The 84,722-nt window shown below is 41.4% G+C and carries 85 protein-coding genes and 2 pseudogenes; 62 read left to right on the top strand and 25 right to left on the bottom strand.

The window, feature by feature from the left end; all coding sequences use genetic code 11:
* Positions 1-126 precede the first annotated feature (126 nt).
* The 7 genes from K5Q34_RS07065 to K5Q34_RS07035 form a co-directional block, all read right to left on the bottom strand.
* Positions 127-342: a PspC domain-containing protein gene (locus K5Q34_RS07065; protein WP_024381939.1), complete on the bottom strand. Its 216-nt coding sequence runs from the start codon at positions 340-342 to the stop codon at positions 127-129.
* 11 nt (positions 343-353) lie between these two features.
* Positions 354-1,628 carry a serine--tRNA ligase gene (gene serS / locus K5Q34_RS07060; RefSeq protein ID WP_044676233.1) on the bottom strand — a complete coding sequence of 425 codons (1,275 nt, stop codon included), beginning with the start codon at positions 1,626-1,628 and terminating at the stop codon, positions 354-356.
* Between the two features lie 217 nt (positions 1,629-1,845).
* A complete protein-coding gene (locus tag K5Q34_RS07055; protein ID WP_044679250.1) occupies positions 1,846-2,217 on the bottom strand; it encodes a DUF956 family protein in 372 nt (123 codons plus the stop codon).
* Between the two features lie 60 nt (positions 2,218-2,277).
* The gene (locus K5Q34_RS07050) at positions 2,278-3,189 is read right to left on the bottom strand and encodes a PTS system mannose/fructose/sorbose family transporter subunit IID (protein WP_014736293.1); all 912 of its coding nucleotides are present in this window, start codon (positions 3,187-3,189) and stop codon (positions 2,278-2,280) included.
* Between the two features lie 17 nt (positions 3,190-3,206).
* A complete protein-coding gene (locus tag K5Q34_RS07045; RefSeq protein ID WP_024384519.1) occupies positions 3,207-4,016 on the bottom strand; it encodes a PTS mannose/fructose/sorbose transporter subunit IIC in 810 nt (269 codons plus the stop codon).
* 31 nt (positions 4,017-4,047) lie between these two features.
* Positions 4,048-5,040 (bottom strand): PTS sugar transporter subunit IIB, encoded by a 993-nt coding sequence (locus tag K5Q34_RS07040; protein WP_012775315.1) that lies wholly within the window; start codon positions 5,038-5,040, stop codon positions 4,048-4,050.
* Between the two features lie 221 nt (positions 5,041-5,261).
* Entirely contained in the window at positions 5,262-6,074 is an 813-nt protein-coding gene (locus tag K5Q34_RS07035) for a Cof-type HAD-IIB family hydrolase (RefSeq protein ID WP_024395413.1), read from the bottom strand.
* 343 nt (positions 6,075-6,417) lie between these two features.
* On the opposite strand from K5Q34_RS07035, the gene K5Q34_RS07030 reads away from it, so the two are divergent.
* Positions 6,418-7,878: an NCS2 family permease gene (locus tag K5Q34_RS07030; RefSeq protein ID WP_024414516.1), complete on the top strand. Its 1,461-nt coding sequence runs from the start codon at positions 6,418-6,420 to the stop codon at positions 7,876-7,878.
* 348 nt (positions 7,879-8,226) lie between these two features.
* Here K5Q34_RS07030 and metF read toward each other — a convergent pair whose 3' ends face one another.
* Together metF and metE are read right to left on the bottom strand one after the other, a co-directional pair.
* On the bottom strand, positions 8,227-9,087 hold the full coding sequence (gene metF, locus K5Q34_RS07025) for a methylenetetrahydrofolate reductase [NAD(P)H] (protein WP_029751739.1): 861 nt from the start codon (positions 9,085-9,087) through the stop codon (positions 8,227-8,229).
* Between the two features lie 3 nt (positions 9,088-9,090).
* Positions 9,091-11,340, bottom strand: a complete 2,250-nt coding sequence (metE, locus tag K5Q34_RS07020) for a 5-methyltetrahydropteroyltriglutamate--homocysteine S-methyltransferase (RefSeq protein WP_221864759.1) — start codon at positions 11,338-11,340, stop codon at positions 9,091-9,093.
* Between the two features lie 382 nt (positions 11,341-11,722).
* On the opposite strand from metE, the gene K5Q34_RS07015 reads away from it, so the two are divergent.
* From K5Q34_RS07015 to K5Q34_RS06960, 12 genes and pseudogenes are all read left to right on the top strand, one after another.
* Positions 11,723-12,412 carry a gamma-glutamyl-gamma-aminobutyrate hydrolase family protein gene (locus tag K5Q34_RS07015; protein ID WP_024406611.1) on the top strand — a complete coding sequence of 230 codons (690 nt, stop codon included), beginning with the start codon at positions 11,723-11,725 and terminating at the stop codon, positions 12,410-12,412.
* A gap of 151 nt (positions 12,413-12,563) precedes the next feature.
* Positions 12,564-13,415 carry a MetQ/NlpA family ABC transporter substrate-binding protein gene (locus tag K5Q34_RS07010; RefSeq protein ID WP_024406612.1) on the top strand — a complete coding sequence of 284 codons (852 nt, stop codon included), beginning with the start codon at positions 12,564-12,566 and terminating at the stop codon, positions 13,413-13,415.
* Positions 13,416-13,571: 156 nt separating this feature from the next.
* Positions 13,572-14,939, top strand: coding sequence for a M20/M25/M40 family metallo-hydrolase (locus K5Q34_RS07005; RefSeq protein WP_221864758.1), 1,368 nt, complete (start codon positions 13,572-13,574; stop codon positions 14,937-14,939).
* Positions 14,932-15,996, top strand: coding sequence for a methionine ABC transporter ATP-binding protein (locus K5Q34_RS07000; RefSeq protein WP_221864757.1), 1,065 nt, complete (start codon positions 14,932-14,934; stop codon positions 15,994-15,996). The genes K5Q34_RS07005 and K5Q34_RS07000 overlap by 8 nt, the downstream gene beginning before the upstream one ends.
* On the top strand, positions 15,997-16,689 hold the full coding sequence (locus K5Q34_RS06995) for a methionine ABC transporter permease (RefSeq protein WP_105157537.1): 693 nt from the start codon (positions 15,997-15,999) through the stop codon (positions 16,687-16,689).
* Between the two features lie 181 nt (positions 16,690-16,870).
* Positions 16,871-17,575, top strand: coding sequence for a B3/4 domain-containing protein (locus K5Q34_RS06990; RefSeq protein ID WP_221864756.1), 705 nt, complete (start codon positions 16,871-16,873; stop codon positions 17,573-17,575).
* A gap of 308 nt (positions 17,576-17,883) precedes the next feature.
* A pseudogene (locus K5Q34_RS06985) lies at positions 17,884-18,656 on the top strand (elongation factor Tu).
* 19 nt (positions 18,657-18,675) lie between these two features.
* Positions 18,676-19,593, top strand: a complete 918-nt coding sequence (gene glyQ / locus K5Q34_RS06980) for a glycine--tRNA ligase subunit alpha (protein ID WP_024403586.1) — start codon at positions 18,676-18,678, stop codon at positions 19,591-19,593.
* On the top strand, positions 19,593-21,629 hold the full coding sequence (glyS, locus tag K5Q34_RS06975) for a glycine--tRNA ligase subunit beta (protein ID WP_221864755.1): 2,037 nt from the start codon (positions 19,593-19,595) through the stop codon (positions 21,627-21,629). The genes glyQ and glyS overlap by 1 nt, the downstream gene beginning before the upstream one ends.
* Before the next feature lie 5 nt (positions 21,630-21,634).
* Entirely contained in the window at positions 21,635-22,072 is a 438-nt protein-coding gene (locus K5Q34_RS06970; protein WP_172115819.1) for a hypothetical protein, read from the top strand.
* Positions 22,073-22,090: 18 nt separating this feature from the next.
* Positions 22,091-22,348, top strand: coding sequence for a DUF896 family protein (locus tag K5Q34_RS06965; RefSeq protein WP_029172107.1), 258 nt, complete (start codon positions 22,091-22,093; stop codon positions 22,346-22,348).
* 47 nt (positions 22,349-22,395) lie between these two features.
* Positions 22,396-22,767 carry a hypothetical protein gene (locus tag K5Q34_RS06960; protein WP_172115820.1) on the top strand — a complete coding sequence of 124 codons (372 nt, stop codon included), beginning with the start codon at positions 22,396-22,398 and terminating at the stop codon, positions 22,765-22,767.
* A gap of 18 nt (positions 22,768-22,785) precedes the next feature.
* Here the strand turns inward: K5Q34_RS06960 and K5Q34_RS06955 are convergent, their stop codons facing one another.
* The 4 genes from K5Q34_RS06955 to K5Q34_RS06940 all read right to left on the bottom strand — a co-directional run bounded on the left by K5Q34_RS06955 (position 22,786) and on the right by K5Q34_RS06940 (position 27,271).
* Positions 22,786-24,123, bottom strand: a complete 1,338-nt coding sequence (locus tag K5Q34_RS06955) for an MATE family efflux transporter (RefSeq protein ID WP_074389515.1) — start codon at positions 24,121-24,123, stop codon at positions 22,786-22,788.
* 320 nt (positions 24,124-24,443) lie between these two features.
* A complete protein-coding gene (locus K5Q34_RS06950) occupies positions 24,444-25,109 on the bottom strand; it encodes a TrkA family potassium uptake protein (RefSeq protein ID WP_014638537.1) in 666 nt (221 codons plus the stop codon).
* A gap of 11 nt (positions 25,110-25,120) precedes the next feature.
* The gene (locus tag K5Q34_RS06945) at positions 25,121-26,470 is read right to left on the bottom strand and encodes a TrkH family potassium uptake protein (RefSeq protein WP_221864754.1); all 1,350 of its coding nucleotides are present in this window, start codon (positions 26,468-26,470) and stop codon (positions 25,121-25,123) included.
* A gap of 261 nt (positions 26,471-26,731) precedes the next feature.
* Positions 26,732-27,271 (bottom strand): Gx transporter family protein, encoded by a 540-nt coding sequence (locus K5Q34_RS06940; protein ID WP_012027668.1) that lies wholly within the window; start codon positions 27,269-27,271, stop codon positions 26,732-26,734.
* A 183-nt stretch (positions 27,272-27,454) separates the two neighbouring features.
* Between K5Q34_RS06940 and K5Q34_RS06935 the strand changes: the two genes are divergently transcribed.
* The 5 genes from K5Q34_RS06935 to menA all read left to right on the top strand — a co-directional run bounded on the left by K5Q34_RS06935 (position 27,455) and on the right by menA (position 32,989).
* A complete protein-coding gene (locus tag K5Q34_RS06935; RefSeq protein ID WP_221864753.1) occupies positions 27,455-29,347 on the top strand; it encodes an NAD(P)/FAD-dependent oxidoreductase in 1,893 nt (630 codons plus the stop codon).
* An 18-nt stretch (positions 29,348-29,365) separates the two neighbouring features.
* Positions 29,366-30,355, top strand: a complete 990-nt coding sequence (locus K5Q34_RS06930) for a polyprenyl synthetase family protein (protein ID WP_024406624.1) — start codon at positions 29,366-29,368, stop codon at positions 30,353-30,355.
* Positions 30,356-30,433: 78 nt separating this feature from the next.
* Positions 30,434-30,913, top strand: coding sequence for an FMN-binding protein (locus K5Q34_RS06925; RefSeq protein WP_221864752.1), 480 nt, complete (start codon positions 30,434-30,436; stop codon positions 30,911-30,913).
* Positions 30,914-30,990: 77 nt separating this feature from the next.
* On the top strand, positions 30,991-32,040 hold the full coding sequence (locus tag K5Q34_RS06920; RefSeq protein ID WP_221864751.1) for an FAD:protein FMN transferase: 1,050 nt from the start codon (positions 30,991-30,993) through the stop codon (positions 32,038-32,040).
* Positions 32,033-32,989, top strand: coding sequence for a 1,4-dihydroxy-2-naphthoate polyprenyltransferase (menA, locus tag K5Q34_RS06915; protein ID WP_221864750.1), 957 nt, complete (start codon positions 32,033-32,035; stop codon positions 32,987-32,989). Before K5Q34_RS06920 ends, menA begins: the two co-directional genes overlap by 8 nt.
* Positions 32,990-33,030: 41 nt before the next feature.
* Here the strand turns inward: menA and K5Q34_RS06910 are convergent, their stop codons facing one another.
* The 4 genes from K5Q34_RS06910 to K5Q34_RS06895 form a co-directional block, all read right to left on the bottom strand.
* Positions 33,031-33,459 (bottom strand): NusG domain II-containing protein, encoded by a 429-nt coding sequence (locus tag K5Q34_RS06910; protein ID WP_024402625.1) that lies wholly within the window; start codon positions 33,457-33,459, stop codon positions 33,031-33,033.
* A gap of 52 nt (positions 33,460-33,511) precedes the next feature.
* On the bottom strand, positions 33,512-33,859 hold the full coding sequence (locus tag K5Q34_RS06905) for a hypothetical protein (RefSeq protein WP_172115863.1): 348 nt from the start codon (positions 33,857-33,859) through the stop codon (positions 33,512-33,514).
* A gap of 115 nt (positions 33,860-33,974) precedes the next feature.
* Complete coding sequence (locus tag K5Q34_RS06900; RefSeq protein WP_221864749.1) at positions 33,975-36,713, bottom strand: DEAD/DEAH box helicase family protein; 2,739 nt, start codon at positions 36,711-36,713, stop codon at positions 33,975-33,977.
* The gene (locus tag K5Q34_RS06895; protein WP_398578129.1) at positions 36,713-38,704 is read right to left on the bottom strand and encodes a DNA methyltransferase; all 1,992 of its coding nucleotides are present in this window, start codon (positions 38,702-38,704) and stop codon (positions 36,713-36,715) included. Before K5Q34_RS06895 ends, K5Q34_RS06900 begins: the two co-directional genes overlap by 1 nt.
* Before the next feature lie 430 nt (positions 38,705-39,134).
* Between K5Q34_RS06895 and K5Q34_RS06890 the strand changes: the two are divergent.
* The 4 genes and pseudogenes from K5Q34_RS06890 (at position 39,135) to K5Q34_RS06875 (ending at position 41,323) form a co-directional block, all read left to right on the top strand.
* Positions 39,135-40,049: pseudogene (locus K5Q34_RS06890) on the top strand (IS1595 family transposase).
* Positions 40,042-40,476, top strand: coding sequence for a hypothetical protein (locus tag K5Q34_RS06885; protein ID WP_205028727.1), 435 nt, complete (start codon positions 40,042-40,044; stop codon positions 40,474-40,476). The pseudogene K5Q34_RS06890 and the gene K5Q34_RS06885 overlap by 8 nt, the downstream one beginning before the upstream one ends.
* A gap of 12 nt (positions 40,477-40,488) precedes the next feature.
* Positions 40,489-40,773, top strand: a complete 285-nt coding sequence (locus tag K5Q34_RS06880; RefSeq protein WP_024384920.1) for a hypothetical protein — start codon at positions 40,489-40,491, stop codon at positions 40,771-40,773.
* Positions 40,766-41,323: a DUF6036 family nucleotidyltransferase gene (locus tag K5Q34_RS06875; protein WP_024384919.1), complete on the top strand. Its 558-nt coding sequence runs from the start codon at positions 40,766-40,768 to the stop codon at positions 41,321-41,323. The genes K5Q34_RS06880 and K5Q34_RS06875 overlap by 8 nt, the downstream gene beginning before the upstream one ends.
* On the opposite strand, the gene K5Q34_RS06870 is transcribed toward K5Q34_RS06875, so the two are convergent.
* From K5Q34_RS06870 to K5Q34_RS06855, 4 genes are all read right to left on the bottom strand, one after another.
* Complete coding sequence (locus K5Q34_RS06870) at positions 41,317-41,748, bottom strand: MFS transporter (RefSeq protein ID WP_238140157.1); 432 nt, start codon at positions 41,746-41,748, stop codon at positions 41,317-41,319. The two genes, K5Q34_RS06875 and K5Q34_RS06870, sit on opposite strands and share 7 nt — an antisense overlap.
* Before the next feature lie 116 nt (positions 41,749-41,864).
* Positions 41,865-42,947 carry a DUF3278 domain-containing protein gene (locus K5Q34_RS06865; RefSeq protein WP_205028726.1) on the bottom strand — a complete coding sequence of 361 codons (1,083 nt, stop codon included), beginning with the start codon at positions 42,945-42,947 and terminating at the stop codon, positions 41,865-41,867.
* Between the two features lie 13 nt (positions 42,948-42,960).
* Positions 42,961-43,161, bottom strand: coding sequence for a hypothetical protein (locus K5Q34_RS06860; protein WP_221864748.1), 201 nt, complete (start codon positions 43,159-43,161; stop codon positions 42,961-42,963).
* A gap of 15 nt (positions 43,162-43,176) precedes the next feature.
* Positions 43,177-43,365, bottom strand: a complete 189-nt coding sequence (locus K5Q34_RS06855; protein ID WP_172003178.1) for a helix-turn-helix transcriptional regulator — start codon at positions 43,363-43,365, stop codon at positions 43,177-43,179.
* Between the two features lie 266 nt (positions 43,366-43,631).
* Between K5Q34_RS06855 and rsmH the strand changes: the two genes are divergently transcribed.
* The 25 genes from rsmH (at position 43,632) to greA (ending at position 69,517) form a co-directional block, all read left to right on the top strand.
* Positions 43,632-44,582 carry a 16S rRNA (cytosine(1402)-N(4))-methyltransferase RsmH gene (gene rsmH, locus K5Q34_RS06850; protein WP_002937995.1) on the top strand — a complete coding sequence of 317 codons (951 nt, stop codon included), beginning with the start codon at positions 43,632-43,634 and terminating at the stop codon, positions 44,580-44,582.
* A gap of 10 nt (positions 44,583-44,592) precedes the next feature.
* On the top strand, positions 44,593-44,916 hold the full coding sequence (gene ftsL, locus K5Q34_RS06845) for a cell division protein FtsL (protein WP_002937992.1): 324 nt from the start codon (positions 44,593-44,595) through the stop codon (positions 44,914-44,916).
* Positions 44,916-47,165, top strand: coding sequence for a penicillin-binding protein PBP2X (gene pbp2X, locus K5Q34_RS06840; protein ID WP_208546731.1), 2,250 nt, complete (start codon positions 44,916-44,918; stop codon positions 47,163-47,165). The genes ftsL and pbp2X overlap by 1 nt, the downstream gene beginning before the upstream one ends.
* A 1-nt stretch (position 47,166) precedes the next feature.
* A complete protein-coding gene (gene mraY / locus K5Q34_RS06835; protein ID WP_024376390.1) occupies positions 47,167-48,165 on the top strand; it encodes a phospho-N-acetylmuramoyl-pentapeptide-transferase in 999 nt (332 codons plus the stop codon).
* A 91-nt stretch (positions 48,166-48,256) separates the two neighbouring features.
* Positions 48,257-49,090 carry a hypothetical protein gene (locus K5Q34_RS06830; RefSeq protein ID WP_105136355.1) on the top strand — a complete coding sequence of 278 codons (834 nt, stop codon included), beginning with the start codon at positions 48,257-48,259 and terminating at the stop codon, positions 49,088-49,090.
* Positions 49,091-49,169: 79 nt separating this feature from the next.
* A complete protein-coding gene (locus K5Q34_RS06825; protein ID WP_024406634.1) occupies positions 49,170-50,513 on the top strand; it encodes a DEAD/DEAH box helicase in 1,344 nt (447 codons plus the stop codon).
* Positions 50,514-50,530: 17 nt separating this feature from the next.
* Entirely contained in the window at positions 50,531-50,755 is a 225-nt protein-coding gene (locus K5Q34_RS06820; RefSeq protein WP_205026997.1) for a DUF4059 family protein, read from the top strand.
* A gap of 13 nt (positions 50,756-50,768) precedes the next feature.
* Positions 50,769-51,686 (top strand): thioredoxin-disulfide reductase, encoded by a 918-nt coding sequence (trxB, locus tag K5Q34_RS06815; RefSeq protein ID WP_208546738.1) that lies wholly within the window; start codon positions 50,769-50,771, stop codon positions 51,684-51,686.
* A gap of 9 nt (positions 51,687-51,695) precedes the next feature.
* Entirely contained in the window at positions 51,696-52,235 is a 540-nt protein-coding gene (locus K5Q34_RS06810; RefSeq protein ID WP_221864747.1) for a DUF177 domain-containing protein, read from the top strand.
* Positions 52,236-52,331: 96 nt separating this feature from the next.
* A complete protein-coding gene (gndA, locus tag K5Q34_RS06805) occupies positions 52,332-53,759 on the top strand; it encodes an NADP-dependent phosphogluconate dehydrogenase (protein ID WP_002942698.1) in 1,428 nt (475 codons plus the stop codon).
* Between the two features lie 81 nt (positions 53,760-53,840).
* Positions 53,841-54,530 (top strand): DNA-binding response regulator, encoded by a 690-nt coding sequence (locus tag K5Q34_RS06800; RefSeq protein WP_012027645.1) that lies wholly within the window; start codon positions 53,841-53,843, stop codon positions 54,528-54,530.
* A gap of 90 nt (positions 54,531-54,620) precedes the next feature.
* Positions 54,621-55,751: an AI-2E family transporter gene (locus K5Q34_RS06795; protein ID WP_012027644.1), complete on the top strand. Its 1,131-nt coding sequence runs from the start codon at positions 54,621-54,623 to the stop codon at positions 55,749-55,751.
* 71 nt (positions 55,752-55,822) lie between these two features.
* Positions 55,823-56,314 carry a transcriptional regulator NrdR gene (nrdR, locus tag K5Q34_RS06790; RefSeq protein WP_002938341.1) on the top strand — a complete coding sequence of 164 codons (492 nt, stop codon included), beginning with the start codon at positions 55,823-55,825 and terminating at the stop codon, positions 56,312-56,314.
* Entirely contained in the window at positions 56,301-57,452 is a 1,152-nt protein-coding gene (locus K5Q34_RS06785) for a replication initiation/membrane attachment protein (RefSeq protein WP_221864746.1), read from the top strand. The genes nrdR and K5Q34_RS06785 overlap by 14 nt, the downstream gene beginning before the upstream one ends.
* Positions 57,452-58,351 carry a primosomal protein DnaI gene (dnaI, locus tag K5Q34_RS06780; protein WP_014636109.1) on the top strand — a complete coding sequence of 300 codons (900 nt, stop codon included), beginning with the start codon at positions 57,452-57,454 and terminating at the stop codon, positions 58,349-58,351. The genes K5Q34_RS06785 and dnaI overlap by 1 nt, the downstream gene beginning before the upstream one ends.
* A complete protein-coding gene (locus K5Q34_RS06775; protein WP_221864745.1) occupies positions 58,348-59,061 on the top strand; it encodes an NADPH-dependent oxidoreductase in 714 nt (237 codons plus the stop codon). The genes dnaI and K5Q34_RS06775 overlap by 4 nt, the downstream gene beginning before the upstream one ends.
* An 18-nt stretch (positions 59,062-59,079) precedes the next feature.
* Positions 59,080-60,390 carry a ribosome biogenesis GTPase Der gene (gene der / locus K5Q34_RS06770; RefSeq protein WP_012027640.1) on the top strand — a complete coding sequence of 437 codons (1,311 nt, stop codon included), beginning with the start codon at positions 59,080-59,082 and terminating at the stop codon, positions 60,388-60,390.
* A gap of 78 nt (positions 60,391-60,468) precedes the next feature.
* Positions 60,469-60,798: a hypothetical protein gene (locus K5Q34_RS06765; protein ID WP_044761218.1), complete on the top strand. Its 330-nt coding sequence runs from the start codon at positions 60,469-60,471 to the stop codon at positions 60,796-60,798.
* Positions 60,799-60,811: 13 nt separating this feature from the next.
* A complete protein-coding gene (locus K5Q34_RS06760; RefSeq protein WP_221864744.1) occupies positions 60,812-61,120 on the top strand; it encodes a hypothetical protein in 309 nt (102 codons plus the stop codon).
* Between the two features lie 244 nt (positions 61,121-61,364).
* Positions 61,365-64,457, top strand: a complete 3,093-nt coding sequence (locus K5Q34_RS06755) for a DEAD/DEAH box helicase (protein ID WP_221864760.1) — start codon at positions 61,365-61,367, stop codon at positions 64,455-64,457.
* A 78-nt stretch (positions 64,458-64,535) separates the two neighbouring features.
* On the top strand, positions 64,536-65,198 hold the full coding sequence (locus tag K5Q34_RS06750; protein ID WP_172115852.1) for a hypothetical protein: 663 nt from the start codon (positions 64,536-64,538) through the stop codon (positions 65,196-65,198).
* A gap of 1 nt (position 65,199) precedes the next feature.
* Entirely contained in the window at positions 65,200-66,531 is a 1,332-nt protein-coding gene (gene murC, locus K5Q34_RS06745; RefSeq protein ID WP_172115851.1) for a UDP-N-acetylmuramate--L-alanine ligase, read from the top strand.
* A gap of 55 nt (positions 66,532-66,586) precedes the next feature.
* On the top strand, positions 66,587-67,072 hold the full coding sequence (locus tag K5Q34_RS06740) for a GNAT family N-acetyltransferase (RefSeq protein ID WP_024406643.1): 486 nt from the start codon (positions 66,587-66,589) through the stop codon (positions 67,070-67,072).
* A gap of 71 nt (positions 67,073-67,143) precedes the next feature.
* Entirely contained in the window at positions 67,144-68,961 is a 1,818-nt protein-coding gene (gene mltG, locus K5Q34_RS06735; protein ID WP_221864743.1) for an endolytic transglycosylase MltG, read from the top strand.
* Between the two features lie 73 nt (positions 68,962-69,034).
* Positions 69,035-69,517: a transcription elongation factor GreA gene (gene greA, locus K5Q34_RS06730; protein WP_002938298.1), complete on the top strand. Its 483-nt coding sequence runs from the start codon at positions 69,035-69,037 to the stop codon at positions 69,515-69,517.
* A 255-nt stretch (positions 69,518-69,772) separates the two neighbouring features.
* Here the strand turns inward: greA and yidC are convergent, their stop codons facing one another.
* The gene (gene yidC / locus K5Q34_RS06725) at positions 69,773-70,687 is read right to left on the bottom strand and encodes a membrane protein insertase YidC (RefSeq protein WP_024406645.1); all 915 of its coding nucleotides are present in this window, start codon (positions 70,685-70,687) and stop codon (positions 69,773-69,775) included.
* A 66-nt stretch (positions 70,688-70,753) separates the two neighbouring features.
* Positions 70,754-71,035, bottom strand: a complete 282-nt coding sequence (locus tag K5Q34_RS06720; RefSeq protein ID WP_002942735.1) for an acylphosphatase — start codon at positions 71,033-71,035, stop codon at positions 70,754-70,756.
* 130 nt (positions 71,036-71,165) lie between these two features.
* On the opposite strand from K5Q34_RS06720, the gene K5Q34_RS06715 reads away from it, so the two are divergent.
* The 3 genes from K5Q34_RS06715 to K5Q34_RS06705 are packed head-to-tail and all read left to right on the top strand — an operon-like array spanning position 71,166 to position 73,158.
* Positions 71,166-71,906, top strand: coding sequence for an RNA methyltransferase (locus K5Q34_RS06715; protein ID WP_074391730.1), 741 nt, complete (start codon positions 71,166-71,168; stop codon positions 71,904-71,906).
* A 46-nt stretch (positions 71,907-71,952) separates the two neighbouring features.
* Complete coding sequence (locus K5Q34_RS06710) at positions 71,953-72,435, top strand: HD domain-containing protein (RefSeq protein ID WP_002942738.1); 483 nt, start codon at positions 71,953-71,955, stop codon at positions 72,433-72,435.
* A gap of 21 nt (positions 72,436-72,456) precedes the next feature.
* Positions 72,457-73,158: a Bax inhibitor-1/YccA family protein gene (locus K5Q34_RS06705; protein WP_009910586.1), complete on the top strand. Its 702-nt coding sequence runs from the start codon at positions 72,457-72,459 to the stop codon at positions 73,156-73,158.
* A 51-nt stretch (positions 73,159-73,209) separates the two neighbouring features.
* Here the strand turns inward: K5Q34_RS06705 and pepC are convergent, their stop codons facing one another.
* A complete protein-coding gene (gene pepC / locus K5Q34_RS06700; RefSeq protein WP_024391151.1) occupies positions 73,210-74,541 on the bottom strand; it encodes an aminopeptidase C in 1,332 nt (443 codons plus the stop codon).
* Between the two features lie 133 nt (positions 74,542-74,674).
* On the opposite strand from pepC, the gene K5Q34_RS06695 reads away from it, so the two are divergent.
* The 12 genes from K5Q34_RS06695 (at position 74,675) to K5Q34_RS06640 (ending at position 84,491) form a co-directional block, all read left to right on the top strand.
* Positions 74,675-75,922, top strand: a complete 1,248-nt coding sequence (locus K5Q34_RS06695) for a diaminopimelate decarboxylase (RefSeq protein ID WP_221864742.1) — start codon at positions 74,675-74,677, stop codon at positions 75,920-75,922.
* A gap of 102 nt (positions 75,923-76,024) precedes the next feature.
* Complete coding sequence (locus tag K5Q34_RS06690; RefSeq protein WP_012027622.1) at positions 76,025-76,261, top strand: YneF family protein; 237 nt, start codon at positions 76,025-76,027, stop codon at positions 76,259-76,261.
* 89 nt (positions 76,262-76,350) lie between these two features.
* Entirely contained in the window at positions 76,351-77,145 is a 795-nt protein-coding gene (gene racE, locus K5Q34_RS06685; protein ID WP_024384572.1) for a glutamate racemase, read from the top strand.
* On the top strand, positions 77,142-78,152 hold the full coding sequence (locus tag K5Q34_RS06680; RefSeq protein ID WP_024406650.1) for a nucleoside-triphosphate diphosphatase: 1,011 nt from the start codon (positions 77,142-77,144) through the stop codon (positions 78,150-78,152). Before racE ends, K5Q34_RS06680 begins: the two co-directional genes overlap by 4 nt.
* Positions 78,125-78,652, top strand: coding sequence for a metallophosphoesterase (locus tag K5Q34_RS06675; protein ID WP_221864741.1), 528 nt, complete (start codon positions 78,125-78,127; stop codon positions 78,650-78,652). Before K5Q34_RS06680 ends, K5Q34_RS06675 begins: the two co-directional genes overlap by 28 nt.
* On the top strand, positions 78,649-79,107 hold the full coding sequence (cbpB, locus tag K5Q34_RS06670; RefSeq protein ID WP_024380305.1) for a cyclic-di-AMP-binding protein CbpB: 459 nt from the start codon (positions 78,649-78,651) through the stop codon (positions 79,105-79,107). Before K5Q34_RS06675 ends, cbpB begins: the two co-directional genes overlap by 4 nt.
* A complete protein-coding gene (xerD, locus tag K5Q34_RS06665) occupies positions 79,104-79,835 on the top strand; it encodes a site-specific tyrosine recombinase XerD (RefSeq protein ID WP_221864740.1) in 732 nt (243 codons plus the stop codon). The genes cbpB and xerD overlap by 4 nt, the downstream gene beginning before the upstream one ends.
* Positions 79,835-80,554 (top strand): segregation/condensation protein A, encoded by a 720-nt coding sequence (locus K5Q34_RS06660; RefSeq protein WP_208498103.1) that lies wholly within the window; start codon positions 79,835-79,837, stop codon positions 80,552-80,554. The genes xerD and K5Q34_RS06660 overlap by 1 nt, the downstream gene beginning before the upstream one ends.
* A complete protein-coding gene (gene scpB, locus K5Q34_RS06655; RefSeq protein ID WP_208498102.1) occupies positions 80,538-81,107 on the top strand; it encodes an SMC-Scp complex subunit ScpB in 570 nt (189 codons plus the stop codon). Before K5Q34_RS06660 ends, scpB begins: the two co-directional genes overlap by 17 nt.
* Positions 81,097-81,828, top strand: a complete 732-nt coding sequence (locus K5Q34_RS06650) for a pseudouridine synthase (RefSeq protein ID WP_012027615.1) — start codon at positions 81,097-81,099, stop codon at positions 81,826-81,828. The genes scpB and K5Q34_RS06650 overlap by 11 nt, the downstream gene beginning before the upstream one ends.
* Positions 81,828-82,067 (top strand): membrane protein insertion efficiency factor YidD, encoded by a 240-nt coding sequence (gene yidD / locus K5Q34_RS06645; RefSeq protein WP_024406654.1) that lies wholly within the window; start codon positions 81,828-81,830, stop codon positions 82,065-82,067. The genes K5Q34_RS06650 and yidD overlap by 1 nt, the downstream gene beginning before the upstream one ends.
* 648 nt (positions 82,068-82,715) lie before the next feature.
* Positions 82,716-84,491 (top strand): oligopeptide ABC transporter substrate-binding protein, encoded by a 1,776-nt coding sequence (locus K5Q34_RS06640; RefSeq protein ID WP_221864739.1) that lies wholly within the window; start codon positions 82,716-82,718, stop codon positions 84,489-84,491.
* Positions 84,492-84,551: 60 nt separating this feature from the next.
* On the opposite strand, the gene K5Q34_RS06635 is transcribed toward K5Q34_RS06640, so the two are convergent.
* Positions 84,552-84,722, bottom strand: a 171-nt coding sequence (locus tag K5Q34_RS06635) for a transposase (protein WP_367303171.1), incomplete at its 5' end; no start/stop codon positions are given.

The raw sequence follows: 84,722 nt of genomic DNA, 5'->3' as shown, positions 1-84,722 counted from the left end.
AGAGGCTAGTGACGAGTCAAAAGCAGTGAGGCTTGAACAAAGTGAAAGCCAGCGTCTTTAGGCGCTGGCTGGTGATGTGGGCTTACAGCCCTTGTTCAAACCACCCGTTTGACGGGTGGTCATGATTTAATTGAGTTCAGACTTGTCTGGTAAAAGTATAGCCAGAATGATGTAGGCAGTTAGAAAGGGTAGGTTGGTCACAATAGCTAATATAATGACCACTAAACGAACATTTTCTAATTTCCAACCGTAGTTTTCATATAGGTCAAAGTAGTCATAAAGACCTGCGATAACGCCAGCCAGTTCACCACGACTTTTGTCCTTATACCATTTCTTTTTCATATTCCTTACCTCTAAGGCTTAATCACGTCAACCCCACCCATGTATGGACGGAGTACTTCTGGAATGGTGACAGAACCATCTTCGTTTTGGTAGTTTTCAAGGATTGCTGCAACGGTACGACCAACTGCTAGACCAGATCCGTTGAGGGTGTGGAGCAATTTTACCTTGCCATCAGCAGCATCGCGGTAGCGGATTTGGGCGCGACGAGCTTGGAAATCCTCGGTATTTGAACAGCTTGAGATTTCACGGTAGGCATTTTGGGCAGGAATCCAGACTTCCAAGTCATAGGTCTTAGCAGCTGAGAAGCCCATATCGCCTGTACAGAGGGCCAAAACGCGGTATGGCAAGCCTAGTTTTTGGAGAATATTCTCTGCGTTTGCCGTCATTTTTTCCAATTCATCATAAGACTGTTCTGGTGTGGCAAATTTGACCATTTCAACCTTGTGGAATTGGTGAAGGCGAATCAGACCACGGGTGTCACGACCAGCAGAACCAGCTTCAGAACGGAAAGATGGACTCATGGCTGTGAAGTAGATTGGCAGGTCTTTTTCTTCCAAAATCTCGTTGCGGTAGTAGTTGGTCAATGGCACTTCCGCAGTTGGGATGAGGACGAAGTTAGTGTCTGCCAACTCAAAAGTATCTTCCTTGAACTTTGGATACTGACCAGTACCAAACATAGAGTCGTGGTTGACCATGTAAGGTGTGATGATTTCCTGATAGCCTTCTGCGATATGCTCGTCCAACATGAAGTTGTAGAGGGCACGTTCTAAGCGAGCACCTAAGTTCTTGTAGAAGAGGAAGCGGGCACCAGTGACTTTTGCCCCACGTTCCCAGTCCAGAATATCTAGATCTTCACCCAAATCCCAGTGAGCTTTTGGCTCGAAAGTGAATTCACGGGGAGTTCCCCAACGGCGAACTTCCACGTTTTCTTCTTCATCTGCACCAACAGGGACAGAATCGTGCGGCGTATTTGGAAGAACTGCAAGGATGGTATTTAGTTTTTCATCAATTTCCAAGAGTTCAGCATCCAAGTTTTTTACATCGGCAGATAATTTTTGCATGGCAGCAATTTTGTCATCCGCATTTTCCTTGTTGCGTTTTGCTTGGGCAATCTCCGCAGAAACGGTGTTGCGCTCTGCTTTTAATTCTTCTACAGTAACCAAAATTTCACGGCGTTTTGCATCCAATTCCTTGATGTCTGCCAAGGTTTCGGCAGCCACACCACGAGTAGCTAATTTGGCAGCAACTCCGTCAAAATCTGTACGAATACGTTTGATATCTAGCATAGATGTCTCCTTTAGAATAAAAAAACACAGAATGAGAGATGCTGGAGCGATATTTACCGCGGTTCCATCCAGCTTCACATTCTGTGCACTTGATTGTATTTTGATAATTTCATAACGGTAGAATTTCACAACTTTTTCCTATCTGCTCACAGCGACCGCAGACTTTCTGAAAGGAGCTAGAAGCTACTTATCCGTTTCTACTATTATACTTGATTTTTTATTTTTTGGCAAATAGATTCGAAATTTTTCTGCCGATTGTTTGCAGAAGAGTCGGTAATTTCACAACTTTTTCATTGCCGATATGCTCACGGGCAATTTTAAGAATCTTACCAGAATCCTTAGAGGCAAACAAGAATCGACTTTTTTCTGTATAAATTTCAAAATGACGGCTGATTACTTTTCCAGAAACGTTTGCGCCAATGCTAGTCATTTCTGACCAGGGAATTTGGATAAAGCGCTCAACGTTGCTATCTGGGTAGAACTCAAGTGCCTTGTCACCAATTAGAAATTTTCCAACCTTGCCACCAAAGCCCATGTAGGAAACCCCTGTGGTTTGGAGTTCAACGCTTGTATTTTGTGATTGTGCCATAGTGCTTCCCTTCCTAGATATTCATTATATCATAAAACCCCGCAAGAGCGGGGTCCTTGATTACATAATGTTGAAGAAACGAGCAAGAATACCTACGATGAAGAGACCGATAATCATTGTGATTGGTGTTACTTTCTTCTTAAGCAAGTGCATGCAGAGGAAAGTAAGGAGAAGTCCCATCAAACCTGGAATCAAGCTGTCCAACTGACCTTGTAATGTTTGAGCTTGAGTTGGTTCAAGGCTAAGTCCGCTAAGAGCTTGACCAAGAATACCTTTCAACTCAGCACCAGTAACAGTACCTTCTGGGAAGACGATGTAAGCTCCTTCTGACAATTGTTTAGCAGGAAGATTTACAGCGAAAGTAATAGATACCCAACGTTGAACAAGAACGGCAAGGATGAACATACCAAGGATTGAAGCACCTTTAGTGATGTCTTGAAGGATACCACCAGACATGTCTTTAGTGATTTCGCTACCAGCCTTGTAACCAAATTCTTGTGTATACCATAGGAAGGCCATACGAATGATGTTCCAGCCAAGGAAGAAGATGATTGGTCCCATGATATTTCCAGATAGTGCAAGTGAAGCACCAAGAGCACCAAGGATTGGACGAACAGTAAACCAGAAGACTGGGTCACCGATACCAGCAAGAGGTCCCATCATACCGATTTTCACACCTTGGATAGCTGTGTCATCGATTTCAGCACCATTAGCACGCTCTTCTTCAAGGGCAAGAGTTACACCAAGGATTGGTGAAGCAACGTATGGGTGTGTGTTGAAGAATTCCAAGTGGCGCTCAAGAGCAGCAGCTTGATCTTCTTTTTTAGTGTAAAGTTTTTTGATAGCTGGGATCATTGCATAAGCCCAACCTAAGTTTTGCATACGCTCATAGTTCCATGAACCTTGAAGGAAGGTTGAACGCCACCAAACTTTTTTACGATCGCTTACGGAAAGTTGAATTTTTTCTGACATGATGAATCTCCCTTCTCTTAGTAGTCTTCAAGGATGTCGCCGATTGGGTCGTTAGATGAAGCACCACCGTTACCTGATCCGCCTTGTTTTGACAAGTTGAGGTAGATAAGCGCGATTGCAACACCGATAACACCAAGTGCGATAAGTGTCAATTGGCTGATAGCAGCAAAAGCAAAACCGAGGGCGAAGAATGGCCATACTTCACGAGTTGCCATCATGTTGATAACCATAGCGTAACCTACGGCAACAACCATACCACCACCAACGGCCATACCACCTGACAACCAAGCTGGCATTGCTTCAAGTACTGATTGAACAGCTTCTGCAGGAATTGCAAGAAGAAGAGCTGCAGGAACTGCGATACGCAAACCTTGAAGGAGAAGTGCAAACAAGTGGTAACGTTCTACAGCAGCGAAGTTTGCATCTTTAGCAGCATTGTCAGCACCGTGTACAAGACCGACTGAGATAGTACGAACGATCATTGTAAGGAAAAGACCAGCTACGGCAAGAGGGATAGCAGTTGTTGTTGCAACGGCAATACCTTCAGTTGAGAAGTCGCCACCTTTGATCATGATGATTGCAGCAGCTACAGAAGCAAGAGCAGCGTCAGGAGCAACGGCTGCACCAATGTTTGCCCAACCAAGTGCAATCATTTGTAGAGAACCACCAAGCATAACACCTGCAGCCAAGTTACCAGTCACAAGACCGATAAGGGTACAAGCTACCAATGGTTGATGGAATTGGAATTCGTCAAGGATACCTTCAAGACCAGCGAAGAAGGCAACGATGACAACGAGAATTGCAGAAATAAGTGTAATATCTGACATGTTGTAATCCTTTCTATACTAACAGATCGATTTATTGAACGTTTGCCTTGTTGATAAGTTCAAACAAGTCTTTCTTCGAATCGTTTGGTACTTTACGCACATCAAATTCAACGCCAAGGTCACGCAATTTTTCAAAGGTTGCAACGTCATCTTTGTCCATTGACAATACGTTGTTAACCATTGTTTTACCAGTTGAGTGAGCCATAGAACCAACGTTCAATTCTTTGATTTCAACACCACCTTCAATTGCTTCAAGAGCTTCTTGAGGAGTTTCGAAAAGAATCAAGGCGTGAGTGTTACCGAATCGAGGGTCTTTAGAAACCTCAATCAATTTCTTGATTGGGACAACGTTCGCTTTTACGTTACCAGGTGCAGCTTGTTTGATGAGTTGTTTACGCAATTCATCTTTGGCAACTGTATCTGATGCAACGATGATACGATCTGCTTTGGAAGCAGGAGTCCAACCAGTCGCCACTTGACCGTGCAAGAGACGAGTGTCGATACGGGCTAAGTTGATTTTCAACTTGCCATCACCGATAACAGTACCTGGAGGGATAGCACCTTGTAGTGCAACAGGAGCAGCATCGGCAACAGGAGCAGCTTCAGCTGGTTGAAGTTCTTCTGGAAGAACTTTGATACCATCTTTGGCTTCCTTGATAATGTTTGCCGCAACTTCCTCCACGCCAGCAGCAGCGTTAATCATACGCTCTGTGTAAGCTTGGATAAGCATTGGCAAGTTTAGACCGGTGATGATAGCAAACTTACGATCTGGATTTTCACCAGCTACACGGCTTGCTTGGTTGAATGGTGAACCACTCCAAAGGTCAGCCAAAACCAAAACTTCATCATCGGCATCGAATGCGTCCACGGCAGCATTTAGCTTAGCGTATAAATCATCTGGACCTTCACTTGGCATAAAAGTAACAACTTGTACTTTTTCTTGTTCGCCAAAGATCATTGAACCTGACTGATGAATACCAGCAGCAAATTCGCCATGACTTGCAATAATGATTCCAATACTCATTATTGATCCTCCTAAATTTTTCTTGTTCATGTAAAAACCATTGAATGGGCTTTCATGTTCGAACTGTAACATTATAAAACGTTTTCAGTGCATTTGTCAAGAGGAATTATGTTAAAAGTGCAAAATATTTCCGAAATTTTTCATAAGTTGGTTTCAGAAAAGTGATAAAAATATGCAACGAATATGACAAAAACCTGACAGTTTATCAGGTTTTTTGATGTCTATAAAAATAGGTTTTCTAGTTCACGTGCGACACCATCTTCAAAATTAGCAAATGCTGTCAATCTGTCGGCATGTGGACGAAGTGTATCGCTACAATTTTTCATGGCATAGGCTGTTCCTGCTAGGTCTAGCATCTCAACATCGTTGTGCTCATCGCCGAAGGCAATTAAGTCGCTAGGAGAGGCTTGGTAGAGGTTAAGAACATAGCTCAGAGCGGTTGCCTTATTGACACCTTTTGCACAAGTTTCGAGGATATTTAATGGTCCACCCCACGTATTGATTTCTAATTCATCTTTGAAATAGGCATTCATTTCTTTTGCAAGTTCATACTTATCAGTTGCACGAGTTTGCATAAGGATGGAATGAGGATCGCTAGTGATTAACTCAGGTCTGATGAGTGTATCTGGAGTAATCTGTTCAACCCCCATCAGAGCCGGATCAATCTTGTCTAAGTTCTTTTGAGTGATGTAGAATTTATTCTTGTATTCACCGGCAATAAAATCTGCCTCAAACGTTTCTTCTTCTTTTAGAAATTCGAGTAGGTATTTTTTGTCGATTAAAATATTTTGTTCCCATTGCCATTTCTTTCCAGGGATGTGAACTAAAGAACCGTTGAAATTAATCATGGGAGTATCCAGTTCTAGTTGGTGGTAATATTTTTCAGCCATTCGATAGGGGCGACCTGTGGCGATAAGAACGGTGTGTCCTGCTTGGCGGACCTTCTTTATAGTTGAGATGGTATAATCAGATAATTGACTATCATTATTGAGCAATGTACCGTCCAAATCGATAGCAATGATTTTTTTCTTCATATTTAATAGCATTCCTTTCTAGATTTGTCATACTAGTTTTTAATAGCAAAAAGTGTTTAGGTAGTAGTTAGCCTGCTGAGAAATTGTTTTATGCGTCAAAGAATAGTACTTGTAGGTAACCATATCTTGAACTAATAATTTCCAGTATAACAAAAGGAGATAATAAAAGCAAAGAAGCAATAAATTTTTTATAGATCGTCCGCAACTTTTTAATGTTCGTTATTTACGAATGTTAAAGGCTAAAAATAAACAAAATAACGTTTTCAAGATTAAAAAACTTGAAATTATAATGTTTTTTGATTATAATGTTTTTATCGTTCGTAAATTAAAGGAGAAATGAAAAATGGATCAATTTTTTAAATTGAAAGAACACGGAACGACGGTTTCAACAGAAATTATGGCAGGTCTTACGACTTTCTTTGCCATGTCCTATATTTTGTTCGTTAACCCGAGCGTATTGAGTGTGGCAGGTATGCCGACTCAGGCAGTCTTTTTAGCGACAATTATTGCGAGTGCTGTATCAACGCTTGTTATGGGATTATTTGCTAACGTACCTTACGCCTTGGCACCAGGCATGGGGTTGAATGCCTTCTTTACCTATACAGTGGTTATCGGTCTTGGTTTTACTTGGCAAGAAGCTTTGGCAATGGTTTTCCTCTGCGGTTTGTTTAACGTTTTTATTACCGTTACAAAGGTTCGTAAGAGCATTATTAAGGCGATTCCGATTAGCTTGCAACATGCCATCGGTGGAGGTATCGGGGTTTTCGTTGCCTATCTTGGTTTTAAAAACTCCAATTTAATCACCTTCTTGACATCTGGTTCAGATATTATTACTGTAAATGGTGTTGCTCCGGCAGATGCAACAGCTGAAACATTCTCAAACGGTGTTTTCTCTGTTTTTGCAGGTGGAGGTGTTGTCCCGTCTATTTCAACTTTTACTGAACCAAGTGTTCTCTTGACAGTGTTTGGTCTCCTCTTGACAGCTGTTTTGGTTATTAAGAACGTGCGTGGTGCAATTTTGATTGGTATTATTGCAACGACTGTAGCTGGAATTCCAGCAGGTGTTGTGGATCTGTCTACAATTGATTTTGCAAACAACAATATCGGTACAGCCTTTGCGGAGCTTGGTACGACTTTCTTAGCAGCTTTTGGTGGTCTATCTTCGCTCTTTGCTGATTCAAGCCGTCTACCACTTGTTTTGATGACTATCTTTGCATTCAGCTTGTCAGATACCTTTGACACACTTGGTACCTTTATCGGTACAGGTCGTAAGACTGGTATTTTCTCAGAAGAAGATGAGAAAGCTCTCGAAAATGGTACAGGCTTTAACTCTAAGATGGACAAGGCCCTCTTTGCAGATGCGATTGGCACCTCTATCGGTGCACTATTTGGTACTTCAAATACAACGACATATGTTGAATCGGCTGCAGGTATCTCTGCAGGTGGTCGTACTGGTCTGACAGCTGTTACAACAGCGGTTCTCTTCCTTCTTTCAATTCTTATCTTGCCATTTATCGGTATTGTACCAGCAGCGGCAACTGCTCCAGCTTTGATTATTGTCGGTGTCATGATGGTTTCATCATTCCTAGATGTGGATTGGAGCCAATTCGAAGACGCTCTTCCAGCCTTCTTTGCAGCCTTCTTCATGGCGCTTTGCTTCTCAATCTCATACGGTATTGCAGCAGCGTTTATCTTCTATTGCTTGGTAAAAGTTTCGACAGGTAAGGCTAAAGAAATTCATCCAATCCTTTGGGGTGCTACAGCTCTATTTATTCTGAATTTCATCATTCTAGCCATCTTGTAATCTGTTTATTATCCTTGAACTGATCTTCATTTGAAGGTCAGTTTTTGTATTTACGATTAAAATATATGGGAATCAATGTGCTTCAGTTAATAAAATACTGTCTTGAATGTTGTAAATTGCAAACGGATGGAGTTTATTTTTCCATTTCGTCGTTTCTCTGTCTTCTCTTAGTGCCATTTTTACTCCTTGTGACTGTATTTTAAATGGCTGTTCGTTATTGTAATCAAGATGTCACATACCTGGACATCTGCTGGTTTAATGTCATGATGGGGGGAAAAATTTATCATGTAGTCTTTGGGAGTCACAGGGCATAGAATAACCCCTGAGCTTGGGCTCAGGGGGAGTTTTCTAACTATAATGTTTGAATAGCGAATGAGTTGCCTGATGGATGGTGCGTGCTGTTTCAGCGTTGTTCATAGTGTAGAGATGGATACCAGCCACATCATTGGTCACTAAGTCAACAATTTGATCTACAGCATAGGCCAGACCTGCTGCCCGAAGAGATTCAGGATTGTGCTCATATTTTTCTAAAATGGCTTTAAACTTACGAGGGAGGTGGATATTCTCACAGGTTTTCAAGAGTCGAAGTGCCTGATTCCTGTTGATGATAGGCATAATACCTGCGATAATAGGCACTTCGATGTCTGCTAGAGAACATTTCTCCTGAAAGTTATAAAATGCTTCGTTATCGAAGAAGAGTTGAGTTACCAAGGTTGAGCAACCAGCATCAACTTTCTTTTTCAAATTTTTGATGTCTGAGACAGAATTTGGTGATTCTGGATGTACTTCTGGATAACAGGCTCCAATAATGTCAAAATGTGGAGCTTCTTCCTTGATAAAGGAAATCAAGTCAGTTGCATACTGGAAGTCCTCTTTAGGGGGAAGACCTTCAATAATATCGCCACGAAGTGCTAAAATCTGATGCACACCAATTTCATCGAGAGAATGAAGAACGGATCGGACCTTTTCTTTTGTCAAGTAAGCAGCTGGCAAATGTGCGATAGTTGGAATATGCAATTCATTGCGAACATGGTTAGCCAACTTGACAGTCGTCTCTTCTACGTTCAAATTGTTATTGCTGCATGTAACACTGATAAAATGAGGGGCCAAACCTTGCATCTCATCGAGAGTTTGGATAATCTTTTCATTGCCTACTTCTGGTTTTGGAGGAAAAATTTCAAATGAGAGACTTGGGGTTTGACCGATCATAAATTAGAGTTCCTTTCTGGCTGCCTTAGCTGCTTGAGTCAAGTGGATAAGACTAGCTTTTGTTTCTGATTCGCCACGAGTCTTGAGTCCGCAGTCTGGGTTAATCCAGACTTTTTCTTTCGGTACTTTAGCAAGGATGGCTTGAATAGTGTGGGCAATTTCATCAACGGCAGGGACACGTGGAGAGTGGATGTCATAGACACCAGGACCTACCTGAGTTTGGAAGTTTTTAGCCTTGAGTTCATCTAGGATAACAAGATTTGAACGGCTGGCTTCAAAGGAGATAACATCCGCATCCATATTGTCGATGGCTGGAATGATGTCTGTAAATTCGCTATAGCACATGTGAGTGTGAATTTGTGTATCTGGTGCAACAGTTGAGTGTACCAAACGGAAGGCAGGGATTGCCCAGTCAAGGTACTCGCTGTACCAGTCGCTACGACGGAGTGGTAGTTTTTCACGAAGGGCTGCTTCGTCAATTTGAATAATCTTGATACCCGCTGCCTCAAGGTCAAGAACTTCTTCCTTGATAGCGAGAGCAATTTGAAGAGTTGATTCTTTGATAGAGATGTCTTCGCGAGGGAAAGACCAGTTGAGGATGGTTACAGGTCCAGTCAACATACCTTTAACTGGTTTGTTTGTACGGCTTTGAGCATAGCTAGACCATTTGACAGTAATTGGGTTCAAGCGTGTTACATCACCCCAGATGATTGGTGGTTTTACCCCACGCATACCGTATGATTGTACCCAACCGTTCTTACTGAAGAGGTAACCAGACAGGTTTTCGCCGAAGTATTCTACCATGTCGTTTCGTTCAAACTCACCGTGAACTAAGACATCGAAGTCAACTTCTTCTTGCCATGCAATCCACTCATCTGTTTGAGTTTTAACAAATGCATCGTATTCTTCTTCTGAGATATTTCCTTTACGGAAAGCCAAGCGTGTGCTGCGGATTTCTTTGGTTTGAGGGAAAGAGCCAATCGTTGTTGTTGGAAGAAGTGGTAAGTTTAGCTTCTCGCGTTGAATGGCTTCACGCTCTGCAAAGACTGGTAGGCGTGTATAGTCTGAGTCTGTCAAACTTGCAAGACGGTCAGCAAGTGCTGTGTCACGCCCCACACGTTCAAGAGCAAAGAGCTCTTTGTTAGCTGTGAGAGCAACTTCGCCTTGACCGTTACGGATGGCATCCAAATCACGTAATTCGCTCAATTTTTCAACTGCAAAGGCAAAGTGGTTGAGGATAGCAGGCTCAAATTCTTCATTAGCAGTTGTAAATGGTACATGAAGAAGGGAGCAAGAAGTTGTTATGACGACATTTTCAGCTGGAATAGCATCCAAAACAGCTAGGCTCTTTTCGTAGTTGTTGCGCCAGATATTTTTACCGTTGACGATACCAGCGTAGAGGGTCTTGTCAGCTGGGAAACCTGTCGCAACAAGTGTAGCCGTTTCCTTACCTTCTACAAAGTCAAGACCGATGGCATCAACAGGTAGGTTTGTCAATTCAGTGTAAATATCACGCACATCACCGAAATAGGTTTGGATGAGGACTTGCAAGCCTTTCTTATCAGCCAAGAGAGTTTGGTAGATGTTTAGGAACAGGGCTTTTTCTTCAGCAGTCAAATCCTTGACCAAGCTAGGTTCGTCCAGCTGGATTTTTTCAGCACCAAGCTCTGCCAATTTTTCAAAGACTTGTCCGTAGGCTGCAACTAAGCTATCAGCGAAATCAGTAGCAGTTAAACCTTCTTCAAAATCAGTTAATTGTAAGAGTGTGAATGGACCAATCAAAACTGGACGAGTTGTGATACCCAAGTCCTTTGCTTCTTGGAATTCATCGAAAATCTTATAACCTGCTAGTTTGATTTCTGTGTCTTTTTCAATAGCTGGAACGATATAGTGGTAGTTGGTATTGAACCATTTTTTCATCGGTCTAGCACGAACGTCCCCTTTTTCTCCTTGATAACCACGTGCCAAAGCGAAGTATTTTTCAAGGTCAGTCAAATCAAGGTTCTGTACTGCTTTAGGTACGATGTTGAATAGTACTGCTGCATCCAAAACATTGTCATAGTGAGAGAAGTCGTTGCTTGGGATTTCAGTAATGCCTGCTTCTTTAACAATATTCCAATGTTTAGCGCGCAATTCTTTGGCAGCAAGCAAAAGTTCTTCCTGTGGAATTTCATTTCTAAAGTATTTTTCAGTGATAAATTTTAGTTCACGGTGTTCTCCGATACGTGGGAAGCCGATAATAGTAGTAGTCATGGTTTTTCCTCCAAAATATTTCTATGCCCCTATCCTAACAGAAAAAACGACTCTTGTATAATTGTAAAATTTTAGAGAGAGTTATAACTTTTGGCTATAACGGATTGAAAGGGAGCTGCTTTTTATGATATTTCTCCTATATAAAAGCTTGAAAAAACGCCTGTTTATCAAGCTTGCCTTTTTTTATGCTGGCTCCAGCATAGTTTTTTCTTAAGCTTGGTATAGATTTTATCTATGAAACTGCCAAAGGCAAACTCTTGTTTGCGAGCAATTGTTTATAGGTAGTTCTGATAGTTATTTTTTATCAAGCCATAAAACTTCTATATTAGACAGGGCTAGGTAGCCATGCTACAATGGAAAAAATGAAAGAAAGGGGCTTTTTATGGGAAAAGTTATCATTGGAATTTCAGGAAACGAGCAAGAATTTCCAACTAAATCTGGTAGAACTTATGTAACCGTTGCGAGTGAATTGGCAGATGGTGTTCGTCAGGCTGGTGGTATACCGATGGTTATTCCTATGGGAACCCCTGACTTAGCCAAGGACTATATCAACATGATTGATAAGTTGATTTTATCAGGCGGTCAGCATGTAGACCCAAGTCTATACGGTCAAGAGCGCTTGATTGATAGTAATGATTACCTCTTGGAACGGGATGAATTTGAACTGGCTTTGATTGAGGAAGCCCTTCGTCAGGGAAAACCAATTTTTGCAGTCTGCCGAGGGATGCAGTTGTTGAATGTTGCTCTAGGCGGAAGCTTGGAACAAGAGGTGGCTCATCATTGGCAAGATGGTATTGCGGGGACATCTCATCGTTTACAAGTGAAACCTAAAAGCCGAATCGGTCAACTGTTTGCCCAAGGGAGCCCTATTAATTCCTTCCATCAGCAACGAATCAAAGAATTGGCTCCAGGACTGGTGGCGACAGGTTTGGATCCTAGGGATGGTACGATAGAAGCTTATGAAAGTAGGGGGAACCAAGCTTTGTTTGGTATCCAATGGCATCCAGAATTTTTGTACAATGATTGTAAGCAACATCGAGACCTGTTTCAGTATTTAGTAGATATATTTTAAGAGGGGTATCCCTCTTTTTATTATCGATGCTTATAATTGCAAGGGTATTTGTTATAACGAAAAGTTATAACTTTCTATAAAAAAAGTCAATTAGTCAGAAAGAAAATTCTGTGTTAAGATAGATACAGTTCTAATTTAAGGAGATCATTTTATGAAATTAAAAAAATTGTTTAGTTTGGCAACAGCTGCTTTATCAGTAGGTGTACTTGCTGCATGTGGTAACTCTTCTTCAAGTTCAGATTCATCTGCAACAACTGTTCGAGTAGGTGTGATGAGCTTGAGTGAGTCGGAAGAAGCTCGTTGGAATAAAGTTCAAGAAATTCTCGGGGACGAAGTGAAGTTGGAATTCACTCAATTTACAGACTATTCACAACCAAACAAGGCAGTAGCTGAAAATGAGGTAGACATCAACGCATTCCAGCACTATAACTTCTTGAATAACTGGAATGAAGAAAATGGTGAAGACTTGGTTGCTATTGCGGATACTTATATCGCACCAATCCGTCTTTACTCAGGTACAGCTGATGGAAAAAACAAGTACACTAAAGTGGAAGAAATTCCAGATGGTGCAGAAATTGCGGTTCCAAACGACCCAACAAACGAAAGTCGTGCTCTTTACCTTCTTCAAGCAGCTGGTTTGATCAAGGTTGGTGTATCTGGTACAGAATTGGCAACTATTGCTGACATTACTGAAAACAAGAAAAACTTGAAAATTACTGAGTTGGATGCAAGCCAAACAGCAAGCTCACTTAGCTCAGTTGATGCAGCCGTTGTAAACAACACATTTGTGTTGGAAGCTGGTTTGGATTACAAAAATGCCCTTTACAAAGAGCAAAAAGATGAAAATTCAAAACAGTGGTACAACTTGATTGCAGCTCGTAGCGATTGGGAAAAATCAGAGCAAGCAGCAGCGATTAAGAAAATTATCGAAGCCTACCACACGGATGAAGTGAAAAAAGTTATTGAAGATACTTCAGACGGTATGGATGAGCCAGTTTGGTAAAATGTAAATAGGTTGAGGACTGGGCAGTATTGTTCAGCCCTCTATCTGTTTTTATAGAGATAAGAAAAAATCTCTTAACCAAAGTCAGATATGTGGGAGAATATTTGATTTTGGTTAGTAGATTTGATTGATTTTCATTGAGTATGAGGAGAAAGTATGGCAGATAGTAAAGTTCAAGCATTTGAAAATGATGCGATTATTCAAACCTATTTTGAAAAGTTGAAGGTCATGATTTCAAAGAAATCTATTTTTGCTCAGCAGATTGGTTTGCTGGATGTGGCGACTTACTTGAAAGAAATGTTTGAAGAAGCTGGTGCAGAGGTTGTTTTGGATGATAGTTATGCAGCACCCTTTGTCATGGCTACGTTTAAGGCTTCGGTGCCAGATGCGAAAACATTGATTTTCTACAATCATTATGATACAGTACCCGCAGATGCCGATCAGGTCTGGGAGAAGGGCAACCCCTTTGAATTGACCATTTCCGATGGCTATATCTATGGTCGAGGGGTAGATGATGATAAGGGCCATATCACAGCTCGTCTGTCGGCCTTGAAAAAATATCAAGCTAGACAGAATGGTCATTTACCAGTCAATGTGATCTTTATTATGGAAGGGGCTGAGGAGTCAGCTTCTGTCGACTTGGACAAATACCTTTCAAAATATAAAGAACATTTGATTGGTGCTGATTTGCTTGTCTGGGAGCAGGGGCATCGCAATAGTCTGCATCAGCTAGAAATTGCTGGGGGAAATAAGGGAATTGTGACCTTTGATCTTCAGGTCAAATCAGCTGACTTGGATATTCATTCTTCCTATGGTGGTGTCATTGATTCGGCAAGCTGGTATTTATTATCAGCACTTCAATCCATGCGGGCTGCTGATGGACGAATTCTGGTAGATGGCATTTACGAGCAAGTGCAAGAGCCAAATGAGCGTGAATTGGCCTTGGTAGAGGAATTTGCACTGGCGACCAGTCAGTCTATGAAAGACATTTATGGCTTGACTCTTCCAACCTTGGTAGAAGATCGTCGTGAGTTTCTGAAGCGTTTGTATTTTGAGCCATCTATTACCATTGAAGGCTTGTCAACTGGCTATCTTGGTCAAGGTGTCAAGACCATCATACCAGCTCAGGCTTCTGCTAAGATGGAAGTTCGTCTGGTGCCTGGGTTGGAGCCGCATGATGTATTAGATAAGATTCGTAAGCATTTGGACAAGCATGGTTTTGACAAAATTGAGGTTATCTTCACTTTGGGGGAAATGAGCTACCGAAGTGACATGTCCCACCCTGCCATTGTCAATGTGATTGAGTTGGCTAAAAAGTTGACACCAGAAGGAGTTGCTGTCTTGCCGACGTCTCCGGGGACAGGCCCCATGCACACAGTCTTTCATGCTCTAGGTGCGCCGATTGCAGGATTTGGTCTAGGAAATGCCAACAGTCGTGACCATGCCGGTGATGAAAATGTCAGCATCGCTGACTACTATAGCCATGTTGAATTAGTAGAGGAGTTAATTGCAAGTTATGAGTAAGGAAATGATTAAGCTAGATAATATTGATGTAACCTTCCAGCAGAAAAAACGCACCATCGAAGCGGTAAAGGATGTGACCATCCATATCAATCAAGGGGATATTTACGGTATCGTAGGTTATTCTGGAGCAGGGAAATCTACCCTTGTTCGCGTCATCAATTTGTTGCAGGTTCCTACAGCGGGTAAGATTACTATCGATGAGGATGTAATTTACGAGGGAGAAAAGGTCACACTTACCCCAGCTCAATTGCGGAGCAAACGCCGTGAAATCGGCATGATTTTCCAGCATTTCAATCTGATGGCTCAAATGACGGCAGAAGAAAACGTAGCCTTTGCCCTTAAGCATTCTGGCTTGAGCAAGGAAGCGAAGAAAGAAAAAGTTGCTAAGTTGTTGGACTTGGTTGGGCTTTCTGACCGTGCTGAAAACTATCCAGCTCAGTTGTCTGGTGGTCAAAAACAACGTGTCGCCATTGCTCGTGCCTTGGCCAATGATCCAAAAATCTTGATTTCTGATGAGTCAACTTCTGCCTTGGATCCGAAAACAACTAAGCAGATTTTGGCACTCTTGCAGGAATTGAATGAAAAATTGGGCTTGACCATTGTTATGATTACCCACGAGATGCAGATTGTAAAAGATATTTGTAACCGTGTGGCTGTTATGCAGGATGGTCACTTGATCGAAGAAGGTTCTGTTTTAGAAATCTTCTCTCATCCAAAAGAAGAATTGACACAGGACTTCATCAAAACAGCAACAGGAATTGATGAGGCCTTGGTGAAAATTTACCAGCAGGATATTGTTAAGAATTTGCCTGAGAATAGCATTTTAGTGCAACTCAAGTATGCTGGTTCCAACACGGATACGGCAATTGTCAATGATTTGTACAAATTCTATCAAGTATCTGCCAATATTTTGTATGGCAATATTGAGATTTTGGACCATACGCCAGTTGGTGAGATGGTAGTGATCTTATCAGGTGAACCTGGTCAGTTGCACCGTGCGATTGAGGCAGTGACGGAGGCGCGCGTGGAAGTGACGATTTTGAAAGGAGCGAACTAGATGTTAGAATGGATTCAAACGAATTTTCCAGATATTTATAAATTGGGCTGGGATGGTCAGACAGGTTGGTTAACACATTTTAATTTGACCCTCTATATGACCTTTGTTTCCTTTGCTTTTGGTGGCTTTATGGGCTTGGTTTCAGGTTTGTTCTTGGTCTTGACTGGTCCTCGGGGTGTCATTGAAAATAAGACGGTTTACTGGATTTTGGATAAGGTAGCTTCTATCTTCCGTGCCATTCCTTTCATTATTTTGTTGGCGGCCATTGCTCCTTTGACAAAAATTATTGTTGGGAAAACGATTGGTACGGAGGCAGCTTTGGTGCCGCTCGCTCTTTCAGTCTTTCCGTTCTTTGCCCGTCAGGTTGAAGTGGTCTTGTCAGAATTGGACCGTGGTGTCATTGAGGCCGCTCAGGCTTCAGGAGCGACGTTCTGGGATATTGTCCTTGTCTATCTGCGTGAGGGTCTGCCTGACTTGATTCGTGTGACGACCTTTGCCCTGGTTTCTTTGGTCGGCTATACTGCCATGGCAGGAGCTATCGGAGCAGGTGGTTTGGGACAGGTTGCGCTATCATACGGCTACCTACGGTATAATAATGATGTGACCTTTTTAGCAACTCTTTTGATTTTGGTTATCATCTTCGTAATCCAGTTTATTGGAGATTTCTTGACGAGAAAGATTAGTCACAGATAGTAAGGAAATCAGACATTTCGCATTTTGATTTATTAATTGCTTTTTTAATAGTTATATTATACAATGAGAGCAACCAAATATTTACTGCCACCGGGTAGTCATGCAACAGCATTTTATGAACGTCGTTAGGTCTTAGAAGATGTTCATAGGGTGCTGATTTTTGTATAAAAGGAGTGAGAATATGTCACAATTTGTTGTTGATTCATCTTTTTGGAGTCTATTTCCAGATGCAAAAATTGGAGTTCTATTATTGAAAGATTATAAAACGCCATCAGAATCACCAGAAGATTTAGTGAAACTACTGGAAGAAAGTAATGAAATTGCCCAGAAATTTCTTACAGAAGATACTTTTAGTGAAAATGAAGTCATCCAAACGTATCGCCAAGCTTATCAAAAATTCAAAACTAAAAAAGGTGCACGTTCTAGTATTGAAGCACTTTTGAAGCGTTCCGCTAGTGACCGTCCAGTTTCGACAATCTCGCCCTTAGTGGATATTTATAATGCAGCAAGTTTGCGTTTTGGTCTTCCATGTGGTGCGGAAGATATAGATACTTTTGTAGGCGATTTACATTTAACAGTTACCGAGGGTGGAGATGAATTCTATCTCATTGGTGATGAAAATAATAATCCAACTCTACCAGGTGAAGTTTGCTATAAGGATGATAAAGGAGCCGTTTGTCGCTGTTTCAATTGGCGTGATGGTGAGCGAACCATGATTACGGATAAGACAAAGAATGCTTTCTTGGTCATGGAGTTGGTCAATTCTGATAGAGTAGAAGATTTGGAAAATGCCCTTGATTTTATCAGTCAACAAGCAGAAAAATTCTTGGGAGTAGTACCAGAAAAATATCTACTAGATTGCGATACGCCTGCAATAGCCTTGTAGGATTTGTCAGCGGGATTGTGTTCGGATAAATAGTGGTCTTTCTAGACAAATGCTGATTTTTCTGCTACAATACTAAGCATGAAAGAAGGTTGTTTCAAAAGCCTGTCTAGCGAGCTTGGGAGAGTGAAAGCCAAGCCAGTCTTGAGATAATTGGCGCTTTCCCAGTCGTGACTATGTCCGACTCAATCAGAATCATACAAATGAAGTAATAAATTAGGGTGGAACCGCGTTCTCAACGCCCCTATGTCTGTTGACAGGGGAAGAGAATGTGGTTCTTTTTCTGTTTTACCACAGAGGAAAGAGAGGATATGAAGAATTTTTATCTAGTGGATAGCCAAGAACAGCTGTTTAACTATCAGCAATTTGTCTCAAAATACGAGGCAAAATGGCATGACTATATCCATTTTCTAAGGAAGGAATATCAAGTTCGTGATTTGCCCCAAGCCCTTATCTGGGCAAATGAAGAAGCCGCAAGAAAATTACTTGGCCAAAGTCCCGTACCAGCCTACACTAATGATATCCGCATGGTCATGACACCAGACTTAGCAGTTTGGAAAAAGATTTACCAGCATCAACTAGATAGCTACGAGAACAGCCCAGACTTGCAGACATTGAGTGCTCACTACAAAGGTTTGTCGGAGAATCATCTGTTGCAAATTATCGGTCATGAGCTGGCGCATTGGTCAGACCTTTTTCTGGATGACTTTGCGGACTATGATGCAAACATCTGGTTTGAAGAGGGCATGGTCGAGTACATCAGCAGACAGTATTTTTTGACAGAAGAAGAGCAGAAGAAGAGTTTGCTCAAGAGCGGTTCTGTAATCAGCTCTTGGTTGACCTCTTTCAAGAAAAACACGGCTGGCATTCCTTGGATGATTTTGGAAAATCCACTTACGAAGGAGATTACGCGAGTATTTTTTACGAGTACTGGCGAAGTTTTCTCACCATTGACCAGTTAGTAGAGAAAGTAGGTTCGGTCCAAGCACTTTTTGAAACCTATCATAAATGGGCGCAGTCAGACCAAAGCATTTCGCTACTCAACTGGTTTGTGCAGGAAGAATTATTAGAAAAAGAAATTTAAAAAGAAACAGGAGTAACTTATGGCAAAGAAACTTACATTTCAAGAAATTATTTTAACCTTACAACAATTTTGGAACGAGCAGGGGTGCTTGCTCATGCAGGCTTATGATACGGAAAAGGGTGCGGGTACTATGAGTCCCTACACTTTCTTGCGTGCTATCGGTCCGGAGCCTTGGAATGCGGCTTATGTGGAGCCTTCTCGTCGTCCTGCGGATGGTCGTTACGGGGAAAACCCAAACCGTCTCTATCAGCACCACCAATTCCAAGTGGTTATGAAACCGTCGCCTTCTAACATCCAAGAACTCTACTTGGAGTCTTTGGAGCGTTTGGGCATCAATCCTTTGGAGCACGACATTCGTTTCGTTGAGGATAACTGGGAAAACCCGTCAACAGGTTCAGCAGGTCTGGGCTGGGAAGTTTGGTTGGACGGTATGGAAATCACGCAGTTTACCTACTTCCAACAAGTTGGTGGTTTGGCAACAGGTCCAGTCACAGCCGAAGTAACTTATGGTTTGGAGCGTTTGGCATCCTATATCCAAGAAGTTGACTCCGTTTACGACATCGAGTGGGCAGACGGCGTTAAATACGGTGAAATCTTCATCCAGCCGGAGTACGAGCACTCAAAATACTCCTTTGAAGTATCAGACCAGGATATGCTCCTTGAAAACTTTACTAAGTTTGAAAAAGAAGCAGAGCGGGCTTTGGAAGAAGGCTTGGTTCACCCAGCCTTTGACTATGTGCTCAAATGCTCTCACACCTTTAACTTGCTGGATGCACGTGGAGCTGTGTCTGTAACTGAGCGTGCAGGCTACATTGCCCGTATCCGTAACCTTGCCCGTGTCGTTGCCAAAACCTTTGTGGCAGAGCGGAAGAAACTCGGCTTCCCACTCTTAGACGAAGCAACGCGAGCAGAATTGTTGAAGGAGGACGCAGAATAATGACAAAGAATTTACTTGTTGAACTTGGCTTGGAAGAAATTCCTGCTTACATCGTAACCCCAGCCATGCACCAGTTGCGTGACCGCATGGCGACTTTTTTGACAGACAATCGCTTGGCTTTTGATAGCATCGATGTCTTTTCAACGCCACGCCGTTTGGCTGTTCGAGTGCGTGGTTTAGCGGACCAGCAGACAGACCTGACCGAAGATTTCAAGGGTCCTGCTAAGAAGATTGCCTTGGACGCAGACGGAAACTTCACCAAGGCGGCAGAAGGCTTTGTCCGTGGCAAAGGCTTGACGACAGCTGACATCGAATTCCGCGAGATCAAGGGTGAAGAGTATGTCTATGTGACCAAACATGAAGCTGGTCAGCCAGCTAAGGCAGTTTTGGCGGGTATTCCAGAGGTCCTGAAAGCTATGACCTTCCCAGTCAGCATGAACTGGGCGTCCAACAAATTCGCCTACATCCGCCCTGTCCACACCTTGACCGTTCTCTTGGGCGACGAGGCATTGGATATGGACTTCTTGGACATTTCATCAGCTCGCATCAGCCGTGGTCATCGTTTTCTTGGAAATGAAACCGAGATTGCAAGTGCAGATTCTTACGAGGCAGACTTGCGTGCACAGTTTGTCATTACAGACCCCGCAGAGCGTCAAAATATGATTGTCGAGCAAATCAAGGCTATCGAGGACAAACACAATGTGACCGTTGAGATTGACCAAGACCTGCTCAATGAAGTTCTCAACTTGGTCGAGTACCCAACCGCCTTTATGGGCTCTTTTGATATCAAGTATTTGGAAGTACCAGAAGAAGTATTGGTGACTTCCATGAAAAATCACCAACGTTACTTCGTGGTGCGTGATAAGGCTGGCAAACTCTTGCCAAACTTCATCTCTGTCCGTAACGGTAACGACCAGTACCTTGACAATGTCATCAAAGGAAATGAAAAAGTCTTGGTGGCACGTTTGGAAGACGGTGAGTTCTTCTGGCGTGAAGACCAAAAACTCAAGATTGCTGACTTGGTAGAGCGCCTCAAAGTCGTGACCTTCCATGAGAAAATCGGCTCACTTTACGAGCACATGGAACGCACCAAAGTTATCGCAGAAAAACTGGCTGACTTGGCAGGCTTGTCTGCGGATGAAAAAGCGGATGTGGCACGTGCGGCGGACATTTACAAGTTTGATCTCTTGACAGGTATGGTTGGCGAGTTTGATGAATTGCAAGGGATTATGGGTGAGAAGTATGCCCTTCTTGCAGGAGAAAAACCTGCGGTAGCAGCGGCAATCCGTGAGCATTACCTGCCAAACTCAGCAGAAGGCGAATTGCCTGAAAGCAAGGTGGGTGCGGTCTTGGCACTGGCTGACAAGTTTGATACCCTTCTCTCCTTCTTCACAGTTGGCTTGATTCCGTCTGGCTCAAACGACCCTTACGCTCTTCGTCGTGCGACACAGGGTATCGTGCGGATTTTGGAAGCATTTGGTTGGGAAATTCCATTGGATCAGTTGATTGCGGAGCTCTACAGCTTGAACTTTGCCAGCTTGACCTATGACAACCAGCCAGCTGTGATGGACTTTATCCGTGCTCGTGTAGAGAAGATGATGGATAAGGCGATTCCGAAAGACATCCGTGAGGCTGTACTTGCCAGCTCAACCTTTGTGGTCAGACTACAACTGGCAGCCAGCTCTGCTATTTTCCAAAAATCAAAAGAGGCTGACTATAAGGAAGCCGTGGAAAACTTGTCACGTGTCTTCAACTTAGCTGAAAAGGCGGAGGCGACGGTCATTGACGAGGCCCTCTTTGAAAATGACCAGGAAAAAGCCCTTGCAGCTGCAGTGGCGAACTTGGAGTTGACAGAAGATATGGCGGGCAACTTGGACAAGCTCTTTGCTCTCAGCCCAGTCATCGCGGCCTTCTTCGACAATACCATGGTCATGGCAGACGACGCAGCGGTCAAAGCCAACCGCTTGGCCCTCTTGAAAGCCTTGGCGGATAAGGCTTCCGCAGTGGCCGTCTTCAATCTCTTGAATAGTAAGTAGGTAGTATGTCTCTTTTCAGAATTATAGAGTTGTATGTTATCATTCCTTTGCAAGCTTTGGCGATGATTGTTTTTATAGTATTCCTTTTTCGTTGGATGTGGCGAACATCTAAGATAGAAAAGGGCAATGCTAAACCTGCTATTCGCAAAAAATGCAAACAGAAACTTTGTACTGCTGAAACGCAAGGGCGTTTTATGAGGCAACTACGTTTTAAGAGGAATTATGTCTATGTTTATGCTTATGATGTGGATGGAAAAACCTATGAAATTTATGATGTTATTATTTATAGGATAGGTGAAGTTATTAAGTTAGGTCCAATTCCGGTTAGTTATACAGGAAAAAGACAATTAGAGAATGTTGATGTGGTGAGAATTGCCTATAATCCTCTGATACCACAGGAAGCGTATTTACCGGACAATCAAGGGAAGTGGACCGTGTTTTAAGAGATAAAAGGAGTTACTATGGAACAAGCAAAAATCGATCGGATCAATGAATTGGCTAAAAAGAAAAAAGCTGGTACCTTGACAGCAGAGGAAAAAGTTGAACAGGCTCAGCTAAGGGAAGAATATATTGAGGGGTATCGTCGAGCAATACGTCATCATATTGAGGGGATTAAACTGGTCGATGAAGACGGTAACGATGTGACGCCAGAGAAACTCCGTCAAGTCCAACGTGAAAAAGGCTTGCATGGCCGTAGTTTGGATGATCCAAATTCCTAAGAATAAATGATAAAATAGAGATATAATAGGTTCAGGGAGGATTTGTCATGAAAAAACTGATGTATGCCTTATTGGTGCTTGCCTATGTTACGGTCGCTTATTTGTCGGTCTACGTCCTTCCTCACTATTATTGTGGTGCAATTATAGGGGCGGTAGGAGCCAGTCTTGGAGCTAGTTTCAAACAGTTCAAGGAAGTGCGAGCTTGTCCTGACCAACCCTTGTTAGACTATTTTAAGTGGGATAAGAAAAAGACAAGTAGTTTATTATTGGTCCTTCTTGGAATCATCCTTTTTGTCAGCCTTGTGCTGGAATTTAATTGGCAATATGGCATAGCTTTTGTAGTGGCTATCAGCTACGCTATGCTTTGGAATCTCCTTCATATTCAATTCTTACGAAAATATTATTTTAAAAACGCATGATGAGCTCATGCGTTTTCTTTATATACTTTGTCCAGCTTTTAATTTTTTCATAAAGATGATGGAACTTGGAATCAGGACGATGATGCTTCCAATCCAGGCGGCGGGGTTAGCGGCGGCAGTCCCATAAAAACCGAAATACTGCATGCCGATGATGGCGACTGCTGCTCGGAAAATTAATTCCCCAAAGCCTGCTAGTGTTGGAATAAAGCCCTTGCCAAGTCCCTGAATAAAGCTACGGAGAATAAAGAGGGAAGCAACAATCCAGTAACAAGAGCCGTTAATGATGTAGTAAACAAGAGCCAAGTCCAGAACTGTTTGACTGGCATTTGGCAGAAATAGACCAGAAAAGAAACGATTGCCCAAGATGAGAATGACCGCAAATACAATGGCCCAAGCAATGCTGAGGAGTAATGAGTGGCGCACCCCTTCTCGAATACGGTCATAGAGCTTGGCACCGTAGTTCTGAGCAGTAAAGGTTGCGATAGCCAAGCCCAGATTAACCATGGGTAGCATAGCCAACTGGTCAGTACGAAGGGCAATGGCCTGGGCGGCGATGGCGTCTGTTCCTAGTTGGTTGACCATAAACTGCAAGGTCATGGCTCCGATGGCGATAATACTGGCTTGAAATCCCATTGGAAAAGCAAGCTGGGCATGTTTCTTGAGATTATCCCTATCCAATTTTAAATCAGCTAGTCCAATATGATAGTGAGGTACCTTGTGGATAATGTAAAAAATAAGAAAGAGGACCGAACAGGCTTGGGCAAGGATAGTTGCAAAGCCAGCTCCGAAAACGCCCCAGTTCATAACTAAGATAAAGAAAAAATCCAGACCAATATTGATAAAACAAGCGATAATTAGAGCAAGTAGAGGTGTTTTAGAGTTTCCGAGACTGCGTAGGGCTGAAGATAGGAAATTATAAAAAATAGTAAAAGTCAATCCTCCAAACATGGCCGTTAGAAAGGCATGGGAGTGGTCAATGATACTCACAGGCGTTTGCATTAAGACCAAGATAGGTTTCAAAAATGCTAAGGCTGAGACTGTTAGTAAAAGGCTGATGAGGGAAGCGTAGAAGAGTCCGTGGACAAAAGATTTTTTAAGCCCCTCTAAGTCGCCAGCTCCAAAGCGTTGGGCAGAAATAATGGTTAATCCATTGGTAACACCTTGGGCAAAACCGATGATTAAAAAAATCAGGCTGGCTGTCGAACCGACACTTGCAAAGGCGTCCTTTCCCAAAGTATGCCCCACAATCATGGAATCAGCAAAATTATAGGCCAGTTGAAAAAAAGATCCAATCAACAAGGGAATAGCGAATTGTAAGATGACCGCAATCGGCTTTCCTTTGGTTAAATCATTCATAACGTCTCCTTTTGACAGATGATAAGCCCACTAGATAAATGATAGTCTAGTAGGCTTTCTAGGGATAAAATATTTCTCCTGAAAACGGAGTATAGGGCGTAAATTTGTTATTTATACTCTTCAAAAATCAAAATCAGACGTTGTTGACTTGATTTGATGAGTGAAAGGCTCCAGTGGAGCCTTTCAGCCTGTTACCTTGAAACAAAATAGTAACAGGGTTCTATCTGCGTAAGTAGTAACGAACTACGTTCGCCCTATCTCCAACCTCCAAAGGTTCCCCAAACCTTTGGAGCTAGTCTGTTTTTGATTTTCATTGAGTATTAATTTGTCAGCTCTTCAAAATGATCGACAGTATTATGGTCTGTTACTGCTAAGATGAGTTCGTCAGATTTGAAGACATAGTCAGGAGTCAGTTGGATGTTTAATTCCTGATTTTCGCCACTTCGGTAACCGATAATATTGAGTTTATAGTGTTGGCGGAGTTTTAATTCGCCGAGTGTTTTGCCAATCCATTTTACTGGCGGGTGAAACTCAACAATGGAAACATTGCCTTCGAGCTCAAAGAGGCTGGTTGTATCGCGGTGGAGTAATTGTTTGGCTAGGGAAATACCTGTTTCGCGTTCGGGAGAAATAACCTTGTCAGCACCAACACGGAGAAGGACTTCTTTCGCAGTTGTTCCTTTGACTTTGGCAATGACCATAGGAACGCCTAGGACCTTGCTATGCATAACAGCAAGAACACTGGATTCCAAGTTTTCGCCAGTAGCTACAACAACAGCATCGCAGTTACCGATTCCTGCTGCACGTAGGAGCGAGCGATCGGTGATGTCTCCGACAATACCGCGCGTAAGAATAGGTTCTAGATGATTGATACGTTGCTCATGATTATCAATAGCAATGATATTGCAATCGTAATTGTGTAATGTTTTTGCAATGGTAGTACCAAAAACTCCCAGGCCGAGAATTCCGATAGTATAGTTTGGCATGATTTCTCCTTTTAAACAAGCATAGATGATTTTGCGTATTGAAGACTTTCGGTTTTAGATAATTTTCGAACAGAAAGGCTTGCGAGAATAGAAAGTGGACCGATACGGCCGAAGAACATGAGTGCCATAATGACTGCTTGACCGGCCATGGTTAGGCTTGGAGTCAGATTTGCCGTAACACCCACAGTGGCTAATGCTGACATGACCTCGAACGTCAAAAATAGAAGTGGTTGTCGGTCATCTGTTAGGGCAAGTGCGAAGAGCCCGATGATGAACATGAGAAGGAAGACTGAGAATGTCGCAAAAGCTTTGCGGATACTGAGGTTATCGATGGTTCGACCCATAAAGTTGGTATGAGGGAGACCGAGAATCTCGCTACGAGCATAGAGCACTAAGGTTAGGAAGGCGGTTATTTTAATACCGCCGGCTGTTCCACCTGGGGCTCCGCCAAGCATCATCTGAAAGATATAGAGCAAGAGGGTGATCGGTTCAGCCTTCGTGTAGTCGATACTGGCAAAACCAGCGGTTCGCATGGTGACCGTCTGGAAAAAGCTGGCTAATAATTTATGGCCAAATGATAGTTGCCCGATAGTAGAAGGGTTGTTCCATTCGGTGAGTAAGGTTGTCAGAGTTCCGAGGGTCAGTATAATGGCTGTTAGACCTAGAACAATCTTTGTATGGAACCCTAGTTTTCGTAGGCTACGTTTTTGCCCGATTTGTGTTTGAAGGTCAAACCAAACCGAGAATCCAAGACCTCCCATAATAATGAGACTGGCTAATGTTAGGTTGATCAGAGGATTATCCACATAGCGCATGATGCTAGTTGCACCAAAATTATCAAAACCAGCATTACAAAAGGCTGATATAGCTACGAAAATCGAGGTGAATAAACCTCTCACCCATCCAAATTCAGGTACAAAATGGAAGGAAAGTAAGAGGGCTCCAAAGGCTTCGACCGCCAAGGTAAAACCAAAAGCTGATTTGAGGAAGCTACGAAAATATTTTGTGTCAGATCGGTTTAGAGCCTCTTGTAAGGTCGCCATATTGATGAAATTCATTTTACGACCACCGCGTAAAGCGAAGAGACCGATGAATCCTATCAAGCTCAAACCACCAATTTGGATTAGCATCATACAGATAATCTGTCCAAAAGTAGAATAGGTTTCAGCAACGGCTTTGGTAAATAGCCCTGTCACACAAACCATGGAGACAGATGTGAAGAGATGATCCCAATAACTTGCTGTAGAGGTGCTAATTTGTGAGATGGGAAGACTTAGTAAAATTGATCCAGTCAGAATCACGAATAAGAAACTGATAATGATTCGCTGACTGGGGGAAAGTTTGATCCTAAATGGTGACATAATTCTACCTTTGCTCAAAAAATAAAAGATGAAGATATTGTAGCACAAAAGAAAGAAAATGTACGACTAAAACACGCAAAGAACCTGATTTTTTCTCTTCTTGAAAGTTTCATTATTTTTTATTACCATGGATTTTATAAGTGGTGTTTATATGGGGTGGCTCATTTTACTTGTGACAACGGGATTATGGGGAAATTATTATGGGCAATGAAAAAGTGGTGCGGACCATAAAAAGAATCTCCTTAGTTGACCTAGGGAGATTTATTTCCATTCTGCTAAGACTTGTTGATGATAGTGACGTAAAGGTCCGACCTTTTGGAGGAGGTAGGTAGCAGCCAGTCCGACCAATAAGCCTGATAAAATTCCTGTAAAAGCGAGGATTGGCAGGTAGTTTAGTACATAGAAAGAACGGGCAATGGTAGCAAAAACAAGAAGCTGACCAAGATTGTGCAACATCCCGCCCAGAATAGAAATTCCAATAGGACTGACACGGTTTGGACCGAGCTGCTTGGCAGAGAGCATTCCTACATAACTCAAAGTAGTTCCAGCAAAGCCATAGAGGAAGGTTGAAAAGGTGCCTCCCAGAAAGGTTGAGATGAGCAAGCGTAGTGCGACAACCTTTAGGCTATCCTTTGTAGGGAGGGTAAAAATAGCAATTAAGCTAATCAAATTTCCCAGTCCTAGCTTGGCACCTGGAGCAAAAGCAAATGGGGGGGTGATGAGTCGTTCAATCAAAGAAATGACAACTGCCTGAGCTGCCAGCATCGTAATAAAGTTAAGTGTTTGACGTTTAGAATTCATGGGTGTAGAGAAAAAACTCTTTCTAGTCGATTATCTATTTTACTATCATACTTGTTTTTGCTCACTATGGCAAGTTTTGTCTGTTGTATATTACTAATTATTGAAATTCGCTTGTCAACTATCTTGGAATGCGGTATAATGAAAACATGTAATTTGTTTTGATTTTCACAAGGAGGAAACATTGTGACGAAAAATATTGTGATTGTCGGTGCTGGTTATGCGGGGATTGCAGCAGCTCGATTGCTAGGAAAAACCTTTAAAAAGGATCAAGATGTAACAGTTACCTTGATTGATAAGAACTCTTTCCATACCTATATGACAGAGTTGCATGAAGTTGCGGCTGGGCGTGTAGAAGCCAATGCAATCAAGTATGACCTTCAACGTATCTTCAAAAAATATCCAAAGGTTCAATTGGTAACAGACAAGGTTGTTGAGATTGACTACGATAAGAAACAAGTAGTTGCGGAACACCAAACTCTGGATTTTGATTACCTGCTCCTTGCAATGGGTGGTGAGGCTAATGACTTTGGTGTGAAAGGTGTTAAAGAACACGGTTTTACACTTTGGTCTATCGAAGCAGCAGAACGTTTGCATGAACACATGATTGATGCTTGTTATCGTGCCATGCGTGAGCATGATGAAGCCAAACGTCGCGCTCTTTTAACCTTTACCGTTATCGGTGCTGGCTTCACAGGTATTGAGATGATCGGTGAGTTGATTGACTGGGTACCGATTTTGGCGCGTGAGTTCAAGTTGGATCCAAAAGAATTCTCACTTAAGGTTGTTGAGGCAACGCCAAATATCTTGGCTATGGTTACTGAAAAAGAGCAAGACAAGGCTCGCAAATACCTTGAGAAAAAAGGTGTTGAATTGGTTCTTGGCGATGGTGTAGCAAGTGTACAAGAAGATAGCTTGACACTTTCATCAGGTCGTCAAATTCCTACCTATACCTCTATTTGGACAGCTGGTGTTCAAGCCAATACAGACGCAAGTGAATTTGGTATTGAAAAAGCACGTGCAGGTCGTTTGGTAGCCAATGAGTTCATGGAAGCGAAAGGCAAGGAAAATGTCTATGTAGCTGGTGACTTGGTTTACTTTGAAGAATCAGAAGGAAAACCAACTCCACAGATTGTACAAGCGGCTGAACAGACAGGCCATACTGCGGCAAGTAATATTATTGCAGCAATCAAGGGTGGCGAAAAACATAGCTACAAAGGTAAATATGATGGGTTTATGGTATCTATTGGAGCACGCTATGGTGTAGCCTTCTTGATGGACAAATACCACATGTCAGGCTTTATGGCAATGGCTGTTAAACACATGGTAAACCTACTCTACTTCTTTACCATCCGTAGTTTCTTCTACATGGGTTCTTATGTTCGTCATGAATTCTTTGACATTCAGAATAAGCGAAACATTTTCGGGGGTCATATTTCAGGCAAAGGAAATCTTCTCTGGTCTGTGCCAATGCGTATCCTTTATGGTTCAGTATGGCTCTACGAAGGTATCAAGAAAGCCTTTGGTCTATTTGGAACAACATCATGGTTTGGGGATCAAGTTGTCTTCCCATTCCCTTGGTTAGCTGATCCAGTATCTGGTGCATCTGCTGCTGAGGCGGTTTCAAGTGCCTCACAAGCGGCAACTGCTGCGGCAGAAGCTGCTGAACCAATTTTTGGTTTGAGCTATGCCTATGGTGAAGCACCGATGGCTGTTTTGGACAAAATGCCTGATTGGTTTGCTACTATCATGGAATTTATGATGCCAAACCAAGAAGTAGCACTCTTTATGCAAAAATTTATGACAGTAGCAGAAATCGGTATTGGTCTGGCTTTGATTGCTGGTGCCTTTGTATGGATTGTATCTGCTGCAACCGTTGCTTTGGTAGTTATGTTCAGCCTGTCAGGCATGTTCTACTGGGTAAATATTTGGTTCATCCCAGCAGCTATTTCTCTTATGAACGGTGCGGGTAGAGCCTTCGGTCTAGACTACTGGATCATGCCATGGTTGGGTCGTTTCCTAGACAAGAAGATTTATGGAAAGCCGAAGCATATTTACCGTATCAAGGATAAAAAATAAAGGAAATATAGAAAGTTAGTGGTACATCAAATTTGGAATACCTATCCTGAGATTGAGAGGGGACTTGAAGAGGTAAAATCCATCATCTTATCTGAGATGATGGTCCTGCATCCAGCAGTTACAGCGAAGATTGTTGAATATGTAGAGGCACCAGGGAAATACCTGCGTGCCGGCCTCTGTCTGCTCTTTGCACAAATGACGGAAGGAAAGATTAGCCGTTCAAAGCTATATTTTGCTGCCCATTTAGAAGTCCTGCATCTGGCGACTCTGATTCATGACGATGTGATTGATGGCGCGGATAAACGGCGGGGAGTCACAGCGGCTCATCAACAATTTTCTAATCGAATCGCTATCTACACGGGTGATTATCTTCTTGCCTATTCAAGTCGACTATTTGGAAAAGGGCTTCGTTTGCTAGAAGTATCACGTGATGATTTGGATTTGGGCAATGATAAGCTGATGGAAACAATTCTTCGAGGGGAATTATCTCAGCTACTCAATCAATTTGATGCCAATATGACTATGAAAGCCTATCTCAAGCAAATTCAAGGAAAAACAGCTTTTCTATTTGGACTTGCCTGTCAGTTGGGGAGCTTTGTACCAGGCCAATCTAGGAAAGACAGTAGCATGGCTTTTCGGTCTGGGCAAGCACTTGGCATGGCCTTTCAGCTACGAGATGACTTAATTGACTATCAGCTGGATGTAGCAGCATCAGGAAAACCTAGATTGCAAGATATTCAAAATGGTATCTATACTGCACCGCTACTATTTGCTATGCGAGAAGACAAGTCTATCCAGCAGCAATTGCGGGCCTATATTCAATCCCCTACGGCAGAAGGGTTGGAAAGTCTTACAGATAGGATTTTTGCAACACATGCTATTGCCAAAACAGAGAAACTGATTGTTAGCTATTTGGAAAAAATGATGAATTTTGTAGATAGAATACCACAGTTATCGACTGCATCTATGCAAAATTTGGTGGCAATAGTTTTTAGTCATTATTTTTAAAAAAATACTAGACAATTTAGTTTATTCGGTATATCATTATAAATATAAAACTATTTACTTTACAAAAGGAGTATTGTTATGAAAACAACTAAAGTTGTGTTGAAAAGTTTGGTAGTTCTTGGTGCGGTATTTGCACTTGCTGCTTGCGGTTCTAAACAAGAATCTACTTCAACTTCATCTTCAACTACAGAAACAGTAGTATTGAAAGATGGTACTTACAAAGCTGAGTCAGGCAAAGACGATTATGGCTACAAAATTGTTCACACATTGACTGTTAAAGATGGAAAAATCAGTGAGTCAAAATTTGACTACGAAGCTGAAGATGGAAGTCTTAAATCAGCAAATGAAGAGTACAACAAAAACATGAAAGATAAAGCTGGGGTTTCTGCTGGTGAAGCAATCGAACAACTCAATGTAGCTTTGGTTGAGAAACAAGACCTCTCAGCTGTTGAAGTTGTATCAGGTGCAACTCATACTTCTGAAGACTTCAAGAAGAGTACAGAAGCCCTTCTTGCAGCAGCTGCTGAAGGAAAAACAGAAACTGTAAAACTTGACTAATTAAGTCTATACAGAAAAGACACAGTCGCACTTGTTTGGCTACTGTGTCTTCTTATTTTTTGGGGAAGGTAAAATCAGTGAAAAAAATTGCAAGTCTATTGTTCGTGGGCCTACTGATGGTTTTGCTTGTTGCCTGTGGTGGTAAACAAAACGAAAGTTTATCTGTTGTGAAAACTCCGTTGACTCGTAGTGAAAGCTTACTTCACACAGTAGTGCAATTGAGCATTTATCATGAAAATCAGGAAGAAGCGATGGATGAAGCTGTCTCCTATATCAAGGAGATGGAAAGTCTGTTGTCCACAAACTTGGAAGGGGCAGATGTCTACCGTATCAATCAGGCAGCAGGAAAAGAGGCTGTCAAGGTGGATGAACGTACCTTTGAAGTAATTGAAACAGCTATTGACATGAGTAAAGAAAGTCAGGGCCTATTTGACATTTCCATTGGAGCTGTGAGCAATCTGTGGAAAATTGGAGATGAGGATGCACGTAAGCCGAGTGATGAAGAAATCAAAACTGCTCTGCCATTTATCAATTATAAAGACATTACTTTAGATAAGGAGAAGAAGACCGTCTTTATCAAGGAAGGAATGACGCTAGAATTAGGAGCCATTTCCAAAGGTTACATTGCAGATAAGGTTAGAGAATTGTTTGCCAGCAAAGGGATTACGACAGCTATCATCAATCTAGGCGGGAATGTGGTGGTTATGGGGGATTCGCCAACGACACAAAATGGTTGGAATGTTGGAGTTCAAGACCCAGACCAAGTGCGTGGATCAACGGTCGGTTCTGTGCCAGGGACACATGATTCGGTTGTTACCTCAGGTATTTATGAGCGCTACTTAGAGGTGGACGGTGTCAAGTATCACCATATTCTGGATCCAAAAACTGGTTATCCTGTGGAAAACGATATTTCAGGTGTGACAGTCTTTTCCAAAACATCTATCCAAGGAGATGCCTTATCCACAACTCTCTTCCTACTAGGTGTGGAAAAAGGTCTTGACTTTATCAATCAGATTGACGGTGTAGAAGCTGTTTTCATCGATAAGGAGCAGGGCGTTCATCTGAGTGATGGCTTGAAAGAAAGTTTTGAATTAACGAATGAGGAGTATCATCTTGTCAATGAATAAATCAACTAAAGGGCTCAGTTTGCCTGTATTTCTAGAATTTGTTGAAATGAAGACCAAGGTAGCTAGTGTTTTTCCAATGACCCTGGGGATTTTATGGAGCCTGTATCGCTATCAAGCTTTCAATTGGATCAATACGCTTTTGTTCATTATTGCCGTTCTTAGCTTTGACATGTGTACAACTGCCATCAACAATAGCATGGACTACCACAAGGCCAAGGATGAAACCTATCGTCAGGAAAGCAATGTGATTGGAAAATTCTCCCTAGATTTCCGTCAGATGATTGGAATCGTCCTTGCCCTACTTATTTTTTCTCTACTGGTTTCATTGCTCCTCGTATGGCGGACCAGTTGGTTCCTCCTACCGATGGGAGCTCTCTGTTTCCTCATTGGTATCTTTTATACTTTTGGACCTATTCCACTTTCAAGAATGCCACTGGGTGAAGTTTTCTCTGGAGTAACCATGGGGTTTGGCATCTTCTTTCTTGCTGTATTTATTCAGCAACCAGATTTGCTACTGACGAGCCAAGTGAGCGGCCAGTGGATGACCTTGCAATTCTCTTGGATAAAAATAATAGAAATTATTTTCATGTCCCTTCCTTTGGTAACCTTGATTGCCAATATCATGTTGGCCAACAATACCTGTGATTTAGAAGAAGATATTCGCAACCATCGTTATACTCTGGTTTACTATATTGGCAAGAAAAATGCTCTTAAATTGTATTTTGTCTTGGCAAGTTTACCATGGTTGCTGTGGATAATCTACTGTCTGACTGGATTCTTACCAATCTGGGCACTGATCGGTTTAATCGGTGTTTGGCCTGCTTATAAGAGTCTAGAAACATTTTTGAAAAAGCAAGTCAAACGGGAAACCTTTATCGAGGCAGTAAAGAGTTTTGTACTCTTTGCGCTGTTATATGTGGTGATACTTGCTTTAGCCCTTATTTTCTAAAAAGGAAAGACACAGTCGTTCATCAGGCTGTGTCTTCTTTGTTATAGTGGTAAAATGAGTTCTTCTTCGTCAGTGCTTTCTCCGCCAACGGATTTGATTTCAATCAACAGGTTATGTGGCAGGCAGACGGAGAGTTCTCCTGGCTGGCTAATCCAGCTGGTCATAACGGCAATTTGGTCTGGGCTATTGTCTTCCTTGACCCGAATGCGTTCGCCATCAACTTCAATGATGTTGTATTGCCCTTCATTGGGATAGTAGGTCTTTTCTTGATGTGGTGTGTCCTTTGATAATTCAAATTGGTCGACCACCTCACCATTGATGCGGACATAGGCAATCGTTTTTGCCTCATTTGTATCTGTTGTCAGATGTGCATAGGTAAAAATTGCTGGAAGAAAGGATAAGATGAGGGTAAATCCGATTAAGATATAATCAAATAGTTTGAGTTGTTTGAGAATGGATTTGAATGTCATATACAATCTATTCTATAGAAAAAATCCTACTTTGTAAAATGTTGGATACAGATTACTTTTTCAATTGTCTAAAGAAGAGTAGGATGGCTAACATTCCCCAAAATCCAGCTAGGAGCGGTTTGATTTGTCCAGTGAAAAATCCAATGGAGAAAGTTAGGGCAAAACCTGCAAAGAGAAACCAGAGCAGTGGTTTACGATAAAGATAGATAGCTTTTTGGACAGCATTTGCTTCTGGGTTGCTAGTCTGCCGGTCGCTATTTAAGAATGGAAGTATAGTGAACAGTAAGCTAAGGATTGGTGGATTGTCCCCAGTCAGGTAGCTATGTATATATAGGCTGCAAATTGCTGTATAGGAGAGGACAATCAAAGTGAGTATGAGTTTCGGTTTGTCAACCTTCATCTGTTTTCTCCTTTTTGAAATAGGAAACTATATACCAGTTTACACCAACTACAACATATAGTATTCGAGACTATCAAAAAAGGCGACTTCCAAATGGAAATCGTCTTTTCGATTTTTAGAATAAGTTCATCCTAATATTTCCCCCAAATTGTGGCTTTTCAAGAGCTATCTGTGCTAACTGATTGAGTGTCTGTTCACTATTTTCTTTATTGTAGAATTTAAGACCTTTGATGATAACTCCATCAACATCATCCTCAAAAAGCAATTCTTCCTGATGGTCATTGATATATGAAAGAAGTTCTTCTTTCCATCTATCTTTTTCTACCAATTGTTCACCTTTAGGTTCAATGAAAATTTGAAGATAATAATCTTTATTTTGAAGAAGTAAAATGAAATCCGGTTGGAATCCAGAAAATGTGATTTCTCTCGGCTTTTCTTCAAATTGGTGCAATTTTAGTTGTTCAATTTTATCAGTGCCTTTTAACATATTTTCATCCATGCGAATAAGAAATACATCACCGTATTTTTCTTTCAATTCATCAACATAGTTTGCAATAACATTGACTAAATTTTCTTCATTCCTATTGATTATGGCTGACTGATAGGCAAAGAAGTCAAATTTTTCAAAGCCGATATTAGATACATTTTGCTCGATAAATGTGTTACTCTGTTTGGCTGTATCATAATTAGGTACTCTTTTGCGATAATCAGCCAGATATTCTGAGATAGGATAACCAATAAAGCGATTTGTCCCCCTTTCTTTACGATAACCAGCCTTTATTTTAGAACTAAGTAAGTTAAAGAAGTTATCAACAATTTTCAGTTTTTCAATAGCTGAAAAATCTTCAACGATAGTTTCTTTTTCCGTTATAACAGATAGTGTAAGATTCTGTAAATCTAACCAATCCTCGCCCCAAAAATCTTCTATAGACTTAAGGTTTGGAAGATATTTTTTCAGATTGCTATATCGGAAAAAGTTAGAGCGACTAATTGATTTTTTAAAGTAACGAATATCAATTTCTCTTAATTGGGATGTTTTTAACTCTATTGATTCGGCTGTAAGGTAACCTGTTTCATAGGTGGATTTGAAATAAGGAATAGTAGCAATTTTAGAAATTTCAATTCCATAGTCACGTAACTGTTTATAATAACTGTCAGGAATTTCCTCAGTCTCATTATAGTAAACCTTACCTGTTTTATAGATTCGAGTTTTCTTAAATGATGGTTTCAATTTGATTTCAATTGGAGGATTTTTTCCATCAGTCCCCGTAGCAAGATTCATCTTATCAAGTGATGCCATCAAATTCTTTATATACTGTGGCTCATTAAGTGTGTGATAATGTAAAGTCTCCAACAAAAGACTCGCTGTTTCGTCATCTTCGTCAAATCTTCTTTGATAAGAAATTTTTTTATTCAAGGGAAATGGATTATATCTCGCTCCACGTCCAATCAGTTGGGCTTCAGAATTGGTTGACTTAGTGTCCTTTTTATCAGTCATCTTTCCCAAGCTACTGATACGTACAATATCGTAAAGGTTTAGGACATCCCAACCTTCTGTTAATTTTGCCACGGCAAAGATAACGCGATACAGATTACTTGGTGACTCAAGGGAATTAAGTGCCTGATACTGTCCTGTTTCTAGCAAGCCTTTTGAACTATTATCTGTATCATTTGCGTTCAAAATTCTCGTTGGTGAAAATCCACGCCTTATCTCTTTCACAATAGTTGAAAGGTCGTCCTGTTCAAGATAATACTGATAAGCCAACTGTAAAGTATGACTTTGCTCGTCAGGGACACTTTTCGATTGCGAGGTGAGGAACTCCCTCAAAGTCTCTACCGTGAGATTGTCAATCATCTCATTGAATAAACTATTTGCTTCATGAGATGCATCAATTTTTTGTGATTTGAAAAGGATAATTGGCTTGATATCAATACCAAATGATTCAAGAGCAAATTTCCGTCTATACTCACTGAGAAGAACCACACTGAGCATATTTTCTTCATTAGAATTTCCAGTTTGAATCCGTCTTACATTTTTTGAGAATCCATCTTTGATGTATGAATCTAAGGCGTAACGGTAAATAACTTTGTCTCTATATTTTTCATAAATAGTCTCATCGTCAAAATCAAGCGTTGCCGTAAATTCTAGTAAGAGATTTTCAGGATGTGTGTGAAGAAGTGACAGCAAACTCTTTTCCCATGACGCTTTTTCCAATTCCTCCTTACTTTTCTTTTTCGTAGAAGCAGAATAATGATGTGCTTCATCTGCCAGAATGACCGTCTTCTCTCTTTGATAATCTTTTAATGACACCACATTTTCAGCCTGGGTAAAGAGTTCATTTGTCAATGTCTGGATAGACAAAAATTTGATGTTGATGTCGTTTTTATTGGGAAAATCTGGAAATTTCCCAGAAATTTGATTGATTGAGATACGCTCCCCATCAATTTCGATGTGCGAATTGAAAAGAAACTTAGCCGACTGAACATTTGTCAGGTTGTCAATTGTCTTACTCAAAACTCCGTTGGTATTAACCGTAAAGAGAAAGTTCTGATAGCCTTTCTCTTTGAAAAGATAGAGGATCAAACCAGCCATCAAATCTGTTTTCCCAGCCCCTGTAGCCATGTTAAACATAAGTTGATTCAGATTGCGATGCTTGAAGATTTCTGACGTCTGCGTATAGTGGAAATAGCGGATAGCTTCACTCTGATATGACCGAGGGATATGTTTGAGGTTATCTATGATATATCGTGGCAACTCCCATCCAGCCTCTTCGTGCAAAATATCCATATCCAAATGTTTTAGTTCATCAAATAGTTCAAAGGTCAATTCTTTTGGCTTTGCTTTTCTAACCATCATTTTTCTCCATAAAAACTCTTATTGAAATCATAATCTGATTGAGATAGTTGTGATTTAATGGATTCATCATCAATTTCAGAATAGTTATGATAAAGCTGATTTTTATCAATAATCTGCACAAGGATTTTTTTCTGTGTCTTGAAATCTTGCTCCCAAAGAGTTTTTGAGACTTCCTGCAAATCTACTCTGAAATCAAAATCAAGAGTGGTTTTCATGTCATCAAAGATAACTTTTAATTCATCTGAGTTGTTAGAATTGAGGACAGCATCAATAAAAGTTGAATTTTTGTCCATCAATTCTGCATAGATAAAGTTACCTCCACCAGACCAGTTGATAGCTTTAGAGACGCCAGTTTTATCTCCATTGATAACTCTACTTAATCGTGCAACACTATCGTTTTCACCATAGTCTAATTGCTCAAGTCCAATATATCGCCGTTCCAATTTGTGGGCGACAGCAGCTGTTGTTCCTGACCCCAGATGATAATCCAAAACTAAATCCCCTTTATTGGTAGCTAGTTCAATAATTCTTCTAAGGAGTTTTTCTGGTTTTTTCCCACCTTTTAAGGTCACCCCTCCTTCTTTAGCGATTCCCTCATAAGGAGTGTCCATCCAAATATTTGATAACTGAATACTTGGGACACGTTCTCCATCTATTTTTCTAATTTTCTTGGAGTAGAATGCAATTTCTTGACCGTTTTTGACATAAACATCGTAGTTTTCATCCCGAGCTTGAAAAAACACCATCTCAGGTTCTTTTTTAGATTTATCTCTAAGTTTAACCAAAAGATTACTTGCATTATTGTTTATAGCTGTATAACGAAATACTGAGTCTGCATGTTCTAGGGCAAAGTCTGCAACTAAATTATCAAAAAATGAACGTCCTAATTCTTTGATAGCTACTCTCTTATTTTCATAACCTTGCTGTCTAGCTAGGTACTCACCAATATTTTCAATTTCCCATTTTGAAAAATGTTCATGTTTATTTGATATATAGAGATTATAATTAGTATCATAATCGGAACGAACATATTGAGGATTGTATTTCCATTTTGATTTGTCTTTAGCGAATGATAAGATATATTCTGCTGTCTCAAACACTCCTGGATTTACACTTGCAAAACCAGAAGGAGACTTTGTTTTCAAAGTAATCTTATTGATGAAATTTTCTTTACCAAAAATTTCTTTCAGCAAGACATGTAGCTCACCAACACCGTCATCACTAATCTGTACGAATATAGCTCCATCTTTGTCTAATAGTTCTTTAGCAATTTCAAGTCTGTTTTTCATGAAAGTCAACCAAGTTGACAACTTAAAATTGGAATTATAAGCAAAGGTATCTTCTTTTTTTTCTTTGATGAAATAGTAAGGAGGGTCAATATAAATCAGTTTTACACTCCCTTTGTAGCGATTTTTTAAACTATGAAGTGCAAGTAAATTATTTCCCCTGATAATCAGATTATCGGTATCCTTGATTTCAGAAACATCAGAACTACCATTTTCGCCATACTTTTTAGCATTTTTGAAAATTTTATTGTCAAGGAGAACATCAATCTCTTCTCTAGCAACGATTGCATTTAAAAAGGGCTCTTGAGCATCTTCTTTAGAAACATCTTCCTTACTCATTCCTGCCTTTAATACGGTATCTTTGTAAGGAAAATCTAGGACGACATCTGTTACTTCGTCTAAATAGCGATTATTTATTGTTAGACCGATTTTATTAATGTAACGAGTATATGAATTTGACCAATATTCATCTGTTTCAAGTACTTGAATAATATCATTGATTTTTAAAATAGTCGTATTAGCAATATTTTCAGTGAAGGCATCTTTTAGAATTTGATTTTCCAGAAGTTGCTTCACTAAATTGACTTCATAGTTATCCAAATCTGTGATAATAGCATCTTTCTTCAAAAGTCCGTTAACTACATAGCGTTCACCAAAACTTTCTGTCACCTCTCGAAGTGCTTGCTGAATCGTTGTTTCCAATGCCTGACTCATACAAGCACCTCACTTTCCAAGACAACATAAAAAACTTTCTCACAAAAATGTGAAAAAGTCTGTTTTAGTGCTTGACAAAAAACACGTCCGATTACATAATCAGCGTGAGCTGTGAGCTGTGAGCTGTGAGCTGTGAGCTGTGAGCTGTGAGCTGTGAGCTGTGAGCTGTGAGCTGTGAGCTGTGAGCTGTGAGCTGTGAGCTGTGAGCTGTGAGCTGTGAGCTGTGAGCTGTGAGCTGTGAGCTGTGAGCTGTGAGCTGTGATTGCGTTCATACAAATCAATTCCTTTGCTATTTTTATAACACTATTATATCACAAAATACTAGTCTTGAAAATAATCATATCCATTATTACACCATAATATTTATTTTTGTATTATTTGTGATATAATAGTTTTAGAATAAAGAAGGAGTAAAAAGATGCTAGGTGAATTTAAATCATTGTATGATTTGATGAATGCTTTTCCAAACGATTATTACTGTGAGCAACATTTAGAAAAAATTCGCTGGAACGGCTATGTAGTCAGCCCTTTTGATGAGACCTCTAAGGTTTATAAGTGTAAAAATGGTAAATACAGATGTAAAAATACTGGCAAATATTTTAGCGTTAAAACGGGTACAATGTTTGATAATACTAAAGTTTCTCTTCAAAAATGGTTTATTGCCATTTGGATGGTGACATCCCACAAAAAAGGCATTTCTTCTGTTCAACTTTCAAAAGACATCCATGTTACTCAAAAAACAGCTTGGTTTATGTTAGAGCGTATTCGTAGATGTTTTGGTTCAGAAAATAGTAATGAATTGGATGGGATTGTAGAAGTAGATGAAACCTATATCGGTGGTAAAAATAAGAATCACCATAACTCAAAAAAAGTTAAAAACGCCTAAGGTCTCTCCCTAAAAGATAAAATCCAAGTTGTTGGTATGGTTGCACGAGAAGGAAAATTGAATACTTATAAAGTAACCGATACAGGCACAAAAACTTTAACAGAACAAATCGTAAAATTTGTGAAAGACGCTGCCCAGCTTTACACTGATGAATGGTTAGGTTATAATAAAGTTGCGAAAATGTACGACCATGCTTTTGTAAATCATGGTGCTCGTGAATATGTAATTGATGATGTTTATACACATACGATTGAAGGTTTTGGGGCAGGTCTCAAACGTGGTGTACTGGGAATCTACCATTCTTGGTCTAAGAAATATCTACAAGATTATGTAGATGAGTTTGACTTTCGTTATAATACCCGAGGCATGGCTGACAACGACTGTTTCAATCTTCTATTGTCATCTTCAGAAGTTCGTACTACATACAAGGAGTTAGTCCATGGATAAACTACATGCAGAAATGGAGCGAACAGTTTCTAAAACAATTGATAATAAGCTAGTAGATTATCAAATTTCTCTCTCTGATAATTTTTACACCAAATATCTTAGTTACTATGACTGCCCTTACACTCAGGAAGTAGTTAAATCACACCGAAAATTTTTCCAAGACCTATCCTATTGTGCGATTTATCAAAAACTTGGAGAAGTTACAAAAATTAGCATACAAGCTCGACTTTCTGAGTTAGATACTTTAGTAGATATTTCAGATAATAAAGATGAATTTGATACTTTCTTTTACAAAAAGTTTCAGTTTAAACTACCTGAGATTCCATTTGAGGAAGAAAAGCTAGAACTTTCCAGTTTTGATTTAAAATTGCAACAGGCTCTAAATTATTATCCTAAAGAAGATGAGGGGATGAGAAAAAGAAGATAAGGAAGGTGCAAGATGGATTGGTACGACTACATGATAAAGGCATCAGAGCAATCACGGTTTAATGCTAGTCACTGGTTTCGCTATCTGCGAAAAGTTATTTTTGAAGACTATTCTTATTTGACAGAAGAAGATGTCGAAAAGTTATTAGCTTCTAAAGAACTAACAGATTTTCAAAAGGTTAGTTTGAAATATGCTATTCAAGAGCATACACCAACTCATGAATATGTGGTTTCGTTAAATAAGCCTGCCAAATTAACCAATGTACAAAAAATGATGGAGAAATACAGACATGGATAAAATGAAACCTGTTTTTGAAGCCTTGAACCAAGAGTTATCTCAAGCCAATCTTCATTTAACCATTATTTGTGTTGGTGGTTATGTTTTAGAGTATCATGGTTTGCGAGCTACACAAGATGTAGATGCTTTTTATGAAGAAAGTCAGAAAATCAACGAAATTATTGCTCGTGTAGGGCAACGCTTTAATTTGAATACTGACGAAGAACTATGGCTCAATAATAATGTGGCAAACATGAACAGACAGCCACCATTACATTTGTGTGAGACCCTATATTCATTCGAAAACTTAACTGTTTTAGTTGCTCCAATTGAATACGTATTGGGTATGAAGATGGTTAGCACAAGAGAGCAGGATTTGAAAGATATTGGAGCAATTATCAAATACAAACACTTCCGTTCTCCGTTTAATACCTTTGATGGTTTGAAGAAAATGGGGTTTGATAGCATTGATTTCTCCGTTCTCCTAGAAGGCTTCAGTCATGCCTATGGGATGGACTGGCTAGAAGAATTTTTTAAAGAAAATCAGGATAAACTGAGAAGATATTATTGATAGTCAAGATAGAAGAAAAGACGATTTCCTAGCTTGGAAGTCGTCTTTTTTGATGTTGTCGAAATACTACATATTGTGTCTGGTGTAAACAGATATATAGTTCCCTTAAAATAAATCCAATAAAGAATAGCCAGAGCAAATCCAGCAGGAAGGATGAGAGCAAGTGGTTTGACATGCCCTAGCCAAATGCCCATGGAATAGGTCACGGTCATGGCAAACAGGGCAAAGATGGCTTGGATGATAAAGTAGCGTTTTTCTTTGGCTGTTTTATAGGCTTTGATGATCTGAATGGTCGGTAGCATGAGCAAGAATGAACCGCTAATTGGCTCATTGACCATGTAAGAGTAGATGAAGAGGGCAGAAAGTAAACTATAAAAGAGAACGAAAAATCGACAGGTTTGTTTTGGTGTAAAAGGTTTATTCATGGTGTTATAGTCGCTCAGTTTATCTTTTATTACGTCGTTAACTCGTTTTGCCGTACTCCAGTACTGTCTTCAACTCGTTGCCTAGTACTAAAAGCAAACTGAAAGACTATAATTCCTTATTTTTTCTTGGCAGTATCTGCTTCCAGTTTTTGCAGATAGGCAATGGCAGACAGGGCTAGACTGGCAAAGAGGCCTATCATGCCACCGAAGAGGAGGGATTTTACGTGGAAGATAGAATCCAGTAAGGGAAGCTGGAGGCTAAAGAGGTCTGCCAGCCCAGCAAAGAGGCTAGATAGCAGGGCAACTCCCAGTCCCCAAAGAAATGGGTTAAGAGGCCGGCCTTGTCTTTCCTCAGGGCTAAGCTCATCCAAGTCATATTGGGGCAAGTCAGCATGGAGGGTACGCATATTAACGATACCAATTAGGATAATACTGAAGAAGGCAATGATCATTGGATAGTAGGTAGCCACCTCCAGAGAATAGCGGATAGCTAGGAAGTAGGCGACAGCATTTCCAAGAGCTAGGAAGTAGAAGTAGTAGATAAAGGCCTGTCCGCCGATAGCATCTGCCTGGCTGCGCCGGTATTCGTCTAAAGGACCGCGGACACCATAAAAACGTTTAATCATATTTTTGATCCATTTGGGTTCTTCTTTGGAAATAGCAGAGCTGACAGTTAGTTTTTCTGCCTTTTTCATGCGTTTGCGTAACATGATTTCAAGAGCAATGCCTGTGAAAATACCACCTAGACAGGCTGACAGGAATTTTCGGAGGTCAAATAAATGGTCGAGAGGGTTGAGCCCCTCCATCCAGGCACCGAAAACAACCACCCAAATGTACATAACGGTAGTGAAATAGAGGGCGAATTTGAAACTTGCTCCCTTGAGTTGCTTCTGTTCCTTGCTAGTCAGTTCTTCTACATCTAGACTGTCCACTTGGCTGTGGCGCATCTTGGATGTCATATACATACTGGAGGAAAGAGTGGATAGGAGTAGAGCAGTTGGGTAGCCGTAGGCAACGACTTCTGGGTAGCGTTTGGATAGGGCAAGTGCCAGTAGGGTAAGAGCCATGGTGCCCCAAAAGAGCAGGATAAAACAGGTATTGCCTAGTCGGAAGGCTTCTTGCTTGCGGTATTCATCTAGGGGACCAGCGATACCGTAAAATCGTTTGATTAATTTATCTTGAAAGGTTTCCTTTTTCATACGATACTCCTATTTACTTACGACGAAAAATGAGTGGCAGGTAAGATAATCCGAGGAAGTAGACAGTTCCAGCAATCAGCACTTTCACCCAGAATGTTGCTTGGCTGATGGTGTGCAAGATGTCTGCTCTGCTATTGCCCCAAAGCTGAAAGAGGACAAAGAGCGGGATAAAAATAAGGGTAGAGATAAGAGCTTGACGTACATTCTTTTTCATGGGGTTTCTTCCTTTCTAATCGTTCCAAAAGAGGCTGTTGAGATCGGTCTGTAAAGCTTTGGCTAGGTTGATACAGAGGTCTAGCGAGGGGTTGTATTTGTTGTTTTCAATCATGTTGATGGTTTGCCTGGATACGCCGATGGCTTTGGCAAGATCCAGCTGGGAAATCCCTAGCAGTAGGCGATAATCTTTGACACGGTTCATGGGTTCTCCTTTCGTGTAAAATATATGCGACATTCTATGGTAAAGAGAGAGGATAGACTAGCTATCCTTAGATGCGATGTCAATTATATGCGACAGTTGGTTGTAAAAAAATGAGGGGACCTCCCTGTTGGTGTCAACTATATGTGACATGTTTCTTTACTGTTAGTATATACCTGTTCATATAAGTTGTCAACTATATTTGACAGTTTTTTTGTAAAAAGTTTGCAACAACTTTTTATTTTAATTTGTGGTACAATAGAAAAGATATGACCAAGGAATTTAATCACACAACTGTTCTCTTGCATGAGACAGTCGATATGTTAGACATCAAACCAAATGGAATTTATGTGGATGCAACGCTGGGTGGAGCAGGGCATAGTGAGTATCTGCTCAGTCAGTTGACGGATGGGGGGCATCTTTATGCCTTTGATCAGGATCAGACTGCTATTGATCATGCCCATATTCGCTTGGCATCCTACATTGAAAAGGGACAAGTGACCTTTATCAGGGATAATTTCCGCAATCTCAAGACTCGCTTGGCAGAGCTAGGTGTAACAGAGATTGATGGGATTTGTTATGATTTAGGAGTGTCTAGTCCACAGTTGGATGAGCGGGAGCGTGGCTTTTCTTACAAACAAGATGCTCCGCTTGATATGCGGATGAATCGTGAGGGACATTTGACGGCTTATGATGTGGTCAATAACTATGACTATCACGACTTGGTACGAATTTTCTTTAAATATGGTGAGGATAAATTTTCCAAGCAGATTGCTCGTAAGATTGAACAGGCGCGTGCGGTCAAGCCGATTGAAACAACGACTGAGTTGGCAGAGCTGATCAAATCTGCCAAGCCAGCCAAGGAACTTAAGAAGAAGGGGCATCCTGCTAAGCAGATTTTCCAAGCTATTCGGATTGAGGTCAACGATGAGTTGGGAGCAGCAGATGAATCTATCCAGCAGGCCATTGACTTATTGGCTCTGGATGGACGGATTTCTGTTATTACATTCCATTCTTTAGAAGATCGTTTGACCAAACAACTCTTCAAAGAAGCAAGTACGATTGATGTTCCAAAAGGGTTGCCATTTATTCCAGATGATTTGAAGGCGCCGCTTGAATTGGTCAATCGTAAGCCTATCTTACCTAGTCAAGAAGAATTAGAGGCAAATAATCGCGCGCATTCAGCCAAACTGCGTGTAGCTAAGAAAGTACATAAATAGGAGAGAGTCTATGTTGCAAGAAAAACGTAGAGAAGCCACTATGCGAGTTATCGGTGATAAAATTAGAACCTTCACACGTGTAGAAAAAGCCTTCTATTCAAGCATCGTATTATCTGGATTAGCCCTTGCCATAGGAATTATCTTTATGCAAACGCGGCTTTTGCAGCTTCAATCTGGGATGGCCAAAGTCAATCAAGATATTAGCCAAAAACAGATTGAAATCAACGATGCAAAGCAAGCTGTCAATGAATTGACACGTTCAGCTCGATTGATGGAAATTGCTGAAAAAGCTGGATTAACTTTTAATAATGACAATATTGGAGTAGCCGAATAATGCCCAGAAGAAATAATAAACTCTTGCGGTATGTCTTGAAAAAACGATATGTTCCGTCAAAAAATCGTCGAAGAGTAGGACAGAGCCTACTTCTTTTGACGGTTTTCGTCTTTTTTCTCTTTTTAATCAACTTTGCCTATATTATCGGCACCGATAGTAAATTTGGGGTGGATTTGTCAGAAAGAGCTGATGCGGTACACCAGCGTGAAGTTACCGTTCAAGCTAAACGGGGGACGATATACGACCGTACAGGAATTCCTATTGCGGAAGATTCAACGACCTATACAGTCTATGCCATCATTGACACAGAATATGTGTCAGAACTGAAAAAAGTTTTGTATGTGCAGTCTTCTCAGTTCAGCAAAGTAGCAGAAATCTTTAAAAAGCATCTCGGAATGGAGACGGCTTATGTTATGGAGCAGCTGAATCAACCTGAACTGAAGCAGGTATACTTTGGGACCTTAGGTAAGAATATCTCCTATAGTACGATGTCTTCAATCCAAGAAGAGATGAAGGCGGCAGGTATTGAAGGGATTGCCTTTAATGCTAGTCCAGGACGGATGTATCCGAATGGAAATTTTTCTTCAATTTTTGTCGGGTTAGCTAATCCGGTTGAAAACAAGGATGGTAGTCATAGTTTACAGGGTGTGAGTGGTTTGGAATATTATCTGAATGATATTCTGGCTGGTCAAGATGGAAAGGTTATTTACGAGAAAGATAGCCAAGGCCGTGTCCTACCTGGGACAGAAAAGGTTGAAACAGAGACAGTAAATGGGCAGGATGTCTATACGACCATTTCAGCCGATCTACAACGTTCTCTTGAAACCAATATGAATACCTTCTTTGATAACGCCAGAGGGCGATATGCGAATGCAACTTTGGTTTCAGCCAAGACGGGTGAAATACTGGCGACGACCCAAAGGCCAAGCTATGATTCAGATACCAAAGAAGGTCTGGGACAAGAAGGACTGCTAGAGCGGTCACTCTTATACCAAGAGGCCTTTGAGCCTGGTTCAACAATGAAGGTGCTAACAGTAGCGTCAGCTATCGATAATGGAACCTTTGATCCAAATGCCTATTATACCAATAATGAGTACGTTATCGCAGATGCGAAAATCAATGACTGGACCCTCAATGCAGGTTATTCAGCTGTGACTCTCAATTATGCGCAAGGCTTCTCCCTATCCAGTAACGTTGGGATGACCTTATTGCAGCAACAGATGGGAGATGAAAAATGGCTAAATTACCTCGCTAAATTCCGCTTTGGCTACCCAACGCGTTTTGGTATGGGGGACGAGGCACCAGGAATGGTACCAGAGGATAACATTGTTTCTATCGCCATGTCATCGTTTGGTCAGGGTATTTCTGCAAACCAGGCACAGATGCTTCGTAGTTTTACCGCCATTGCGAATAACGGTATTATGCTAGAGCCTAAATTCATCTCAGCTCTTTATAACCCTAATACAGATACAGCTAGAGTTTCTTCGAAAGAAGAAGTGGGAAATCCAGTTTCTGAACAAGCTGCCGATGACACACTTCGCTATATGATAAATGTCGGTACTGACCCTGTTTATGGTACGCTCTACTCACATGACTTACAGGGACCTGCAATTCAAGTTGATGGCTATGATATTGCAGTTAAATCAGGTACGGCGGAAATTGCCAGCGAAGATGGTCAAGGGTACATTAAAGGTGCCTACATCAACTCTGTAGTAGCCATGATCCCTGCTGAGGATCCTGAATTTATCATGTATGTGACCATTCGCCAACCGGAAGTTTTGAATGTCCTGTCTTGGCGTGATATTGTCAGTCCTACATTGAAAGAAGCGATGCTGTTGAAAGACAATTTGAATCTGGATTCACCTGCACCAGCATTGGCACAGGTCGCTAATGAGACAGAGTATCAATTGCCAGACCTCATTGGTAAGGCACCAGGCGAGTCGGCTGAGGAACTTCGCCGTCAATTAGTTCAACCAGTTATCCTTGGAAACGGTGCTGAAATTAAAAAAGTTTCAGTCGAAAAGGGAAGTAACGTAATCGCCAACCAACAGGTTCTACTCTTGACAAATAAATTCGAAGAAATGCCAGACCTGTACGCAATCACCAAAGAGAATATGGATATATTTGCTGAATGGACTGGTATCGAAGTGACCTATAAAGGAACGGGTTCAAAAGTGGTCGACCAAAGTGTAGAGGTCGGTACCGCTTTGAATAAAACAAAGAAAATAACAATAACCTTAGGAGACTAACATGCAATTCGCACTTATGTCGGGATTGGTAGCTTTTCTAGCAACCGTTCTCTTAATCCCACGATTTATTACATTTTATCAAGCCAAACGCATCGAGGGGCAACAGATGCACGAAGATGTGAAACAACATCAGTTTAAGGCAGGCACACCAACAATGGGGGGAACCGTTTTTCTCGTTGTTGCGATTCTTGTCAGCTTGTTGTTCGCAACGGCCTTTCAACTGTTGACGGGTGGTGTCCTTGCCATCCTCTTCATCCTTGCCCTTTATGGTGTAGTAGGATTTTTGGATGACTTTTTAAAAATTTTCCGTAAGATAAATGAAGGTCTTAATCCTAAACAAAAGCTTGCTCTACAAATTTTAGGAGGGATTGTCTTCTACTTTGTCCACGTAAGAGGAGCAGGTGGCGGAGAATTGAATGTATTTGGTCACATGATACATTTGGGAGTTCTCTATTTCCCATTTGTTCTGTTCTGGCTGGTCGGTTTTTCAAATGCAGTTAATTTGACAGATGGTATTGATGGATTGGCTTCTATCTCAGTTGTTATCAGCCTTCTAGCTTACTCTGTCATCGCCTTCAATGAGCAAAAATTTGATATTCTTCTAGTTTGTGTGACCATGATTGGTGGCTTGCTCGGTTTCTTTGTTTATAACCGTAAACCAGCGAAGATTTTCATGGGGGATGTGGGAAGCTTGGCTCTCGGTGGTATGTTGGCAACTATTTCAATTGCCCTCCGTCAGGAATGGACCCTCCTCCTTATCGGCCTGGTCTATGTCATTGAAACGTCCTCTGTTATGTTGCAGGTTTCATATTTTAAATACACTAAAAAACGCTTTGGAGAAGGTCGTCGTATCTTCCGTATGACTCCTTTCCATCACCATTTGGAGCTCGGAGGTTTGACTGGAAAAGCTGAAAAATGGAGCGAGTGGAAAGTTGACTTTTTCCTCTGGTCAGTCGGTCTCATCATGAGCTTGATTACCCTAGCTATTCTTTATCTATAAAATGTCAGAAACAGCAGAAATGCTGTTTTTTTACCTTGACAAATATGGTCGGGGGGGGGTAAAATAGAGAGAGAATTGGTGGAGGATAAAAATGGAACAATTCAATCAAGAACAGTTATATGGAGTGGTTATTCAAACCATGACAGCTGCTAGTCAACTTCCTATGGTTAAAGTCAATCGGGAAGAATTTTTGAAGACTCGTTTTAAAGATAGTCCCTATCTAGATAAAATTATTACGGATGGACCAACGGCGGTCTTCACTACAAAAGCTTTGCGTAAGGAAGCTGAAAAAATCATTAATGATATGACTACGAAAACATCTTTGATTTCTTTCGCAGCTGGTTTACCGGGGAATCCATTTACAGCGGTGGCGGCAGGTACTGCTGATATAGCTCAGTATTTTGGTTTTGCCTTGAATTTGTCGCAACAAATCGCTTATCTTTTTGGTGAAGATGAATTATTTGTTGGTGAAGGGAAGGAAATTTCAGAAGAGGTTCAAATCCGCATTATTGCCTACATTGGTGTTATGTTTGGAGCAGGTGGTTCAGCAGTTCTTCTCAATAAAGTATCCAAGACAGTCGGAGCTAATATCGGTAAAAAAGTAGCTATGCAGGCTTTGACCAAGACAACTTGGTATCCCTTGGTGAAAAAGGTAGCCGCAGTGATTGGTGTGAAAATTACCAAAAAGACTGTTGAAAAGACCATTGCCAATGCAGTCCCTATTTTGGGTGGTCTGATTTCAGGAGGTTTGACCTATTTTACCTTCCAGCCCATGGGAGGGATGTTGGCAGACACATTTGTGAAAAAAATAAATGGTGATTTTGATGGCGAATTAGAACTCACTGAGGCCTTTAAAGCAAGTTTGGAAGAAGAGAAGGAACTTGGAATTATTGAGGCAGAATTTACTGAAGCAAGCGAGAGTTGATTAGGGCGGGCATCCGTCCTTTTTGCTTGTCACTCCAAATCGTGCTATAATAGAAGGTAGCACAATTAAAGAGGAAACTATGAAATTTACAGATATGAAACTCAAGCCTTATATTCAGGAGGCTTTGAAAGAAATTAACTTTGTCCAGCCGACAGAGGTTCAGGAGAAATTGATTCCTGTTGTTTTGTCAGGGCGAGACTTGATAGGGGAATCAAAAACAGGTTCGGGTAAGACTCATACCTTCTTGATTCCGATTTTCCAAAAATTAAATGAGGAATTGGACCAAGTTCAGGCTGTTATTACAGCCCCATCTCGTGAACTGGCTACTCAGATTTATCAAGCGGCACGCCAGTTGGCTAGTCATTCGGACATCGAAGTTCGTGTGACCAATTATGTTGGCGGTACGGATAAGAACCGTCAAATTGACAAGCTTCAAGCTGGGCAGCCTCACATTGTTGTTGGGACACCGGGGCGTATCTATGACTTGGTCAAATCAGGTGACCTTGCTATCCATAAGGCTAAAACCTTTGTGGTTGATGAGGCAGATATGACCTTGGACATGGGCTTTTTAGAAACAGTTGATAAGATTGCTGGCAGCCTGCCAAAAGACTTGCAATTTATGGTCTTTTCAGCGACCATTCCGCAGAAACTCCAACCGTTTTTGAAAAAATACTTATCCAATCCAGTCATGGAACAAATCAAGACCCATACGGTTATTTCAGATACCATTGAAAACTGGCTGATTTCAACCAAGGGGCGTGACCGTAATGCTCAAATCTTGGAAGTAACCAAGCTCATGCAACCTTACTTGGCCATGATTTTTGTCAATACAAAGACACGTGCAGATGAATTGCATAGCTATTTGACTGCGAATGGTCTACGCGTTGCAAAGATTCATGGGGACATTCCTCCACGTGAACGCAAGCGGATTATGAACCAGGTGAAGAACTTGGATTATCAATACATTGTAGCGACAGACTTGGCAGCACGTGGTATTGACATTGAAGGTGTCAGCCATGTCATCAATGATGCTATTCCGCAAGACCTTTCCTTCTTTGTTCACCGTGTGGGGCGCACAGGTCGTAATGGTCTATCAGGTATTGCCATTACCCTTTATCAGCCAAGCGATGATGCAGATATTCGAGAGCTAGAAAAACTCAATATCAAATTCTTGCCAAAAGAAATGAAAAATGGCGAATTTGTCGATACCTACGACCGTGACCGCCGTGCTAACCGTGAAAAATCTCGTGAAAAACTAGATTTGGAAATGATTGGCTTGGTCAAGAAGAAAAAGAAAAAAGTCAAACCAGGCTACAAGAAGAAAATTCAATGGGCTGTTGATGAAAAACGTCGCAAGACCAAGCGAGTTGAAGCGCGTGCAAAAGGTCGTGCAGAACGTAAAGCCAAGCGTCAAACCTTTTAAAGTAATCGAGGAAAAAGATGTTACAAAACATTCTAAGTTTTTATTTACAAGGATTGCTAATATCTTCCTTGTTGATTATCACTTCTAGTCTGGTCTGGTTTATCTGGCGTGCGACAAAGGGTGTGGATAAAACCTTGCAAGAACGACAAGATTTCTTGTTTGATTTGTTGATGATTAATGTGATGACAATCCCCATTGCGGCCTTTGGAGTAGTGGGAATCTTATTAATGTTTAAAGCGTAGAAGGAAAAAGTATATGTACGATACAGTTGTAATTGGTGCGGGTCCTGCGGGGATGACTGCAGCTCTTTATGCAGGGCGTAGCAATTTAAAGGTAGCTCTTTTGGAACGTGGTATTTATGGTGGTCAGATGAACAATACCGCGGAAATTGAAAACTATCCAGGCTATGACCATATTTCAGGTCCAGTCTTGGCTGAAAAAATGTTTGAACCCTTGGAAAAATTCGGTGTGGACCATATTTTTGGCACCCTAGTCCGTATCGAAGAAGAAGGACAAATTAAGAAAGTGATTACTGAGGATGGTGTTTTGGAGACAAAGACAGTCGTTCTAGCCATGGGGGCAAAACACCGTTTGTTAGGTATTCCAGGTGAGGATACATACAATAGCCGTGGTGTCTCATATTGTGCAGTCTGTGACGGCGCTTTCTTCCGTGGACAAAAACTCTTGGTTGTCGGTGGTGGAGATTCTGCCGTTGAAGAAGCGCTCTTCTTGACACAATTTGCGGAATCTGTGACGATTGTTCATCGACGTGACCAACTTCGTGCTCAAAAGGTCATCCAAGACCGCGCCTTTGCCAATGAAAAAATTAACTTTATCTGGGATAGCGTAGTCGAAGAAATCAAGGGTGATGACTTACGTGTACAAAGCGTGGTTATCAAAAATGTGAAAACTGAAGAAGTCAGTGAACTTGATTTCGGTGGTGTCTTTATCTATGTCGGTCTGGATCCGATGACTGATACAGTTGCGGACCTAGGAATTACAGACGAAGCTGGTTGGGTTATCACTAATGAAAAGATGGAGACGACTCAATCAGGCATTTATGCCATCGGTGATATTCGTCAAAATCAACTTCGTCAGATTGCAACGGCAGTAGGAAATGGTGCAGTTGCTGGACAAGAAGTCTACAACTACATCACAGAACTAGCTGAATAGGGGAATACAATGTTTCATATTTACGATATTCAGAAAAATCCAGATGGAATCTCCTTTGATAAAACCTTGGATTTACAGGAAGAATTGCAAGCTCGAAATGGTGAAGTTCTAGGCTTGTCGCCAGTCCAAGTCACTGGAAATATCCGCTTTGAATCAGGTTTCTTTTTCTTGGACTATCAGATGACTTACGATATTACCTTGGCATCCAGTCGCTCTCTGCAACCAGTTGTTTTGCATAAGGTCCAAAACGTCAATGAACTCTTTGTTGCCAATGAAGCAGTTCTTAAAGAACAAGATTTGATTGATGAGGATATGGTGCTGGTAGTAGAAAATGACCACATTGTCCTTGATGAGAGTGTAGCAGATAATATTTTACTGGCTATACCAATCAAAGTCTTGACACCTGAAGAAGAAGCTGGACAGGAACTACCATCTGGTCAAGCTTGGGCTTTAATGACTGAGGAAGATTTTCAACAAAAAGCTCAAGAGAAAAAAGAAGCCAATAGTCCTTTTGCCCAATTACAAGGGTTGTTTGGCGATGAGGACTAACTCAGATTGGCAAGATAGTTAAATTATCTGAAAATTCTTGTCAATTTTAAGCTTTCGGTGTATAATAAAAGAGATACAAATTAGAGGAGTAAACAAATGACTAAAGCAAATTTTGGTGTTGTAGGGATGGCCGTTATGGGCCGCAACCTTGCGCTTAACGTTGAATCACGTGGCTATTCAGTAGCCATTTACAACCGCTCTGCTGATAAAACAGAAGATGTTGTTGCAAGCAACCCAGGTAAAAACTTGGTACCAAGTTACGATGTGGAAAGCTTTGTGGCATCTATCGAAAAACCACGTCGCATCATGCTTATGGTTCAAGCTGGTCCTGGTACAGATGCAACCATTCAAGCACTTTTGCCACACTTGGATGAAGGTGACATCTTGATCGATGGTGGTAATACTTTCTACGAAGACACTATCCGTCGTTCAAAAGAATTGGCAAACTCAGGTATTAACTTCATCGGTACAGGTGTATCTGGTGGTGAAAAAGGAGCCCTTGAAGGTCCATCTATCATGCCTGGTGGTCAAAAAGAAGCTTACGAATTGGTGGCAGATGTCTTGGAAGAAATTTCAGCAAAAGCACCAGAAGATGGAGCACCATGTGTGACTTATATCGGTCCAGATGGAGCTGGTCACTACGTAAAAATGGTACACAACGGTATCGAGTACGGCGACATGCAATTGATTGCGGAGTCTTATGACCTCATGCAACACTTACTCGGTTTGTCAGTGGATGAAATGGCTGACATCTTTACTGAGTGGAACAAAGGCGAATTGGATAGCTACTTGATTGAAATCACAGCAGATATTTTGAAACGTAAAGACGACCAAGGTCAAGATGGACCAATCGTTGACTACATTTTGGATGCGGCTGGTAACAAGGGAACTGGTAAATGGACAAGCCAATCATCACTTGACTTGGGTGTGCCATTGTCATTGATTACAGAATCCGTATTTGCTCGCTATATCTCAACCTACAAAGATGAGCGTGTGGCAGCAAGCAAGGTTCTTCCAAAACCAGCTCCGTTTGCATACGAAGGCGACAAGGCTGAATTGGTAGAAAAAATTCGTCAAGCATTGTACTTCTCAAAAATCATGTCTTATGCACAAGGTTTTGCACAATTGCGCGTAGCATCTAAAGAAAACAACTGGAACTTGCCATTTGGTGAAATCGCAAAAATCTGGCGTGCAGGTTGTATCATCCGCGCTCGCTTCTTGCAAAAAATCACAGATGCCTACGGACGTGATGAAGACTTGGCAAACTTGCTCTTGGATGAGTACTTCCTTGATGTAACAGCTAAGTATCAACAGGCAGTTCGTGATGTCGTTGCCTTGGCAGTTCAAGCAGGAGTTCCTGTACCAACATTCTCAGCAGCTATTACCTACTTTGATAGCTATCGTGCTGAAAACTTACCAGCGAACTTGATTCAAGCACAACGTGACTACTTTGGTGCTCATACTTATAACCGTAAAGATAAAGAAGGAATCTTCCATTACGACTGGTATAGCGAATCAAAATAGAAAAGATGGGCGTGGAAGCGCCCTTCTTTCTAGTCATAATACGATTCCTACACCATTTGAAAGAATAGAAAAGGATGGACAATGGCTAAGAAAATTTTGATTGCTGGTAAAGAACGCAATCTCTCGCATTTTGTTTCCATGGAATTGCAGAAAAAAGACTATCTTGTTGATTATGCATCGACAGGGAAAGAGGCTATGTCCTTGGCACATGAAACGGATTTTGACTTGATTCTGATGAGTTTTCAGCTTTCAGACATGTCCAGCAAGGAATTGGCTACAGAACTGTTAGCGATAAAACCAGCCACGGTCATGATTGTGGTAGTTGAGCCGACAGAAGTTAGTCAATATGGGGAAGAAGTCCTCTCTTATGCTGTTTCCTACGTAGTGAAGCCCTTTGTCATCAGTGATTTAGTGGAGCAAATCTCTGCGATTTTTCGTGGTCGTGATTTTATTGACAATAACTGTAAGCAGGTTCACATGCATGCGGCCTATCGTGATTTGAAGGTTGATTTTCAAAATCGAACAGTGACTCGAGGTGATGAATTGATTAATTTGACCCGTCGAGAGTATGATCTGTTGGCGACCTTAATGAATAGCCCAGAGCCTGTTAGTCGAGAACAACTTCTTGAGCGTGTTTGGAAATATGAAGCGGCTTCTGAGACCAATGTCGTCGATGTATATATTCGCTATCTGCGTGGTAAACTGGATTTGCCACATCAAGATTCATATATAAAAACGGTTCGTGGTGTCGGATATGCCATGCGCGATTGATTTAGAGTAGAAGAAGAGGGAAGCTTTCCCTCTTTCTTTTTCTATAAGCGTGTGATAAAATAATAGCCAATAAGTAAGAATGGAAAAGTTATGAATACATCATTTAAAGAAAAAGTCATATTGATACTCTTATCTGGAGCGACATTGTTAGCTGTTCTCAACTGGTCTAGTATTTATGGGGCTATTCAACAATTATTAGGCAGTATGAACTCGCTTTTTATTGGAGCTATTTTTGCCTTTATTCTCAATGTTCCCATGAAAAAATTAGAAGATCAGTTTGAAAAAATTTCTTTTTTAAAGAAATCCAAGCGGTCTTTGGCAATTGTTGGAGTATTAATTGGATTTGCTTTAATTGTGACAGGACTGGTGGTGATTGTTCTTCCTACATTGGTGACGACTGTTTCAGAACTGGTTTCGGTTAGTAGCACAGCCATTCCAAAATCGGTAAATGCCCTAACTAATTTTCTTGAATCAAATGGTCTTTTGTCGGGACAAATCGGAGACCAGATTGCCAGCTTTTTGGATCAGTTGAAGAATTTAACGCTTATTTCAAGTTTGGTCACACCGATTTTATCTGGCTTGGTGTCCAATGTGACAGGGATTTTTTCGAACACTATGACGTTGATAATGGCTTTCTTCTTTACTCTAGCGATTCTAGGGAGCAAGGAACACTTGCAGGCGATGACGAGAAAGTTCTTGCAGGCTACCTTGCCGGAGAAGGCTGTCAGAGTAGTGAACTATATTGGAGAAGTTATTGTTGATACCTATGACCGATTCTTGATGAGTCAGATTGTTGAAGCGTGTATCATTGGGACGCTTGTCTTTGTTAGTTATTCGCTCTCAGGAATTCCTTATGCCAGCATGGCTGGTATTTTGGCTGGGGTCCTATCATTTGTACCTTATATCGGTCCATTTTCAGCGTGTCTGATTAGTGCTCTCTTTGTGGCGGTACAAAATCCGCTCTTGGCACTCTGGTCTATCGCCCTTTTCCAGATTATTCAGCTGATAGAAGGAAATGTTATCTATCCGCGCGTGGTTGGTCAATCAGTTGGTCTTCCGACCCTATTTACCCTGGCTGCAGCCTTGATTGGTGGTAATTTGTTTGGCCTACTTGGTATGGTCTTCTTTACCCCAATTTTTGCGGTTGTCTACCGCCTGGTTCGTGAATGGGTTGCCAGTCGATTGAAGAAGCAAGATGAATTATTGGTAGAAAGTGAGTAATTCTCGCTTTCTTTTATTTTTGTCATTTTTATGCTATACTGAAGTGATAAAGTTTATGTAGGAGAAAGAGTATGCGTTGTCCAAAATGTCAGAGTTTGAAATCAAGTGTCATTGATAGTCGTCAGGCTGAAGATGGCAATACCATCCGTCGTCGTCGTTCCTGCGACCAATGTGGTCAACGTTTTACCACCTATGAACGGATTGAAGAGAAAACTCTAGTCGTTGTGAAAAAAGACGGAACTAGAGAGCAGTTTTCACGTGAAAAGATTTTCAATGGGATTATTCGTTCTGCTCAAAAGCGCCCTGTGTCAACCGATGATATTGATGAAGTGGTGAATCGGATTGAGCAGAAGGTTCGAGCACAAGGTGATAGTGAAATAGAATCCGATGTCATTGGGAATTTGGTAATGGAAGAATTGGTCGAATTGGATGAAATCACCTATGTGCGTTTTGCATCGGTTTATCGTTCTTTCAAAGATGTTGGAGAGCTAGAAAATTTGCTTAAGCAGATGATTTCCAAAGGAAGTAAGGTAAAACCGGGAAAAAAAGATGAAACCAAATGATTTATTTGCCTATATAAAAATCAGCCCGTTTACACCTGATATTGTCAGTCTTAGCCAATGCTACCAGCCGATTATCGGTTTTGATGCATTAGCGCTTTATTATTACTTTTATAGTTTTGCCGATCAAGGGCAAGGACGTTACAAATGGACTGTCATTCTCAATCACATGGATTTTGGGATGAATCGTTTGGAGAAGGCTCTGGATATTCTGACTGCCATGGGGCTCCTAGAACTCTATCGTGCAGATGAATTAACAGGTTTGGCGCTACAAGCCCCTCTGACCGTAAAAAGTTTTCTAGCGAAACCCTTGTATAAGAACTTGTTGGCAAGAAAGATTGGGGAGTCGAGCATGGAGAATCTGCTTGTTCACCTACCCAATCAGGAACAGAATATCTCAAAAACATTTTCTCAGGTCTTTACCATGGATGGGCAGGCTCCAGTTGTTTTTGAACCGAAACATGATTTCGACTGGTCTGCCTTCAAGGCCTTGATGGCCAAGGATAAGCTTCTTTTTCAGGATGAAGCTGAGGATATTATTGCGCTTAGTTACATAGCAGAGCAGGCAGGCTGGACTTGGTTGGAAACCTATCGTCAGGCTAAAGCAACAGCTATTGGACAGACAATCTCGACCAAACGCTTGCAGCAGTCACGTCAGTCATTGCCAACAGAAAGTGCCAACCTCACTGCCCAAGAACAAGCCATTGTTCGTGAAGCGAAATCAAAATCCAGCCTAACCTTCTTGTCCTTTATCAAGGAGCAACGCAAGGCAGCTGTGACAGGAACAGAACGAAAATGCTTGACGGATTTGGCAAATTTGGGTCTGCTTGATGAAGTTATCAATGTCTTGGTCCTCTATACCTTTAACAAGGTGGACTCAGCCAATCTGAATGAAAAATACGCTATGAAGCTGGGTAATGATTTTTCCTACAAGGGAATTGGCAGTGCAGAGGCAGCTGCTCTTTACCTAAGAGAGTTGAAGACAGGTCAAGCTGTCACCAAGCCGAGCCAGCCACAGAAAAGCAATGTGCCTGAGTGGAGTAAGGAAGAGGTTCAACAAGGACAAACGGCGGAAGGTCAAGCTAGATTAGCTGCTCTTTATCGCGAATTAGAAGAAATGGAAAACAAAGGAGGTAGCTGATGAAATCAGTTCAAGACAGGTTGTCGCAAACAACCAATCCAAGTCCAAAATCTTATCAGCAACTCTATCAGGAGATAGTGAGTGATCCTGAAGTCGCTGCTTTTATCAAAAAAGAAGGTTTGACCCAGCAGGAAATCACTCTCTCCATTTCTAAGTTTTTGGAATATATCAGTCAGCGGGACCTCTTTGTCAAACAGGATGAATCCTATATTGCTAAGGGGTATCAACCAGTTTTGGTTATGAATGAGGGCTACGCGGATGTTTCCTATCTTGAGACAGAAGAATTGGTCGAATACCGTCGTTTGGAAGCTATCAAGAACCGTATCCAGCTCATTAATATGCCGGCAAGTTTGAAAAATGTAACCGTGGCGGATATTGATAAGAGCGATGAAAATCGTGTGGAAGTCATGTTAGCCATTGCGGATTTTGTTAAACGCTTTGAAGAAAAACCAAAAGGTCTTTACATATATGGTAACTTCGGTATTGGAAAAAGTTATTTGATGGCTTATTTAGCCAATTTGTTGTCCAAGACCCATCTTCAATCAACCACCATGCTCCACTATCCGACTTTTGTTGTAGATATAAAAAATGCTATCAAGGATGGTTCTGTCAAGGAGAGAATTGATGAAATCAAGATGGCTCAGGTCTTGGTGCTAGATGACATTGGGGCGGAGCAACATAGTCCGTGGGTGCGTGACGATGTCCTGCAGGTCATTCTGCAATACCGTATGCAGGAAAATCTGCCGACCTTCTTTACGTCCAATTTCTCCTTTGATGATTTGGAACGGCATTTTGCATCTGGCAAGTCTGGTGATGAGACCTGGCAGGCCAAACGGGTTATGGAGCGGATTCGCTATCTGGCTCGCGATTTGCATTTGAAAGGAAATAACCGCCGATGAATGAAACCATTGATTTAATGCTGAACCATACTTCCGTCCGTCGTTTTACGGAAGAGCCCATTGAGGCGGAACATCTGCAAGCTATTATTTCAGCTGGGCGAGCTGCGTCTAGCTGGAAGAATTTCCAGTCTTATTCCATCATTGTGGTACAGTCGGAGGAGAAAAAACAGGCTCTCTATGATTTGGTGCCCCAGCCAGCTGTTTTACAGGCTCAGGCCATTCTGTTTTTTGTGGGCGACCATAATCGTGCCAGCAAGGCGGCTCAACTCCATGGTTCAGACTTTGAGGTCAAAGGAACAGAGAATCTCCTGATTTCTTCTGTTGACGCGAGCCTGGCAGGGCAAAATGCCCTTTTAGCAGCTGAAAGCCTGGGTTATGGTGGTGTCTTCATCGGTATGATTCGCCATAAGGCCTTGGCAATAGCAGAGCTGTTCAACTTGCCAGATTATACCTATCCGATTTTCTGTATTGCACTGGGGCGACCAGCCCAAAACCACCCTGTCAAACCACGTTTGGCAAGTGAAACCATTGTCTTTCAGGAAGAATATGTGGAGCAAGGCGTGGAAGTCATCCAAGCCTACGACCAAGTTCAGACAGACTATGCAGGTGCCCGTCAGACAGAAACTTGGTCGGAGCGTATGGTTGCCCAGTTCGGACAGGCAGAACAGCCAGAAACAAGGGCTCTATTAGAAAAAAATAAATTATTGTAAACTAGAAGAGGAGGAGCTATGGCTCTACCAACTATCGCCATCGTTGGACGTCCCAATGTTGGTAAATCAACCTTATTTAACCGTATTGCGGGGGAACGTATTTCTATCGTAGAAGACGTTGAAGGTGTGACCCGCGACCGTATTTATGCTACTGGTGAGTGGCTGAATCGTAAGTTTTCCCTGATTGATACAGGCGGTATTGATGATGTGGATGCACCTTTCATGGAGCAAATCAAGCATCAGGCTGAGATTGCCATGGATGAAGCGGACGTTATCGTCTTTGTCGTATCAGGCAAAGAAGGTGTGACCGATGCTGACGAGTATGTATCGCGTATCCTTTATAAGACAAACAAACCAGTTATTTTGGTTGTCAATAAAGTTGATAACCCTGAAATGCGTAATGACATCTACGATTTCTATTCACTCGGTCTTGGCGATCCTTATCCAGTATCTTCTGTACATGGTATCGGAACAGGGGATGTCTTGGATGCCATCATTGAAAACCTACCAGCTCAGGAAGCAGAAGAAAATCCAGATATTATCAAGTTCAGCTTGATTGGTCGTCCAAACGTTGGTAAATCAAGTTTGATTAACGCTATTTTGGGTGAAGAGCGCGTGATTGCCTCACCTGTTGCTGGAACGACTCGTGATGCTATTGATACGCACTTTACAGACCCAGAAGGCCAAGAGTTTACCATGATTGACACCGCAGGTATGCGCAAATCTGGTAAGGTCTATGAAAATACAGAGAAATACTCTGTTATGCGTGCCATGCGTGCCATTGAACGTTCCGATGTCATATTGATGGTCATCAATGCTGAAGAGGGTATTCGTGAGTATGACAAACGCATCGCTGGTTTTGCCCATGAGGCTGGTAAGGGAATGATTATCGTAGTCAACAAGTGGGACACGCTTGAAAAAGACAACCACACCATGAAGCAGTGGGAAGACGATATTCGTGATCAATTCCAGTATTTGTCATATGCACCGATTATCTTTGTGTCAGCCTTGACCAAGCAACGCTTGCACAAGTTGCCTGAGATGATCAAGGCTATCAGTGAAAGCCAGAATACCCGTATTCCATCGGCTGTGCTTAACGATGTCATCATGGATGCCATTGCTATCAATCCAACACCGACTGATAAAGGTAAACGTCTCAAGATTTTCTACGCGACTCAAGTTGCGACCAAGCCACCGACCTTTGTGGTTTTTGTCAACGAAGAAGAGCTCATGCACTTCTCCTATATGCGTTTCTTGGAAAATCAAATCCGCAAGGCCTTTGTCTTTGAAGGAACACCAATTCATTTGATTGCACGGAAACGGAAGTAAGAAATGAAAAGAGGGAAACCTCTTTTTTCTTTGCATGCCATGTAAAAAATGCTACAATGAAAAAAAGGAGGTGATTCCATGATAGCGGGCAATGTCATTCTAATGTTGTTTGCATTTCTAACAGTTCCTGTTCTTCTACTAGTAGACTATGAAGATAAGCAGTACAAGCCCTTTGGTCTTCGTTACTGGTTTGGAGTCTTTGCGTGTATATTGGTGTTTTTAGTGACTCTTTTGGTTTATTTTGTAACCTACGCAGTTGGATCCATCATGGTTTTCAACCATTTTGACAGGTTCTTGGTTGGTATCTTTCTTTTCTTGGTATTTGGAGCAAGTGTGTTGACGATTCTACTGGCTAGGGCTATCAAAACCTTAATTCGACGGACTAAGTATTATCAGCAGATGAAATAAGGGGACCGACCATATGGAAATAATCGGTGAAATCTTGGTTGAGTTTTTGGCTGGTCTAGCAGACTTCGATGAAAGAAAGTATTCTCCTTTTGGCCTTCGCTATTGGCTAGGTTGGTTGGGAGTTCTGATTCATGTCTTACTCCTTGCCTTGCTTACTTGTGTGACCGTCTTCTTTTTCAAGTTTTTCTTGGATGGAAAAGGCTTGATTAACGTAGTAGTGGCAGTTGTTTTCCTGCTATTTGCTCTATTTTGGTTTTGGAAAAGCAGAAAAACAATCTTGAAAATGTGGCAGGCAACGATTTATTATTTAGCTATTCATTAGAGACACCAGTTTACCAACTGGTGTTTTTTTGATACCTATTTAAACAATTCAAATTGAAAATATGCTATAATGAAAAGATAATATTTTATACTCAATGAAAATCAAAAGTAGCCTAGGAAACGAAGTCGAAGATAGAACTGGAGTTCATCAAGGCAAGTTGACAACGGATAATTTTGATTTTCGAAGAGTATTAGATATATTTTACAGAAGAGCTGATGATTGGTTGAAGGATAAAGGAGTTAGAATGGGTCGCATGATGCCAGGGCGGATTCGCCAAGAAGGAATTGATTTGTACGAGGCTGGAAAACTGACTGTTCTTCATAGTGAGAATGGAAAGATGGTGCTGGATATTGCTGGTGAGCGCTTCACTTACGGCGATGTAGATAGCGATTTACAGTGTAGTTGCCAGTTATTTCAAAGTAAGGGCTACTGTCAACACCTAGCTGCCACGGAGTATTTTTTAAAAAATGATGCCTCAGGCAAGGATATGAAGCAGTCTTTGAAAGAAGATGGTGAACAACATAAGGAAACCGTCCGTCGGACTTATTTTGGCGGTCTCTTTTTAGATGAAATTTTGCAACCAGAACCAGAACTGGGGCTTAAGTATCAGTTATCAGTTGAAGGGAGCTTATTGCCCTATGATCGTCAGATAGATTGGACCTTGAAAATTACCCGCTTGCCAGATACACGTTCGTACATTGTGCGGGACATCGGAGCTTTTTTGCGCATTGTGAAAGCCAACGGTCACTATCAGATAGGTAAAAATTATTATGAGCAAGTTACTTATGAAAATTTTGATGAACCAAGTCAGGCTCTCCTGGATTTTCTCTGGGCCTTGGTACCAGAGAAAGTTGGTATAGATTCAGACATTCTTACTCATTTTGGACGACATTTTCGTCTGCCACAAGCCTATTTTGAGGAGGGGTTGGAGCTGTTAAATCAGCTAGAACATTTTAACTTTTCCTATCAACAGCAGTCCTATTCCTCCTTGATGGTTCTTCCGTTGACAGGGGAGGAAGGGCTCTATCATTTTGAGGTGACCGTTCACACGCAGATGATTGAAATGGTTATTCACGAAAAACCAGTCCGACCACTTTTTCATGGGCGCTATCTCTTAGTAAATGGCACGGTTTATAGTGTCAATCGCCATCAAGAACATCTGATTTACCAAATTTCCGAACTTGTTCCAACCGAATCAGGTTTGAGAAAGGTACAGGTGGATTTCCCTGACCAAAATCGTCTGGCTTTAAGCTTGCTGGATTTGCAGACAATTGGGACTGTTAAGGCACCTAAACGCTTCATCATTCATGATTTCAAGCCAGAATTTCATATTCAGATGGAGGCAAATGAAAGTTTATCACTCCAATTGGTTTTGGATTTTGATGGACGTAAGGTAAGGAGTGAAGAGGATTTGGCTCTCCTGCCTTTTGCCAGCCATTTCCAACATTTGGAGAGGGTCTATCAGGCTATTCGTTTAGCTGGCTTTAGGGGGACATATCATGCCCAGAGAGCAGCTCTTAGTCAGCAGGAGCTCTATCCATTTTTCCAACAACAATTGCCTATATTACAAAAAATGGGGCAGGTTCATCTAGCAGAAAGGCTCCAGGCTTTATATATTGAAGCCAAACCTCAATTAGAAATTGTGCGTAACGGCTCACTTTTGGATATTTCGTTTGACTTATCAGGTATTGAACAATCTGAAATCGATCAGGCGATTACAGCCTTGCTGAATCAAGAGGACCACTATACTAGCCCGAGTGGTAAGGTATTTGTTTTTGATGAGGAAACCAAGAAAATCAGTCAAACCCTAATCTATCTGCGGGCCCGTCATGGTAAGGAGGGGCAGGTACAAGTCCATGCTCTTGCCGGTTACCAATTGGCTCAATCCTTGTCACAATTCAACCAAGTCAGTTTCTCCAAGGAATTTGAGGAAATGGCAAGCTATCTAGCTCAGCCAGATTTGTTCCCGCTTCCTGATGTGGAAGTAACAACGACGCTTAGGGATTATCAGCAGACAGGGCTTAAGTGGTTGACTATGCTGGATACGTATGGTTTTGGTGGAATTTTAGCTGACGACATGGGGCTTGGAAAGACCTTGCAAACTATCGCCTTTCTGTCCAGTCGGATGACAAAAGATTCCAAAGTTTTAATATTGGCACCGTCCAGCTTGATTTATAACTGGTTAGATGAGTGCAAGCGGTTTGCTCCAAGTTTAGATGTGGCAGTTGTCCATGGAAACAAGGAACAGCGTGAAGAGATCATTGCCAATGGTCACCAAGTCTTAGTTACCTCCTATCCATCCTTCAGACAGGATGTTGCACTCTATAGACAGGAACGCTTTGACTACCTCATTTTAGATGAGGCGCAGGTCATGAAAAATGCCCAATCTAAGATTGCACAACTACTGCGTGAGTTTGAGGTTGGGAATTGCTTTGCCCTCTCAGGTACGCCGATTGAAAACCATTTGACGGAACTCTGGTCCATTTTCCAAATTGTCTTACCAGGTTTATTGCCAGGTAAACAAGACTTCGGTAAGTTAGCAGCCAAGGACATTGCGCGGACCATTCAACCCTTCGTTCTCAGACGTCATAAGGAAGACGTTCTTCAGGAATTGCCTGATTTGATAGAAGTCAATGTACTTAATGAACTGACAGATGAACAAAAAGCCATCTACCTAGCCCAGCTTCAACAAATGCGGACTCAAATAGCTGGCGCAGATGATGCTCAAATCAATCGTAGCAAGATAGAAATCCTATCAGGAATTACTCGCTTACGTCAAATCTGCGATACACCCAGCCTTTTCATGGAAGAGTTTAGTGGTGAGAGTGGCAAACTTAATAGTTTGAAAGAATTACTCTTGCAGCTAAAAGAAGGTGAACACAGGGTCTTGATATTCTCCCAATTCAGAAATATGCTGGAAAAAATAGAAGAACAGCTAAAAGAAATTGGGATGACATCCTATACTCTGACTGGTTCAACCCCTGCTAACCAACGCCAAGAAATGACACAGGCCTTCAATGCAGGAAGTCGAGATGCCTTTCTCATTTCCTTGAAAGCAGGTGGTGTTGGCTTGAATTTGACAGGTGCAGACACAGTCATCCTAGTCGACCTTTGGTGGAATCCTGCCGTGGAAGCTCAGGCTATCAGTCGGGCTCATCGCATGGGGCAGACTGAAAAGGTTGAATGCTATCGCCTGATTACTAGAGGGACAATCGAAGAGAAGATTCAAGAATTGCAAGAAAATAAAAAGAACCTTGTCAAAACAGTCCTTGATGGCAATGAAAGCCGAGCGAATTTGACGGTTGAGGACATTCGCGAGATTTTAGGGATTGAGTGATACGGAATCAGTTGACTCAGCGTAGAATTAGGAAATAAGGCCTAAGTATGGTATAATAAGGGTTCGAAAGGATGACTTATGATTAGACATGAAAAAAGATTTCCACTAGTCGCAGATGATGAGGTACTAGTTGGAGAAAATCCAATTATGAGTTTATATGATGAGAGCGACCTGATTAGCAATATCAGGGGACCTTATCAAGAAAAGGAATTTAGCTGGTCTACCGATTCACAGCGAGTTGCGTCGACAAAACCAGTAGCACAAACGGAAGATGAGCTCCTGCCTCCTCTGTTTGAAGCTAAGCCAAGCCATTATTCTCGCAAGGAACGCCTTCAGCAACTGACTAAAACGAAGCCTTCTCCAGTGAAAACACAGGGGCAGTTGGCTCGTGAACAGGCTAGAGAAGACTTGAAGAAAAAACGAGCAGCAACCTACTTAAGAGATGAAAAACCAGCACCAGCTAAAGTTGTGGTGAAACCTCCTGTCGTTTCAACAACTGAATCTAAGGCAGGTCGGTTGACACGTTTGGCGGACAACCTACGTCAGACAGACTATATTCTCGCTGATATGCCAGCTGTCTATTCTTTGAAGAAAGAAGATAGAGAACAGGAGCAGGTTATAAAGAAAAATTCGTATGACTTTTTAAGAAAGAGTCAGGTTTACAACTATCCTGAGCGCAGACAACAACGAGATCGCCAAGTGGCACAAGAATTGAATTTGACACATATAGAAGAGGAATAACATGACAAAAACCTATCATTTTATCGGAATTAAGGGATCAGGTATGAGCGCACTTGCTCTTATGTTGCATCAAATGGGGCATAAGGTTCAAGGTAGTGATGTAGAGAAATACTACTTTACACAACGCGGGCTTGAACAAGCTGGGATTCAGATTTTACCATTTGATGAGGAAAATATTACAGCAGATGTCGAATTGATTGCTGGTAATGCTTTTCGTCCAGATAACAATGTGGAAATCGCTTATGCTGATGCCCAGGGCTATACCTACAAACGCTACCATGAATTTCTAGGTGAATTTATGAAAGGTTTTACGAGCCTCGGTGTTGCTGGTGCCCATGGTAAGACCTCTACAACGGGATTATTGGCACATGTTATGCGCAATATCACAGATACTTCCTTCCTGATTGGTGATGGTACTGGTCGCGGTTCGGCAAATGCTCAGTATTTTGTGTTCGAATCCGATGAATACGAACGTCACTTTGCCCCATACCATCCTGAATACAGCATCATTACCAATATTGATTTTGACCATCCAGATTATTTCACTAGTCTAGAGGATGTTTTCAATGCTTTCAATGATTATGCGAAGCAAGTAAAAAAAGCTCTCTTCGTTTTTGGTGAAGATGAGCAACTTCGTCGTATCACGGCAAATGCTCCAATCTACTATTATGGCTTGGAAGACAATAATGATTTTGTTGCCTATGACTTGAAGCCTTCTACTAATGGTTCACAATTCAAAGTTCGCCATGGTGAAGAAGAGTTGGGAGAATTCCAAATTCCAACCTTTGGTAAGCATAATGTGATGAATGCAACAGCTGTTATTGCCAATCTCTATATTGCTGGATTTGATTTGCAACTGGTTGCAGAACACTTGAAGACATTTGGAGGTGTCAAACGTCGCTTTACGGAGAAAATTGTCAATGATACTGTTATCATTGATGACTTTGCTCACCATCCAACGGAAATCATTGCAACCATTGATGCGGCACGTCAGAAGTATCCTAGCAAGGAGTTGGTAGCCATCTTCCAACCACATACATTCACCCGTACCATTGCGCTTCTTGATGAGTTCGCAGATGCGTTGAATGGAGCAGATGCAGTTTACCTTGCTCAAATTTATGGATCAGCGCGTGAAACAGACAACGGTCAGGTTAAGGTAGAAGATTTGGCAGCTAAAATCAACAAAAAAGGTGGACTTGTTACAGTTGAAAATACTTCACCACTTTTAGACCATGACAATGCAGTATATGTATTTATGGGAGCTGGTGATATTCAGTCCTATGAATATTCCTTCGAAAGACTCTTGTCAAATCTTACAAATAACGTCCAATAAAAAGAAAGACGGAGGCCTATGGCCCCTGTTTTTCCTCTATATAAGGGAGAAAATTATGGAAATTCGTTTTGCTACTCCTTCGGATTTAGAACAAGTTGTTTTGATTGAAAATGCCAATTTTTCCAAAGAAGAACAAATAGCTGAGTCTGTTCTTGCTATTTATCTGAATGCTTTGAGTAAAACCTGCTTAATAATGGAACACGATGGGGAAATAGCAGGATATTTATTATCCTGTCCTTCTGTTTCGCAGACTGTTACGGACGATATTTTTTACTTGACAGAGAGTGACATGCCGACAGGCAGTCACCTAGCTATTGCCAGTCTATCCGTAGCGGATACCTATAAGGGCCAGGGAGTGGGGACACTTTTGTTGGCAGCCATAAAAGAAGTGGCTTTAGCGGGAGGATTTGAAGGAGTTTCCCTGACCTGTAAAGAGTATTTGATTGGCTACTATGAAATGAATCAGTTTGAAGACTTTGGTCCCTCCTTGTCACAATTTGGAGGACAAATGTGGAGTGATATGTACTGGAAAGCCTTGTAGAAAGGGAAGTTCTTGCAATTCATAAGCCTTTAAGATATAATGTATAGTAACTGTGTGAAAGGAGTAACAGCGTGACAAAGGATACGAATGAAAAAAACACGCAGTCTTCAAGCTTCCGCGATCAAATTTTACGAGATTTGGAAGAATTGAAGGTGAAACGTTTGGCGGAACAATCAGCGGATGTTCTTGTTGATAAGCGTAACGAAATTATCAACGAGCTTCAGCCTAGTCTTGCCGAAGAAAAAGCCCCCCATAGAGAGACTGAAATTGTAAAAGTAGAAGGTATTGCCTTCCCTGATTCATACTTGCCAGAAGAACAGCAAGAATCAGAAGTGATGACGGAAAGTATTGAAGAGTCAACATCAGAAACTTTGGCTACTCTAGAGACTTTTGTGATTGAAAAAGAAGTCATTTCAAGTCCGGTTCCTCAAGATACGGTGGAGCGGAACTTGGAAGAGCTACGAAACCTTGTAGCGGCTAATACTGTAGAATTTGATGAGGCTCCATCAAGCTCATTGGTTTCCGAACCAGTTGAGCCTGTCCTTTCAGAGAAGTCTTCTTTGGAAGATACATTTTTGGAATTTCCAACGGAAGATGTATCAGCTGTAACGGGTGATACAGAGGTTATCTCACTGGAAGAAACAATTGTTGCAACGAAGGCAGTAGCTCCAGTTGCAGCGACAGAAGAGCAGATGCAACCAACACAGTCTAGACGATCATCGTCGCACAGAGCAAACAAGCAACGTCGTAAAAAACAGGATAAAGCCGCTAAACGCATTGTCTCTGTTATCATGTCGATTATTGTAGTGGCGGTTCTAGTGACAGGTCTTACTGGCTATATGTGGGTAAAATCTAGTCTGGAACCAGTCAATACCAAAGCTACAGAAGCTATTCAGGTAGAGATTCCAGAAGGCTCTTCAACTTTAGAAATTGGTAAAATTTTAGTTGATAACAAGTTGATTAAGAATGCTACTATTTTTAATTACTACTCTAAAATTAAGAGCTATAATAATTTCCAAAGTGGTTTTTATAATTTAAAACAAAATATGTCTGTGGATGACATCGCCAAAGCACTTCAAGAAAGTGGCACTCCGACAGCTCAAAAAGAAGCCGCAGGTAAGATTTTGATTGTTGAAGGGTATACACTGACACAAATTGCTCAGGCTATTACAGATAATACCAAGACAGAAGATAAAAATGATAAAACACCATTTACCACAGAACAATTTATGGCTACTGTGACCAACCAAGATTTTATTAATCGAATGGTTGCTACTTATCCAAAATTGTTTGCCAGCTTACCAGCTGCTGATAGTGGAGTTATTTATCAGTTGGAAGGTTACCTCTTCCCAGCGGTTTATGAATACAGCGATGAAACAACTATCGAAGAGCTCGTTGAGCAAATGATTGCCGCGATGGATAATCGTTTACAACCATATTATGAAACGATTACTGCTAAGAATTTGACTGTAAATGAAGTTCTTACCTTGGCATCTTTGGTTGAAAAAGAAGGTTCTACTGATGAAGATCGTCGAAACATTGCAAGTGTCTTCTTTAACCGCTTGAATGCAGCAATGCCTCTACAATCCAATATTGCCATCTTGTATGCTCAGGGTAAACTTGGTCAAGAAACAACTCTAGCAGAAGATGCAGCGATTGATACATCAATTGAGTCACCATACAATATTTATTGGACACCAGGATTGATGCCTGGACCAGTGGATAGTCCAAGCCTTTCGGCTATCGAGGCAGTGATTAATGCCAACACGACAGACTATCTTTACTTTGTAGCAGATGTTACAACTGGAAATGTTTACTTTACAAATAATATTGATGAACATAACCAAAACGTTGCTAAGTATGTAAATGCACATCTTAATAATGAGTAAATTCTTACAACAAAATTATGTGGTTTTCCACATAATTTTGTTTTCATGAAAAATAAAAGAAAAGGAAAGACAAATGGCAGAAAAAACATATCCAATGACCTTGGAAGAAAAGGAAAAATTAGAAAAAGAACTAGAGGAACTAAAGCTAGTTCGTCGACCAGAAATTGTTGAACGTATTAAAATTGCTCGTTCTTACGGAGACCTTTCAGAAAACTCTGAGTACGAAGCAGCTAAAGATGAACAGGCTTTTGTTGAAGGTCAAATCTCAACAATCGAAACAAAAATTCGCTATGCTGAAATCGTAAACAGTGATGCAGTTGCTGCGGATGAAGTGGCAATTGGTAAGACTGTGACTGTTCAAGAAGTTGGTGAGACCGAGGAAGAAGTCTATCATATCGTTGGTGCTGCAGGTGCAGATGCCTTTGCAAACAAGATTTCAAATGAAAGCCCAATTGGCCATGCTTTGATTGGTAAAAAAACAGGAGATGTTGCAACGATTGAAACACCTGCTGGTAGCTATGATGTAAAAATCTTGAAGGTTGAAAAAACGAAATAAGGTGTGGAGAGAGTCGTAAGATTCTCTCTTTTTGTATAGTCGTTTAGTAGGCTCTTTGATTTCTTCGACGAGCACTGAGGCGAACTCTGTTCGTATCAGTCGTAGAGGTCATATTTGGAGTGTGAAACACGAATTGCTGAGATTGGCTTCGCAAATCTTATCTCCAACCTCCAACTATTTCCCAGATAGTTGGAGCAAGTAAACTAAACATACTATATAAGAAAACAACCATCTGAAACAGATGGTTGCGATTGTTTATCTAGAACGTTGTTTACCGGCGTTACGGTTTGATTTCTTAGACGTTTTTTCTTCGATGATAGCGGATGCTTTAGGAGTTACATCCTTGATAGTTGATTTATATGGTTTTGGAGGATTATTTTTAAATTCTTCTTCAACCTTAGCACGGATACGTGGTTTCAAGATGAAGTTTGTAAGAGCTTGTTGAACAAGACCGATAAATCCACCGACTACCCAGTAGAGGGTAACGCCAGCAGGTGAAGACCAAGAGAACATAACAATCATCAATGGGTTCATGATTGCCACAGCTCTCATTTGTTTCTTCTGTTCTTCGTCCATACCGACTTGCATCAGAAGTGATTGAGCGTAGTAGAGGATACCAGCAATAGCTGTTAGAATGAGACTTGCAGAACCGAGATCAATGCCAAGGAAGGTTGCTTCTGAGATTCCTTCCGTGTAACGAGCTGCATAGAAGAGTGCCGTAAAGAATGGCATTTGAATCAAGACAGGAAGGCAACCCATTCCACCAAATACGCTGACACCATATTGTTTTTGAGCAGCAAAGTATTCCTGTTGGGCAGCCAATTGCTCTTCTTGGGAACTTGCATTTTTCATGCGTTCTTGGATTGGACCTAAAATTGGTTTGAGGTAATTCATTTTCTCAGACTGATAGGTTGATTTCCAAGATTGGTAAATACCTAGTGGCATGATGAAGAGACGAACAATCAATGTCACGATAATGATAGCAACACCGAAACCGAGTCCTTGGTTTTCCGCGAAGAATTTAATCAGGTTTCCCATTGGTGCAACAAGGAAGTTGTAGACCCAACCTTCACCAGTAGGAACACCGTTCTTTGTCTGCACACATCCTGATAGAAATACTAGCGTAGACAGGGCTAGACCTGTTAATAAAATTCGTTTATTCTTTTTCAAAATGATACATTCCTTTTTTTACAAGATACATTCTATTTTACTTTTTTTGTTCAAAATATACAAGTTTTATCTATAAGCCACCTGAAAATCCTTATAGTCTTCGAAGTTGGCTAGGGTGACATCGAGATAGGTGACTTTGGCCATACGAGAAGGCCCTTTCCGAATTTCATGGATAAAATGGCTGAGCTTCTCAGCATTATCTGACTGAGCTAAAATGGTGACAGTTCCATCATCATTATTCCAAACTCTGCCGTAGATGTCGCCTATTTCCACAGCTAAAAATTGAACAGACCAACGAAAGCCGACTCCTTGCACACGACCAGATGCAATCATTTTTACCTTTCGCATAAGTTTCTCCTTTTGACAAGACATTTACTTTATTATATCATGGTTGGGTAAGACTGTTCAAAAATCAAGATAATTGATTTAGCCGTTGGAAAATTGAAATTGCTGAGCAGTAAAAGAAAAAGGGGCATTCATGGAGATCATTCGCTCAAAGGCCAATCATTTGGTCAAGCAGGTTAAGAAATTACAACAGAAAAAATACCGTACTTCTTCTTATTTGATTGAAGGTTGGCATTTGTTGGAGGAGGCTTTGGCAGCCAAAGTACCTATTGAACATATCTTGGTATCAGAAGAACATGTTCATCGGGTTGCTGGCTTATCCAATGTAACAGTTGTCAGTTCAGATATTATGCAGGATTTGGCAGACTCACGGACACCGCAAGGGGTAGTAGCTCAACTGTCCTTACCAAATCAGACCTTACCCGATGTCTTAACAGGAAAATTTTTGGTTCTGGAGGATGTGCAGGACCCTGGAAATGTTGGTACCATGATTCGTACAGCTGATGCAGCTGGTTTTGATGGAGTATTTCTATCGGATAAGTCGGCAGATATTTACAATATGAAAGTTCTGCGTTCCATGCAAGGGAGTCATTTCCACTTGCCAGTTTATCGGATGCCGATGACCGCTATTTTTTCTGCTTTAAAAAGCAATCAGATAGAAATCTTGGCAACAACCCTCTCTAGTCAGTCGGTTGACTATAAGGAAGTTACGCCAAATCCGAGTTTTGCCTTGGTTATGGGAAATGAAGGTCAAGGAATTTCAACTTTTGTAGCCGATGAGGCGGATCAACTTGTCCATATTACCATGCCAGGGCAGGCGGAAAGCCTCAATGTAGCCATTGCGGCGGGCATTCTATTGTTTAGCTTTATTTAAGTCAAGTGTACTATAGTGTGGTATAATATTCCAACGAGGTTAACGAATGGTTGCATATAAACAAGATAAAGAATACATGCATTACGTGGGGCACTTGATTGCCACACCCAAGGTGCAAAAATTGGGGAAAATCCCTCATCATTATTACTCCACGCGCTTGGAACATTCCATCAATGTCTCTTATACAAGCTATAAGATTGCGAAAAAATTTGGTTGGGATGCCAAGTCAACAGCTCGTGGTGGTCTATTGCATGATTTATTCTTCTATGATTGGAGAGATACCAAATTCAACAAGAGCCATGCTTGGGTTCATCCACGAATTGCTAAACGCAATGCTCAGAAACTCATTCAACTCAATAAACTAGAAGAAGACATCATTGTGAAGCATATGTTTGGTGCGACAATCGCTCCTCCTCGCTACAAGGAATCTTGGATTGTGACATGTGTGGATAAGTATTGGGCTGTGAGAGAGTGGAGTCTGCCCTTACAACACAAGTGGAAAAATCGTAAGGTCTTTCGGTTTCAATAAAATGATTTAAAGGAGAATAGTATGAATAACGATTCATTTATTATTAATCAGGTGGACAATACCGCCCTCAACCGTTTCTTCGGTAAAATTTATGGTGTGGTTGCCATGGGAATTGGTTTGTCAGCTCTAGTTTCTTTCTTGGCTGTGACCGTCTTTCAATCTTTATTGCTTAGTCTGCTGAGTGCAGGTTCCATCATCATGATGCTGATTATGATTGGTCAGATTGCCTTGGTTGTTTCTGCTTCAGCAATGGCAGCTAAAAATAGCCCAATGGCTCTACCAATGTTTCTTGCCTACTCAGTAACAAATGGGATTACCATCAGCATGATTTTGATGTTCTATACTAGCGAAACAGTTGTGCTCGCCTTTGTGTCAGCGGCTCTCATGTTTGCTATCATGGCTGTAATTGGGATGACAACGAAGAAGGATCTTTCTGGTATGGCTCAGGCATTGCGTGCAGCTCTATGGGGAATTATTATTGCAAGTGTTATTAATATCTTCCTTCGTAGCTCAGGTCTAAGCTTTATGATGTCTATCATTTCTGTTTTGGTATTCTCAGGTTTGATTGCTTATGACAACCAACGTATCCGCAATGTTTTCGAACAAACTGGTGGTAATGTTGGCCAAGGTTGGGTCGTATCCATGGCGCTTCAGCTCTATCTTGACTTCATCAACCTCTTCCTCAACTTACTCCGTATTTTTGGTGGTTTGAGTAGAGACTAATTATGACATATAAAAAAAAGAGGGGTGCCCTCTTTTTTTATATGTCGTTTGTTATGCTAGAGCTCCCATTGGATCCCATGGGGCAAGGACTTGTGGTTGAGCTTGATAAGCTGCTAGTTCTTCTGGTGTGAGGAATTCTTTTCGGACAACAATCTGGTAAGTGTACTCGTCCATCCAGCTATCTGATGCGACGAAGTATCCCTTGTCACCAACCTTGTCACCCCAAGAGTTTTCCACTTTCCATTTGAGAGGTTGCTCATTATCGTCTAAATCAACTCCAGTTAAGACCATAGCGTGGGTCATCAAACTTTCGGAGTAGTCTAATCTTCCAGCCTTGTCTTGATGGAAATGGATACCCAGACCTGAAGAGAAGTCGTAGGTGTTGGTTGCCATAATACCAGTTTGACGATTGCTACTTTGACCGACATCGGAACCAAACCAAACGGATTCGCCAGCTTTGAGTTGGGCAATAGCCAGTTCTTTAAACCGGTTCATTTCTACATTGAGGTAGCGGACAGCAGGGGCGCCAACGACGTTCCCCAACAATTCGACTGTATAAGATTTATTGTAGGGTTTGTCAGTTGTAGGAGCGTTGATAATGGAGACATAGTCAGATAGTTTCAAACCAACGTATTTCTCGTAGAATGCCTGAGGTGTCACATTTGTATCACGGTGATAGACATTGTCTTTATCTCTATATGCAAAATCAAAGCTGCGAGGAGGGAGTCCAAGGTTGACGGCTAGGAAGTTAAAGATTTCTTGAAGTAAGTTTTCTTTTTGTACTTGAACTTCTTCTGATGAAGCTCCTTTGGCAAGGAGGTCTCGCAAGATTTGTGCATCTTGACGGAGCAATTTGTTAAGGTACTGATTGAGCTCACGACTGGCACTGGATGAGATAGATTCTGGATAGACGGATTTCGGTACCACACCATATTTTTCAAATAGAGCAACAACCATATCCCATTGACCGCCATCTTGTTGCGGGGTATCCAATAAGAATTTTACCTTACGGCTACCAATTTCTTGGTCAGCTGTAGCAATGATTTGTTCGAGGAACCAGTTGGACTTTTCATATTTATCCCAAAAGAAGGTATGGGCCTGTGATAGCTCAAAATTTTCCAGTTTGAAGTCAGAGATGAGCTTGTGGCGGAAGGTATTCAATGCAGCAAACATCCAGCAACGTCCAGAAGCCTTTTGGTTTGAAACAGCGTCCTTGGTCAAATCGATTGAAAAGACATAGTCATTGTCGATGGCGCTTTGGCGTGTTTCTAAGGATTTCAAAAGTCCGTTGTGGCTTACGGCATTTTCGGTTGCCTGTAGGCTTGGGTTAGCTAGATAATTGGCATACAAGCGTTCTGTAAAATCAAAATCTAATGTTGACATATATTACTCCTTTTTTAATGATATTCACATTATAGCGCTCATAATTTATTTTGCAAGTATTTGGTGGAGTTGAAAGCTACAGTTCCTCACATATTTGTGATATAATAGGAAAAATATTTGATGAGGTAGCGACATGACCAAGACACCATTTGTTAGTAAAGAAATTTTGGATACCATTACGGAGCAATTTCCGACTCCTTTTCATTTGTATGATGAAAAAGGCATTCGTGAGAAGGCCCGTGCCCTCAATGCAGCTTTTTCATGGAATAAGGGCTTTAAGGAATATTTTGCGGTCAAGGCGACTCCGACACCCGCTATTTTGAAAATTCTTCAAGAAGAAGGCTGTGGAGTGGACTGTGCAACAGATGTAGAAGTGCTCATGAGTGAAAAATTGGGCTTTACAGACATCATGTTCACATCCAATGATACCCAAGCGCAAGAATTTGTCTATGCCAGAAAAGTTGGGGCGACCATTAACCTTGATGCCTATGAGCATATTGAGTTTTTGAAAAACGTTGCTGGTATCCCAGAAACGGTCTGCCTCCGTTATAATCCAGGTGGGGTCTTCTCGCTGGGAACGGACATTATGGACCATCCAGAAGAGTCTAAATTTGGGATGACCAAAGAACAGTTGATGAAAGGCTATAAGGAGCTAAAAGAACTGGGTGTAAAGCAGTTTGGGATCCATGCTTTTCTGGCTTCGAATACAGTAACAAATGACTACTATCCTGTCTTAGCTCGTCAACTCTTTGAATTGGCCTTGGAAATCCGTGAGGAAACAGGTGTGACCTTGGACTTCATCAACCTATCAGGTGGGATTGGGGTCAACTATCGTCCTGAGCAAGAACCAAACGACATTGCTGTCATTGGTGAGGGTGTCCGCAAGGTTTACGAGGAAATTCTCACGCCAGCTGGTATGGGACATGTTAAAATTTTTACAGAATTGGGTCGCTTTATGTTGGCGCCACACGGTCACTTGATTACAAAGGTGCTTCATCGTAAGGAAACCTATCGGACCTATATCGGTGTCGATGCATCAGCTGCCAACCTCATGCGTCCTGCTTTCTATGGTGCCTACCATCATATCACCAACATCACGCGCCCAGATGCCCCAATCGAAGTGGTGGATGTGGCAGGTTCCCTCTGTGAAAACAACGACAAGTTTGCAGTTAATCGTGAATTACCACGTGCAGAAGTAGGTGACACCTTGGTCATTCATGACAGTGGTGCCCACGGCTTCTCCATGGGCTACAACTACAACGGTCGTCTGCGTTCCTCTGAAATTCTTTTGCAGGAAGATGGCACAGCGCGTATGATTCGTCGTGCTGAAAGACCTGAGGATTATTTCGCGACCATTTACGGTTTTGAATTTGACAGGTAAGTCTTGGAAAAGCCTGCTGAATTTGGTATAATAGATTCATTAAGAGATTGTCGCAGGGCAATTCCGAATGAATTATTTTTAGAAGAGTCAGGAGATTGACAAATGAACTTAGGTTTAGCAATTTTACTTATTGTATTGGCATTTGCAGGTGGTGTAGCCTTAGGTATTTACTTGTCACGTAGACAGGTGGAAAACTATATTGCTGATAAACCAATTTTGGATGAAAATGCTTTGCGTTTGATGATGAGTCAAATGGGTCAAAAACCAAGCGAAGCAAAAGTACAACAAGTACTTCGCCAAATCAAGAGCCAACAAAAAGTGGCAAGCAAGAAAAAATAATCAAACTGGGACTGGGATATTCATTCCCAGATCCCATTTTTTGAGTAGAAAAGAAAGGCTAGTCAGATTTTCTGGCTATTCTCAGTATTATGGATAATCGACCAATAGGTTTTTTAGATTCAGGTGTGGGGGGATTAACGGTTGCGCGTGAGTTAATGCGCCAACTTCCCCATGAAGAAATCGTTTATATCGGGGACTCGGCACGGGCACCTTATGGCCCCCGTCCAGCAGAACAAATCAGAGAGTATACTTGGCAGTTGGTCAATTTCCTTGTGACAAAAAATGTAAAAATGATTGTTTTTGCCTGCAATACGGCAACAGCGGTAGCCTGGGAAGAAGTCAAGGAAAAGTTGGATATTCCTGTTTTGGGTGTTATCTTGCCTGGAGCATCGGCAGCTATTAAGGCAACGCAAACTGGTAAGGTTGGTGTCTTAGGAACGGCTATGACTATTCAATCCGATATCTATCGTGAAAAAATTCAGGCCCTTTCTCCGGAAACGCAGGTAGACAGTCTGGCCTGTCCCAAGTTTGCCCCTCTGGTTGAGTCCAATAGCCACCAATCCAGTCTTGCCAAAAAGGTTGTTTATGAGACACTTCGACCACTCGTTGGGAAAGTGGACACCTTGGTTTTGGGCTGCACCCATTATCCTCTGCTTCGCCCCATCATCCAGAATGCCATGGGCAAGGATGTCAAGTTGATTGACAGTGGTGCGGAGTGTGCGCGGGATATTTCTGTTTTGTTAAATTACTTTCAAATCAACCGCAGCCGAACCGAAAAGGATATTCAGCACAGATTTTACACAACAGCTAGTCCGGCAGCTTTTAAAGAAATAGCTGAAAGCTGGATGGGCATTGATATTCATGTGGAGCATGTAGAACTATGACAGACAAGATATACGAATACAGAGATGAGCACAATTGGTTTATCGGAAAGGCTAGTTTTGCCAACCTATTTGGTTCCTTTGGAGAAAATGGAAGAGAGCAGGAAATTTACCAGATTGGTCAGTTGTTTGACAAACTGATTGCTGGTAATTATGAAGATGACAACTTCAACCAGTGTGTTAACATTGAAGTGATCAAACTTCAGTCTGAATTTGCCCTCTTTCAATTTGCCTGTGATATTTTGAATGAGTTAAACAATCGCCAGTTCAAAGTTCTTCAACACCAAGGAGCTATTCTGGTAACAGAAGCTGACAAATTGCTCTTGGTTCATCTGCCCCAAGCAGGGGTTAGCACGGCAGATTTCTTCGGTCAAGACAAGGGATTGGCAAGCGTGGGAGATACCATCTTGATTGCTACAAAAAATGAAGGTAAGACTCAGGAATTCCGTAAGTTTTTTGAGCGCTTTGGTTACCAGGTCGAGAACCTCAACAACTATCCTGACCTGCCAGATGTAGCAGAGACAGGTATGACCTTTGAGGAAAATGCACGGCTCAAGGCTGAAACCATAGCAGAGCTGACAGGTAAGATGGTCTTGGCAGATGATTCGGGTTTGAAGGTTGATGCTTTAGGTGGTTTACCAGGAGTTTGGTCTGCACGTTTTTCAGGTCCAGATGCCACTGATGAGCTCAATAATGCCAAGCTCTTGCACGAGTTGGCCATGGTCTTCGATTTGAAAAATCGCTCTGCTCAATTCCATTGTACTCTGGTCATGGCTGCTCCAAATCGTGAGAGTTTGGTGGTCGAAGCGGACTGGGAAGGCTTTATCGGTATGGACCTTCGTGGGGAAAATGGCTTTGGATATGATCCACTTTTCCTCGTAGGCGAAACAGGTAAGACCTCGGCAGAATTGACCTTAGAAGAAAAAAATAAGATTTCCCACCGTGCACAAGCACTAGAAAAATTAGTGGAGGCATTTCCAGTATGGCAGGAGCAAGCAAAACAATCCTAGTCATGAGCGACTCTCATGGGGATAGACAGATTGTAGAGGATATTAAACATCATTATCTTAGGGAGGTCGATGCCATCTTTCACAATGGTGATTCGGAGCTGGATAGTCAAGATAGTCTCTGGGAGGGAATATATGTTGTCAATGGTAACTGCGACTACTTTGGTGGTTACCCTGACCAGCTCATTACTCAATTGGATGGTGTGACTATCGCTCAGACTCATGGTCATCTTTATGGCATTAATTACGGCTGGCAACGGTTGGATTATTGGGCCCAGGAAGTGGATGCGGACATTTGTTTATATGGGCATTTACATGTGCCAGATGCCGAAGTGCGTGGCAAGACCCTCTTCCTCAATCCTGGCTCCGTTAGTCAACCTCGTGGTTTGGTCAGAGAATGTCTCTATGCTCTTGTGACCATCTATGACGATCACTTCCATGTGGATTACTACAATCGACAGCACCAACTTTACCCAGCATTGACAAAGGATATTTCAAGATGATTGCAAGAGAATTTGAAGCCTTTTTATTGGACCAGGAAGAAACTTTCTTGACACCAGCGGATAAATTGGCAGTAATTATTGATACGCATAATATTGACCATGCAAAACTGTTACTCAGTCACATGACCTATTCACGCGTACCTGTGGTAACAGAAGACGGTCGTTTCTTCGGAACCATCGGCTTGACGGAAATCATTAAATATCAAGCTGAAAATGAACTATCGGATGACGAGTTAAACAGAGATATTTCTGTGATTGTAAAGACAGATGAAGAGACTGTTGGTCTGGATTATGATTTGACAGAAGTGATGCGCAAGTTAGTAGATCAATCTTTCTTACCCGTTCTTGGGGAAAATAGAGAATTTATAGGAATCATTACACGAAAATCTATCTTAAAGGCAATCAATGCTCTCTTGCATAATTTCCCCCTAGCATCAAAAGAAGGCAAGAAATGAAGCAGGCTATTGAATCTTTTATCCAGAGCAAAAAGGTCAGTGTCAACAGCCAAAAGTCCTATACCTATGACCTGCAGCAATTTGTGACAGTAACAAAGGGGGAGATTAGCCAACAGTCTCTTTTGGTCTATCAGCAGTCTCTTCTAGACTTGAAACCTGCTGCTCAGAAAAGAAAAATGTCAGCGGTCAATCAATTTCTCTACTTTCTTTATGAAAATAATCTCCTGGATCGTTTTTATAAATTGCAAACGATGTCAGGTCCAGCCAGCGTCAAAAAGAAGCTGGAGCGTGAGGATTTAACTCTCCTCTTTCAAGAAAGTCCTTGGCTTGATGGGCAACTGATTGCTCTTTTGATTGCCTTACTGGGGCTGACTCCTAGTGAAATAGCAGAGCTGACTAGTCAGCAGGTCAATCTGGATTTTCAAGTCCTGACAGTTGAGAAAGGGGCGACTAAGCGTGTGCTCACTCTGCCCAAGGAATTGATCACCTATATGGAGCCTCATCTGTCTGGATGTTATGTCTTCGATAAGAAGGGACAGACCTATTCTCGTCAATGGTTTTTTAATCGTCTGACAGAATTTGTCCAGTCCATTGGCAAGCCTGATTGGACAGCCCAAAAATTACGAGAACAGTATATTCTAAAACAGATAGACGAAGGAAAATCCTTGGACCAAATCGCCAAGCAGTTGGGACTGAAAACAAGCATGAGTTTGGAAAAATTTAGATAATGGATATAAAATTAAAAGATTTTGAAGGGCCACTTGATCTCCTGCTACACCTGGTGTCCAAGTATCAAGTAGATATTTACGAGGTTCCGATTACAGAGGTTATCGAGCAATATTTAGCCTACATTGCTACCTTGCAAGCCATGCGTTTAGAGGTAGCGGGAGAATATATGCTCATGGCTAGTCAATTGATGGTCATCAAAAGTCGTCGGTTATTACCGAAGGTTGTTGAGCAAATTGATCCTGAAGATGATCCTGAGATGGACCTCTTGGACCAGTTGGAAGAATACCGCAAGTTCAAGCTTCTCAGTGAGAAATTAGGGGAGCAACATGATGAACGGGCGAACTATTTTTCAAAACCTAAATTAGATTTGATTTATGATGATGTACAATTAGCCAAGGATAAGACAGTCATTGACATTTTCCTAGCTTTTTCTAAAGTAATGGCTGAAAAGCAGACAAGCCTCCGTCAGTCTCATGCGACCATTGCCCGTGATGAATATAAAATCGAAGATATGATGGACTTTGTTCGCAGTCGTTTCGAGACTGGTCCACGCCTTGAACTCCGTCAGCTTTTTCAAGAAAGTCAAGATGTCAATGAAATGATTACGATCTTCCTTGCGACTTTGGAATTGGTCAAGGTTCATGAAATCGTCTTGGAACAGACAGAGACTTTTGGAGATATTTATCTAGTAAGGAGTGAAGATGAATCGCTTAGCTGAAATCGAAGTCCTGCTCTTTGTGGCAGGTGAGGATGGCTTGACGTTACGAAATTTGGCAGAGATGTTGGAAATGCAGCCGACAGCTGTCAGCCAGCAGTTAGAGAAACTTAGTGAGAAATATATGGCAGACAAAGCTTCAGGCTTAGCCATCTTAGAATCCTCCAACCGCTACAAGTTGGTTACTAAAAAAGAATATGCAAATCTTTTGCGAATCTATGCCAAAACACCAATCAATCAGACTATGTCACGGGCTCTTTTGGAAACCTTATCAATCGTAGCCTATAAGCAACCCATTACTCGGATTGAAGTTGATGATATTCGCGGAGTCAATTCCAGCGGTGCCATCAGTAAGTTGCAGGTCTTTGACCTCATTCGTGAGAACGGTAAGAAAGAGGTTCTTGGTAGACCAAATCTCTATGTGACAACGGATTATTTCCTGGATTACATGGGAATTAATAGTCTAGAAGAATTGCCTGATGTGTCTGAAATAGATTTGATTCAAGAAGAAACAGAGCTATTCGTAGAAAGAAATGAGTTAGAAAATGAGAATTAATAAATACATTGCCCATGCTGGAGTTGCCAGTCGTCGTAAGGCAGAAGAACTAATCAAACAAGGACTAGTTACTGTAAATGGTCAGGTTGTTCGTGAGCTAGGGACAGTTATCAAATCGGGTGATAAGGTAGAGGTTGAGGGACAACCAATTTATAACGAAGAGAAGGTCTACTATCTCCTCAATAAACCACGAGGTGTTATTTCTAGTGTGTCAGACGACAAGGGAAGAAAGACGGTTGTGGACTTGTTGCCAACAGTTAAGGAGCGGATTTATCCTGTTGGTCGTTTGGACTGGGATACATCTGGGGTCTTGATTTTGACCAATGACGGTGATTTTACAGATGAGATGATTCACCCACGTAATGAGATTGATAAGGTTTACTTGGCGCGTGTCAAAGGGGTTGCCAACAAGGAAGTCTTGCGTCCCTTGACCCGTGGTGTTGTCATTGATGGTAAGAAAACCAAGCCAGCGGTGTATGAGATTATCAAGGTGGACCCTGTTAAGAACCGCTCAGTTGTAGAATTAACAATCCATGAAGGTCGAAACCACCAGGTTAAGAAGATGTTTGAGGCTGTCGGTTTGCAGGTAGATAAGCTGTCTCGTACTCGCTTTGGTAATCTTGACTTGACCGGCCTACGTCCAGGAGAATACCGCAAGCTCAACAAGAAAGACATCAGTAAGTTACATACCCTGGCTGTTACTAAGCCAGTTAAAAAATAATGACTAGACTCTTGATCGGCTTGGTCCGATTCTATCAGAAATTTATTTCTCCCCTTTTTCCCCCCTCTTGTCGCTACCGTCCGACTTGTTCGGCTTATATGATTGAGGCCTTACAAAAACATGGACTCAAGGGCTTTTTGATGGGGTTGGCTCGAATTGGTCGCTGTCATCCCTTTGTGGAAGGTGGGGAAGATCCTGTGCCGGACAGGTTTAGTCTGAAAAGAAATAGGCAGAAGTAGGGCAACCTACTTTTTGTTATTTACAGTTGTTTATACTCTTCGAAAATCAAAATTATCCGTTGTCAAGAGCCTTGATGAGTGAAAAGCTCCGGTGGAAGTTTTCAGCCTGTTACCTTGAAATAAGAAAGTAACAGAGTTCTATCTTCGACTTCGTTTTCTAGGCTACTTTTGATTTTCATTGAGTATTAGTTTGTTTTTAGTACTCGCTTCAAAGGTTCGGGAACCTTTGAAGGCTGGAGATAGGCCGAAACAAGTTCACCTCAATATTAACAGTCCACTGGACTGTTAAAGCCAATCAACCACTGCGCTCAGATGTTGACACGCACTCTGAGAAGCAAGGTTGGTCTTTTTGCCCCAGCCTCCGCTCTTCGAAGGAATCAAAGATAAACCAAATGACTCTCCTTTTTGTTACAGACAAGACTATACTATACTTATCCGAGTTCATTGAGTCTTGGGCTTAGTGGATTATCATTAAAAACTAAGAAGCAGTAGGGCTGGAGGGAGTTCGCCTTGACCTTCATACCTTATCATTTTTAGTTAGAATGGAAGAAAGTGAGAGTACTCAAAGGCGAATATTCTTGGTAAGATAGTTGCATATTTATGCTAAATAGTGCTATACTATTCAAAATAAATAAATGGGGTAGAGATATGAAAAGAATGAAAAACATCGCTTTAACTGGTATCGGTCTGCTTTCTATTGCAGCGTTAACAGCTTGTCAAACTAAAGAAAAGACGAGCGATGTTGCTCTGACATTTAACTCAGAAGTGACAAACGAAGGACAAACTATCGAAGGCGGGAGTCTCAAATATGCCTTGGTAGCTTCGGCGCCTTCGACCGGTATCTTAATTGATGAGTTATCGCAAACGGCGGTAGACTCAACCTTTGCAGACATGGTTGATATTTCTATGTTTGGATATGATTCAGCTCGTAAGTTAGACGATTCAGGTCTTGCTAAGGCAGAGTTTGATGTAGACGCAAAGACAGTTACCGTTAGTTTGACAGGCAAGGACTATAAGTGGTCCGATGGGCAAGCCTTCACCATCGATGATTATATTTTCACAATCGAACAACTAGCTAGTCCAGACTATACAGGGGTTCGTGCAGACACTACCTATACAAATATCGTTGGCTTTGAAGAATTTCAGGCTGGAACAGCAAGTGAAATTTCAGGCGTTAAGAAGGTTGATGACTATACGGTAGTTCTCTCAGTGAAAGACATGTCTCCATCCATGATGTATGCTGGTGGGGGAGTACCTTATTTAGTCATGCCGAAACACATTTTTAAAGACATTGCAGTCAAAGATTGGGAATCAAGTGAGTATTCTCGTACGGCAAAAGTTGTCGGTATGGGCCCTTATAAGGTCAAGGAAATTGTCAATGGCGAGTCGGTGACCTATGTACCAAATGAGTACTACTTTAAAGGGAAAGTTAAGCTAGACAGTTACAGGATTGATATTGTTTCACCAGATACGATTGTTGCAGAAATGAGAGCAGGCAATTATGATATTGCTGATATGCCAACAGACCAGTACGAATCTTACAAGGACTTATCAAATATTACTTTGCTAGGTAGTCTGGATGGTATTTACAATTATATTGGCTTCAATCTTGGTAAGTACGATGAGACCAGCGGTAAAAATGTGACCAATCCTAATGCTAAGATGAATAATATTAAATTGCGTCAAGCAATGGGATATGCGTTGGACAATGCGGTGATTGGAGAGAAATTATATAACGGCTTGTATCACCCGACAAACTCACTAATTATCTCTTTCTTTGGAGATGTTCACGATTCAGAACTAGCTGGCTATAGTTATGATCCTGAAAAGGCTAAGAAACTTCTCGATGAGGCAGGATATAAAGACGTTGATGGAGACGGTATGCGTGAAGATGCTGATGGAAAACCACTTACCATCAGTGTTGCAGCACAGAAATCAACCGAAACGCAAGAAACCATGGTACAACAATACCTTACATGGTGGAAAGAAATTGGTTTGAATGTGAAACTCTATACAGGAAGAACCATTGAGTACAATACTTTCTATGAATCAATTGCTGCCAATGATGAGGGGATTGATGTCTATCTTGCTGCTTGGATTGCCGGCCTAGATCCAGACCCAACATCATTGTGGGGACCTGAAGCGATGTACAACTATACTCGCTTCGTTTCAGATGAAAACACAGCACTTTTAAATAAAATTACCTCTGCTGAGTCATTTGACGAACAGAAAAATATTGAAAATTACAAAGTTTGGCAAGAATATGCATTCGAACAAGCCTTTGCAATTCCAACCTTTGAACGTGAAAGTATTACTGCCGTTAACAAACGCGTTAAATATTACGACGTTTATATCGGTTCGGACAGCAAATCAGGTCATGAAAATCTTGAGTTGACTGCGGAAAAAGGGATTGCAGCAGAATAAATGTAAGAAAGGGGGGGTATTTGCTTTCCTTTTTCATTTTCCCCAAATTTCAAGTTGAAGTTAGCCACCCAAAAGAAATTCACTTGGCGACTTGTAGTCCAAGCATTTTTTAGGGTAGTTGTTAATCCAATTTTCGATAAAAGCGACTTCTTTCGGAGTCGTTTTCTTGGTTCCTTTAGGTAACCATCTCCGAATTAATCGATTATGATTTTCATTTGAACCTCTCTCCCA

Source organism: Streptococcus sp. 2018110 (assembly GCF_019754115.1).
In the GTDB taxonomy this organism is placed as follows: Bacteria; Bacillota; Bacilli; order Lactobacillales; family Streptococcaceae; genus Streptococcus; species Streptococcus hashimotonensis.
This window is presented reverse-complemented; position numbering and strand designations above follow the sequence as displayed.

Excerpts from the sequence above, each read along its gene's own strand:
- K5Q34_RS07065 (WP_024381939.1), bottom strand. The coding sequence starts at position 342 with ATGAAAAAGAAATGGTATAAGGACAAAAGTCGTGGTGAACTGGCTGGC.
- serS (WP_044676233.1), bottom strand. The coding sequence starts at position 1,628 with ATGCTAGATATCAAACGTATTCGTACAGATTTTGACGGAGTTGCTGCC.
- K5Q34_RS07055 (WP_044679250.1), bottom strand. The coding sequence starts at position 2,217 with ATGGCACAATCACAAAATACAAGCGTTGAACTCCAAACCACAGGGGTT.
- K5Q34_RS07050 (WP_014736293.1), bottom strand. The coding sequence starts at position 3,189 with ATGTCAGAAAAAATTCAACTTTCCGTAAGCGATCGTAAAAAAGTTTGG.
- K5Q34_RS07045 (WP_024384519.1), bottom strand. The coding sequence starts at position 4,016 with ATGTCAGATATTACACTTATTTCTGCAATTCTCGTTGTCATCGTTGCC.
- K5Q34_RS07040 (WP_012775315.1), bottom strand. The coding sequence starts at position 5,040 with ATGAGTATTGGAATCATTATTGCAAGTCATGGCGAATTTGCTGCTGGT.
- K5Q34_RS07035 (WP_024395413.1), bottom strand. The coding sequence starts at position 6,074 with ATGAAGAAAAAAATCATTGCTATCGATTTGGACGGTACATTGCTCAAT.
- K5Q34_RS07030 (WP_024414516.1), top strand. The coding sequence starts at position 6,418 with ATGGATCAATTTTTTAAATTGAAAGAACACGGAACGACGGTTTCAACA.
- metF (WP_029751739.1), bottom strand. The coding sequence starts at position 9,087 with ATGATCGGTCAAACCCCAAGTCTCTCATTTGAAATTTTTCCTCCAAAA.
- metE (WP_221864759.1), bottom strand. The coding sequence starts at position 11,340 with ATGACTACTACTATTATCGGCTTCCCACGTATCGGAGAACACCGTGAA.
- K5Q34_RS07015 (WP_024406611.1), top strand. The coding sequence starts at position 11,723 with ATGGGAAAAGTTATCATTGGAATTTCAGGAAACGAGCAAGAATTTCCA.
- K5Q34_RS07010 (WP_024406612.1), top strand. The coding sequence starts at position 12,564 with ATGAAATTAAAAAAATTGTTTAGTTTGGCAACAGCTGCTTTATCAGTA.
- K5Q34_RS07005 (WP_221864758.1), top strand. The coding sequence starts at position 13,572 with ATGGCAGATAGTAAAGTTCAAGCATTTGAAAATGATGCGATTATTCAA.
- K5Q34_RS07000 (WP_221864757.1), top strand. The coding sequence starts at position 14,932 with ATGAGTAAGGAAATGATTAAGCTAGATAATATTGATGTAACCTTCCAG.
- K5Q34_RS06995 (WP_105157537.1), top strand. The coding sequence starts at position 15,997 with ATGTTAGAATGGATTCAAACGAATTTTCCAGATATTTATAAATTGGGC.
- K5Q34_RS06990 (WP_221864756.1), top strand. The coding sequence starts at position 16,871 with ATGTCACAATTTGTTGTTGATTCATCTTTTTGGAGTCTATTTCCAGAT.
- glyQ (WP_024403586.1), top strand. The coding sequence starts at position 18,676 with ATGGCAAAGAAACTTACATTTCAAGAAATTATTTTAACCTTACAACAA.
- glyS (WP_221864755.1), top strand. The coding sequence starts at position 19,593 with ATGACAAAGAATTTACTTGTTGAACTTGGCTTGGAAGAAATTCCTGCT.
- K5Q34_RS06970 (WP_172115819.1), top strand. The coding sequence starts at position 21,635 with ATGTCTCTTTTCAGAATTATAGAGTTGTATGTTATCATTCCTTTGCAA.
- K5Q34_RS06965 (WP_029172107.1), top strand. The coding sequence starts at position 22,091 with ATGGAACAAGCAAAAATCGATCGGATCAATGAATTGGCTAAAAAGAAA.
- K5Q34_RS06960 (WP_172115820.1), top strand. The coding sequence starts at position 22,396 with ATGAAAAAACTGATGTATGCCTTATTGGTGCTTGCCTATGTTACGGTC.
- K5Q34_RS06955 (WP_074389515.1), bottom strand. The coding sequence starts at position 24,123 with ATGAATGATTTAACCAAAGGAAAGCCGATTGCGGTCATCTTACAATTC.
- K5Q34_RS06950 (WP_014638537.1), bottom strand. The coding sequence starts at position 25,109 with ATGCCAAACTATACTATCGGAATTCTCGGCCTGGGAGTTTTTGGTACT.
- K5Q34_RS06945 (WP_221864754.1), bottom strand. The coding sequence starts at position 26,470 with ATGTCACCATTTAGGATCAAACTTTCCCCCAGTCAGCGAATCATTATC.
- K5Q34_RS06940 (WP_012027668.1), bottom strand. The coding sequence starts at position 27,271 with ATGAATTCTAAACGTCAAACACTTAACTTTATTACGATGCTGGCAGCT.
- K5Q34_RS06925 (WP_221864752.1), top strand. The coding sequence starts at position 30,434 with ATGAAAACAACTAAAGTTGTGTTGAAAAGTTTGGTAGTTCTTGGTGCG.
- menA (WP_221864750.1), top strand. The coding sequence starts at position 32,033 with ATGAATAAATCAACTAAAGGGCTCAGTTTGCCTGTATTTCTAGAATTT.
- K5Q34_RS06910 (WP_024402625.1), bottom strand. The coding sequence starts at position 33,459 with ATGACATTCAAATCCATTCTCAAACAACTCAAACTATTTGATTATATC.
- K5Q34_RS06905 (WP_172115863.1), bottom strand. The coding sequence starts at position 33,859 with ATGAAGGTTGACAAACCGAAACTCATACTCACTTTGATTGTCCTCTCC.
- K5Q34_RS06900 (WP_221864749.1), bottom strand. The coding sequence starts at position 36,713 with ATGGTTAGAAAAGCAAAGCCAAAAGAATTGACCTTTGAACTATTTGAT.
- K5Q34_RS06885 (WP_205028727.1), top strand. The coding sequence starts at position 40,042 with ATGGATAAACTACATGCAGAAATGGAGCGAACAGTTTCTAAAACAATT.
- K5Q34_RS06880 (WP_024384920.1), top strand. The coding sequence starts at position 40,489 with ATGGATTGGTACGACTACATGATAAAGGCATCAGAGCAATCACGGTTT.
- K5Q34_RS06875 (WP_024384919.1), top strand. The coding sequence starts at position 40,766 with ATGGATAAAATGAAACCTGTTTTTGAAGCCTTGAACCAAGAGTTATCT.
- K5Q34_RS06870 (WP_238140157.1), bottom strand. The coding sequence starts at position 41,748 with ATGAATAAACCTTTTACACCAAAACAAACCTGTCGATTTTTCGTTCTC.
- K5Q34_RS06865 (WP_205028726.1), bottom strand. The coding sequence starts at position 42,947 with ATGAAAAAGGAAACCTTTCAAGATAAATTAATCAAACGATTTTACGGT.
- K5Q34_RS06860 (WP_221864748.1), bottom strand. The coding sequence starts at position 43,161 with ATGAAAAAGAATGTACGTCAAGCTCTTATCTCTACCCTTATTTTTATC.
- K5Q34_RS06855 (WP_172003178.1), bottom strand. The coding sequence starts at position 43,365 with ATGAACCGTGTCAAAGATTATCGCCTACTGCTAGGGATTTCCCAGCTG.
- rsmH (WP_002937995.1), top strand. The coding sequence starts at position 43,632 with ATGACCAAGGAATTTAATCACACAACTGTTCTCTTGCATGAGACAGTC.
- ftsL (WP_002937992.1), top strand. The coding sequence starts at position 44,593 with ATGTTGCAAGAAAAACGTAGAGAAGCCACTATGCGAGTTATCGGTGAT.
- pbp2X (WP_208546731.1), top strand. The coding sequence starts at position 44,916 with ATGCCCAGAAGAAATAATAAACTCTTGCGGTATGTCTTGAAAAAACGA.
- mraY (WP_024376390.1), top strand. The coding sequence starts at position 47,167 with ATGCAATTCGCACTTATGTCGGGATTGGTAGCTTTTCTAGCAACCGTT.
- K5Q34_RS06830 (WP_105136355.1), top strand. The coding sequence starts at position 48,257 with ATGGAACAATTCAATCAAGAACAGTTATATGGAGTGGTTATTCAAACC.
- K5Q34_RS06825 (WP_024406634.1), top strand. The coding sequence starts at position 49,170 with ATGAAATTTACAGATATGAAACTCAAGCCTTATATTCAGGAGGCTTTG.
- K5Q34_RS06820 (WP_205026997.1), top strand. The coding sequence starts at position 50,531 with ATGTTACAAAACATTCTAAGTTTTTATTTACAAGGATTGCTAATATCT.
- trxB (WP_208546738.1), top strand. The coding sequence starts at position 50,769 with ATGTACGATACAGTTGTAATTGGTGCGGGTCCTGCGGGGATGACTGCA.
- K5Q34_RS06810 (WP_221864747.1), top strand. The coding sequence starts at position 51,696 with ATGTTTCATATTTACGATATTCAGAAAAATCCAGATGGAATCTCCTTT.
- gndA (WP_002942698.1), top strand. The coding sequence starts at position 52,332 with ATGACTAAAGCAAATTTTGGTGTTGTAGGGATGGCCGTTATGGGCCGC.
- K5Q34_RS06800 (WP_012027645.1), top strand. The coding sequence starts at position 53,841 with ATGGCTAAGAAAATTTTGATTGCTGGTAAAGAACGCAATCTCTCGCAT.
- K5Q34_RS06795 (WP_012027644.1), top strand. The coding sequence starts at position 54,621 with ATGAATACATCATTTAAAGAAAAAGTCATATTGATACTCTTATCTGGA.
- nrdR (WP_002938341.1), top strand. The coding sequence starts at position 55,823 with ATGCGTTGTCCAAAATGTCAGAGTTTGAAATCAAGTGTCATTGATAGT.
- K5Q34_RS06785 (WP_221864746.1), top strand. The coding sequence starts at position 56,301 with ATGAAACCAAATGATTTATTTGCCTATATAAAAATCAGCCCGTTTACA.
- dnaI (WP_014636109.1), top strand. The coding sequence starts at position 57,452 with ATGAAATCAGTTCAAGACAGGTTGTCGCAAACAACCAATCCAAGTCCA.
- K5Q34_RS06775 (WP_221864745.1), top strand. The coding sequence starts at position 58,348 with ATGAATGAAACCATTGATTTAATGCTGAACCATACTTCCGTCCGTCGT.
- der (WP_012027640.1), top strand. The coding sequence starts at position 59,080 with ATGGCTCTACCAACTATCGCCATCGTTGGACGTCCCAATGTTGGTAAA.
- K5Q34_RS06765 (WP_044761218.1), top strand. The coding sequence starts at position 60,469 with ATGATAGCGGGCAATGTCATTCTAATGTTGTTTGCATTTCTAACAGTT.
- K5Q34_RS06760 (WP_221864744.1), top strand. The coding sequence starts at position 60,812 with ATGGAAATAATCGGTGAAATCTTGGTTGAGTTTTTGGCTGGTCTAGCA.
- K5Q34_RS06755 (WP_221864760.1), top strand. The coding sequence starts at position 61,365 with ATGGGTCGCATGATGCCAGGGCGGATTCGCCAAGAAGGAATTGATTTG.
- K5Q34_RS06750 (WP_172115852.1), top strand. The coding sequence starts at position 64,536 with ATGATTAGACATGAAAAAAGATTTCCACTAGTCGCAGATGATGAGGTA.
- murC (WP_172115851.1), top strand. The coding sequence starts at position 65,200 with ATGACAAAAACCTATCATTTTATCGGAATTAAGGGATCAGGTATGAGC.
- K5Q34_RS06740 (WP_024406643.1), top strand. The coding sequence starts at position 66,587 with ATGGAAATTCGTTTTGCTACTCCTTCGGATTTAGAACAAGTTGTTTTG.
- greA (WP_002938298.1), top strand. The coding sequence starts at position 69,035 with ATGGCAGAAAAAACATATCCAATGACCTTGGAAGAAAAGGAAAAATTA.
- K5Q34_RS06720 (WP_002942735.1), bottom strand. The coding sequence starts at position 71,035 with ATGCGAAAGGTAAAAATGATTGCATCTGGTCGTGTGCAAGGAGTCGGC.
- K5Q34_RS06715 (WP_074391730.1), top strand. The coding sequence starts at position 71,166 with ATGGAGATCATTCGCTCAAAGGCCAATCATTTGGTCAAGCAGGTTAAG.
- K5Q34_RS06710 (WP_002942738.1), top strand. The coding sequence starts at position 71,953 with ATGGTTGCATATAAACAAGATAAAGAATACATGCATTACGTGGGGCAC.
- K5Q34_RS06705 (WP_009910586.1), top strand. The coding sequence starts at position 72,457 with ATGAATAACGATTCATTTATTATTAATCAGGTGGACAATACCGCCCTC.
- pepC (WP_024391151.1), bottom strand. The coding sequence starts at position 74,541 with ATGTCAACATTAGATTTTGATTTTACAGAACGCTTGTATGCCAATTAT.
- K5Q34_RS06695 (WP_221864742.1), top strand. The coding sequence starts at position 74,675 with ATGACCAAGACACCATTTGTTAGTAAAGAAATTTTGGATACCATTACG.
- K5Q34_RS06690 (WP_012027622.1), top strand. The coding sequence starts at position 76,025 with ATGAACTTAGGTTTAGCAATTTTACTTATTGTATTGGCATTTGCAGGT.
- racE (WP_024384572.1), top strand. The coding sequence starts at position 76,351 with ATGGATAATCGACCAATAGGTTTTTTAGATTCAGGTGTGGGGGGATTA.
- K5Q34_RS06680 (WP_024406650.1), top strand. The coding sequence starts at position 77,142 with ATGACAGACAAGATATACGAATACAGAGATGAGCACAATTGGTTTATC.
- K5Q34_RS06675 (WP_221864741.1), top strand. The coding sequence starts at position 78,125 with ATGGCAGGAGCAAGCAAAACAATCCTAGTCATGAGCGACTCTCATGGG.
- cbpB (WP_024380305.1), top strand. The coding sequence starts at position 78,649 with ATGATTGCAAGAGAATTTGAAGCCTTTTTATTGGACCAGGAAGAAACT.
- xerD (WP_221864740.1), top strand. The coding sequence starts at position 79,104 with ATGAAGCAGGCTATTGAATCTTTTATCCAGAGCAAAAAGGTCAGTGTC.
- K5Q34_RS06660 (WP_208498103.1), top strand. The coding sequence starts at position 79,835 with ATGGATATAAAATTAAAAGATTTTGAAGGGCCACTTGATCTCCTGCTA.
- scpB (WP_208498102.1), top strand. The coding sequence starts at position 80,538 with ATGAATCGCTTAGCTGAAATCGAAGTCCTGCTCTTTGTGGCAGGTGAG.
- K5Q34_RS06650 (WP_012027615.1), top strand. The coding sequence starts at position 81,097 with ATGAGAATTAATAAATACATTGCCCATGCTGGAGTTGCCAGTCGTCGT.
- yidD (WP_024406654.1), top strand. The coding sequence starts at position 81,828 with ATGACTAGACTCTTGATCGGCTTGGTCCGATTCTATCAGAAATTTATT.
- K5Q34_RS06640 (WP_221864739.1), top strand. The coding sequence starts at position 82,716 with ATGAAAAGAATGAAAAACATCGCTTTAACTGGTATCGGTCTGCTTTCT.